The sequence below is a fragment of the Pseudomonas sp. FBCC-B1565 genome (assembly GCF_059133265.1).
This window is the reverse complement of the sequence record NZ_CP101438.1, coordinates 5084838-5199141: the sequence shown is the minus strand read 5'-3', so window position 1 is coordinate 5199141 and position 114304 is coordinate 5084838. Positions and strand designations below refer to the sequence as shown.

The 114304-nt window shown below is 61.0% G+C and carries 104 protein-coding genes (2 of these 104 only partly in view); 51 read left to right on the top strand and 53 right to left on the bottom strand.

Annotated features, from left to right (window positions below; genetic code table 11):
- The 4 genes from NL123_RS24075 to NL123_RS24060 form a co-directional block, all read right to left on the bottom strand.
- Positions 1-220 carry the 5' portion of a hypothetical protein gene (locus tag NL123_RS24075; RefSeq protein ID WP_494356497.1) on the bottom strand. Its footprint begins 158 nt before the window's first position, so only the first 220 of its 378 coding nucleotides appear in the window; it begins with the start codon at positions 218-220; its stop codon lies off the left edge, out of view.
- 54 nt (positions 221-274) lie between these two features.
- A complete protein-coding gene (locus tag NL123_RS24070) occupies positions 275-1084 on the bottom strand; it encodes a putative RNA methyltransferase (protein WP_494356496.1) in 810 nt (269 codons plus the stop codon).
- A complete protein-coding gene (gene dapE / locus NL123_RS24065; protein WP_248486613.1) occupies positions 1084-2235 on the bottom strand; it encodes a succinyl-diaminopimelate desuccinylase in 1152 nt (383 codons plus the stop codon). The genes NL123_RS24070 and dapE overlap by 1 nt, the downstream gene beginning before the upstream one ends.
- 190 nt (positions 2236-2425) lie before the next feature.
- The gene (locus NL123_RS24060; RefSeq protein WP_248486614.1) at positions 2426-5017 is read right to left on the bottom strand and encodes a glycosyltransferase; all 2592 of its coding nucleotides are present in this window, start codon (positions 5015-5017) and stop codon (positions 2426-2428) included.
- Positions 5018-5234: 217 nt separating this feature from the next.
- Here NL123_RS24060 and tcdA point away from each other — a divergent pair, with 217 nt between their 5' ends.
- Positions 5235-6044, top strand: a complete 810-nt coding sequence (gene tcdA / locus NL123_RS24055) for a tRNA cyclic N6-threonylcarbamoyladenosine(37) synthase TcdA (protein WP_494356495.1) — start codon at positions 5235-5237, stop codon at positions 6042-6044.
- A gap of 116 nt (positions 6045-6160) precedes the next feature.
- Here tcdA and NL123_RS24050 read toward each other — a convergent pair whose 3' ends face one another.
- From NL123_RS24050 to NL123_RS24035, 4 genes are all read right to left on the bottom strand, one after another.
- Positions 6161-6574 (bottom strand): SufE family protein, encoded by a 414-nt coding sequence (locus NL123_RS24050; protein WP_494356494.1) that lies wholly within the window; start codon positions 6572-6574, stop codon positions 6161-6163.
- Positions 6571-7776: an aminotransferase class V-fold PLP-dependent enzyme gene (locus NL123_RS24045; RefSeq protein ID WP_248486620.1), complete on the bottom strand. Its 1206-nt coding sequence runs from the start codon at positions 7774-7776 to the stop codon at positions 6571-6573. The genes NL123_RS24050 and NL123_RS24045 overlap by 4 nt, the downstream gene beginning before the upstream one ends.
- 64 nt (positions 7777-7840) lie before the next feature.
- The gene (gene dapD, locus NL123_RS24040) at positions 7841-8875 is read right to left on the bottom strand and encodes a 2,3,4,5-tetrahydropyridine-2,6-dicarboxylate N-succinyltransferase (RefSeq protein WP_071496944.1); all 1035 of its coding nucleotides are present in this window, start codon (positions 8873-8875) and stop codon (positions 7841-7843) included.
- A 33-nt stretch (positions 8876-8908) separates the two neighbouring features.
- Entirely contained in the window at positions 8909-9217 is a 309-nt protein-coding gene (locus NL123_RS24035; RefSeq protein ID WP_231999482.1) for an arsenate reductase, read from the bottom strand.
- Positions 9218-9485: 268 nt separating this feature from the next.
- Between NL123_RS24035 and NL123_RS24030 the strand changes: the two genes are divergently transcribed.
- The gene (locus tag NL123_RS24030) at positions 9486-11129 is read left to right on the top strand and encodes a Na+/H+ antiporter (RefSeq protein WP_494356493.1); all 1644 of its coding nucleotides are present in this window, start codon (positions 9486-9488) and stop codon (positions 11127-11129) included.
- Between the two features lie 12 nt (positions 11130-11141).
- Here NL123_RS24030 and dapC read toward each other — a convergent pair whose 3' ends face one another.
- The 3 genes from dapC to map form a co-directional block, all read right to left on the bottom strand.
- Positions 11142-12341 carry a succinyldiaminopimelate transaminase gene (gene dapC / locus NL123_RS24025; RefSeq protein WP_494356492.1) on the bottom strand — a complete coding sequence of 400 codons (1200 nt, stop codon included), beginning with the start codon at positions 12339-12341 and terminating at the stop codon, positions 11142-11144.
- Between the two features lie 177 nt (positions 12342-12518).
- Positions 12519-15221 carry a [protein-PII] uridylyltransferase gene (locus NL123_RS24020; RefSeq protein ID WP_071496937.1) on the bottom strand — a complete coding sequence of 901 codons (2703 nt, stop codon included), beginning with the start codon at positions 15219-15221 and terminating at the stop codon, positions 12519-12521.
- Positions 15222-15286: 65 nt separating this feature from the next.
- The gene (gene map / locus NL123_RS24015) at positions 15287-16069 is read right to left on the bottom strand and encodes a type I methionyl aminopeptidase (RefSeq protein ID WP_016975842.1); all 783 of its coding nucleotides are present in this window, start codon (positions 16067-16069) and stop codon (positions 15287-15289) included.
- A 387-nt stretch (positions 16070-16456) separates the two neighbouring features.
- Here map and rpsB point away from each other — a divergent pair, with 387 nt between their 5' ends.
- The 23 genes from rpsB to ispD all read left to right on the top strand — a co-directional run bounded on the left by rpsB (position 16457) and on the right by ispD (position 42561).
- Entirely contained in the window at positions 16457-17194 is a 738-nt protein-coding gene (rpsB, locus tag NL123_RS24010) for a 30S ribosomal protein S2 (protein ID WP_003189158.1), read from the top strand.
- Positions 17195-17385: 191 nt separating this feature from the next.
- Complete coding sequence (tsf, locus tag NL123_RS24005; protein ID WP_058425287.1) at positions 17386-18249, top strand: translation elongation factor Ts; 864 nt, start codon at positions 17386-17388, stop codon at positions 18247-18249.
- A 209-nt stretch (positions 18250-18458) separates the two neighbouring features.
- Positions 18459-19202, top strand: a complete 744-nt coding sequence (gene pyrH, locus NL123_RS24000; protein WP_003189161.1) for a UMP kinase — start codon at positions 18459-18461, stop codon at positions 19200-19202.
- Positions 19199-19756, top strand: coding sequence for a ribosome recycling factor (gene frr, locus NL123_RS23995; RefSeq protein WP_012722596.1), 558 nt, complete (start codon positions 19199-19201; stop codon positions 19754-19756). Before pyrH ends, frr begins: the two co-directional genes overlap by 4 nt.
- 17 nt (positions 19757-19773) lie before the next feature.
- Positions 19774-20529 carry a polyprenyl diphosphate synthase gene (gene uppS, locus NL123_RS23990; protein WP_016974405.1) on the top strand — a complete coding sequence of 252 codons (756 nt, stop codon included), beginning with the start codon at positions 19774-19776 and terminating at the stop codon, positions 20527-20529.
- A complete protein-coding gene (locus tag NL123_RS23985; protein ID WP_248486630.1) occupies positions 20530-21336 on the top strand; it encodes a phosphatidate cytidylyltransferase in 807 nt (268 codons plus the stop codon). It begins immediately after the preceding gene.
- Positions 21333-22523 carry a 1-deoxy-D-xylulose-5-phosphate reductoisomerase gene (ispC, locus tag NL123_RS23980; protein WP_248486632.1) on the top strand — a complete coding sequence of 397 codons (1191 nt, stop codon included), beginning with the start codon at positions 21333-21335 and terminating at the stop codon, positions 22521-22523. Before NL123_RS23985 ends, ispC begins: the two co-directional genes overlap by 4 nt.
- A gap of 53 nt (positions 22524-22576) precedes the next feature.
- Positions 22577-23929 (top strand): sigma E protease regulator RseP, encoded by a 1353-nt coding sequence (gene rseP / locus NL123_RS23975; RefSeq protein ID WP_248486634.1) that lies wholly within the window; start codon positions 22577-22579, stop codon positions 23927-23929.
- 74 nt (positions 23930-24003) lie between these two features.
- Positions 24004-26391, top strand: a complete 2388-nt coding sequence (gene bamA, locus NL123_RS23970; protein WP_058425283.1) for an outer membrane protein assembly factor BamA — start codon at positions 24004-24006, stop codon at positions 26389-26391.
- A 45-nt stretch (positions 26392-26436) separates the two neighbouring features.
- Positions 26437-26940, top strand: a complete 504-nt coding sequence (locus NL123_RS23965; protein ID WP_003172279.1) for an OmpH/Skp family outer membrane protein — start codon at positions 26437-26439, stop codon at positions 26938-26940.
- A gap of 3 nt (positions 26941-26943) precedes the next feature.
- Positions 26944-27999: a UDP-3-O-(3-hydroxymyristoyl)glucosamine N-acyltransferase gene (lpxD, locus tag NL123_RS23960; RefSeq protein WP_248486636.1), complete on the top strand. Its 1056-nt coding sequence runs from the start codon at positions 26944-26946 to the stop codon at positions 27997-27999.
- Between the two features lie 111 nt (positions 28000-28110).
- Complete coding sequence (gene fabZ, locus NL123_RS23955; protein ID WP_003172281.1) at positions 28111-28551, top strand: 3-hydroxyacyl-ACP dehydratase FabZ; 441 nt, start codon at positions 28111-28113, stop codon at positions 28549-28551.
- Positions 28548-29324, top strand: a complete 777-nt coding sequence (gene lpxA, locus NL123_RS23950) for an acyl-ACP--UDP-N-acetylglucosamine O-acyltransferase (RefSeq protein WP_058425281.1) — start codon at positions 28548-28550, stop codon at positions 29322-29324. The genes fabZ and lpxA overlap by 4 nt, the downstream gene beginning before the upstream one ends.
- A 2-nt stretch (positions 29325-29326) precedes the next feature.
- Positions 29327-30466, top strand: a complete 1140-nt coding sequence (gene lpxB / locus NL123_RS23945; RefSeq protein WP_494356491.1) for a lipid-A-disaccharide synthase — start codon at positions 29327-29329, stop codon at positions 30464-30466.
- Positions 30463-31095 carry a ribonuclease HII gene (gene rnhB / locus NL123_RS23940; protein WP_248486640.1) on the top strand — a complete coding sequence of 211 codons (633 nt, stop codon included), beginning with the start codon at positions 30463-30465 and terminating at the stop codon, positions 31093-31095. The genes lpxB and rnhB overlap by 4 nt, the downstream gene beginning before the upstream one ends.
- 76 nt (positions 31096-31171) lie before the next feature.
- Positions 31172-34693, top strand: a complete 3522-nt coding sequence (dnaE, locus tag NL123_RS23935; RefSeq protein ID WP_494356490.1) for a DNA polymerase III subunit alpha — start codon at positions 31172-31174, stop codon at positions 34691-34693.
- Between the two features lie 129 nt (positions 34694-34822).
- Positions 34823-35770, top strand: coding sequence for an acetyl-CoA carboxylase carboxyltransferase subunit alpha (locus NL123_RS23930; RefSeq protein ID WP_058425278.1), 948 nt, complete (start codon positions 34823-34825; stop codon positions 35768-35770).
- A gap of 101 nt (positions 35771-35871) precedes the next feature.
- Positions 35872-37191 carry a tRNA lysidine(34) synthetase TilS gene (gene tilS / locus NL123_RS23925; RefSeq protein ID WP_248486644.1) on the top strand — a complete coding sequence of 440 codons (1320 nt, stop codon included), beginning with the start codon at positions 35872-35874 and terminating at the stop codon, positions 37189-37191.
- 273 nt (positions 37192-37464) lie between these two features.
- Positions 37465-39096: a CTP synthase gene (gene pyrG / locus NL123_RS23920; protein WP_226455865.1), complete on the top strand. Its 1632-nt coding sequence runs from the start codon at positions 37465-37467 to the stop codon at positions 39094-39096.
- A gap of 5 nt (positions 39097-39101) precedes the next feature.
- Entirely contained in the window at positions 39102-39947 is an 846-nt protein-coding gene (kdsA, locus tag NL123_RS23915) for a 3-deoxy-8-phosphooctulonate synthase (RefSeq protein WP_010563535.1), read from the top strand.
- Positions 39948-40104: 157 nt separating this feature from the next.
- Positions 40105-41394 (top strand): phosphopyruvate hydratase, encoded by a 1290-nt coding sequence (gene eno, locus NL123_RS23910; protein ID WP_003189193.1) that lies wholly within the window; start codon positions 40105-40107, stop codon positions 41392-41394.
- A 184-nt stretch (positions 41395-41578) separates the two neighbouring features.
- Positions 41579-41857, top strand: coding sequence for a cell division protein FtsB (gene ftsB, locus NL123_RS23905; protein ID WP_003172294.1), 279 nt, complete (start codon positions 41579-41581; stop codon positions 41855-41857).
- On the top strand, positions 41854-42561 hold the full coding sequence (gene ispD / locus NL123_RS23900; protein WP_248486646.1) for a 2-C-methyl-D-erythritol 4-phosphate cytidylyltransferase: 708 nt from the start codon (positions 41854-41856) through the stop codon (positions 42559-42561). The genes ftsB and ispD overlap by 4 nt, the downstream gene beginning before the upstream one ends.
- 110 nt (positions 42562-42671) lie before the next feature.
- Here the strand turns inward: ispD and NL123_RS23895 are convergent, their stop codons facing one another.
- Positions 42672-43568 (bottom strand): LysR substrate-binding domain-containing protein, encoded by an 897-nt coding sequence (locus NL123_RS23895; RefSeq protein WP_058425273.1) that lies wholly within the window; start codon positions 43566-43568, stop codon positions 42672-42674.
- Between the two features lie 110 nt (positions 43569-43678).
- On the opposite strand from NL123_RS23895, the gene NL123_RS23890 reads away from it, so the two are divergent.
- From NL123_RS23890 to rpoS, 8 genes are all read left to right on the top strand, one after another.
- Positions 43679-44791, top strand: a complete 1113-nt coding sequence (locus NL123_RS23890; RefSeq protein WP_010212435.1) for an S-(hydroxymethyl)glutathione dehydrogenase/class III alcohol dehydrogenase — start codon at positions 43679-43681, stop codon at positions 44789-44791.
- Between the two features lie 8 nt (positions 44792-44799).
- On the top strand, positions 44800-45645 hold the full coding sequence (fghA, locus tag NL123_RS23885; RefSeq protein ID WP_248486648.1) for an S-formylglutathione hydrolase: 846 nt from the start codon (positions 44800-44802) through the stop codon (positions 45643-45645).
- 54 nt (positions 45646-45699) lie between these two features.
- On the top strand, positions 45700-46173 hold the full coding sequence (gene ispF / locus NL123_RS23880) for a 2-C-methyl-D-erythritol 2,4-cyclodiphosphate synthase (protein WP_248486650.1): 474 nt from the start codon (positions 45700-45702) through the stop codon (positions 46171-46173).
- Positions 46170-47228 (top strand): tRNA pseudouridine(13) synthase TruD, encoded by a 1059-nt coding sequence (gene truD / locus NL123_RS23875; RefSeq protein WP_494356489.1) that lies wholly within the window; start codon positions 46170-46172, stop codon positions 47226-47228. Before ispF ends, truD begins: the two co-directional genes overlap by 4 nt.
- A complete protein-coding gene (surE, locus tag NL123_RS23870) occupies positions 47216-47965 on the top strand; it encodes a 5'/3'-nucleotidase SurE (RefSeq protein WP_071496919.1) in 750 nt (249 codons plus the stop codon). Before truD ends, surE begins: the two co-directional genes overlap by 13 nt.
- A gap of 41 nt (positions 47966-48006) precedes the next feature.
- Entirely contained in the window at positions 48007-48642 is a 636-nt protein-coding gene (locus NL123_RS23865) for a protein-L-isoaspartate(D-aspartate) O-methyltransferase (protein ID WP_010563544.1), read from the top strand.
- A 209-nt stretch (positions 48643-48851) separates the two neighbouring features.
- Positions 48852-49688, top strand: a complete 837-nt coding sequence (locus NL123_RS23860; protein ID WP_248486656.1) for a peptidoglycan DD-metalloendopeptidase family protein — start codon at positions 48852-48854, stop codon at positions 49686-49688.
- 106 nt (positions 49689-49794) lie between these two features.
- A complete protein-coding gene (gene rpoS / locus NL123_RS23855) occupies positions 49795-50799 on the top strand; it encodes an RNA polymerase sigma factor RpoS (RefSeq protein ID WP_025855149.1) in 1005 nt (334 codons plus the stop codon).
- Between the two features lie 218 nt (positions 50800-51017).
- Here rpoS and NL123_RS23850 read toward each other — a convergent pair whose 3' ends face one another.
- A complete protein-coding gene (locus NL123_RS23850) occupies positions 51018-51227 on the bottom strand; it encodes a cold-shock protein (protein WP_002554837.1) in 210 nt (69 codons plus the stop codon).
- 389 nt (positions 51228-51616) lie between these two features.
- Between NL123_RS23850 and dcd the strand changes: the two genes are divergently transcribed.
- Both dcd and NL123_RS23840 read left to right on the top strand, forming a co-directional pair.
- On the top strand, positions 51617-52183 hold the full coding sequence (gene dcd / locus NL123_RS23845) for a dCTP deaminase (protein WP_010212421.1): 567 nt from the start codon (positions 51617-51619) through the stop codon (positions 52181-52183).
- A gap of 108 nt (positions 52184-52291) precedes the next feature.
- The gene (locus tag NL123_RS23840; RefSeq protein ID WP_058425267.1) at positions 52292-52489 is read left to right on the top strand and encodes a hypothetical protein; all 198 of its coding nucleotides are present in this window, start codon (positions 52292-52294) and stop codon (positions 52487-52489) included.
- 2 nt (positions 52490-52491) lie between these two features.
- Here the strand turns inward: NL123_RS23840 and pdeM are convergent, their stop codons facing one another.
- The 15 genes from pdeM to NL123_RS23765 form a co-directional block, all read right to left on the bottom strand.
- Positions 52492-53142, bottom strand: coding sequence for a ligase-associated DNA damage response endonuclease PdeM (pdeM, locus tag NL123_RS23835; RefSeq protein WP_494356488.1), 651 nt, complete (start codon positions 53140-53142; stop codon positions 52492-52494).
- Positions 53142-55622: a ligase-associated DNA damage response DEXH box helicase gene (locus NL123_RS23830; protein ID WP_248486660.1), complete on the bottom strand. Its 2481-nt coding sequence runs from the start codon at positions 55620-55622 to the stop codon at positions 53142-53144. Before NL123_RS23830 ends, pdeM begins: the two co-directional genes overlap by 1 nt.
- Before the next feature lie 56 nt (positions 55623-55678).
- Positions 55679-56443 (bottom strand): ABC transporter ATP-binding protein, encoded by a 765-nt coding sequence (locus NL123_RS23825; RefSeq protein WP_071496915.1) that lies wholly within the window; start codon positions 56441-56443, stop codon positions 55679-55681.
- Between the two features lie 13 nt (positions 56444-56456).
- On the bottom strand, positions 56457-57575 hold the full coding sequence (locus tag NL123_RS23820) for a succinylglutamate desuccinylase/aspartoacylase family protein (RefSeq protein WP_494356487.1): 1119 nt from the start codon (positions 57573-57575) through the stop codon (positions 56457-56459).
- A 9-nt stretch (positions 57576-57584) separates the two neighbouring features.
- Positions 57585-58295 (bottom strand): ABC transporter permease, encoded by a 711-nt coding sequence (locus NL123_RS23815; protein ID WP_494356486.1) that lies wholly within the window; start codon positions 58293-58295, stop codon positions 57585-57587.
- Positions 58292-59020, bottom strand: coding sequence for an ABC transporter permease (locus NL123_RS23810; RefSeq protein ID WP_248486664.1), 729 nt, complete (start codon positions 59018-59020; stop codon positions 58292-58294). The genes NL123_RS23815 and NL123_RS23810 overlap by 4 nt, the downstream gene beginning before the upstream one ends.
- A 57-nt stretch (positions 59021-59077) precedes the next feature.
- Positions 59078-59857, bottom strand: coding sequence for a transporter substrate-binding domain-containing protein (locus tag NL123_RS23805; protein WP_071496912.1), 780 nt, complete (start codon positions 59855-59857; stop codon positions 59078-59080).
- Positions 59858-60090: 233 nt separating this feature from the next.
- Positions 60091-61725 (bottom strand): ATP-dependent DNA ligase, encoded by a 1635-nt coding sequence (locus NL123_RS23800; RefSeq protein ID WP_494356485.1) that lies wholly within the window; start codon positions 61723-61725, stop codon positions 60091-60093.
- Complete coding sequence (locus tag NL123_RS23795) at positions 61722-62726, bottom strand: ligase-associated DNA damage response exonuclease (protein WP_494356484.1); 1005 nt, start codon at positions 62724-62726, stop codon at positions 61722-61724. The genes NL123_RS23800 and NL123_RS23795 overlap by 4 nt, the downstream gene beginning before the upstream one ends.
- Positions 62727-62941: 215 nt before the next feature.
- A complete protein-coding gene (locus NL123_RS23790; protein ID WP_494356483.1) occupies positions 62942-65383 on the bottom strand; it encodes a penicillin acylase family protein in 2442 nt (813 codons plus the stop codon).
- Between the two features lie 102 nt (positions 65384-65485).
- Positions 65486-66130 carry a glutathione binding-like protein gene (locus NL123_RS23785; protein WP_248486672.1) on the bottom strand — a complete coding sequence of 215 codons (645 nt, stop codon included), beginning with the start codon at positions 66128-66130 and terminating at the stop codon, positions 65486-65488.
- A 105-nt stretch (positions 66131-66235) separates the two neighbouring features.
- Positions 66236-67021, bottom strand: coding sequence for an ABC transporter ATP-binding protein (locus NL123_RS23780; protein ID WP_248486673.1), 786 nt, complete (start codon positions 67019-67021; stop codon positions 66236-66238).
- Complete coding sequence (locus tag NL123_RS23775; protein ID WP_494356482.1) at positions 67018-68076, bottom strand: FecCD family ABC transporter permease; 1059 nt, start codon at positions 68074-68076, stop codon at positions 67018-67020. Before NL123_RS23775 ends, NL123_RS23780 begins: the two co-directional genes overlap by 4 nt.
- A complete protein-coding gene (locus NL123_RS23770) occupies positions 68073-69185 on the bottom strand; it encodes an ABC transporter substrate-binding protein (protein WP_494356481.1) in 1113 nt (370 codons plus the stop codon). The genes NL123_RS23775 and NL123_RS23770 overlap by 4 nt, the downstream gene beginning before the upstream one ends.
- Positions 69186-69271: 86 nt before the next feature.
- The gene (locus NL123_RS23765) at positions 69272-71665 is read right to left on the bottom strand and encodes a TonB-dependent receptor (RefSeq protein WP_494356480.1); all 2394 of its coding nucleotides are present in this window, start codon (positions 71663-71665) and stop codon (positions 69272-69274) included.
- 197 nt (positions 71666-71862) lie between these two features.
- On the opposite strand from NL123_RS23765, the gene NL123_RS23760 reads away from it, so the two are divergent.
- Together NL123_RS23760 and NL123_RS23755 are read left to right on the top strand one after the other, a co-directional pair.
- Positions 71863-72573, top strand: a complete 711-nt coding sequence (locus NL123_RS23760) for a response regulator (protein ID WP_028619233.1) — start codon at positions 71863-71865, stop codon at positions 72571-72573.
- Positions 72570-73955, top strand: a complete 1386-nt coding sequence (locus tag NL123_RS23755; RefSeq protein WP_494356479.1) for an ATP-binding protein — start codon at positions 72570-72572, stop codon at positions 73953-73955. Before NL123_RS23760 ends, NL123_RS23755 begins: the two co-directional genes overlap by 4 nt.
- Before the next feature lie 142 nt (positions 73956-74097).
- On the opposite strand, the gene NL123_RS23750 is transcribed toward NL123_RS23755, so the two are convergent.
- From NL123_RS23750 to NL123_RS23735, 4 genes are read right to left on the bottom strand one after another with little or no spacing between them, the layout of a single operon-like run.
- Positions 74098-74298: an SEC-C metal-binding domain-containing protein gene (locus NL123_RS23750; protein ID WP_003189235.1), complete on the bottom strand. Its 201-nt coding sequence runs from the start codon at positions 74296-74298 to the stop codon at positions 74098-74100.
- Complete coding sequence (locus NL123_RS23745; protein WP_494356478.1) at positions 74295-74777, bottom strand: LEA/WHy family protein; 483 nt, start codon at positions 74775-74777, stop codon at positions 74295-74297. Before NL123_RS23745 ends, NL123_RS23750 begins: the two co-directional genes overlap by 4 nt.
- A gap of 19 nt (positions 74778-74796) precedes the next feature.
- On the bottom strand, positions 74797-75267 hold the full coding sequence (locus tag NL123_RS23740) for a YchJ family protein (RefSeq protein ID WP_058425250.1): 471 nt from the start codon (positions 75265-75267) through the stop codon (positions 74797-74799).
- Between the two features lie 4 nt (positions 75268-75271).
- Positions 75272-75769: a DUF6231 family protein gene (locus tag NL123_RS23735; RefSeq protein WP_071488834.1), complete on the bottom strand. Its 498-nt coding sequence runs from the start codon at positions 75767-75769 to the stop codon at positions 75272-75274.
- 190 nt (positions 75770-75959) lie between these two features.
- On the opposite strand from NL123_RS23735, the gene NL123_RS23730 reads away from it, so the two are divergent.
- Both NL123_RS23730 and NL123_RS23725 read left to right on the top strand, forming a co-directional pair.
- Positions 75960-76655 carry a PA1041 family peptidoglycan-binding anchor lipoprotein gene (locus NL123_RS23730; protein ID WP_248486687.1) on the top strand — a complete coding sequence of 232 codons (696 nt, stop codon included), beginning with the start codon at positions 75960-75962 and terminating at the stop codon, positions 76653-76655.
- 160 nt (positions 76656-76815) lie between these two features.
- Positions 76816-77574, top strand: a complete 759-nt coding sequence (locus NL123_RS23725; RefSeq protein WP_248488177.1) for a collagen-like protein — start codon at positions 76816-76818, stop codon at positions 77572-77574.
- Positions 77575-77676: 102 nt separating this feature from the next.
- On the opposite strand, the gene NL123_RS23720 is transcribed toward NL123_RS23725, so the two are convergent.
- Positions 77677-78141 (bottom strand): CopD family protein, encoded by a 465-nt coding sequence (locus NL123_RS23720; protein WP_248486689.1) that lies wholly within the window; start codon positions 78139-78141, stop codon positions 77677-77679.
- Between the two features lie 99 nt (positions 78142-78240).
- Between NL123_RS23720 and dinG the strand changes: the two genes are divergently transcribed.
- From dinG to pdxH, 5 genes are all read left to right on the top strand, one after another.
- Complete coding sequence (gene dinG / locus NL123_RS23715; protein WP_028619241.1) at positions 78241-80385, top strand: ATP-dependent DNA helicase DinG; 2145 nt, start codon at positions 78241-78243, stop codon at positions 80383-80385.
- Between the two features lie 89 nt (positions 80386-80474).
- Complete coding sequence (locus tag NL123_RS23710; protein ID WP_494356477.1) at positions 80475-82772, top strand: beta-galactosidase; 2298 nt, start codon at positions 80475-80477, stop codon at positions 82770-82772.
- Between the two features lie 82 nt (positions 82773-82854).
- Positions 82855-84000 carry a serine hydrolase domain-containing protein gene (locus NL123_RS23705; RefSeq protein WP_494358337.1) on the top strand — a complete coding sequence of 382 codons (1146 nt, stop codon included), beginning with the start codon at positions 82855-82857 and terminating at the stop codon, positions 83998-84000.
- A gap of 142 nt (positions 84001-84142) precedes the next feature.
- Complete coding sequence (locus tag NL123_RS23700; protein WP_248486693.1) at positions 84143-85297, top strand: OmpA family protein; 1155 nt, start codon at positions 84143-84145, stop codon at positions 85295-85297.
- 27 nt (positions 85298-85324) lie between these two features.
- The gene (pdxH, locus tag NL123_RS23695; protein WP_248486695.1) at positions 85325-85972 is read left to right on the top strand and encodes a pyridoxamine 5'-phosphate oxidase; all 648 of its coding nucleotides are present in this window, start codon (positions 85325-85327) and stop codon (positions 85970-85972) included.
- Between the two features lie 36 nt (positions 85973-86008).
- On the opposite strand, the gene NL123_RS23690 is transcribed toward pdxH, so the two are convergent.
- Entirely contained in the window at positions 86009-86269 is a 261-nt protein-coding gene (locus NL123_RS23690) for a hypothetical protein (protein WP_494356476.1), read from the bottom strand.
- A 157-nt stretch (positions 86270-86426) separates the two neighbouring features.
- Between NL123_RS23690 and NL123_RS23685 the strand changes: the two genes are divergently transcribed.
- The gene (locus tag NL123_RS23685; protein ID WP_003189251.1) at positions 86427-86891 is read left to right on the top strand and encodes an outer membrane lipoprotein; all 465 of its coding nucleotides are present in this window, start codon (positions 86427-86429) and stop codon (positions 86889-86891) included.
- Positions 86892-86963: 72 nt separating this feature from the next.
- Here NL123_RS23685 and nhaA read toward each other — a convergent pair whose 3' ends face one another.
- A complete protein-coding gene (gene nhaA / locus NL123_RS23680) occupies positions 86964-88151 on the bottom strand; it encodes a Na+/H+ antiporter NhaA (RefSeq protein WP_248486699.1) in 1188 nt (395 codons plus the stop codon).
- 216 nt (positions 88152-88367) lie between these two features.
- On the opposite strand from nhaA, the gene NL123_RS23675 reads away from it, so the two are divergent.
- Positions 88368-89462: a PLP-dependent cysteine synthase family protein gene (locus NL123_RS23675; RefSeq protein ID WP_494356475.1), complete on the top strand. Its 1095-nt coding sequence runs from the start codon at positions 88368-88370 to the stop codon at positions 89460-89462.
- Positions 89463-89528: 66 nt separating this feature from the next.
- Here NL123_RS23675 and NL123_RS23670 read toward each other — a convergent pair whose 3' ends face one another.
- Positions 89529-91142: an NAD(P)/FAD-dependent oxidoreductase gene (locus NL123_RS23670; RefSeq protein ID WP_248486702.1), complete on the bottom strand. Its 1614-nt coding sequence runs from the start codon at positions 91140-91142 to the stop codon at positions 89529-89531.
- 106 nt (positions 91143-91248) lie between these two features.
- Positions 91249-91920 (bottom strand): COG3650 family protein, encoded by a 672-nt coding sequence (locus tag NL123_RS23665; RefSeq protein WP_248486704.1) that lies wholly within the window; start codon positions 91918-91920, stop codon positions 91249-91251.
- A gap of 163 nt (positions 91921-92083) precedes the next feature.
- On the opposite strand from NL123_RS23665, the gene NL123_RS23660 reads away from it, so the two are divergent.
- Positions 92084-92446: a hypothetical protein gene (locus tag NL123_RS23660; protein ID WP_248486706.1), complete on the top strand. Its 363-nt coding sequence runs from the start codon at positions 92084-92086 to the stop codon at positions 92444-92446.
- A gap of 10 nt (positions 92447-92456) precedes the next feature.
- On the opposite strand, the gene NL123_RS23655 is transcribed toward NL123_RS23660, so the two are convergent.
- Complete coding sequence (locus tag NL123_RS23655) at positions 92457-93056, bottom strand: short chain dehydrogenase (protein WP_248486707.1); 600 nt, start codon at positions 93054-93056, stop codon at positions 92457-92459.
- 103 nt (positions 93057-93159) lie between these two features.
- On the opposite strand from NL123_RS23655, the gene NL123_RS23650 reads away from it, so the two are divergent.
- The gene (locus NL123_RS23650) at positions 93160-94068 is read left to right on the top strand and encodes a LysR family transcriptional regulator (protein ID WP_058425236.1); all 909 of its coding nucleotides are present in this window, start codon (positions 93160-93162) and stop codon (positions 94066-94068) included.
- On the opposite strand, the gene NL123_RS23645 is transcribed toward NL123_RS23650, so the two are convergent.
- The 9 genes from NL123_RS23645 to NL123_RS23605 all read right to left on the bottom strand — a co-directional run bounded on the left by NL123_RS23645 (position 94065) and on the right by NL123_RS23605 (position 101679).
- The gene (locus tag NL123_RS23645; RefSeq protein WP_248486708.1) at positions 94065-94550 is read right to left on the bottom strand and encodes a DoxX family protein; all 486 of its coding nucleotides are present in this window, start codon (positions 94548-94550) and stop codon (positions 94065-94067) included. The genes NL123_RS23650 and NL123_RS23645 overlap by 4 nt on opposite strands.
- Positions 94547-95323, bottom strand: coding sequence for an HvfC/BufC N-terminal domain-containing protein (locus NL123_RS23640; protein ID WP_248486709.1), 777 nt, complete (start codon positions 95321-95323; stop codon positions 94547-94549). The genes NL123_RS23645 and NL123_RS23640 overlap by 4 nt, the downstream gene beginning before the upstream one ends.
- A complete protein-coding gene (bufB, locus tag NL123_RS23635; RefSeq protein WP_248486710.1) occupies positions 95320-96198 on the bottom strand; it encodes an MNIO family bufferin maturase in 879 nt (292 codons plus the stop codon). Before bufB ends, NL123_RS23640 begins: the two co-directional genes overlap by 4 nt.
- 23 nt (positions 96199-96221) lie before the next feature.
- On the bottom strand, positions 96222-96518 hold the full coding sequence (locus NL123_RS23630) for a BufA1 family periplasmic bufferin-type metallophore (protein WP_248486711.1): 297 nt from the start codon (positions 96516-96518) through the stop codon (positions 96222-96224).
- A 163-nt stretch (positions 96519-96681) separates the two neighbouring features.
- Complete coding sequence (locus tag NL123_RS23625) at positions 96682-97383, bottom strand: ABC transporter ATP-binding protein (RefSeq protein WP_017844798.1); 702 nt, start codon at positions 97381-97383, stop codon at positions 96682-96684.
- 1 nt (position 97384) lies between these two features.
- On the bottom strand, positions 97385-98152 hold the full coding sequence (livG, locus tag NL123_RS23620) for a high-affinity branched-chain amino acid ABC transporter ATP-binding protein LivG (protein WP_058425231.1): 768 nt from the start codon (positions 98150-98152) through the stop codon (positions 97385-97387).
- Positions 98149-99402 (bottom strand): high-affinity branched-chain amino acid ABC transporter permease LivM, encoded by a 1254-nt coding sequence (locus NL123_RS23615; protein WP_071496882.1) that lies wholly within the window; start codon positions 99400-99402, stop codon positions 98149-98151. Before NL123_RS23615 ends, livG begins: the two co-directional genes overlap by 4 nt.
- Entirely contained in the window at positions 99399-100322 is a 924-nt protein-coding gene (livH, locus tag NL123_RS23610; protein ID WP_058425229.1) for a high-affinity branched-chain amino acid ABC transporter permease LivH, read from the bottom strand. Before livH ends, NL123_RS23615 begins: the two co-directional genes overlap by 4 nt.
- A 229-nt stretch (positions 100323-100551) precedes the next feature.
- A complete protein-coding gene (locus tag NL123_RS23605; protein WP_248486713.1) occupies positions 100552-101679 on the bottom strand; it encodes a branched-chain amino acid ABC transporter substrate-binding protein in 1128 nt (375 codons plus the stop codon).
- Positions 101680-102020: 341 nt separating this feature from the next.
- Between NL123_RS23605 and NL123_RS23600 the strand changes: the two genes are divergently transcribed.
- Positions 102021-102323: a DUF2288 domain-containing protein gene (locus NL123_RS23600; RefSeq protein WP_017530446.1), complete on the top strand. Its 303-nt coding sequence runs from the start codon at positions 102021-102023 to the stop codon at positions 102321-102323.
- A gap of 222 nt (positions 102324-102545) precedes the next feature.
- On the opposite strand, the gene NL123_RS23595 is transcribed toward NL123_RS23600, so the two are convergent.
- The 3 genes from NL123_RS23595 to NL123_RS23585 all read right to left on the bottom strand — a co-directional run bounded on the left by NL123_RS23595 (position 102546) and on the right by NL123_RS23585 (position 107697).
- The gene (locus NL123_RS23595) at positions 102546-104723 is read right to left on the bottom strand and encodes a hypothetical protein (protein ID WP_248486714.1); all 2178 of its coding nucleotides are present in this window, start codon (positions 104721-104723) and stop codon (positions 102546-102548) included.
- A gap of 204 nt (positions 104724-104927) precedes the next feature.
- Positions 104928-107192 carry a putative bifunctional diguanylate cyclase/phosphodiesterase gene (locus NL123_RS23590; RefSeq protein WP_494356474.1) on the bottom strand — a complete coding sequence of 755 codons (2265 nt, stop codon included), beginning with the start codon at positions 107190-107192 and terminating at the stop codon, positions 104928-104930.
- A gap of 139 nt (positions 107193-107331) precedes the next feature.
- Complete coding sequence (locus tag NL123_RS23585) at positions 107332-107697, bottom strand: YkgJ family cysteine cluster protein (RefSeq protein WP_179028378.1); 366 nt, start codon at positions 107695-107697, stop codon at positions 107332-107334.
- A 251-nt stretch (positions 107698-107948) separates the two neighbouring features.
- Here NL123_RS23585 and NL123_RS23580 point away from each other — a divergent pair, with 251 nt between their 5' ends.
- Positions 107949-109295, top strand: a complete 1347-nt coding sequence (locus tag NL123_RS23580; protein ID WP_071496874.1) for a spinster family MFS transporter — start codon at positions 107949-107951, stop codon at positions 109293-109295.
- 167 nt (positions 109296-109462) lie between these two features.
- On the opposite strand, the gene rapA is transcribed toward NL123_RS23580, so the two are convergent.
- On the bottom strand, positions 109463-112309 hold the full coding sequence (rapA, locus tag NL123_RS23575; RefSeq protein ID WP_494356473.1) for an RNA polymerase-associated protein RapA: 2847 nt from the start codon (positions 112307-112309) through the stop codon (positions 109463-109465).
- A gap of 219 nt (positions 112310-112528) precedes the next feature.
- Here rapA and NL123_RS23570 point away from each other — a divergent pair, with 219 nt between their 5' ends.
- On the top strand, positions 112529-112870 hold the full coding sequence (locus NL123_RS23570; RefSeq protein WP_058425221.1) for a hypothetical protein: 342 nt from the start codon (positions 112529-112531) through the stop codon (positions 112868-112870).
- On the opposite strand, the gene NL123_RS23565 is transcribed toward NL123_RS23570, so the two are convergent.
- Together NL123_RS23565 and NL123_RS23560 are read right to left on the bottom strand one after the other, a co-directional pair.
- On the bottom strand, positions 112867-114048 hold the full coding sequence (locus NL123_RS23565; RefSeq protein WP_248486722.1) for an aminotransferase class V-fold PLP-dependent enzyme: 1182 nt from the start codon (positions 114046-114048) through the stop codon (positions 112867-112869). The two genes, NL123_RS23570 and NL123_RS23565, sit on opposite strands and share 4 nt — an antisense overlap.
- Positions 114045-114304: the 3' portion of a RidA family protein gene (locus tag NL123_RS23560; protein ID WP_494356472.1), read on the bottom strand. 211 nt of this gene lie beyond the right edge of the window; 260 of the gene's 471 nt are visible here — the last part of the coding sequence; the start codon falls outside the window, past its right edge; the stop codon is at positions 114045-114047. The genes NL123_RS23565 and NL123_RS23560 overlap by 4 nt, the downstream gene beginning before the upstream one ends.

The following is a 114304-nucleotide window of genomic DNA, read 5'->3' as shown; positions in this document are numbered from 1 at the left end:
CGTCCCACGGCGTCTGGTCACTTTCCAGGTACAGGCTGTTCCATTTGCCGACGGCTTTGGGCAGCCAGGTGACCGGCACGTTGCCGGCCTTGCATTTGTAGGTCTGGCCTTTCTGGACCCAGTCGGTGCACGGGCCAAGGGCGGCGCCCAGCCAGGCGGCAATGGCCTTGTGGTCGACGTCGGCGTCCTTCAGGTAAATCTCGATATCGGGTTGGCGCATGGATGTTCCTCGTTGCGGGATTCGAAAATCCATTCGCGGATACTGGACAGTCAGTTATTGAAGCACGAAATAGTCGTAGCGCATCGACACCGTGACCACCAGCGGCTCGGCCGCCTCGATCACGTGTGCCCGGCGCTCGGCGCTTGCACGCCAGCCATGGGGCGTCATCGCCAGCAGGTTGGCGCGGTCCTGGGGGGCGGCCAGGCTCAGGGGGAATTCCAGCGTTTCGCTGTGTGCCAGGCTCATGCCGTCCGGCACCAGGGCCAGGTGTTTGTCGTCGGTGTATTCACGCACTTCGTCGTACAGGCGCTCGCGCAATTCCATCAGGTGGCCGCTGGTCGGGCCGACCTTCATCAGGCCGCCACCGGGGCTGAGCAGGCGCTTGGCCTCTTCCCAGTCCAGTGGGCTGAACACGCTGGCGAGAAATTGGCAGCTACCTGACGCCAATGGCACGCGGGCCATGCTGGCGATCAACCAGGTCAGCGCCGGGTTGCGCTTGCACGCACGCTTGACCGCTTCCTTGGAGATATCCAGTGCGTAGCCGTCGGCGTGGGGCAGGGCTTCAGCGATCTGTGCGGTGTAGTAGCCCTCGCCACAGCCGATATCGACCCAGCGCTGCGGTGCGCGCTCAGCGGCGAGTTCGGCCAGGCGCTTGGCCACCGGGGCGTAGTGCCCGGCGTTGAGGAAGTCGCGGCGCGCTTCCACCATGGCCAGGTTATCGCCCGGGTCGCGGCTGTTCTTGTGCTGCACCGGCAGCAGGTTCAGGTAACCCTGGCGCGCGCGGTCGAAACGATGCCCGGCCGGGCACGCCACGCCATTGTCCACCGCGTTGAGCGGGGCGTTGCAAAGGGGGCAGGCGAGCATCAGGCGAGCAACTTGATCAGGGTCTGGTAGTAGATTTCGGTCAGCACATCGAGGTCGCTGGCGAGGATGCGCTCGTTGACCTGGTGGATCGTCGCGTTGACCGGGCCCAGCTCAACCACTTGGGTGCCGAGGGTGGCGATGAACCGTCCATCGGAGGTGCCGCCGCTGGTGGACGCCTGGGTCTCACGCCCGGTGATCGCCTTGATGCTGGCGGATACCGCATCCAGCAGCGCACCCGGTTCGGTGAGGAACGGCAGGCCCGACAGCGCCCACTCCACGTGCCAGTCCAGGCCGTGCTTGTCGAGAATCTGTGCTACGCGCTGCTGTAGACCTTCGACGGTGGACTCGGTGGAGAAACGGAAGTTGAACACCGCCGTCAGGTCACCGGGGATCACGTTGGTCGCGCCGGTGCCGGAATTGAGGTTGGAGATCTGGAAGCTGGTCGGCGGGAAGAAGGTGTTGCCGTCATCCCAATGCTCGGCGGCCAGTTCGGCCAGGGCCGGTGCTGCCAGGTGGATCGGGTTTTTCGCCAGGTGCGGATAGGCTACGTGGCCTTGCACGCCGCGTACGGTCAGGGTGGCGCCGAGGGAGCCGCGACGGCCGTTCTTGACCACGTCGCCCACCAACGTGGTGCTCGACGGTTCGCCGACGATGCACCAGTCCAGGCGTTCCTTGCGTGCAGCCAGGCGTTCGATCACAGCCTTGGTGCCGTGGTGCGCCGGGCCTTCTTCATCGCTGGTGATCAGGAAAGCCACCGAACCCTTGTGGTCCGGGTAGTCGGCGACAAAACGCTCCGACGCCACCAGCATGGCCGCCAGGCTGCCTTTCATGTCTGCCGCACCACGGCCGCAAAGCATGCCGTGTTCATCGATCAACGCGTCGAACGGGTCGTTCTGCCACGCCTGCACCGGGCCGGTCGGTACCACGTCGGTGTGGCCGGCAAAGCACAGTACCGGGCCATCGTGCTTGCCATGGGTGGCCCAGAAGTTGTCCACGTCTTCGATGCGCATCGGCTCGAGCGCAAAACCGGCGTCGCCCAGGCGCTGCATCATCAGCTTCTGGCAATCGGCGTCGATCGGCGTCACCGAGGGGCGACGGATCAGGTCGATGGCAAGTTGAAGGGTCGGCGAAAGGTCGGCATGGGCCGTCATGGGGAACTCCGGAAGCATGTGATGGGCGCAGGACGTAAGGGGCGCAGATTCAGTGTGGGAGGGGCGGTGCGACGATTCGACTTGCCCCCTCCCACACAAAGCATTGGCCTGGGCCAAGACTCATAAAACGGCCGTTATCTTATAGCAAAACGGCGGCCAGAGGCCGCCGTTTAGTGCATTGCGCGAGTTTTTACGCAGCCGGTGCGGGTTCCGCTGCCGCCGCCGGTTTCGGCAGCGAAGACAGGAACGCCATGACCAGCGCCGCCACATACGGCAGCGACTGCACCAGCAACATCACCACCCAGAAGCGGATGTCATTGCTCGGCAGGCCCTGCACCAGGTAGATCCCCAGCGCCGCGCCCCACAACAGCAGCATGATGAACATCTCTTCGCGGGCTTCGGAAATCGCCACCCAGAAGCCGTGGTTATCCGCGTTTTTCGGTGTACGGAAGAACGGGATGCTGGTGGTGAAGAAGCCATACAGCACCGCCTTGGCGATGGTGTGGGACAACGCCAGACCGGCCAGGGCCGCGCAGAATGCGTCCTTCAAGTTCACGCCCACCGCACGCCGGTACAGGAAAATGATCTTGCCCACCTTGAACACGAACAGCGCCAACGGCGGGATCGCAAAAATCAGCAGCGGCGGATCGACCCGCGTTGGCACTATGATCATTGCCGCCGACCACAGCAGCGCGCCCACGGTGAAGAAGATGTTCATGCCGTCCGCCACCCACGGCAGCCAGCCCGCCAGGAAGTGGTAGCGCTGGCCACGGGTCAGCTCGGTGTCCTTGCCGCGCAACAGGCTCGCGGTGTGGCGCTTGATGATCTGGATCGCGCCGTAGGCCCAGCGGAAACGCTGTTTCTTGAAGTCGATAAAGGTATCCGGCATCAAGCCCTTGCCGTAGCTGTCGTGGTAATACGCCGCCGACAGGCCTTTCTCGAACACCCGCAGGCCCAGTTCGGCGTCTTCGCAGATGCACCAGTCGGCCCAGCCCAGTTCTTCGAGCACCGAGCGACGGGTCATGGTCATGGTGCCATGCTGGATGATCGCGTCACGGTCGTTGCGGGTGACCATGCCGATGTGGAAGAAGCCTTTGTATTCCGCGTAGCAGAGCTTCTTGAAGGTGCTTTCGTTCTGGTCGCGGTAGTCCTGCGGCGACTGCACCACGGCGATTTTCGGGTCGGCGAAGTGAGGCACCATGTGCTTGAGCCAATTCGGCGAGACGCAGTAATCGGAGTCGATCACCGCGATCACTTCGGCATCCTTGGCGGTGTGCGGGATCAGGTAGTTCAGTGCGCCACCCTTGAAACCGGCCAGGGGCGCGACATGGAAGAACTTGAAGCGCGGTCCCAGGGTTTCGCAGTAATCGCGCACCGGCTCCCACACGGCCGGGTCCTTGGTGTTGTTGTCGATGATCAGGACTTCGTAGTCCGGGTAATCAAGGGCGGCCAGGGCGTCGAGGGTCTGTTTGACCATCTCCGGCGGCTCGTTGTAGCACGGCACATGGATCGACACTTTCGGGCGGTAGTCCGAATCCCCCACCACTGGCAGGAATTCGCGCCGGCGCTTGTGGGTCCAGACCGCTTCCGCCAGTTCATGGGCTTCGGTCAGCAACACGATAAACACGCCCAGGGCACCGAGGGCCAGGAGAATGCCCACGGTGACACTGAACCAGGTGCTGTATTGCTGGCTGTAGTCGTAGCCGATCCACACCAGCACCGAACCGCACAGGAATGCGATAAAGGTCAGGAAGGTGCGGCCGCGCTGGCGCAGGGCCGAGCCGTCGATCATCAGCAGGGTCAGCGACAACAGCGCGAGCACCACCGAACCGATGGCCAGCACGCGCCACTGCGGGATCGCGACCACGGGGCCTTCAAAGTTGAATTTCTGCTGGCGTGCGGCGTTGTACACGCCCCAGTAGGCGCCCGCCGAGCCTTCGTCGCTGACTTTCCACGGCTGATCGAAGGCCTCGATCACGAAGTAGTTGTAGCCCTGGCGGTTCAGCTTGTTCACCAGCGTGCGCAGGTAAATCGCCTGGTCGGCCGGGGAGGTTTCGTTACCCCCGCGCATGCGTCCGTTACTCGGCCAGCCCACTTCCGACAGCAGCAGCGGCTTTTTCGGGAACAGTTTCTTCAGGTCACGGGCACGGTCGAGTACGTATTGGCCGGCCTTGTCCATCGGGATGTATTCCCAGAATGGCAGGATGTGCGCAGCAATCAGGTCGACGTGCTTGGCCAGTTGCGGGTTCTTTTCCCAGATGTGCCACTGTTCGGAGGTCGTCACCGGTACTTTCACAGCGGCGCGCACCCGGTCCAGCAGCACAATCAGCGCCTCAGGGGTGATTTCTTCCCGGAACAGCGCTTCGTTACCCACCACTACCCGCACCACACTGCGCGAGCTGTTGGCGATTTCGATGGCGCGCTGGATTTCCCGCTCGTTGCGTTCCAGGTCCGGGCTGATCCAGATCCCCAGCGTCACGCGCAGGCCGAACTCTTCCGCCAGCTTGGGGATGTCCCCCAGGGTGCCGTCGACCGAGTAGGTGCGGATGTTGTCCGTCAGCTTGCTCATGATTGCAAGGTCTTGACGCATCTGGTCGTCGGTTGGGTACTGGTCTTTCTGTGGGAACTGGCCTTGTTGGAACGGCGAGTAGGAAAAACCGGAGATCTGTTCAGGCCAGTTGGGGGTGGTGACGGGGCGGTTGATCAGCGCCCAGAAGCCGGTGAACAGCGCGGCGATTGCCAGCACGATCACCAGGTTGAGTCCAAATTTACGCGATGCCATGGCTATTTCGGGTTCCAAAAGGTGTGGAACGAAAAGAGGTGTCGGCCTGCGCCGAACGGCGCGCATCCTACACCGGCGCTTCCCTGACCGTACAGCAAGCAGAGAAAACCGGACATTAGTCAGCGAAAGGCCATCTTAGTTCTTAACTTGTAGCTTGAGGCTTCGAACTTGTCGCTGCGTAGCCCTATAATGCGCGCCGGTTTTTGGGGTAATGGTCATGAGTACAGAAGATCCGCGGTTTGCAGGCGTCGCCCGCTTGTATGGCATTGAAGGCCTGGAACGCTTGAAAGCGGCCCATGTGGCGATCGTCGGCGTCGGCGGTGTGGGCTCGTGGGCGGCGGAAGCCGTGGCCCGTTGCGGGGTGGGCGAGATTTCGCTGTTTGACCTGGATGACGTCTGCGTCAGCAACAGCAACCGCCAGTTGCATGCCCTGGACAGCACCGTAGGCAAACCCAAGGTCGAGGTGATGGCCGAGCGCCTGCGCGGCATCAACCCGGACTGCACGGTGCATGCGGTGGCCGACTTCGTGACCCGCGACACCATGGCCGAATACATCACCCCCAACATCGATTGCGTGATCGACTGCATCGACGCGGTTAACGCCAAAGCTGCGCTGATCGCCTGGTGCAAACGCCGCAAGATCCAGATCATCACCACCGGCGGCGCCGGCGGGCAGATCGACCCGACATTGATCCAGGTGTGCGACTTGAACCGCACCTTCAACGACCCGTTGGCGTCGAAAGTGCGCTCGACCCTGCGCCGTGACTACGGTTTCTCGCGTACCGTGACCCGCCATTACAGCGTGCCGTGCGTGTTTTCCACCGAGCAACTGCGTTACCCCAAGCCGGATGGCAGCATTTGTTTGCAGAAAAGTTTTGTCGGGGATGGCGTGAAGCTGGACTGCGCGGGTGGGTTTGGCGCGGTGATGATGGTGACCGCCACGTTCGGCATGGTGGCGGCGACCAAGGCGGTGGACAAGATTGTGGCCGGGGTGCGTAGGCCGTCGGAGCGGGTCAAGCCCACTTAAATCTCGGAACCCGACACAATTCAAATGTGGGAGGGGGCTTGCCCCCGATAGCGGTGGATCAGCCAACTTGTTCAGTGACTGACACCCTGCAATCGGGGGCAAGCCCCCTCCCACATTTAGCTTTGTTTATGACTGATTTCGCGCATACGTTGCAGCACCGCGTTGAGGCCATTGCTGCGCGACGGTGACAGTTGACGGGAAAGCCCCAATTGATTGAACCAGTCGGGCAAGTCCACGGCCAGCAGCTCGGCAGCAGAAAGCCCATTGACCCGCGCCAGCAGCAGCGCCACCAACCCACGAATCATCCGTGCATCGCTGCTGGCGGCGAACTGCCAGTGGCCGTCCTGCAAACGCCCCACCAACCACACCAGGCTTTCACAGCCCTGTACCAGGTTGGCGTCGACTTTGTCCTCGGCGGCCAGGGCAGGCAGCCGTTCGCCCCACTGCATCAGCATCCGCGCGCGTTGTTCCCAACTGCCGACGGACTGAAAGGCTTCCAGCGCAGCAACCGCCTCCATTGGCAGGCTCATCGCAGCATATCCAGCGCCTGGTCCAGCGCTTCAAAGAAGCGTTCCAGATCATCCGAATCGTTGTACAGCGCCAGAGACACACGGATCGCCCCTGACAACTCCATTGCCTTGAGCAGCGGCATTGCGCAATGGTGTCCTGCGCGTACGGCAATGCCTTGCTCGGTGAGCAAGTGCGCAAGATCAGCGTTATGCACGCCATCGACAACGAAGCTGACCAACGCCACCTGCGGCGCGCCCAGTATGTGCACGCCATTGCGCGCTTTGAGCCCACGCAACAGGTAGTCATGCAGCGCCGCTTCATGGGCGACGACCGCTTGTTGGTCCAGCGAATTCAGGTAATCCAGGCTGGCACCCAGGCCGATCACACTGGCAATCGGCGGGGTGCCTGCTTCGAAACCCAGCGGCGCCGGGCGGAAACTGGCGCTGTGGTAGTCGGCCTGTTGCACCATCTCGCCGCCAAACTGCCAGTGTCGCAAGTGGTGCAGGGCTGCGTTGCGGCCAAACAGCACGCCGACGCCATCCGGGCCATAGAGCTTGTGGCTGGAAAACACATAGAAGTCGCAACCCAGGGCCTGCACGTCGTGGCGGCCGTGGACGATGCCTTGGGCGCCATCGACCACGGTCAGTGCGCCGTGGGCCTTGGCCGCAGTGATCAGCGCTTCCAGAGGCTGCCAGGCGCCGAGCACGTTGGATAACTGGCTCACCGCCAGCAGGCGTGTGCGCGGGCCGATCAGCGCGGCGGCGGCTTGCAGGTCGATCACGCCGTCATCATTCAACGGCAGCACCACCAGCGTGGCGGCGCGGCGTTTGGCCAGTTGCTGCCAGGGCAGCAGGTTGGCGTGGTGTTCCAGGGCGCTGACGACAATCTCGTCGCCCGCATTGAATAAGTGCTCAAGGCCGTAGGCCAAGAGGTTCAGCGCAGAGGTCGCGCCGTGGGTGAACACGATCTGCCCACTGTCGCCTGCATTCAACCACTGCGCGACCTTGCTGCGGCTGTCTTCGAACGCCTGGGTCGCATGGGCGCCGGGCAAGTGCTGGGCACGGTGCACATTGGCTGCGCCATTGGCGTAGTAATGGCTGATCGCATCCAACAGGGCCTGGGGCTTTTGTGTGGTGGCGGCGTTGTCCAGGTACGTCTGGTCTTGCCGTTGCAGGGTGGCGATGGCCGGGAAATCGGCGCGCCAGGGGGAGGGCACTAGCATGGTGTTCAAGACTCGTATAAGCGAGCCCCAGGGTCGGGGCCCGCTAGTGGCATCGAGTGGCTGCTTAGTTGTGAGCGTGCAGCGCTTCGTTCAGTTCGATGGCCGATTTGTGGGTTTTGCACTCCACGGCACCGGTCTCGGAGTTGCGACGGAACAACAGGTCCGGCTGGCCAGCCAGTTCGCGAGCCTTGACCACTTTGACCAGTTGGTTTTTCTCGTCCAGCAGCGCGACCTTGGTGCCGGCGGTGACGTACAGGCCGGACTCCACGGTGTTGCGGTCGCCCAACGGGATACCGATACCGGCGTTGGCGCCGATCAGGCAGCCTTCGCCGACCTTGATCACAATATTGCCGCCACCCGACAGGGTGCCCATGGTGGAGCAGCCGCCACCCAGGTCCGAGCCCTTGCCGACGAACACGCCGGCCGATACACGGCCTTCGATCATGCCCGGGCCTTCGGTACCGGCGTTGAAGTTGACGAAACCTTCGTGCATCACGGTGGTGCCTTCGCCCACATAAGCACCCAGGCGCAGACGCGCGGCATCAGCGATACGCACGCCGCTCGGCACTACGTAGTCGGTCATTTTCGGGAACTTGTCCACCGAGAACACTTCCAGCAGCTCGCCACGCAGGCGCGCTTCGAGCTGGCGTTCGGCCAGTTCGTTGATGTCGATCGCGCCCTGGCTGGTCCAGGCCACGTTCGGCAACTGCGGGAACACACCGGCCAGGCTCAGGCCGTGGGGCTTGACCAGGCGGTGGGACAACAGGTGCAGCTTGAGGTAGGCCTCAGGCGTGGAGGTCAGTGCGGCGTCTTCGGCCAGCAGGGTGGCAACCAGCGGGGTGTGGCTTTCAGCCAGGCGGTTGAGCAGCGCGGCTTGGGTGGCGTCGACATTCTTGAGGGCATCGGCCAGTTGCAGCGCTTGGCTGATGGTGAAGGTGATGGCCTGGTTGCCTTCGGTGTAACCGAGGATCGGCGCGATGGCCGCGACGATTTCAGCCGATGGGTTGAGCAGCGGTTGCGCGTAAAACACTTCCAGCCAAGCACCTTGGCGGTTCTGAGTGCCGACGCCGAAGCCCAGGCTGAACAGGGAATTGGACATGCTGTTACCTCTACAAAAATGGAAAGGGCTGGCCTACTTGAGGGCCGCCGAATAACTATCTGGCTTGAAGCCAATCAGGGTTCTGTCACCGAGATCAAGCACCGGGCGCTTGATCATCGAAGGTTGTGCGAGCATCAATTCAATGGCTTTCGACTGATCGAGATCGGCTTTGCGTTCGTCTTCGAGTTTGCGAAAGGTGGTGCCCGCACGGTTCAAAACCACCTGCCAACCGTGCTCGTTGCACCATTGGGTCAAGTGTTCGCGGTCGATACCGGCCGTTTTGTAGTCGTGGAACTCATAGCCCACGCCGTGCTCATCGAGCCAGGTGCGCGCTTTTTTCATGGTGTCGCAGGCTTTGATGCCGAAAAGGTGCAACGTTTTGCTTGAAGCGGTCAAGGAATTGCCCCCCTTTGGACCAAGTAGAAATTAAAGGTCACGGATTATGCCACGACCAGCGGGACCGTGCCCCTCGTCATGCTGGCGTGCGACTTATGTGCAAAGGCCGGTCGGCAGCATAGGCGGTTAACATAGCCGGGCAATATGGCACTTCAACGGCCAGTTGTTGCCTGATGTGTGTCGTTGCAAGTCGATTGTCCGGGAAACCCGCGTTATGCAAACCGCCTATACCGTTCTTATCTTGCTGATGCTGGTCAGCGTTTCGCGTCTGGTTGGGCGTGTCATTCCTCTGCCGTTGCCCCTGGTGCAAATCGCCGCCGGTGCCCTGCTGGCCTGGCCGACGCTGGGCCTGCACGTGGCGCTGGACCCGGAGTTGTTCCTGTTTCTGTTCCTGCCGCCGCTGCTGTTTTCGGATGGCTGGCGCATGCCCAAGCGTGAGTTGTGGCGGTTGCGTGGGCCGATCCTGACGTTGGCGGTGGGGTTGGTGTTGTTCACGGTGGTCGGTGCTGGTTATTTCATTCACTGGATATTGCCTACGATCCCGCTGCCGGTGGCCTTCGCCTTGGCAGCCGTTTTGTCGCCGACGGATGCCGTGGCGGTGTCGGCGATTTCCCAGAACCGTCTGCCTACGCCCTTGATGCATATGCTGCAGGGCGAGGCCCTGATGAACGATGCGTCGGGCCTGGTGACGTTCAAGTTTGCCCTGGCGGCGGCGTTGACCGGGGTGTTTTCCCTGGCGGATGCCAGCCTGACCTTTGTGTTGGTCGCTGTCGGTGGCTTGGCTGTTGGCGTAGCCCTGAGCTGGCTGGTCGGCCGACTGCGCGCCTGGATGATCGCCCGTGGCTGGGATGACCCGGCAACCCACGTGGTGTTCATGTTGTTGCTGCCATTTGCCGCCTACGTGCTGGCGGAGCGCCTGGGCGCCTCGGGCATCTTGTCGGCGGTCGCCGCGGGCATGATGCAAAGCTGGCTTGACCTGCTGCCACGCCAGACCAGCACACGCTTGCTCAATCGCAGTGTCTGGTCGCTGTTGGAGTTTGCCTTCAACGGCCTGATCTTCCTGCTGCTGGGCCTGCAACTGCCGGACATCATCAAGGCCGTGGTCAGCCACGAGACAACGCTATGGCCGACCCTGTTTTATCGCTGCCTGGATGTGATCGCGATCTTCCTGGTGTTGGTGGTGCTGCGTTTTATCTGGGTGCAGAGCATCTGGCGGCTGTCAGGCCTGTTACGCCGAATTCGTGGGAAAAGCGAGCTGACGCTGGTGCCGACCGCCCGTTCCTGCTGGTTGTTGACTGTGGGTGGTGTGCGCGGTGCGGTGACGTTGGCCGGTGTAATGTCGGTGCCTTTGCTGCTGGCGCCGGGCCAGGACTTTCCCGAGCGCGACCTGCTGATCTTCATCGCGGCAGGCGTGATCCTCCTGTCGCTGATCGCTGCCTGTATCGCCTTGCCGTTGTTGTTACGTGGCATTGAAAAGAGCCCGGACGAGAAACGTCACAAAGAGGTCCGCGAGGCCTGGAAAAAAACGGCTGTGGCTGCGATCCATGCGCTGGAAGCAGAAGAACCCGCTGAGCCCGAAAGCCAGGACGCCGCCCAGGCGGCACTTGCCACTGAGCTCAAGGCACGGCTGATGTCGGAATATCGCCATCAATTGGAGGTGTTCAACGACTCGGCCGAGGCCCAGGTGCTGGCGCAGCAGATGGACCTGCTTGAGCGCAAACTGCGGCTCAAGGCGCTGCGGGCGCAGCGCCTGGAGTTATATAGCCTGAGTCGTCATCACCAGATTGGTGATGACGTGTTGAGGGAGGTGTTGGCGGATCTGGACATGAGTGAGGCGAATCTGGGGCAGCTGAAATGACCACCAAGCCCTTTAGCGGCGACGCTGAATAAAATCGCGAATGCGTTCAGCCGCTTCCACACATTCCGCCAGCGGTGCAACCAACGCCATGCGCACGCGCCCGGCACCGGGGTTGAAACCATCCACTTCCCGCGACAGATACGAGCCCGGCACCACGGTTACATGTTCTTCCACGAACAAGTCGCGGCAGAACGCGGCATCATCGCCATTCACATGCGGCCACAGGTAGAAGCCGCCGTCCGGGCTCTGCACATCCAGCACTGGCTTGAGAATCGCCAGCACCGCATCGAACTTCTCGCGGTACAGGTCACGGTTGGCTTGCACGTGGGCTTCATCCTGCCAGGCGGCAATGCTTGCCAACTGGGTCTGCACCGGCATCGCGCAGCCGTGGTAGGTGCGGTACAGCAGGAACGCCTTGAGGATGTCAGCGTCGCCGGCCACAAAGCCTGAGCGCAGGCCCGGAAGGTTGGAGCGCTTGGACAGGCTGTGGAACACCACACAACGCTTGAAGTCCTGACGCCCCAGTTCGACGCAGGCGCTCAGCAGGCCCGGCGGCGGGGTTTGTTCGTCGAAGTACAGCTCGCTGTAGCACTCGTCGGCGGCGATGACGAAGTCATATTCGTCGGCCAGGGCGATGAGTTTTTTCAGCGTTTCGACCGGGATCAGCGCGCCGGTCGGGTTGCCGGGGGAGCACAGGAACAGGATCTGGCAACGCTTCCAGATGTCCGGGGTCACGGCGTCGAAGTCCGGGTTGAAGCCATTGGCGTCCAGGCATGGCAGGTAGTGCGGCTTGGCCCCGGCCAGGAACGCGGCGCCTTCGTAGATCTGGTAGAACGGGTTCGGGCTCACCACCAGCGCGTCGTCGCCACGGTTGACCACGGTCTGGGTGAAGGCGAACAGCGCTTCACGGGTGCCATTGACCGGCAGGATATTGCGCGCCGGGTCGAGCCAGCCCTTGGGTACGTTGAAACGGCGTTCGCACCAGGCGCCGATGGCCTCACGCAGCGCCGGGATGCCCAGGGTGGTCGGGTAGACCGCCATCTGGTCGAGATTATCGGCCAGGGCCTTGGCCACGAATTCCGGGGATTTGTGCTTGGGTTCGCCGATGGACAGCGCAATCGGGCGCTTGTCCGGGTTTGGCGTGACGCTGCCGAGCAGGGCGCGCAGTTTCTCGAACGGGTAGGGCTGTAGCTGGTTCAGGGCGTTGTTCATGGAAATCTCGTTCAATTCGGTTGAAAGCATGCGGTCTGCTGGGCGCAGCGATTCTTATGTGGGAGGGGGCTTGCCCCCGATTGCTGACTGTCAGTTGAAATATTCGTAGCTGACTCACCGCTATCGGGGGCAAGCCCCCTCCCACACAAGCCCTGCTTCACAGATTAATCCGCGTATTCAAATAGTCAGGCGCGTGAGTTCGACGCCGGGCTCCTGGGTCACGCTCAACTGCTGGACGATGGCTTCCTGCAAGCGCAGGCACAGCTCAGGGTCGGACAGCGGCTGATTGTCGGCATCGGTGATGAAGAACACGTCTTCGACGCGCTCGCCGAGGGTCGCAATCTTGGCGTTCTGCAGCGACAGGTCGAACTCCAGGAAGATCCCGCCGATGCGTGCCAGCAGGCCTGGGCGATCCGGAGCGCTGAGTTCCAGTACCGTCACCGGCCGTTGGGCGTCGTTGGAAATGGTGACCTGGGGCGCAAATGCAAAATGCTTGAGCTGGCGCGGTACCCGGCGCTGGATGATGGTCGGGTAGTCGTCAGGGTTGCGCAGGGCCTCGGTCAGGCCTTCGCGGATCTTCTTCACGCGCGCCGGGTTGTCGCCAATCGAGTCGCCATCGGTGTCGAGCACGATATAGGTGTCGAGGGTGAACTGGCTGCTGGAGGTGATCACCCGGGCGTCATGGATGTTCAGGTTGAGCTGGTCCATGGCGGCCACGGTTACGGCGAAGAAGTCGTGCTGGTCCGGCGCGTAGATGAAGATCTGCGTGCCGCCTTCGAATTCGCGTTGGGTGGTTTCCTTGATCAGCACCAACGGGCCGCCATCGGCCGGTTGCTGCAGGATCGCGTCGGTATGCCAGGCCACATCACCGGCGGTGTGACGCAGGAAGTAATCGTCGCCCAGTTGCGACCACAGTTGCTCGACATCGTCCGGGTCGTTGCCGCCGCGCACCAGGATATCCAGGGCTGCGCTCTGTGTGCGCCGAATCTGCTCTTCGCGGTCCACCGGGTTTTCCAGGCCACGGCGCAGGGCACGCTTGGTCTCGGTGTACAGCTGGCGCAGCAGGCTGGCGCGCCACGAGTTCCACAGCGTCGGGTTGGTCGCGTTGATATCCGAGACGGTCAGCACGTACAGGTAGTCGAGACGGGTTTCATCACCGACGATCTGTGCGAAGTCGTGGATCACCTGCGGGTCGGACAAGTCCTTGCGCTGGGCGGTCGTCGACATCACCAGGTGGTTCTGCACCAGCCAGACGATCAGGCGGCTGTCCCACAGTGGCAACTGGTGGCGCTGGCAGAAGGCTTCGGCATCAACCGCACCGACCTCGGAGTGGTCGCCGTGCCTGCCCTTACCGATGTCGTGGTACAGACCGGCCAGGTAGATCAACTCGGGCTTGGGCAGCTTGGCCATCAATTTACTGGCCAGCGGAAATTTCTCCGACACCTGGGTGTACTGCAACTTACGCAGGTGCTTGATCAGGTTCAGGGTGTGGGCGTCCACGGTATAGATGTGGAACAAGTCGTGCTGCATCTGCCCGACGATAAAACCGAATTCCGGCAGGTAGCGCCCGAGGATGCCGTAACGGTTCATGCGCCGCAGGTTGCGGTGGATGCCGATCTTGCACTTGAACAGCTCGATGAACAGGCTGGTGTTGCGGATATCGTTGCGGAAGTCGTCGTCGATCAGGTGCCGGTTTTCCCGCAGCAGGCGAATGGTGTCGGCGCGCACGCCTTTGATTTCCGGCTGTTGGGCCATCAGCACGAAGATTTCCAGCATGGCGAACGGCGTGCGACGGAACACGTTGTCGTTGCGCGCCTCGATATAGCCGTCGTGCAGTTGGAAGCGCGCATTGATCGGTTGTGGCGGCGCTTCGTCTTCAGGGGCCAGGATCACTTCTTCGAAATGCTGGATGATCAGGTCGCTGAGCTGGGCAATGCTCATGACCACACGGTAATACTGCTGCATGAAGCTTTCGATGCTGGTCTTCGCGTCTTCGCCTTCAAAACCCAGCAGGGTGGCGATGGAGCGCTGGTGGTCGAACAGCAGGCGGTCTTCGGAACGCCCGGCCAGCATGTGCAGGGCGTAGCGCACCTTCCAGAGGAATTCCTGGGATGAAGCCAGCAGGGCGTTTTCGCTTTCTACCAGGAAGCCTTCGCCGGCCAGGGCGCGCAGGTTCAGGGTGCCGTACTGGCGACGCGCAACCCACAGAATCGTCTGGATATCCCGCAGCCCGCCCGGCGAGCCTTTGACGTTGGGTTCCAGGTTGTATTCGGTGTCGTTGTACTTGTGGTGCCGGGCCTTTTGCTCGGCGCGCTTGGCCAGGAAGAAGTCCTTGCTCGGCCACATGTGTGCGGTGCTGGTGACTTCGAGCATGCGCTGGCGCAGGCGCTCGGGGCCGGCGATGGTGCGGCTTTCCATCAGGTTGGTGATCACGGTGAGGTCGGCGCGCGCCTCTTCGGCGCATTCGTCCACCGAGCGCACGCTTTGGCCGACTTCCAGGCCGATGTCCCACAACAGCGTCAGAAAACGCTCGATGGAATCGCGAAAGATCTCATGGTCGGCGCTGTCCAGCAGGATCAGCAGGTCGATATCGGAGTAGGGATGCAGCTCGCCGCGCCCGTAGCCGCCGACAGCCACCAGGGCGATGTCTGCGTCTTCGCTCCAACTGAACTGTTCCCAGGCCTTTTGCAGAATGTTATCGACAAACCAGGCCCGGTCCTCGATCAGCCGGCGGATGTCCCGACCACTGCGAAAGCGCGCGTCGAGTACCTCGCGGGCCTGGCGGATAGCCTTCTTGAACGCGGCGATGGGGCTCGCCTTCAGGGCCAGTTCGGCCTGGAACTGGCCACGGTCGAAGAGTTCGGGATCCACCTGGGGCATCGATCGGCTTTCCTTTCTATCTATTCAGTCAGTCACAACACAGTGGGGGAAAACCAAAGCAACCTTTAGGCCGAAACGCGTGGGATCGTGTCGTCAGCGCGCAGGGTAAAGATCTCGTAGCCGGTTTCGGTGACCAGCAAGGTGTGTTCCCACTGGGCCGAGAGCTTGCGGTCCTTGGTGATGGCGGTCCAGCCGTCGCCCAGCACCTTGGTGTCGGCCTTGCCCTGGTTGATCATTGGTTCGATGGTGAAGGTCATGCCTGCCTTCAGTTCCATACCGGTGCCGGCGCGGCCGTAGTGCAGGATCTGCGGCTCTTCGTGGAAGACGGTGCCGATACCGTGGCCGCAGAATTCGCGTACCACCGAGAAGCCGTTCTTTTCAGCGTGCTTCTGGATCACTTCGCCGATGTCGCCCAGGCGGCAGCCGGGCTTGACGATCTCGATGGCCTTGTACATGCATTCCTGGGTGACCTGGGACAGGCGCTCGGCCCAGACCGGTACGTTACCGACGTGGAACATACGGCTGGTATCGCCAAAGTAGCGGTCTTTGATCACGGTGACATCGATGTTCAAGGTGTCGCCATCCTTCAACGGCTTGTCGCCCGGAATGCCGTGGCAGACCACGTGGTTGACCGAGGTGCAGATCGACTTGGGGAAGCCCTTGTAGTTCAGCGGCGCAGGGATGGCGCCCTGCACGTTGACGATATAGTCGTGGCAGATCTGGTTGAGGGTCTCGGTGGTGACGCCGGGCTTGACGTGTTCGGCAATCATTTCCAGCACGTCGGCAGCCAGTTTGCCGGCGATGCGCATGCCAGCGATGTCTTCGGCGGTTTTCAAGCTAACGGTCATACAGGCTCTCTCTAGCGCGACGCGCTGAAATCAATACGGTTTACGGGCGTGCGACAAAAGGTTGCAGAATTCGCACAAGCCACAGAAAACGCGATTCTAACAGACCATGGCGTCAAATCATGAGCCTCTGATGATCGCTTCTGTCTATAAGGTAGGGCTATGTCGGCTCTATTCAAGGGGTTACACGAAGGCGCGCTACGGCAAATGTGATTGCGTGTTCCGTTTTTGCCGATGCTGTGGTATAAAATGCGCCGCTTTCCGGGGATACCCCGCAAAGCTTAAATCCACACACGTGTCGACACGATGACCTGGGTGCCGGAGGCCTTGATGCCGCTGGTTGGTCATTGGGATACGTGGAGGCCAAACCCGACTTATTAAGGAACTATCATGTCCCAAGTCAACATGCGCGATATGCTGAAGGCCGGTGTGCACTTCGGTCACCAGACCCGTTACTGGAACCCGAAAATGGGTAAGTACATTTTCGGCGCGCGTAACAAGATCCACATCATCAACCTTGAAAAAACCCTGCCAATGTTCAACGAAGCGCTGACTTTCGTAGAGCGCCTGGCCCAGGGCAAAAACAAGATTCTGTTCGTCGGCACCAAGCGTTCCGCTGGCAAGATCGTTGCTGAAGAAGCAGCACGTTGCGGTTCGCCGTACGTCGATCACCGCTGGTTGGGCGGCATGCTGACCAACTTCAAAACCATCCGTGCTTCCATCAAGCGTCTGCGTGACCTTGAAGTGCAAGCCGAAGACGGTACTTTCGCCAAGCTGACCAAGAAAGAAGCGCTGATGCGCTCCCGTGACCTGGAAAAGCTCGATCGTTCCCTGGGTGGTATCAAGGACATGGGCGGTCTGCCTGACGCACTGTTCGTTATCGACGTTGATCACGAGCGCATCGCGATCACCGAAGCCAACAAGCTGGGCATCCCTGTTATCGGCGTAGTCGATACCAACAGCAGCCCGGAAGGCGTTGACTACATCATCCCAGGCAACGATGACGCAATCCGCGCTATCCAGCTGTACATGGGTTCGATGGCTGACGCTGTAATCCGTGGTCGCAACCACGTTGCTGGTGGTACCGAGCAGTTCGTTGAAGAAGCTCCGGTAGCTGCCGCTGAGTAATTAGCGCCCTGGCGTTGACTCAGTAAGCAAAAAGGGGGCTTGGCCCCCTTTTTGCCACCTCGAAAACCATTTGTCGGCAGCGCAGCTACATCATCTGTAACGTGCAGCGGCCTACAAGGGAGATTCGGGAAGAATTGATCGCCCGTTTGATCGGGTGGAATGGTTGAAAACCTATCCAAGAGGATTTTGAAATGGCAGAGATTACTGCAGCGTTGGTTAAAGAACTGCGTGAGCGTACCGGCGAAGGCATGATGGATTGCAAAAAGGCCTTGACCAAGGCCGGCGGCGACATCGAAAAAGCCATCGACGACATGCGTGCCTCCGGCGCCATCAAGGCCGCCAAGAAAGCTGGCAACGTCGCTGCTGAAGGCGCTATCGCTCTGGTTGAAGACGGTAAAGCCGCCGTTCTGCTGGAAGTGAACTCGCAGACCGACTTCCTGGCCCTGCAAGATGACTTCAAGGCATTCGTTGCTGCCAGCGTCAAGAAAGCATTCGATGAGAAGCTGACTACCGTTGAGCCTCTGATCGAAGCCCAAGAAGCTGATCGCCTGGTTCTGGTTGGCAAGGTTGGCGAAAACGTCAACATCCGTCGCCTGACTCGCGTTGAAGGTGATGTGGTTGGTGGTTACCTGCACGGCAACAAGATCGGTGTAGCTGTTGTTCTGAAAGGCGGCGACGTTGAGCTGGCCAAAGACATCGCTATGCACGTTGCTGCCAGCAACCCTGAGTTCCTGCTGCCTTCGGAAGTGTCTGCCGAAGCGATCGAGCGTGAAAAAGCTGTGTTCCTGAGCCTGAACGCCGACAAGATCGCCGGCAAGCCAGAGAACATCGTTGAAAACATGATCAAAGGCCGTATCAGCAAGTTCCTGGCTGAAGCGAGCCTGGTTGAGCAGGCGTTCGTCAAGAACCCTGAAATCAAGGTTGGCGAACTGGCCAAGAAAGCCGGTGCTGAAATCGTTTCCTTCACCTACTACAAAGTAGGCGAAGGCATCGAGAAGCCGGTCGACAACTTCGCTGAAGAAGTTGCTGCCCAGCTGGCTGCCGCCAAGCAATAAGACAGTTTTCAACTGTCGCCCGAAAGAGGCTGCCCGCTCACGCGCGCAGCCTCTTTTCAAATGGGAAGGCTGATTTTAATTGGCTTCCTTTCGGAACTGGCTTACAAAGCCGTGTTCCGATGGCGCTGTGACAGCGTCCAGCTAGAGTGAACGCAAGCCGTAAACGGCTCGCCAAGAATTTTTAAAATACGCCGCAGGAGAGATTCGCAATGGCTCAGCAGGGCAGTGGTTATCAGGCTCGCTATAAACGCATTCTACTCAAGCTTAGCGGCGAGGCCCTGATGGGCTCGGAAGAGTTCGGGATCGATCCCAAGGTGCTTGACCGCATGGCGCTGGAAGTCGGCCAGTTGGTCGGCATCGGCGTGCAGGTTGGCCTGGTGATCGGTGGTGGCAACCTGTTCCGCGGCGCGGCACTGAGTGCTGCAGGCATGGATCGGGTCACCGGCGACCACATGGGCATGCTGGCCACTGTGATGAACGCCCTGGCCATGCGCGACGCCCTGGAGCGTGCCAATATCTCGGCTATCGTGATGTCGGCTATTTCCATGGTCGGCGTGACCGATCACTATGATCGCCGCAAAGCCATGCGCCACCTGAACTCCAAGGAAGTGGTGATCTTCGCGGCCGGCACGGGTAACCCGTTCTTTACCACCGATTCGGCAGCCTGCCTGCGCGCCATCGAGATCGATGCGGACGTGGTGCTCAAGGCGACCAAGGTGGATGGCGTGTACACCGCAGACCCGTTCAAAGACCCGCATGCCGAGAAGTTCGATCATCTGACCTACGATGAAGTGCTGGATCGCAAGCTGGGCGTGATGGACCTGACGGCTATTTGCCTGTGCCGCGACCACAAGATGCCACTGCGCGTATTTAACATGAACAAGCCCGGCGCCCTGCTGAATATCGTACACGGCGGCGCAGAAGGGACTCTGATCGAGGAAGGCCAACAATGATCAACGAAATCAAGAAAGACGCCCAAGCGCGTATGCAGAAATCCCTGGAGTCTCTGAGCCATGCATTCGGCCAGATTCGTACCGGCAAGGCGCACCCGAGCATCCTGGGCAGCGTGATGGTGCCTTACTACGGCTCTGATACGCCTATCAGCAGCGTTGCCAACATTACCGTTAAAGACTCGCGCACCCTGCAAGTCGTAGCCTTTGAGCGCAACATGCTGGGTGCTGTCGACAAGGCCATCCAGAGCGCCGGTTTGAACCTCAACCCGACCAACCTGGGTGAGTTGCTGCTGATCTCCATGCCGGCCTTGACTGAAGAGACCCGCAAGGGCTTCACCAAGCAGGCTCGCAGCGCTGCAGAAGACGCGCGTGTTGCTGTACGTAATATCCGTCGCGATGCCTTGGGTGACCTGAAGAAGCTGGTCAAGGACAAGGAAATCAGTGAAGACGAAGAGCGTCGTGCCACCGCCGATATCGACAAGTTGACCAAGGATGCCGAGGCCCAGATCACCAAGGCCACGGAAGAAAAAGAAAAGGACCTGATGGCCGTATAAGGGGTCAGGACGCCTTCATGGAAAAGACCAAGCAGACTGTGCCCTCCGTGGTGCCGCGCCATGTCGCGATCATCATGGATGGGAATAATCGCTGGGCGAAGAAGCGCTTTATGCCGGGTGTCGCCGGGCATAAAGCGGGTGTCGATGCGGTAAGGGCTGTGATCGAGGTGTGTGCCGAGGCCAAGGTCGAAGTGTTGACCCTGTTTGCGTTCTCCAGTGAGAACTGGCAGCGGCCCGCCGAAGAAGTCAGTGCCTTGATGGATCTGTTCTTCAAGGCCCTGCGTCGTGAGGCCAAGCGCCTTAACGACAACAACATCAGCTTGCGCATCATTGGCGACCGCTCGCGTTTCCACCCGGAACTTCAAGCTGCCATGCGTGAGGCTGAGGCGATCACGGCTGGCGCCAACCGTTTTGTGCTACAGATCGCAGCCAACTACGGCGGCCAGTGGGATATCGCCCAGGCAGCGCAGCGGCTGGCTCGTGAAGTGCAGGCCGGCCATCTGCGCCCAGACGACATCACGCCTGAACTGTTGCAAACCTGCCTGGTGACCGGTGACCTGCCGTTGCCGGACCTGTGCATCCGCACCGGTGGTGAGCACCGCATCAGTAATTTCCTGCTGTGGCAGCTGGCCTATACCGAGCTGTACTTCTCCGACCTGTTCTGGCCGGACTTCAAACACGATGCCATGCGTAATGCACTGGCCGATTTCGCTTCCCGTCAGCGTCGCTTCGGTAAAACGAGCGAGCAGATCGAAGCTGGAGCCCGGGTTTAAATGCTTAAACAACGAATCATCACGGCACTGATCCTGTTGCCGATTGCCCTGTGCGGGTTTTTCCTGCTCGACGGCTCCGGCTTTGCGCTGTTTATCGGCCTGGTTGTCACCCTGGGTGCCTGGGAATGGGCGCGCCTGGCGGGGTTCAGTGCGCAGCTCCCACGCGTGGTGTATGCCGCTGTCGTGGCTGCCTTGGCGTTTCTCTTGTACATCCTGCCGGACCTCGCGCCCTGGGTGTTGGGGGCGGCAGTGTTGTGGTGGGCGCTGGCGACGTTCCTGGTACTGACCTATCCGCGCACCAGCGGTCAATGGACCAGTGTTGCCTGCAAGCTGGTGATTGGCTTGCTGATCCTGCTGCCGGCTTGGCAAGGGCTGGTGGAGATCAAGCGTTATCCAATGGGTAACTGGTTGATCCTGGCAGTCATGGTGCTGGTGTGGGGGGCTGATATTGGTGCCTACTTCTCCGGTCGGGCTTTCGGCAAGCGCAAGTTGGCGCCGGCGGTCAGTCCGGGCAAGAGCTGGGAAGGTGTCTATGGTGGTTTGGCGTTGACGCTGATGATCGCGCTGGTCGTCGGTGTGGTGCGCGGTTGGGCGGCGAAGGAAATCTTCCTGGCGCTGCTGGCCACGGCCATTGTCGTGCTTGTTTCGGTGGTGGGCGACCTCACTGAAAGCATGTTCAAGCGTCAGGCGGGTATCAAGGACAGCAGTAACCTGCTGCCCGGTCACGGTGGTGTATTGGATCGTATCGACAGCCTGACGGCGGCCATCCCGATCTTCGCAGTGCTGCTATGGATGACTGCTTCGTGAGCCGCCTTCAACAAGTGACCGTGCTGGGTGCAACCGGCTCGGTTGGGCTGAGCACCCTGGATGTAATTGCGCGTCATCCTGATCGCTATCAGGTCTTTGCCCTTACTGGGTTTAGCCGCCTGAGCGAGCTGTTGGCCTTGTGCGTGCGCCACGCACCGCGCTTCGTCGTAGTGCCTGAGGCAGGAGCGGCGCGTGGCTTGCAGGATGATCTGCGGGCTGCTGGGCTGGCGACTCGAGTGTTGGTGGGCGAGGAGGGGTTGTGTCAGGTCTCGGCTGACGCCGAGGTGGATACCGTGGTCGCCGCTATCGTCGGTGCCGCCGGCCTGCGTCCAACCCTCGCCGCTGTAGATGCCGGCAAGAAGATCCTGCTGGCCAACAAAGAAGCGCTGGTCATGTCTGGCGCGCTCTTCATGCAGGCGGTGCGCAAAAGCGGCGCCGTGCTGCTGCCGCTCGACAGCGAGCACAACGCGATCTTCCAATGCATGCCCGGCGACTATGCGCGTGGCTTGAGCCAGGTTGGCGTGCGTCGGATCCTGCTGACCGCCTCCGGTGGTCCGTTCCGGCAAACTCCTCTGGCCGAGCTTGAGCATGTTTCGCCCGACCAGGCGTGCGCTCATCCGAACTGGTCCATGGGGCGTAAGATCTCGGTGGATTCGGCGAGCATGATGAACAAGGGCCTGGAGCTGATCGAGGCGTGCTGGTTGTTCGATGCACGGCCGGATCAGGTCGAAGTGGTGATTCACCCGCAAAGTGTGATCCATTCCCTGGTCGACTATGTAGACGGTTCGGTCCTGGCCCAGTTGGGCAACCCCGATATGCGCACGCCGATCGCCAATGCCTTGGCCTGGCCGGAGCGGATTGATTCCGGTGTCGCCCCGCTGGATCTGTTTGCAGTGGCCCGCCTGGACTTCGAGGCGCCGGATGAGCAGCGCTTTCCTTGCCTGCGCCTGGCCCGGCAAGCGGCCGAAGCGGGTAACAGTGCGCCGGCAATGCTGAATGCGGCCAACGAGGTGGCTGTGGCGGCGTTTCTCGAACGGCGCATCCGCTTTCCGCAGATCGCGAGTATCATCGAGGACGTCCTGGCGCTTGAGCCTGTCGTGGCGGTGAATGACCTGGCGGCGGTATTCGAAGCCGATACCAAGGCTCGCGCCCTGGCAGAGCAATGGTTGAGCTGCAACGCGCGTTAGTCTGTGGGCGGGTTCGAGCCTTCAGGCACTGGATTGGAATGCGGAGAAATTAGATGAGTGCGCTTTACATGATTGTCGGCACCCTGGTTGCTCTGGGTGTGCTGGTTACCTTCCACGAATTCGGTCACTTCTGGGTGGCACGTCGTTGCGGCGTCAAGGTATTGCGCTTTTCCGTCGGCTTCGGCATGCCGCTGTTGCGCTGGCACGACCGCCGTGGCACGGAGTTCGTGATCGCGGCCATCCCATTGGGTGGCTACGTCAAGATGCTCGATGAGCGTGAAGGCGAGGTGCCGGCAGACCAGTTGGATCAATCCTTCAATCGCAAGACCGTTCGTCAGCGTATCGCCATTGTTGCTGCAGGTCCGATCGCCAACTTCCTGTTGGCGATGGTGTTCTTCTGGGTATTGGCCATGCTGGGCAGCCAGCAGGTGCGGCCGGTGATCGGTGCAGTTGAGGCGGACAGCATTGCCGCCAAGGCAGGGCTGGTTGCTGGACAAGAAATTGTTTCCATTGATGGCGAACCCACCACAGGTTGGGGTGCAGTCAATTTGCAGTTGGTGCGTCGCCTGGGTGAAAGCGGCACCGTGAATGTAGTGGTGCGCGAGCAGGACTCCACGGCCGAGAGCCCGCGTGAGCTGGCTCTCGACCACTGGCTCAAGGGCGCTGATGAGCCTGATCCGATCAAATCCCTGGGCATACGTCCATGGCGTCCGGCCTTGCCGCCGGTGCTTGCCGAGCTGGATCCGAAAGGTCCGGCCCAGGCTGCGGGCCTGAAAACCGGCGATCGCCTGCTGGCTCTCGATGGTCAGCCACTGGGTGACTGGCAACAGGTGGTCGATCTGGTTCGTGTACGCCCTGATACCAAAATTGTGCTGAAAGTTGAACGCGACGGTGCTCAAATCGACGTCCCTGTGACCTTGTCGGTTCGCGGGGAAGCCAAGGCGGCCGGGGGTTACCTGGGCGCCGGAGTCAAAGGTGTCGATTGGCCGCCATCGATGGTACGTGAGGTGAGTTTCGGGCCGTTGGCGGCAATTGGCGAGGGTGCGAAACGCACCTGGACCATGAGTGTACTGACGCTCGAATCCCTCAAGAAAATGTTGTTCGGCGAGCTCTCGGTAAAAAACTTGAGTGGACCGATAACCATTGCTAAAGTGGCGGGCGCTTCTGCCCAGTCGGGTGTCGCGGATTTCCTGAATTTCCTGGCTTATCTGAGTATTAGCCTGGGGGTTCTGAATTTGCTGCCCATTCCAGTATTGGATGGGGGGCATCTGTTGTTTTATCTGGTCGAGTGGGTGCGTGGTCGCCCCTTGTCGGATCGGGTGCAGGGTTGGGGGATACAGATCGGTATCAGTTTGGTGGTCGGGGTGATGTTGTTAGCCCTGGTCAACGATCTGGGTCGACTGTAACGCTTCGCTGAATTGCGAATCTGCCGCATTTTGCGGCAGTTTGTTTATTGCCAGTTGGAATAAGAAAGGACTTCATGAAACGTCTGCTGCTAACTGCGGTTCTCACCGTATTGATGATCGCCGAAGTTCACGCCGAGTCCTTCACCATCTCCGATATTCGCGTCAACGGCCTCCAGCGGGTTTCCGCGGGTAGCGTCTTTGGTGCCTTGCCGTTGAACGTTGGGGAACAGGCTGATGACCGTCGCCTGGTGGAATCCACTCGTGCGCTGTTCAAAACCGGTTTCTTTCAAGACATCCAACTGGGTCGCGAAGGCAACGTCCTGGTCATCACTGTGGTCGAGCGACCTTCCGTCGCCAGTATCGAGATCGAAGGCAACAAGGCGATCTCGACTGAAGACTTGATGAAGGGTCTGAAGCAATCCGGCCTGGCCGAAGGCGAGATCTTCCAACGCGCCACCCTCGAAGGTGTGCGTAACGAGCTGCAACGCCAGTACGTTGCCCAGGGCCGCTACTCCGCGACCGTGGAAACGGAAGTGGTGCCGCAGCCGCGCAACCGTGTCGGCCTCAAGGTCAACATCAACGAAGGCACTGTGGCGGCGATCCAGCACATCAACGTGGTAGGCAATACCAAGTTCTCTGATGACGACCTGATCGACCTGTTCGAGCTCAAGACCACCAACTGGCTGTCGTTCTTCAAGAACGATGACAAGTACGCCCGTGAAAAACTGTCCGGTGACCTGGAACGTCTGCGTTCCTACTACCTGGACCGTGGCTACATCAATATGGATATCGCTTCGACCCAGGTGTCGATCACCCCGGACAAGAAGCACGTCTACATCACCGTCAACGTCAACGAAGGCGAGAAGTACAAGGTTCGCGACGTCAAGCTGAGCGGCGACCTGAAAGTGCCTGAAGACCAGGTCAAGGCGCTGTTGCTGGTGCAGAAAGACCAGGTGTTCTCGCGCAAGCTGATGACCACCACGTCCGAACTGATCACCCGTCGCCTGGGCAACGAAGGCTACACCTTCGCCAACGTCAACGGTGTGCCGACGCCCCATGATGATGACCACACCGTGGACATCACCTTCGTGGTCGATCCAGGCAAGCGTGCCTACGTGAACCGTATCAACTTCCGTGGCAACACCAAGTCTGCGGACGAAGTGCTGCGTCGTGAAATGCGTCAGATGGAAGGCGGCTGGGCCTCGACTTACCTGATCGACCAGTCCAAGACCCGTCTTGAGCGCCTCGGCTTCTTCAAGGAAGTCAACGTCGAAACCCCGGCCGTACCGGGTGTGGATGACCAGGTTGACGTGAACTACGCCGTTGAAGAACAAGCATCGGGTTCCATCACCGCCAGCGTCGGTTTCGCACAGAGCGCCGGCCTGATCCTCGGCGGTTCGATCACCCAGAACAACTTCCTGGGTACTGGTAACCGAGTTTCCATCGGCCTGACCCGAAGCGAATACCAGAGCCGATATAACTTCGGTTATACCGACCCCTACTGGACTGCTGACGGTGTGAGCCTGGGCTACAACGCCTTCTATCGCACCACTGACTACAAAGACCTCGACGTTGACGTAGCCAGCTATGCAATCGACAGCCTTGGTGCTGGCGTGAACGTGGGTTACCCGATCAGCGAGACCTCGCGTCTGACGTTCGGCTTGACCGCGCAGCAGGATGAGATCAAGACCGGTGTCTACACCGTGGACGAAATCTTCGACTTCACCCGTCGTGAAGGTGACAAGTTCCTCAACTTCAAGGCGTCCGCCGGCTGGTCCGAGTCGACCCTGAACAAAGGTGTACTGGCGACCCGTGGTCATTCCCAGAGCCTGACCCTGGAAACCACCACGCCGGGCAGCGACCTGTCGTTCTTCAAGCTCGACTACCGCGGCCAGCTGTTCCAGCCGTTGAGCGACAACTACACCATGCGCCTGCACACTGAGCTGGGTTATGGCGATGGTTATGGTTCCACCAATGGTCTACCGTTCTACGAGAACTACTATGCGGGTGGCTTCAACTCCGTACGTGGTTTCAAGGACAGCACCCTGGGCCCGCGTGGTACTCCGAGCCGTGGTGTTGGTGTAACCGGTAACCAGGGCACCGTAGCGGACTCCGACAACGACCCACTGCCGTTCGGTGGTAACGTCCTGATCCAGGGTGGTGCGGAAATCCTGTTCCCGCTGCCGTTCGTGAAAGATCAGCGCTCCCTGCGTACTTCGGTATTCTGGGACGTGGGTAACGTGTTCGACTCCAAATGCGAGCAGATCCGTAACCCGAGCGGCGTGAAGTCCAACACTCAGTGTAACGACGTGAGCCTGAGTAACCTGGCAAGCTCCGTGGGTGTGGGTGTGACCTGGGTGACTGCGCTTGGCCCATTGAGCTTTGCTCTGGCCATGCCGATCAAGAAACCGGATAACGCTGAAACCCAGATTTTCCAATTCTCCCTCGGCCAGACGTTCTAAGCGTCTGACCCAAGATAACGACAACGGATTCTGTAGGAGTACATCGTGCGTAAGTTGACTCAATTGGTGCTGCTGGCAACCGTGCTGGTAACCACCCCGGCCTTCGCCGAAATGAAAATTGCCGTCCTGAACTATCAGATGGCCCTGCTGGAATCCGATGCGGCCAAGAAATACGCCGTGGATGCCGAGAAAAAATTCGGTCCGCAACTGACCAAGCTCAAGACCCTGGAAAGCAGCGCCAAGGGCATCCAGGATCGCCTGGTAGCCGGTGGTGACAAGATGCAGCAAGGCGAGCGCGAGCGTCTGGAGCTTGAATTCAAGCAAAAGGCCCGTGACTACCAGTTCCAGTCCAAGGAGCTGAACGAAGCCAAGGCTGTAGCTGACCGTGAAATGCTGAAGCAGCTGAAGCCGAAGCTCGACAGCGCTGTGGAAGAGGTCATCAAGAAGGGTGCCTTTGACCTGGTGTTCGAGCGTGGCGCTGTGATCGACGTCAAGCCTCAATACGACATCACCCGTCAGGTGATCGAGCGCATGAACCAGCTGAAGTAAGCCATGACCGCGACTATCAAGCTCGGCGAGTTGGCCGAGTTCCTGGGGGCCACCTTGCGTGGCTCCCCGGAGAAGGAAATCACTGGGCTAGCCACCTTGCAGGAGGCTGGCCCAGCTCAGTTGAGCTTCCTCGCAAACCCCCAATACCGTAAATACCTGGTCGACAGCCAAGCCGCAGCCGTTTTGCTGAAGGCCGCCGATGCCGAAGGGTTTGTCGGGGATGCGCTGGTGGTGGCCGACCCGTACCTGGCGTATGCGCGGGTGTCGCACCTGTTCGATCCGAAACCCAAGGCCGCCAGCGGTATTCACCCGTCTGCGGTGATCGCCGATGATGCCCAGGTTGACGCCGCAGCCAGCATCGGTGCCTTTGCGGTGATCGAGAGCGGTGCGCGCATTGCGGCGGATGTGACCATAGGTGCTCATTGCTTTATCGGTGCGCGCTGCGAAATCGGCGCAGGCGGTTGGCTGGCACCCCGTGTAACCCTGTACCACGACGTGCGTATTGGTGAGCGTGTGGTCATCCAGTCGGGTGCCGTGATAGGCGGTGAAGGCTTTGGCTTTGCCAATTCCAAGGGTATCTGGAACAAGATTGCCCAGGTCGGCGGCGTATTGATCGGCGACGACGTGGAAATTGGTGTGAACACGGCTGTCGATCGCGGGGCCCTGGCCGACACCGTGATCGGCAACGGCGTGAAGCTCGACAACCAGATCCAGATCGCCCACAACGTACAGATTGGCGATCACACCGCCATGGCAGCCTGTGTGGGCATCTCCGGCAGCACCCGGATCGGCAAGCATTGCATGCTCGCCGGTGGCGTCGGGCTGGTGGGGCACATCGATATTTGCGACAACGTTTTCATCACCGGCATGACCATGGTCACCCACTCTATTACCGAGCCTGGGGCCTATTCTTCCGGTACCGCCATGCAGCCCGCAGCTGAATGGCGCAAGAGTGCAGCACGGTTGAGGCAGCTCGACGACATGGCTCGACGTCTCAAACAGCTGGAAAAGCGTGTTGGGGACGTGACCCCTGGCGGTAATGCTTCATCAGAAGGCTGATACCATTTCCATATCAAGTGTGCACAGCCGCTAGACTGCCTCCTTGATTTGCTAGCGGGGCGTGCTTTTAGTTCGCCCGCCCCCAATCTTTATTACAGGCTTCCCCCCGAAATGATGGACATCAACGAGATTCGCGAATACCTGCCTCACCGTTACCCGTTCCTGCTGGTGGATCGCGTAGTGGACCTCAATGTCGAGGAAAAGCGCATTCGTGCCTACAAGAATGTCAGCATCAACGAACCGTTCTTCAATGGTCACTTTCCTGCGCATCCGATCATGCCTGGTGTGTTGATCATCGAGGCGATGGCCCAGGCTGCCGGTATCCTTGGTTTCAAAATGCTCGACCTCAAGCCTGCCGATGGCACGCTTTACTATTTCGTGGGCTCCGACAAGTTGCGTTTCCGCAACCCGGTTACTCCGGGTGACCAGTTGATCCTGGAAGCCAAGTTCATCAGCTGCAAGCGCCAGATCTGGAAGTTCGAATGCCAGGCCTCGGTGGATGGCAAGCCGGTGTGCTCTGCCGAGATCATCTGTGCGGAACGCAAACTATGAGTTTGATTGACCCTCGCGCAATCATCGATCCGTCGGCCGTTCTGGCCGCCGACGTTGAGGTCGGCCCCTGGTCGATCATCGGCGCAGGTGTGGAAATCGGCGAGGGGACTGTCATCGGGCCGCACGTGATCCTCAAAGGTCCGACCCGCATTGGCAAACACAATCGCATCTACCAGTTCTCCTCGGTAGGCGAAGACACCCCGGACATGAAGTACAAGGGTGAAGAGACCCGCCTGGTAATCGGTGATCACAACATCATCCGTGAAGGCGTGACCATTCATCGTGGTACCGTGCAGGATCGGGCTGAAACCACCCTGGGCGACCACAACCTGGTCATGGCCTACGCTCATATCGGTCACGACAGCGTGATCGGCAACCACTGCATCCTGGTCAACAACACCGCGTTGGCCGGCCATGTGCATGTTGACGATTGGGCAATCCTGTCCGGGTTCACCCTGGTTCATCAGTACTGCCATATCGGTGCTCATAGCTTCTCCGGCATGGGCACCGCCATTGGCAAGGATGTTCCGGCATTCGTCACGGTATTCGGCAACCCCGCCGAAGCCCGCAGCATGAACTTCGAAGGCATGCGCCGTCGGGGTTTCAGCGAAGAAGCCATCCACGCCCTGCGCCGCGCCTACAAGGTGGTTTACCGCCAGGGGCTCACGGTGGAACAGGCGTTGACCCAACTGACCGAGCCGGCAGCGTTGTTCCCGGAAGTCGCGGTGTTCCGTGACTCGATCCAGGCGTCGACTCGCGGCATCACCCGCTGATCATGGCTAATCTGCGTATCGCGCTGGTGGCCGGGGAAGCTTCCGGCGACATTCTGGGCGCCGGTCTTATGCGGGCCCTCAAAGCCCAGCATCCTGCGGTGGAGTTCATCGGTGTTGGTGGCCCGCTGATGCAGGCTGAGGGGCTTACGTCCTACTTCCCCATGGAGCGTTTGTCGGTCATGGGGTTGGTCGAGGTGCTGGGTCGCCTGCGCGAGCTGCTGGCCCGCCGCAAGTTGCTGATCCAGACCCTGATCGAAGAAAAGCCTGACGTCTTTATCGGAATCGACGCGCCGGACTTCACCCTCAATATCGAACTCAAGTTGCGCCAGGCCGGCATCAAGACGGTGCACTATGTCAGCCCGTCCGTCTGGGCGTGGCGGCAGAAGCGTGTGCTCAAGATCCGCGAAGGCTGCGACCTGATGCTGACGTTGCTGCCGTTCGAAGCGCGGTTCTATGAAGAAAAGGGCGTGCCGGTGCGGTTTGTCGGGCACACCCTGGCCGACACTATTCCCTTGCAGGCGGATCGCGCGGCCGCGCGTGCCGAGTTGGGCTTGCCCGACGGCCCCTTGGTTGCGTTGATGCCGGGCAGCCGTGGCGGCGAAGTCGGTCGCCTGGCCTCGGTGTTTTTCGACGCTGCCGAGCGTCTGCAGGCCCTGAAGCCAGGCGTACGTTTCGTGTTGCCCTGCGCCAGCCCGCAACGTCGTGCGCAGATCGAGACATTGCTGGAAGGGCGCAACCTGCCGTTGACTCTGCTCGATGGTCAATCGCACCTGGCCCTGGCGGCCTGTGATGCGGTGCTGATCGCCTCGGGGACGGCCACGCTGGAGGCCCTGCTGTACAAGCGCCCGATGGTGGTGGCCTACCGCCTGGCGCCGCTGACGTTCTGGATTCTCAAGCGCATGGTCAAAAGTCCTTACATCTCCCTGCCCAATCTGCTGGCCCAGCGCCTGTTGGTGCCGGAGTTGTTGCAGGACGATGCAACGCCAGAGGCGCTCGCGCAAACCCTGCTCCCCTTGATCGACGGCGGCGAAGAACAGACCCGTGGTTTCGACGCTATCCATCGCATACTGCGCCGTGATGCCTCGAACCAGGCGGCAGACGCTGTATTGACGTTGATCGGCCAGAAACAGGAGGCGATATGAGTGCGCAAATGGGCCTGGATTTCAGCCTGGTTGCCGAAGCCCACGAACTGGTGGCCGGTGTTGACGAAGTCGGGCGCGGGCCCTTGTGTGGCGCCGTGGTCACGGCGGCAGTGATCCTCGATCCAAACCGTCCGATCCTCGGCCTCAACGACTCGAAAAAACTCACCGAAGCGCGGCGCGAAAAGCTCTACGACGAGATTTGCGAGAAAGCCCTGAGTTGGCACATCGCCCGGGCCGAAGTTGAAGAAATCGATGAATTGAACATCCTCCACGCCACCATGCTCGCCATGCAGCGTGCAGTGGAGGGCCTGCACATCACGCCCAAGCTGGCGATGATCGATGGCAACCGCTGCCCCAGACTGGCCATGCCATCGGAGGCGGTGGTGAAGGGTGATAGCAAGGTGCCGGCGATTGCGGCGGCCTCCATCCTGGCAAAGGTCAGTCGTGATCGTGAAATGGCGGCTTTCGAATTGATCTACCCGGGCTATGGCATCGGCGGTCATAAAGGCTACCCGACGCCCGTTCATCTGGAAGCCCTGGCACGTCTTGGCCCTACACCGATCCACCGCCGCTCGTTCGCCCCGGTGCGTCAGGCTTACGAGGCGCGGGAGAGTCTCAGCGAGGTGTAGTCGCGAGGCTGATGTTTTTGCCAAGGCCCGGTACAATCCGGGCCTTGTTGTCTCCACGTTTCTAGACAGGATCACTATGCCGGCTTCATTCGTTCACCTACGCCTGCACACTGAATACTCCCTGGTCGACGGCCTGGTACGGATCAAACCGCTGGTCAAAACCCTGGTGGGCATGAACATGCCTGCGGTCGCGGTCACCGATCAGAACAACATGTGTTCCTTGGTCAAGTTCTACAAGAACGCCATGGGCGCCGGTATCAAGCCGATCTGCGGCGCTGACCTGTGGCTGTCCAACAAAGACCCGGATAACCCCCTGAGCCGTATCAGCCTGCTGGCGATGAACGGCGTGGGTTATCGCAACCTTACCGAACTGATCTCCCGTGGTTTCATCGATGGCCAGCGCAATGGTTCGATCATCATCGAGCGCGAATGGGTCGCCGAGGCCAGCGAAGGCCTGATCATGCTGTCGGCCGCCAAAGAGGGTGAGATCGGTATCGCGCTGCTGGGGGGCAACCCCCAAGAAGCCGAAGTACTGGCCAAGGAATGGATGCAGGTCTTCCCCGACCGTTTCTACCTGGAAGTCCAGCGTACCAACCGGCCCAACGATGAAGAGCACCTGCACGCCGCCGTGGCCCTGGCCGACAAGCTGGGCGCGCCGCTGGTGGCGACTAACGATGTGCGCTTCATCAAGAAGGAAGACTTCGAAGCCCACGAAACCCGCGTGTGCATCGGTGAAGGCCGGGCCCTGGATGACCCGCGTCGTTCGAAAAACTACAGCGAAGAGCAGTACCTCAAAAGCGCCGATGAAATGGCCGAGCTGTTCAGCGACCTGCCCGAGGCCCTGGAAAACTCCGTCGAGATCGCCAAGCGCTGCAATATCGAAGTGAAGCTGGGCAAGCACTTCCTGCCCAACTTCCCGATTCCGGATGGCATGACCATCGATGAATATTTTCGCAAGGTGTCCTTCGACGGGCTGGAAGAGCGCCTCAGCGTTCTGCTGCCCAAGGACACCACCGAAGATTACGAGGCCAAGCGCCAGGTCTATGTGGACCGGCTGAATTTCGAGCTGGATATCATCATCCAGATGGGGTTCCCTGGTTACTTCCTGATCGTGATGGACTTTATCCAGTGGGCCAAGAACAACGGCGTGCCGGTTGGTCCGGGCCGGGGGTCAGGTGCCGGTTCGCTGGTGGCCTATGTGCAAAAGATCACCGACCTTGATCCGTTGGAATATGACCTGCTGTTCGAACGTTTCCTGAACCCGGAACGGGTTTCCATGCCCGACTTCGACGTCGACTTCTGCATGGATGGCCGTGACCGCGTGATCGAATACGTGGCCGAGAAATACGGCCGCAACGCGGTCAGCCAGATCATCACCTTCGGTTCCATGGCGGCGAAAGCGGTAATCCGCGACGTGGCTCGGGTGCAGGGCAAGTCCTACGGCCTGGCGGATCGCCTGTCGAAGATGATCCCGTTCGAAGTCGGCATGACCCTGGAAAAGGCCTACGAGCAGGAAGAAATCCTGCGCGACTTCATCAAGGTCGATGAAGAAGCGGCCGAGATCTGGGAGATGGCCCGCAAGCTTGAAGGCGTGGTGCGTAACGTCGGTAAGCACGCGGGTGGCGTGGTCATCGCGCCGACAAAGTTGACTGACTTTTCGCCGATCTATTGCGATGAAGAAGGCGACGGCCTGGTCACCCAGTTCGACAAGGATGACGTGGAGGCGGCCGGCCTGGTGAAGTTCGACTTCCTCGGCCTGCGGACCCTGACGATCATCGACTGGGCGCTCAAGACCATCAACCGCGACCGCGCCAAGGTCAACGAAGAACCGCTGGATATTGCCTTTATCCCGCTGGACGACAAACCGACCTACACCCTGCTGCAAAAAGCCGAAACCACGGCGGTGTTCCAGCTTGAATCGCGCGGCATGAAAGAGCTGATCAAAAAGCTCAAGCCCGACTGCCTGGAAGACTTGATCGCACTGGTGGCGCTATTCCGTCCAGGCCCGCTGCAATCGGGCATGGTGGACGACTTTATCAACCGTAAGCACGGGCGCGCCGAGCTGGCCTACCCGCACTCGGACTACCAGTACGAAGGCCTCAAGCCGGTATTGGCACCGACCTACGGCATCATCCTGTATCAGGAACAGGTGATGCAGATTGCCCAGGTGATGGCCGGTTACACCCTGGGTGGCGCGGACATGCTGCGTCGAGCCATGGGTAAGAAAAAACCCGAGGAAATGGCCAAGCAGCGCGGCGGTTTCATTGAAGGTTGTGCGACCAACAATATCGACGCCGACCTCGCGGGTAACATCTTCGACCTGGTGGAGAAATTCGCCGGTTACGGCTTCAACAAATCCCACTCCGCCGCCTACGGCCTGGTGTCGTACCAGACCGCCTGGCTGAAAGCCCACTACCCGGCGCCGTTCATGGCGGCGGTACTTTCGGCGGATATGCACAACACCGACAAGGTCGTGACCTTGATCGAGGAAGTGCGCACCATGAAGCTGCGCCTCGATGCGCCGGACGTGAACGCTTCGGAGTTCAAGTTCACGGTGAACGACGAAGGTCGCATCATCTATGGCCTGGGCGCGATCAAGGGCGTCGGCGAGGGGCCGGTGGAAGCCATCACCGAAGCGCGCCAGGACGGTCCGTTCAAAGACTTGTTCGACTTCTGCGCACGGGTTGACCTCAAGCGCATCAACAAACGAACCCTCGACGGCCTGATCCGCAGCGGCGCGCTCGACCGTCTCGGCCCGTATTTCCATGATGAGCCCAAGGCTTATCAGGCGAACATCGACCGTAACCGTGCGGTGCTGCTCACCGCCATGGAAGAAGCGATCAAGGCGGCCGAACAGACTGCCCGCACCCATGACAGCGGCCATGCCGACTTGTTTGGCGGGTTGTTCGTCGAAGAAGATGCAGATGTGTACGGTAACCACCGCAAGGCCAAGGAACTGACCCTCAAGGAACGCCTGAAGGGTGAGAAAGACACCCTGGGCCTGTACCTGACCGGCCATCCGATTGACGAATACGAAGGTGAAATCCGCCGCTTCGCCCGTCAGCGCATCATCGACCTGAAACCGGCGCGGGACACCCAGACCGTTGCCGGCATGATCATCGCCCTGCGGGTGATGAAGAACAAGAAGGGCGACAAGATGGGTTTTATCACCCTCGACGACCGCTCGGGCCGTATCGAAGCGTCGCTGTTTGCCGACGCGTTCCACTCCGCCCAGTCGTTGTTGCAGACCGATGCCATGGTGGTCGTGGAGGGGGAGGTCAGCAACGATGACTTCTCCGGTGGCTTGCGCCTGCGGATCAAGCGGGTGATGAGCATGGAAGATGCGCGCACCAATCTGGCCGAAAGCCTGCGTTTGAAGGTGAAAACCGAAGCGCTCAAGGGCGATCAGCTACGCTGGTTGGGCGACCTGCTCAAACGCCACCGTGGTGCATGCCCGGTGACCATGGAGTACACCGGCAATGACGCCAAGGCCATGTTGCAGTTTGGCGAGACCTGGCGAATTGATCCTGCGGATGGCTTGATTCAAGCTTTGCGTGACCAGTTCGGGCGAGACAACGTCTTCCTCCAATACCGTTGACGGTCAGATATGTCTGACCTCGGCTAAACATTTAATCTCGACCTAAACGCGCCTCTCCCTTAAGGTAGGGCGCGAATAGACAACCGGCTGGCCAGGCACGCCCTGGCCGTCGACCCAAGACGGACGCTTATGAACCCGAATTTTCTTGATTTCGAACAGCCGATCGCTGACCTGCAAGCCAAGATCGAAGAGCTGCGCCTGGTCGGCAATGACAATTCGCTGAATATCGGCGATGAAATCTCCCGCCTGCAAGACAAGAGCAAAACGCTCACCGAAGACATCTTCGGCAAGCTGACCAGCTGGCAGATCGCGCGCCTGGCTCGCCACCCGCGCCGTCCTTACACCCTGGACTACATTCAGCACATTTTCACCGAGTTCGACGAGCTGCATGGCGACCGCCATTTCTCCGACGACGCCGCCATCGTCGGCGGTATCGCCCGCCTGGACGACCAGCCGGTGATGGTGATCGGTCACCAGAAAGGCCGTGAAGTGCGCGAGAAAGTCCGTCGCAACTTCGGCATGCCGCGTCCAGAGGGCTACCGCAAGGCGTGCCGCCTGATGGAAATGGCTGAGCGCTTCAAGATGCCGATCCTGACCTTCATCGACACCCCGGGCGCTTATCCGGGGATCGACGCCGAAGAGCGCAACCAGAGCGAGGCTATCGCCTGGAACCTTCGCGTCATGGCCCGCCTGAAAACCCCGATCATCGCCACCGTCATTGGTGAGGGTGGCTCCGGTGGTGCGCTGGCCATTGGTGTCTGTGACCAGTTGAACATGCTGCAATACTCGACCTACGCGGTGATCTCGCCGGAAGGTTGCGCCTCGATCCTGTGGAAAACCGCCGAAAAGGCACCGGACGCTGCCGAAGCCATGGGCATTACCGCTGATCGCCTCAAAGGCCTGGGTATCGTGGATAAAGTGATCGCCGAGCCATTGGGCGGCGCCCACCGTGACCCGGCTGCCGCCGCTGCGACCATCCGCGCCGAACTGGGCTCGCAACTGGCGATGCTCAAGAAGCTGGATAACGAAGCGCTGCTGGCCCGTCGTTACGAGCGTCTGATGAGCTACGGCCTCTAAGACCCACGCAATACCCAAATGTGGGAGGGGGCTTGCCCCCTCCCACATTTGCTTTGTGTATGCTTGGTGGGCGTATTACAGATCAGAGGCGGTAACTTGCTATGAAACCGGCTCTGCCCGCCAGACTCTTGCAAACCCTGGCCCCCTGGCGCAGCGCCCCGGCCTGGCACATTGCGTTCTCCGGCGGCCTTGATTCCACCGTCCTGCTGCACCTCCTGGCCAACCTGGCCAAAACCGAGACCCTGCCCCCCCTCAGCGCTGTCCATGTCCACCATGGCCTGCAGGCTGCCGCCGACGCGTGGCCCGCTCATTGCCAGTCGATCTGTGACAGCCTGGGCGTGCCTTTGCGCGTTATGCGTGTGCAGGTGCGGCCCGGCGCCAGTCTTGAGCGTGCCGCCCGTGACGCGCGTTACCAGGCTTTTACCGAGGTGGCCGGGGCAGGGCAGGTAGTGCTGACGGGCCAGCACCGCGATGATCAGGCTGAAACCCTGTTGTTTCGACTGCTGCGTGGGGCTGGGGTGCGTGGGCTGGCAGCGATGCCCGTGCAGCGTCGATTGGCTGGTGGCGACTTGGTGCGGCCGCTGTTGAATGTCTCCAGGGCGGAGTTGGAAGCCTACGCCCACACGCATCAGCTCCAATGGATCGAAGACCCTTCCAACGCAGATTCGCGGTTCTCCCGTAATTACCTGCGCCACCGCGTGCTTCCTGCACTGATGGAGCGTTGGCCCCAGGCCGTCTCAAGCCTGGCGCGCACCGCCGAACACCTGAGTGAAGCCCAGGGCCTGCTCGATGAGCTGGCGCAGATGGACCTGCAGGCCGCCGACCAACCGTCCCCCTTTCCCTGGCTGCCTCTACCGTCCTTGGCCCTTGCACCGCTGCGCGAGCTTTCCGATGCCCGTCAGCGCAACGCCCTACGTAATTGGCTGACGCCGCTGACGCGCCTGCCCGACAGCGACCACTGGGCAGGTTGGCATTCCCTGCGCGATGCCAAGGTCGATGCACAGCCCCTGTGGCGCCTGGCCGACGGCGAGTTGCACCGTAGCGGCGAACGCATCTGGTGGCTGCCTATCGCATGCTCGGAATTTTCTGACGCATCGCTGAGCTGGCCCGATCCGCAAAACCCACTAGAGTTACCCGGCAATGGCCAGTTGACGTTCACCGGCAAGGTGCCCGAAGGGCCGCTGGAGATCCGCTACCGCCAGGGCGGCGAAATCATCGAAGTACCCGGTCGCGGCCGGCGTGACTTGAAGCGCCTGCTTAACGAAAGTGGCCTGCCGGGCTTCCTCCGTGGCAGATTGCCGCTGCTGTATCAAGGCCCGCAGTTGCTGGGCGCGCCCAGCCTTGCGGGACTGTGGCCGTCGGCAAGTGATGACTGGCAATTACATTGGATGCCACAGACCTGCGATCAAGGTTTGAGCTGATAGCGCCTTTCCGGTAGACTACGCTCCCTTCTTGATACAACTTCTGTGGATTCGACTGAATCGCAGCAGTTGCCGATTACCAAGCAGTCTTTGCTGGGCGATTCCAAAAAATGTGTAGCGATCAACGTACCGGTGTTTCATTGCTGGTCTGTCACCACGCGGCGGTTTTTTTGAAAGGTGCACTGTGATTAATGCAGGTGATCGGGGGCTTCGGCCTTCCTTCGCTTTCCCCGGCGGCTCGGACCGCTTTAACGCAGACTTCTAGGGTTTTTCATGACGCGCTACATATTCGTCACGGGCGGTGTTGTTTCTTCATTGGGGAAAGGCATTGCCTCCGCTTCATTGGCGGCCATCCTGGAGGCGCGGGGACTTAAGGTCACCATGCTCAAGCTTGACCCCTACATCAACGTTGACCCGGGCACCATGAGCCCGTTCCAGCACGGTGAAGTGTTCGTCACCCACGACGGCGCCGAGACTGACCTGGACCTGGGCCACTACGAGCGGTTCATCCGCACGACCATGACCCAGAACAACAACTTCACCACCGGCCGTGTCTACGAGCACGTGCTGCGCAAGGAGCGCCGTGGTGACTACCTGGGTGCAACCATCCAGGTGATCCCGCACATCACCGACGAAATCAAGCGCCGCATCATCAAGGGTGCCGGCGATGCCGACGTGGCGATGGTCGAGATCGGTGGCACCGTGGGTGACATCGAATCCCAACCGTTCCTCGAAGCCATCCGCCAGCTGCGTTTCGAAGTCGGCGCCAAGCGCGCGATGCTGATGCACCTGACCCTGGTCCCGTACATCGCCACCGCCGGCGAGACCAAAACCAAGCCTACCCAGCACTCGGTCAAGGAACTGCGTTCCATCGGCCTGCAGCCGGACGTGCTGGTGTGCCGCTCCGATCACCCGATCGACATTTCCTCGCGTCGCAAGATCGCGCAATTCACCAACGTTGAAGAACGTGCGGTGATCGCGCTGGAAGACGCCGACACCATCTACAAGATCCCGGGCATCCTGCATTCGCAAGGCCTGGATGACTTTGTGGTCGAGCGCTTCGGACTGCAATGCAACGGCGCAGACCTGTCCGAGTGGGAAGCCGTGGTCGACGCCAAGCTCAACCCTGAGCACGAAGTCACCATCGCCATGGTCGGCAAGTACATGGAATTGCTGGACGCGTACAAGTCGCTGATCGAAGCGATGAGCCACGCCGGTATCAGCAACCGTACCAAGGTCAACCTGCGCTACATCGACTCCGAAGACATTGAGAACCAGGGCACCGCCCTGCTCGAAGGTGTGGACGCGATCCTCGTGCCAGGCGGTTTCGGCCTGCGTGGCGTGGAAGGCAAGATCACTGCCGTGCAGTACGCCCGTGAAAACAAGGTGCCTTACCTGGGTATCTGCCTGGGCATGCAAGTGGCCGTTATCGAGTTCGCCCGTAACGTGCTGGGCTGGAAAGACGCCAACTCCACCGAGTTCGACAGCAAGAGCGGTCACCCGGTCGTGGGCCTGATCACCGAGTGGGAAGATGCCACCGGCGCGGTCGAGACCCGTACCGAAGCCTCCGACCTGGGCGGCACCATGCGCCTTGGCGCGCAGGATTGCCTGCTGGAAGCCGGCTCGCTGGTTCACGATTGCTACGGCAAGGACGTGATCGTCGAGCGTCACCGTCACCGCTACGAAGTGAACAACAACCTGCTGCCGCAGATTAAAGAGGCCGGCCTGAAAATCTCCGGTCGCTCCGGTGATGGCGCGCTGGTTGAAGTGGTCGAGGCACCGGATCATCCGTGGTTCGTCGCGTGCCAGTTCCACCCTGAGTTCACCTCGACGCCGCGCGACGGTCACCCGTTGTTCAGCGGTTTCGTCAAGGCAGCCCTGACGCAACACCAGAAGAAGGCGTAACCCTGATGGCCCAGAAGATCATTCGCGTAGGCGACATCGAGATTGCCAACGACAAGCCCATGGTGCTGTTCGGCGGCATGAACGTGCTGGAAAGCCGCGACATGGCGATGCAGGTCTGTGAAGAGTACGTCAAGGTCACCCAGAAACTGGGTATCCCTTACGTGTTCAAGGCCAGCTTCGACAAGGCCAACCGTTCGTCCGTGACCTCCTATCGCGGCCCGGGCCTTGAAGAAGGCATGCGGATCTTCCAGGACATCAAGCAAGCCTTCGGCGTGCCGATCATCACCGACGTCCACGAGCCTGAACAGGCTGCCGTGGTCGCCGAGGTGTGCGACATCATCCAGTTGCCGGCCTTCCTGTCGCGCCAGACCGACCTGGTCGTCGCGATGGCCAAGACCGGCGCCGTGATCAATATCAAGAAAGCCCAGTTTCTCGCACCCCAGGAGATGAAACACATCCTGAACAAGTGCGTGGAAGCGGGTAACGACCAGTTGATCCTCTGCGAGCGGGGTTCGAGCTTCGGCTACAACAACCTCGTGGTGGACATGCTTGGTTTCGGCATCATGAAACAGTTCGAATACCCGGTGTTCTTCGACGTGACCCACGCGCTGCAAATGCCCGGTGGTCGCGCCGATTCCGCGGGCGGGCGCCGTGCCCAGGTGCTGGACCTGGCCAAGGCAGGCATCAGCCAGTCCCTGGCCGGCCTGTTCCTGGAAGCCCACCCGGACCCGGACAACGCCAAATGCGACGGCCCGTGCGCGCTGCGCCTGGACAAGCTGGAGCCGTTCCTGGCCCAGCTCAAGCAGTTGGACGAACTGGTCAAGAGTTTTCCGACGGTAGAGACCGCGTAAGCGTCGTTTCTCCGGTAGACTTTCCCACGCTTTACGCTCAGGCCTGCGGGCCTGGGCCTTGTCGCCTGCAAGCCTGCCCCGTTGTTCCACCCTTGCGGTCGGTCAAAAGATTCCCTTCAGCTGCGTCGTTTTCGTCAACTTTGGAGTGTTTACAACAATGGCAAAAATCGTCGACATCAAAGGTCGTGAAGTTCTCGACTCCCGTGGCAACCCCACCGTCGAAGCCGACGTGCTTCTCGATAACGGCATCATCGGCAGCGCCTGCGCGCCGTCCGGTGCTTCTACCGGTTCGCGCGAAGCGCTGGAACTGCGTGATGGCGACAAGAGCCGTTACCTGGGCAAGGGTGTACTGAAAGCTGTTGCCAACATCAACGGCCCGATCCGTGACCTGTTGCTGGGCAAGGACCCGCTGGACCAGAAAGCCCTGGACCACGCGATGATCAAGCTCGACGGCACCGAAAACAAAGGCAGCCTGGGCGCCAACGCCATCCTCGCCGTGTCCCTGGCTGCCGCCAAGGCCGCCGCACAGGACCAGGACCTGCCGCTGTACGCGCACATTGCCAACCTGAACGGCACCCCGGGCGTCTACTCGATGCCGGTACCGATGATGAATATCATCAACGGTGGCGAGCACGCCGATAATAACGTCGACATCCAGGAATTCATGGTACAGCCGGTCGGCGCCAAGTCCTTCTCCGAAGGCTTGCGCATGGGCACCGAGATTTTCCATCACCTCAAGGCTGTGCTGAAGGCCCGTGGCCTGAGCACTGCGGTGGGTGACGAAGGCGGTTTTGCACCGAACCTGGCGTCCAACGAAGATGCACTGAAAGTGATCTCCGAAGCCGTGGCCAATGCTGGCTACAAGCTGGGCACCGACGTGACCCTCGCCCTGGACTGCGCGGCCAGCGAGTTCTACGAGGACGGTAAGTACAACCTGTCCGGCGAAGGCCAGGTGTTCAACTCCGAAGGTTTCGCTGAATACCTGAAGGGCCTGACCCAGCGCTACCCGATCATCTCGATCGAAGACGGCCTGGACGAGTCCGACTGGGACGGTTGGAAAATCCTCACCGACAAGATCGGCGAGAAGATCCAACTGGTGGGCGACGACCTGTTCGTGACCAACACCAAGATCCTGAAAGAAGGCATCGATAAAAAGATCGCCAACTCGATCCTGATCAAGTTCAACCAGATCGGCACCCTGACCGAAACCCTGGAAGCCATCCAGATGGCCAAGGCTGCGGGCTACACCGCCGTGATCTCGCACCGCTCCGGCGAAACCGAAGACTCGACCATTGCCGACCTGGCCGTGGGCACCTCGGCCGGCCAGATCAAGACCGGTTCCCTGTGCCGTTCCGACCGTGTTTCCAAGTACAACCAATTGCTGCGTATCGAAGAGCAACTGGCTGGCAAGGCCAAGTACAACGGTCGCGGCGAGTTTCGCGGCTGATCGCTAGTTGATGGTGAAACATGGTAAAAAGTCGGCGGATTGCGTCGGAAAACTCACGACAGTGTGGATTTCGGCGCTAATCTGATGGCTATCAAGCACAAGCCTGGTTTTTCCAGGCTTCGTGCTATCAGTTGCTGCAAAAGTTTTGCATGGCGGTCTTTTTTCACTGGATACCCGATATTCGATGCGCAGTCCCAATTGGTTGTTCCTCGTCTTGCTCTTGTTGCTGGCTGGCCTGCAGTACCGCCTATGGGTGGGTAATGGCAGCTTTGCGCAGGTAAAAGACCTGACCCAGCAAATTGCCGACCAGCACGCCGAAAACGAACGCCTGCTGGAGCGTAACCGCGTCCTCGATGCCGAAGTGCTAGAGCTGAAAAAAGGTACGGAGACCGTGGAAGAACGGGCTCGTCATGAATTGGGCATGGTCAAGGAGGGCGAAACCCTCTACCAGTTGGCCCAATGAGTAACCGTTTGCCAGCCTTCTGGGCCGTGATTCCTGCCGCGGGCGTCGGTGCCCGTATGGCCGCGGACCGTCCCAAGCAATATCTGCAACTGGGCGGGCGCACTATTCTCGAACACAGTCTTGGCTGTTTTCTTGACCATCCAGACCTTAAAGGGTTGGTGGTCAGCCTTGCTGTCGATGATCCTTACTGGCCCAACCTGCCTTGCGCCAACGACCCACGCATCGTGCGTGCGGATGGCGGCGACGAGCGTTCGGGGTCTGTGCTCAATGCGCTGCTGCAACTCAATGCCCTGGGCGCCAGCGATGACGATTGGGTGTTGGTGCACGATGCGGCACGGCCGAACCTGAGTCGTGATGATCTCGACAAGTTATTAAGCGAACTGTTGAACGATCCTGTGGGTGGTCTGTTGGCCGTGCCGGCCCGCGACACTCTCAAGCGCGTCGACAAGCATGGCCGCGTGGTCGAGACCGTTGATCGCAGCTTGATCTGGCAGGCTTATACGCCGCAGATGTTCCGCTTGGGGGCTTTGCATCGTGCCTTGGCCGACAGCCTGGTGGCGGATGCGGTGATTACCGATGAAGCCTCGGCGATGGAATGGTCCGGCCAGGCGCCGCGCCTGATCGAAGGGCGCTCGGACAATATCAAAGTGACCCGGCCGGAAGATTTGGAGTGGCTGCGGTTGCGGTGGGCTAACCGCAGGTAATCCGCGATACCGTGTCGACCCCATCGGGGGCAAGCCCCCTCCCACATTGAAATGCATTCCAAGTGTGGGAGGGGCTTGTCCCCGATGAGGCCCCTCCAAACAACCAACAGTCAACTGCTGTACTCCGGCCTCTCAGCCAACCCCTCCTTCAAGAAATCCACCAATTTCCTGACCTTCGGCGACAAATGCCTTTGCTGCGGATACAACGCCCACACCGCCGTATTCGGCGGCTGATGCGCCTCCAGCAACGATACCAACGCGCCACTGTGCAGATGCTCCAGCACGTAATAGTCTGGCAACTGGCACAACCCGACGCCCTGTAGCGCCGCATCCAACACCGCTTGCCCACTGTTGCAGCGCCAATTTCCCTGCACGCGCTGGGAAAACTCCCGCCCGTCCTGGGCCAGTTGCCAGATATCCGAGCTGCCGATCAGGCAGTTATGCCGGCTCAATTCCGACAAGCTATGTGGCCGACCATACCGAGCGAGGTAGGACGGCGACGCACACAGGTACATGCGTCGAGGTGCGAGGCGGCTGGCGACCATGCGCGAATCCTGCAAGCGCCCCAGGCGGATCGCCAGGTCGAGGCCTTCATGCACCAGGTCCAGTTGGCGGTTGCTCAGTTCGATATCCACCCGCAACTGCGGATACAGCCCCATGAACCGTGTCACCAGCGGCACGATAAAGCGCTCGCCATATGCCACGGCACAGGTCATGCGCAACATGCCCTTGGGCTCGCTGGTGAGATCGCCCACCGCACGCAGCGCTTCCTCACGCCCGTCCTGCAGGCGTTGGCAGTGTTGCAAGAAGGTCTGGCCGGCCTCGGTCAGGGTCACCTTGCGCGTACTGCGGTACAGCAACCGGGTTTGCAGGCGTTCTTCCAGGCGCGCCACCTGCCGGCTGATATGGGAAGACGACACCCCCAGCCGTTCCGCCGCCGCCGTGAACTGGCTGCATTCGGCCACTGCGACAAACTCATCGATACCTTCCCAGCGGTTTTCAAGCATGTCGATTATCCCCATGCAGCAATAAAGTTTTGCTTTTGCCTGGATTATTCATCAGCCAGCCATGTTTTACACTCGTCGCCTCAGTTTTTAACCCCGATGGAGAAACCCGGATGATCAAGTCCCGCGCCGCCGTAGCCTTCGAAGCCAAGAAGCCCCTTGAGATCGTCGAAGTGGATGTCGCCATGCCCAAGGCGGGTGAAGTGCTGTTGCGCGTGGTCGCGTCCGGCGTGTGCCATACCGACGCCTACACCCTGTCGGGCGCCGACCCGGAAGGCATCTTCCCGTCGATCCTCGGCCATGAAGGCGGTGCGGTGGTTGAGGCGATCGGTGAGGGCGTGACGTCGGTAGCCGTGGGCGATCACGTCATCCCGCTGTACACCCCGGAATGCGGCAAGTGCAAGTTCTGCCTGTCGGGCAAGACCAACTTGTGCCAGGCCATCCGTTCCACCCAAGGCAAAGGCCTGATGCCGGACGGCACCACGCGTTTCTCCTACAAAGGCCAACCGATTTTCCACTACATGGGCACCTCGACCTTCTCCGAGTACACCGTGCTGCCGGAAATTTCCGTGGCCAAGATTCCTAAAGAAGCCCCACTTGAAAAAGTCTGCTTGCTCGGTTGCGGCGTTACCACCGGCATCGGTGCTGTGATCAACACCGCCAAGGTCAAGCCAGGCGATACCGTAGCGATCTTCGGCCTCGGCGGTATCGGCCTGTCGGCAGTGATTGGTGCGGTTAAAGCCAAGGCAGGTCGCATCATTGCCATCGACATCAACCCGGCCAAGTTCGAAATCGCCAAGCAGCTGGGTGCGACCGATTGCATCAACCCGAAAGACTACGATCGTCCGATCCAGGACGTGATCGTCGACCTCACCGACGGCGGCGTGGACTTCTCCTTCGAATGCATCGGCAACGTGCAACTGATGCGCGCCGCCCTCGAGTGCTGCCACAAGGGCTGGGGCGAGTCGGTGATCATCGGCGTGGCCGGTGCCGGCCAGGAAATCGCTACCCGCCCGTTCCAGTTGGTGACCGGTCGCGTCTGGCGCGGTTCGGCCTTCGGTGGCGTACGTGGCCGCTCCGAACTGCCAAGCTACGTGGAAATGGCCCAGACCGGCGAGATCCCGCTGGACACCTTCATCACCCACACCATGGGCCTGGAAGACATCAACAAAGCGTTTGACCTGATGCATGAAGGCAAGAGCATTCGTACCGTCATCCACTTCTGAGGTTCGCCATGAGTCTGGAAAACCTGTCGTGCCAGAAGAGCTTCGGCGGCTGGCATAAACGCTACAAGCATCATTCCGATGTGCTCGGTTGCGACATGACCTTCGCCGTTTACCTGCCGCCGCAAGCGGAGCAGGGCGGCAAATTGCCGGTGTTGTACTGGCTGTCGGGTCTCACCTGCACCGATGAGAACTTCATGCAGAAGGCCGGCGCCCAGCGCATGGCTGCCGAGCTGGGTTTGATCATTGTGGCGCCGGACACCAGCCCGCGTGGTCCGGGTGTGCCGGGCGACCCGGACAACGCGTGGGATTTCGGTCTCGGCGCCGGCTTCTATTTGAATGCCACCCAGGAACCCTGGGCCAAGCACTATCGGATGTATGACTACGTCGTGCAGGAATTGCCGGCGTTGATCGAAGGGCATTTCCCAGCGTCGGATAAGCGCGGCATCAGCGGCCACTCCATGGGCGGCCACGGTGCGCTGGTGTGTGCCTTGCGTAACCCTGGACGTTACCTGTCGGTGTCGGCGTTTTCGCCGATCAACAACCCGATGGATTGCCCATGGGGCCAGAAAGCTTTCTCCCGCTACTTGGGTGAAGAGCGTTCCAAGTGGCGCGAGTGGGACACCTGTGTACTGATCGGCGAAGCCTCGGAAAAGCTGCCACTGCTGGTGGACCAGGGCGACCGCGACGATTTCCTCGCCGTGCAACTCAAGCCTGAAGCCCTGCAACAAGCGGCCAAGGCAGCCAACCATCCGCTGGAACTGCGCCTGCAACCCGGCTACGACCACAGCTACTTCTTTATCGCCAGCTTCATCGAAGACCATTTGCGACACCATGGCCGTGCTTTGCTCGGTTAATGTGAGGCAAAAGTAGGTAGAATCACGCCCTGAATTAAATCGGGGCGTTTTTTTATGCGTATTGGCCACGGCTACGATGTGCACCGTTTCGCCGAAGGCGATTTCATCACCCTGGGCGGCGTGCGTATTGCACACCACCATGGTTTGCTGGCTCATTCCGACGGCGACGTCGTGTTGCATGCCTTGAGCGATGCGTTGCTTGGCGCGGCGGCATTGGGCGATATCGGCAAGCACTTTCCAGACACCGACCCGACTTTCAAGGGCGCGGACAGCCGTGTCTTGTTGCGCCATGTGGTTGGCCTGGTCCATGCCAAGGGCTGGAAGGTCGGCAACGTTGACAACACCATCGTGGCCCAGGCGCCGAAGATGGCCCCGCATATCGAGTCGATGCGCGCGCTGATTGCCGCCGACCTGCAAATTGAATTGGATCAAGTCAACGTGAAAGCCACCACCACTGAAAAGCTCGGGTTCACCGGCCGTGAAGAGGGCATTGCCGTGCACTCCGTTGCCTTGTTGCTGCGCGCATGAATGACCTGCAACTGCTGGGCCCGCGAGCCTATGGCGAGGCCTTGGGCAGCGCGGTACTGAAGGCGACGGCCGAAGACTTCCAGGTCGACGAGGTGCTGGACATTCCGCTGACCGGTGAAGGCGAACACCTGTGGTTGTGGGTGGAAAAACGCGGCCTCAATACCGAGGAAGCTGCGCGGCGTATCGCCAAGGCGGCCGGGGTGCCGTTGCGCACCGTCAGCTATGCCGGGCTCAAGGATCGCCAGGCGTTGACCCGCCAATGGTTCAGCGTGCAACTGCCGGGCAAGGCCGACCCGGACATGAGCGCGGCGGAGAATGACACGCTCAAGATTCTCAAGACCGGCCGCCACAAGCGCAAGCTGCAGCGCGGTGCGCATTCGGCCAATGGGTTCACTTTGCGCCTGACGCAGTTGGCCGGTGATACCGCCGCCATCGATGCGCGCTTGCAACAGATTGCCCAACACGGCATTCCCAACTATTTCGGTGCCCAGCGCTTTGGCCACAATGGCGGCAATGTCGTGGACGCTCGCGAGTGGGCCGCCCGCAAAGCCTTGCCGGAGCAGCGCAATGTGCGTTCGCGGTTGCTGTCCACCGCCCGCAGCTTTTTGTTCAACAAAGTGCTGGCCGCGCGCGTGGCCGATGGTTCGTGGCAACGTGCCCAGGTCGGCGACCTGCTGGCGTTTACCGACAGCCGCAGTTTTTTCCCGGCTGGCGAAGCGGAATGCAGCGACCCGCGCCTGGCCATTCTGGACCTGCACCCGACCGGGCCGCAGTGGGGCGAGGGCGACTCGCCGGCCAGTGGTGCAACCTTCGAGCTGGAACAGGCGGTTGCCGCTGGTGAAGCCGACTTGCGTGATTGGCTGGTGAATGCCGGCATGAGCCAGGAACGTCGCATTCTTCGACTGCCCATTGGCGGTTTGACGTGGCATTATCCTTCGCTGGACATTCTGCAATTGGAATTCGTCCTGCCGGCCGGATGCTTCGCCACTGTGTTGGTGCGCGAGCTTGTTGATCTGGTGCCGGTGGGGCAGACGGACAACCCATGCGTATTCTGATATCAAACGATGACGGTGCCACCGCACCCGGTCTTGCCGCGCTCTATGCTGCGCTGCAGGATTATGCCGAGTGCGTGGTGGTTGCCCCTGACCAGGACAAGAGTGGCGCCAGCAGTTCGCTGACGCTCGACCGTCCGCTGCACCCGCAAGTCTTGGCCAATGGCTTTATCAGTGTGAACGGCACGCCTACCGACTGTGTCCACCTGGCAATCAACAGCCTGCTGGACCAGGCGCCGGACCTAGTGGTGTCGGGCATCAACCTCGGTGCAAACCTGGGGGATGATGTGCTGTATTCCGGGACCGTGGCGGCAGCCCTTGAGGGGCGCTTCCTGGGCCGTACCGGGTTCGCCTTTTCGTTTGCCTCGCGGCAACTGGATAACCTGGCAACCGCCGCGCATTTCGCGCGCAAGCTGGTGGAGGCCCATGGCTCTCTGGACCTGCCACCGCGTACGGTGCTCAACGTCAATATTCCCAACCTGCCCCTCGATCATATTCGCGGCATCAAGCTGACGCGCCTGGGCCATCGCGCCCGTGCGGCGGCGCCGTTGAAGGTGGTCGACCCGCGTGGCAAGGAAGGCTATTGGATCGCAGCGGCAGGTGATGCTGAAGATGGTGGTGAAGGCACGGACTTTCATGCGGTGATGCAAGGCTATGTGTCGATTACCCCATTGCAATTTGATCGCACCTTCAGTGATGCCTTCAGTGGTCTCGATGGCTGGCTGGAGGGGCTGCGCTGATGGGCCGTGAACAAGACGACTTGCTGCGCCGGGGCATCGGGATGACGTCCCAGCGTACCCGTGAACGCCTGATCCAGCGCCTGTACGAAGAAGGTTTGTCCAACGCCCAGGTGCTGGAAGTGATCCGGCGTACGCCTCGCCACCTGTTTGTCGATGAAGCCCTGGCCCACCGTGCCTATGAAGATACGGCGCTGCCCATCGGCCACAACCAGACCATCTCCCAACCCTACATGGTGGCGCGCATGAGCGAGCTGCTGCTGGCGGCGGGGCCGTTGGACAAGGTGCTGGAAATCGGCACCGGCTCCGGCTACCAGACTGCCGTGCTGGCGCAACTGGTGGAGCGGGTGTTCTCGGTCGAGCGCATCAAGGTGCTGCAAGACCGGGCCAAGGAGCGCCTGGTGGAGTTGAACCTGCGCAACGTGGTGTTCCGCTGGGGGGACGGCTGGGAAGGCTGGCCGGCGCTGGCGCCTTACAACGGCATCATCGTGACCGCCGTGGCCACCGATGTTCCGCAAGCGTTGCTCGATCAACTTGCCCCCGGCGGACGCCTGGTGATCCCGGTAGGCTCCGGCGAAGTGCAACAATTGATGCTCATTATCCGTGAGGATGAAGGCTTTTCCCGGCATGTGCTGGGGGCCGTGCGTTTTGTGCCGTTGCTCAATGGGCCGCTGGCCTGATCATTTGTTCGCGGGCAGTGAATTCTGTTGGCGGGGATGTGTCTTACGGCGGGGTCTATCGAGTCAACATGATCGGGAGTCGGAATTAAACGCGATGAATGTTTCGTTTCCGGCGTGTGACGGTAAAACTCCAATGCCCAGTTATACTTGCGTCATATTTCAAGCCTGATACAGGCATTCATGTTCAGCCACCACAAAGGGAGCGGCGGGTGAGTCTCACAGGTCTTGCGCAGCGTATGAGTAAAACAAGCTTTCATCGACTGGTGCTTGGCCTCGTCTTCAGTTCCGTGCTGGTCGGCTGCTCCAGCTCGCCAAGCAGCGGCGCACGGGTGGTGGACCGTAATAATGCCGTGCCGCAAAAGCCGACGGTGACCACCGGGCAATACGTGGTGCGCAAGGGCGATACGATGTTCTCGATCGCCTTCCGCTATGGCTGGGACTACAAGGCGCTCGCAGCCCGTAACAATATTCCTGTGCCCTACACGATACATCCCGGTCAGACGATTCGCTTCGACGGCCGTACCGGTTCTGCGCCTACGACAGTTGTGACAAACACTGGATCTTCGCCGTCGTCCTCCAGCAAAACCACCATCATTACCCGCCCTGCAGGCACCGCCGCACCTACCCCTGCAAGCAAGCCGGCACCCGCGCCGTTGCCACCTGCCGGGCCTGCGCCGACCGGCTGGGGATGGCCCTCAAACGGAGTGTTAATTGGAAAATTCTCTTCAAACGGTAGTTTGAATAAAGGCATTGATATCGCCGGAGATTTGGGACAGCCTGTTTTAGCTGCGTCTGATGGGACAGTGGTGTACGCCGGGAGTGGTTTACGGGGCTACGGCGAGCTGGTCATCATCAAACACAGCGACACCTACGTCAGTGCTTACGGTCACAACCGCAGGCTGTTGGTTCGGGAGGGGCAGCAGGTCAAAGTCGGACAGACAATTGCCGAAATGGGGTCAACTGGTACAGACCGGGTGAAACTGCACTTTGAGATTCGCCGTCAAGGGAAGCCTGTAGATCCGCTGCAATTCCTACCCCGTCGTTGATGTGTTGCACAGCCTGTTCCCTCACGTAGAAGGAACAGGCTCCAGCGTTGCCAAGGATAAAGGCGCCGCTTGAGCTTGAGGTCGAACTCACCAAAGGACTATAACAATGGCTCTCAGTAAAGAAGCGCCGGAGTTTGACATCGACGATGAGGTTCTCCTGATGGAGACCGGTATCGCTACGGAATCGATGTCGAATGAGGGACCTGCTGTACCTTCAGTTCGCACCAAATCCAAGAACTCCACCGCGTTAAAGCAACACAAGTACATTGACTACACTCGGGCGCTCGATGCGACCCAGCTGTACCTCAATGAAATCGGCTTTTCCCCTCTGTTGACTCCCGAAGAAGAAGTCCATTTTGCGCGCTTGTCGCAGAAGGGCGATCCGGCTGGGCGCAAACGCATGATTGAAAGCAACCTGCGCCTGGTGGTGAAAATCGCCCGACGCTATGTCAATCGTGGGCTGTCCCTGTTGGACTTGATCGAGGAAGGCAACCTGGGCCTGATCCGGGCGGTGGAGAAGTTCGACCCTGAGCGGGGCTTCCGCTTTTCGACCTATGCCACCTGGTGGATTCGCCAGACCATCGAACGGGCGATCATGAATCAGACCCGTACGATCCGGTTGCCGATCCATGTGGTCAAGGAGCTCAACGTCTACCTGCGGGCAGCGCGTGAGCTTACCCAAAAACTCGATCATGAACCTTCGCCCGAAGAAATCGCCAACCTGCTGGAAAAACCGGTAGGGGAGGTCAAGCGCATGCTGGGCCTTAACGAGCGTGTGTCTTCGGTCGACGTCTCGCTGGGTCCGGATTCGGATAAAACCCTGCTGGACACCCTGACCGATGATCGTCCTACGGATCCTTGCGAGCTGTTGCAGGATGATGATCTGTCCCAAAGCATTGACCAGTGGCTGTCGGAACTCACGGACAAGCAGCGCGAGGTGGTGATTCGCCGCTTCGGCCTGCGCGGCCATGAGAGCAGCACCCTGGAAGACGTAGGCCTGGAGATCGGCCTGACCCGTGAGCGGGTGCGGCAGATCCAGGTAGAAGGGCTCAAGCGCTTGCGTGAGATCCTGGAGAAGAATGGCTTGTCGAGTGAGTCGTTGTTTCAATAACGAATTGGCTTGAATGCTTGAATGCTTGAATGTGGGAGGGGGCTTGCCCCCGATAGCGATGGTTCAGTCAAATCTGTATTGACTGACACACTGCAATCGGGGGCAAGCCCCCTCCCACATTGGTTTATGCCGTATCTTATTTGCAGATAGGGCCAAATCCCAGGCATAAAAAAACCCCGCTTTTAAGGGCGGGGTCTTTTCGACTAAGTCAGTACAAGTTAGATAACTTGAACTTCTTCAGCTTGCATGCCTTTCTGACCGCGGGTAGCGATGAAAGAAACCTGTTGGCCTTCTTTCAGGCTTTTGAAGCCGTCGGATTGGATAGCTTTGAAGTGAACGAACAGGTCGTCACCGGATTGTGGAGTGATGAAGCCGAAGCCTTTTTCATCGTTGAACCACTTAACGGTACCAGTTTGGCGATTAGACATGGTGTATCTCCTTGGACAAAGTTAACTGCGACTCAGGAAAAGCCCTGGCCGAGACTGAGTGCAAAGAGCAGGAAAAATTCTTGGAGATGGTTGGATCGAAATTCAACATATCGTGTAGAGATTCTCAGTGACACAAGCAGCACAGTGGCGCCACCTTAACCCTTTTTCCGGAACGTGCCAATGGTATTTCCGAAGGTTTCTCCATTTTCGTGACTGGCGGTGGTATTTGCGGTCACCTTGCACGGCAATATGGGTCCCGGCCCCGCTGGCTGTGGCTTATAGCAGCAGGCGCGTTCATCAAGAAAAGCCGCGTGGCCTTTGAACCCCAACGCCGGCCCCGGTAAGATGCCCCACAGAATTTTTCCACCTCGCTATTCAGGACACCCGCCATGAGCATCAAATCGGACAAGTGGATTCGCCGCATGGCGCAAGAACACGGCATGATCGAACCGTTCGTCGAGCGCCAGATCCGTGGCCAAGGCGATGCCCCGGTGATTTCCTACGGCGTTTCCAGCTACGGCTACGATGTGCGCTGCGCCGATGAGTTCAAGGTGTTCACCAACATCAACTCGGCGATCGTCGATCCGAAGAACTTCGACGAAAAGAGCTTCGTCGACGTCAAGAGCGACGTATGCATCATCCCGCCCAACTCCTTCGCCCTGGCGCGCACCGTGGAGTTCTTCCGTATCCCGCGTGACGTGCTGACCATCTGCCTGGGTAAAAGCACCTACGCGCGTTGCGGCATCATCGTCAACGTGACGCCGCTTGAGCCGGAGTGGGAAGGCCACGTGACCCTCGAGTTCTCCAACACCACCACCTTGCCGGCGAAGATCTATGCCAACGAAGGTGTGGCGCAGATGCTGTTCCTGCAGTCCGACGAGGCCTGTGAAGTGTCCTACAAAGACCGTGCCGGCAAGTACCAGGGCCAGCGCGGCGTCACTCTCCCACGCGCCTGATCGAAAGGTCTTACACGCAAAGGGAATTAGTCTGCGGAAAGTGACTCTATCTAGGTGTACTGCCTCGGCGCGTGTAAAACGCGCCGGGCCACGCTTGAGGAGTACCTTATGAAGCTCGACCCGCGAATCAGCGCAGAACTTGCCCGGCTTGAACCCAACCAGATTGGCGTTCTGGCCTGGTCCTTGATGGCCGACCCCGCATACGGGGGCGGCATCCCCGGCCAACCCGAGCCGGATTACCCGCAACCTACTGAACCTGGTGAGCCGACTTTGCCGGACGAGCCACCACCCGCACCTGTGGCCTGATACTAGCCCACTGGCCATACCTGCTGATCGCCGACCACAAAGAGTCGGTGGTCATCGGCCTGCTCCACCGCAAAGCCACCGGTAAACGCGCCAAACGCCGGTAACAAGCTGACCCGCGTCCCGATCTGAAAGCATGGCAGTCGCAGGCTTTGCCGGCCCTTGCCACGCAAGCGATACACCGGATGCACATGCCCAGCCAGCACGTGGTGGCTGGGGTGGACATCCGGTTCGTGCTGCAAGGCAAAGGGGCCCATCAGCAGCGGTTCCGGCACCACTTCAATCTTCAGGTCGGGCGGTGGGTCACCGGCGCGTTTATCGTGATTGCCGCGCACCAGGGTCAGGGGCAACGAGGGATGACGCTCGCGCCAAGCCCGCAACGCGCCCAGTGTGCCGCTGGCGTGGGAGCCGGGGCCATGCAGGAAGTCGCCAAGAAAGATCACCTGCGCGCACCCATGGGTAGCGAGCAGCCGGTCCAGCCGCTCAAGGTTGGCAGTGGTGGTCCCTTGCGGCACCGGCTGCCCCAGGCAGCGGTACGCCGAGGCCTTGCCAAAGTGCGCATCGGCAATCAACAGGCACCCGCGCGCAGGCCAGTAGATCGCCTTGTCTGCCAGCAACCACAATTGCTCACCTTCCAGCGTTATCGAACAGACCATCAGCGCTTCCCGTTATCCGCGACCTTTTCCAGGTCCTTGACCATTCGTGCAATGCGCTCCGAGAGTTTTTCCGAACTCATGCTTTCGCGCATCCGCTCGACCAGCAGCGGAAAAGCCAGGGGAGTCGGCCGTTCGATCAGGTGCAGGTCCAGTTTCAGCGCCGACAGATGACGCAACGTCGCTTCCAAGCGACGAATATCCAATTCATCGCGCAGGACTTCTTCCCCGGCTTGGGTCAGTAATCGGTTCTGTGGGTCATATTGCTTGAACACCTCGAAGAACAAACCGCTGGACGCCTGCACCTGCCGCGTACTTTTCGGTGCGCCGGGATAGCCGGCGAACACCAGCCCGGCAATGCGTGCTATCTCGCGAAAGCGGCGCAGGGCCAGTTCCCCGGCGTTCAGGCTGGCCGCCACGTCTTCTAACAGGTTTTCAGGGCTCAGCAGCGCCTCATTCAATAATCCGGGCCAATCCACAGGCGTGGCGCTCAATAACTCCAGCCCGTAGTCATTCACGGCAATCGAAAAGGTCACTGCCTGCCCCTGGCTCACCCGCCACGCCAACAGACTCGCCAGCCCCAGGTGCACCTGGCGCCCGGCGAAGGGATAGAGAAACAGGTGCCAGCCTTCCCGGGATTTCAGCGCTTCGGCCAGCAGATGCTCGCGCGTCGGCAGGCCGGACCAGCGCAACTGCGTCTGCAAGAGGGGTTGCACCGCGCGCATCTCCGGGCCTTTAAAGTGCCCGTGCGCCGCCGCATCAAAACGCTCCACCACCGCCTGGGCCAGCTCGTTGGAAAGCGGCATGCGCCCGCCATTCCAGCGCGGCACGGCGGCTTTTTTGGCGCTGCTGCGGCGCACGTAGGCGGTCATGTTTTCCACACGCACCAGCTCCAGCAGGCGCCCGGCAAACAGGAAACCATCGCCGGGCTTGAGCCGCGCGATAAAACCTTCCTCGACACTGCCCAGGTTCTTGCCGCCACCGCCCTTGCTCCAGTACTTCAAGTGGATGCTCGCGTCACTGACGATGGTGCCCACGCTCATGCGATGACGGCGCGCCAGGCGGGCATCGGGGACGCGCCAGATGCCCTGTTCGTCCGGCTCCACGCGGCGGTAGTCCGGATAGGCGGTCAGCGACAGACCGCCATGGCGCACAAACCCCAGCGCCCACGCCCAGTCTGCGTCCGTGAGGTCGCGGTACGCCCAGGCCCCGCGTACTTCCGCCAGCAACGCATCCGGCGTGAACCCGCCGCCCAGCGCCATGCTCACCAAATGTTGTACGAGTACATCCAGCGGTTTGTGCGGCGATTCCCGCGCTTCGATGCGTCGCTGGGCAATTGCATCCTGGGCCGCCGCCGCTTCCACCAGTTCCAGGCTGTGGGTCGGCACCAGCGTCACCCGCGAGGGCCGCCCCGGCGCATGCCCCGAGCGCCCGGCGCGTTGCATCAGGCGTGCAACACCTTTGGCCGAGCCAATCTGCAACACCCGTTCCACCGGCAGGAAGTCCACCCCCAGGTCCAGGCTGGAGGTGCACACCACGGCCTTGAGTTGGCCGTCCTTCAACGCCCGTTCCACCCAGTCGCGGGTCTCTCTGGACAATGAACCGTGATGCAGGGCAATCACCCCAGCCCAGTCGGGCCGGGCGTCCAGCAACGCCTGGTACCAGATTTCCGACTGCGCCCGGGTATTGGTAAACACCAGGCAACTGCTGCTGCTTTCGACCTCGGCCACCACCTGGGGCAACATCTTCAAGCCGATATGCCCGGCCCAGGGAAAGCGCTCGGCAAGCGGCGGCAGCAAGGTGTCGACCTTCAGCTCTTTGGCCGTTTGCCCCTGTACATTGATCCCGTCGCCTTGTGGGACCAACACCTCCAAGGCGTGGGATTGATTACCCAGGGTCGCTGAAATGCCCCACACCATCAAACCCGGATGCCAGCGCCGCAGCCGCGCCAGCGCCAGTTGCAACTGCACGCCGCGTTTGTTGCCGATCAATTCATGCCATTCATCGACGATCACCATGCGCACGTGTGCCAGGCTCACTTCGCTGTCGGCGCGGGCCAGCATCAGGGTCAGGCTTTCCGGGGTGGTCACCAGGGCGGTGGGCTGGCGCCGTGTCTGGCGGGCGCGCTCGCTGCTGCTGGTGTCACCGGTGCGCAGGCCGACGCTCCAGGGAATCTGCAGGGCTTCCAGCGGTGCTTCGAGGGCGCGTGCGGTATCGGCCGCCAGGGCCCGCATGGGCGTGATCCACAGCACCGTCAGCGGTTCAGCGGGCGGTTTGCGTTTACCCGTCACGGGCGGGCGAGTGATGGCGAAGCGATTGAGCGCCGCGAACCATAGCGCGTAGGTCTTGCCGGCGCCGGTGCTGGCATGCAGCAATCCCGACTGACCGCCCTTGACTGCCGCCCATACCTCTTTCTGAAAAGCGAACGGCTTCCAGCCTTTGGCGGCAAACCACTGTTTGGCGAAGTCGATGGGTTTTGCCATGGGGCGGCGCAACTCTGGAAGGTCTATTCCACAGACCTTCCAGCGCGCCCAAAGGTTTACTTCAAATTGCCACTCAGGAACTGCTGCAAGCGCTCGCTCTTCGGATTGCCCAGCACGTCCTCAGGCGCGCCTTGTTCCTCCACCAGGCCCTGATGCAGGAACAGCACCTGGCTCGACACCTTGCGTGCAAAGCTCATCTCGTGGGTCACCATGATCATGGTGCGGCCTTCCTCGGCCAGGCCCTGGATCACCTTCAACACTTCGCCCACCAGCTCCGGGTCAAGGGCCGAGGTGGGCTCGTCGAACAGCATCACCTCCGGTTCCATCGCCAGGGCGCGGGCGATGGCGACGCGTTGCTGCTGGCCGCCGGACAGGAATGCCGGGTATTGATCGGCCACGCGTGCCGGTAGGCCGACCTTGTCGAGGTAGCGACGCGCACGGTCTTCGGCGTCCTTTTTGCTGCAACCCAGCACCCTGCGCGGGGCCATGGTGATGTTTTCCAGCACGCTCATGTGGCTCCACAGGTTGAAGTGCTGGAACACCATGGCCAGGCGCGTGCGCAGGCGCTGCAATTCGGCGTCATCGGCCACGCGCATACCGTGGCGGTCGCTGACCATGCGGATCGGCTGGCCATCGAGGGTCATGGCGCCGTCGTTGGGGGTTTCCAGGAAGTTGATGCAGCGCAAGAAGGTGCTCTTGCCCGAGCCGCTGGCGCCGATCAGGCTGATCACGTCGCCGGTCCTGGCCTTGAGCGAAACACCTTTGAGCACCTCATTGTCGCCATAGCTTTTATGCAGGCCTTCAACGGTCAATTTGTACATGGGGCGTGCATCCTCAAGGCGAAAGTAGATAGCCGCTGCGATAGGCCTCGGTGCCTGCGACATGGCCGATGACCATCCCGGCAGTGGCCATGCGGCGCAGCGAACGGGCGTAAAGCAGGCCGGCCTTCTGGCAGTGCACGGGCGTTACGCGGTCGGTAATGGGGTCGATGATTTCGGCGATCAGTTGCCCGGCTTCCAGGTATTCGCCGGGCAGGGCGCGGAACACCAGCAGGCCGCCCACCGGCGTCGCCACCGGTTCAACGCCGGCCAGCGGCGTGGCGGGGTAGGGCAGGTCCGGCAGTGGTGCGACGTCGCCGGCAATCGCGCCGAAGTGAATCAGGTAATCGATGATCGCCTGGCAGTCGAGCGCCGCCAGGCCATGGTTGACGTCACCTTGGCCGCGCAGCTCGACGGTCACCGAAAAGCTGCCCATGGGGATCGGGAAGCGCTCGCCGAAGCGTTGCTGCAACTGCCACCACACCAGGGTGAAGCACTCATCGAAGGATTGCCCGCCGGAGTCGGTCGCGAGCAAATTCGCTTCCGACCCGATATACCGCGCCAACGGTTCCACCTGCGGCCAAGCCTCGGGCGTGGTGTACAGGTGCGCCACGGCTTCGAAGTCGCAATGCAGGTCCAGCACCATATCGGCGTCGCAGGCCAGACGTTGCAGGACCAGGCGCTGGGACTGCAGTTGGGTGTCGGCGCTTTGCGCGGCGAGGGCGCGCGACAAAGCGGAGCGGATCAGTTCGACATTGCGCTGCGGATCGTCCCCGAGCAACGCCTCGACCTGGTCGCCCACCGCGTCACTGAGGTCGACAAACAGGCGATTGAAGTTCTGCCCGCTTTCCAATTCGTAGCGGCCCAGCGGGATATCCATCAACACCTGTTCCAGACCCACCGGGTTGGCGATGGGCACCAGCACGATCTCGCTGCGCAGGCGCCCGGCCGCCGCCAACTTCGCCAGCTGCACCTTGAGGTGCCAGGCCACCAGCATGCCGGGCAGTTCGTCGGCATGCAGCGACGACTGGATGTAGATCTTGCCTTCGGCCTGTTCCGGGCCGAAATGAAAACTGTGAATCTGCCGCGCCGTGCCGGGCACCGGCGCGATCAGTTCATGGACGTGATGCCGCATGAAGGCTCCTTAGTGGCTCGGCCCGAGAAAGGCCAGCCAACGGCGCTCCGCCAGACGAAACAGACCGACCAGGGCAAAGGTCACGGTCAGGTAGATCAGCGCAGCGATACCGAATGATTGAAAGGTCATGAAGGTGGCCGAGTTGGCATCCCGCGCCACTTTGAGGATGTCGGGGATCGTTGCGGTGAAAGCCACCGTGGTCGAGTGCAGCATCAGGATCACTTCATTACTGTAGTAGGGCAGCGAGCGGCGCAGCGCCGACGGCATGATCACGTAGGCGTAGAGCTTCCAGCCGCTCAAGCCGTAGGCCTTGGCCGCCTCGACTTCGCCGTGGGTCATGCTGCGGATCGCCCCGGCGAAAATCTCCGTGGTGTAGGCGCAGGTGTTGAGGGCGAAGGCCAGGATGGTGCAGTTCATCGCGTCGCGAAAGAACGCATCCAGCAACGGTTGTTCGCGTACGGCGGCGAGGCTGTAGATACCGGTGTAGCAGATCAGCAACTGGATATAGAGCGGCGTGCCCCGGAACAGATAGGTGTAGAACTGCACCGGCCAGCGCACCAGGCGCTTGCGCGACACGCGGGCAATGGACAGCGGGATCGACACCAGGAAGCCGATGACCAGGGCGGCGCTGAGCAGCCACATCGTCATGGCCAGGCCGGTGATGTGCTGGCCGTCGCTATAAAGGAAGGGGCGCCAGTATTCCTGCAAGAGTTCGATCATCGTATGGCCTCCCGGGCGCCGGCGGAGTAGCGACGTTCAAGGCGGCGCAAAACGAAGTTGGACGCGCTGGTGATCAACAGGTAGATCAACGCGGCGATGACCAGGAAGTAAAACAGCTGATAAGTGCTCTTGCCGGCATCCTGAGCGGCCTTGACCAGGTCGGCCAGGCCGATGATCGACACCAGGGCCGTGGCCTTGAGCATCACCATCCAGTTATTGCCGATGCCCGGCAGGGCAAAGCGCATCATTTGCGGGAAGGTCACGTAGCGAAACCGCTGGCTGCGCTTGAGCCCATAGGCCGTAGCGGCTTCCAGTTGGCCACGGGGCACCGCGAGGATCGCGCCGCGAAAAGTCTCGGTGAAATACGCCCCGTAGATAAAACCCAGGGTGATCACCCCAGCGCTGAACGGGTCGATCTCGATGTATTCCCATTCCATAAAGTCAGTCAGGCCGGTGAGCCAGGTTTGCAGGCTGTAGAAAATCAGCAGCATCAGCACCAGGTCGGGCACACCGCGAATCAGCGTGGTGTAGAGCTGGGCGGGGATGCGCAGGAAGGGCAGGCTGGAAAGTTTGGCGCTGGCGCCGAGCAGGCCCAGCAACACGCTGACGGCCAGGGACAGCACCGACAACTTGATGGTCATCCAGGTGCCTTGCAGCAACAGCGGGCCGAAACCCTTCAGGCTGAGCGCGCTCAACCCGAGGGTTTGCAACAGTTCTTCGAACATAAATCAGGACCTATGGCGATAAAAAAGCGCCCCTCCAGGGGAAGGGCGCTCCAGGCATTATTTGCCGCTGTACAGGTTCAGATCGCCAAAGTGTTTCTTCTGGATGGTGGCGTAGGTGCCATCATCGTGTAACGCTTTGATACCTTTATCCAAAAGCGCCTTCAGTTCAGTGTTACCTTTTTTGATACCGACGGCGGTTTTCGACGGCAGCAATGGATCGTCGATGGCCTTGCTCACTTCGTAGTCGGCACCGGCCGGCGACTTCAGGAAGCCCAGTTCGGCTTGCAGCATGTCCTGCACGGAGGCGTCGAGACGGCCGGAGGTCAGGTCGGCGTACACCTGGTCCTGGTTGGCGTAGGCCTTGGTGGTCACACCGGCTTTATCCAGCACGGCCTTGGCGTAGGCTTCCTGGATGGTGCCCTGCTCGTAGCCTACGGATTTGCCCTTGAGGGACTCCGGCGTCGAGTAGCCCGCGCCTTTCTTGAACACCAGCGAGGTCGGGCCGGAGAACAGTTCGCTGGAGAAGTCGATGGCCTTTTCACGCACCGGGGTCACGGTCATGGACGAAATCACGCCGTCGAACTTGTTGGCCTTGAGGCCCGGAATCATGCCGTCGAAATCACTTTCTACCCACTTGCACTTTACTTTCAGCTCGGCGCAGATCGCATTGCCCAAGTCGATATCGAAGCCCACCAGGCTGCCGTCGGCGGCCTTGGATTCGAATGGCGCGTAGGACGGATCGACACCAAAACGCAGTTCCTTGTATTCCTTGGCCGTGGCTACACCCGCGGCCATGCACAGAGCCAGTGCAGAAAGGGTCAGCAATGCTTTTTTCATTATGTAATCCCTGGAAACCAAGATAAGCGCTTGTGGCGCGTTTAGGACTGTTACTGAACGGTGTCAGACGGATCACAAGTAGCAATTTCTGCACCATAGTTCCGAATGTAGTTCCGAATGAGCGTTTTAAAAGGTGGGATGAGGAAGATCTGAGTGTAGGAGATGCCCGAAAATGGGCGCTGAAAAATGAGCGCACCATTTCGGGTCATAAAGAAATTTAAATGTGGGAGGTGTCAGGTAAGCAGGTCTTGCAGGGTGGCAAGGCTGTCGGCCTCATCCACCGCCTTGTCCTGCCGCCAGCGCAACATCCGCGGAAACCGCACGGCAATTCCGCTCTTGTGCCGCTTGGACAAGGCAATACCCTCGAATCCCAGCTCGAACACCATGCTCGGTGTCACACTGCTCACCGGGCCGAATTTTTCCACGGTGGTCTTGCGCACAATCGCGTCGACCTTACGCATTTCTTCGTCGGTCAGGCCGGAGTAGGCCTTGGCAAACGGCACCAGCGTGCGTTCGCTGCCGGCCGGGCCGTCCCACACCGCAAAGGTGTAGTCGCTGTAGAGGCTGGCGCGGCGGCCGTGGCCTCGCTGGGCGTAGATCAACACCGCGTCGACGCTGAACGGGTCGACCTTCCACTTCCACCACACGCCCATGTCCTTGGTACGGCCCACGCCGTAGAGGCCATCGCGGGCCTTGAGCATCATGCCTTCCACGCCCAGGCTGCGCGAGGCTTCACGCTGTTCAGCCAGCGCTTCCCAGGTGGTTGCGGTCAGCAACGGTGAGGCGAGCAATACTGGTTGGTTGCACTGGGTGACCACCTGCTCAAGCTGGGCGCGGCGCTCGGCCTGGGTGTGGTTACGCCAGTCGTCGCCCCGATGTTCCAGCAGGTCGTAGGCGAGGACCGCGACCGGCGCATCCTCCAGCACTTTCTTGCTCAACGTCTTGCGGCCAATCCGTTGCTGCAACAGGGCGAAGGGTTGCACCGCGTCCTTCCACACCACGATCTCACCGTCGATCACCGTGCCGTCCGGTAACCCACTCACCAGGCTGTGAAGTTCGGGAAAACGCTCGGTCACCAGCTCTTCGCCACGGGACCATATCCACAGGCGCCCATCGCGCTTGACCAGTTGTGCGCGGATGCCGTCCCACTTCCATTCCACCTGCCAGTCGGCGGGAGAACCGAGCAGCGCTTCGAATTGCTCCACCGGTTGCGCCAAGCCATGAGCCAGAAAAAACGGATAAGGCTGGCCGCCCCGTTGTGCATGCTCGTCGGACGATTCGGCGGCGATCAGCTTGAGGTAGCCCTCAGCGGTTGGACGATTGGACAGGTCGGTGTAGCCCACTAACCGCTGCGCCACACGCTTGCTGTCGAGGTCGGCCATGGCGGCGAGGGCACGGGTGACCAACAACTTGGATACGCCCACGCGAAAACTGCCGGTGATCAACTTGATGCACACCATCAGGCTCGGTTGATCGAGTTGCGCCCACAACGCCGGCAGGCGCTCAGCCAATTCCAGGGGAGGGAAGCCGCGCAACGGCAGGAGTTTTTCCTCCAGCCACACGGCCAGGCCATCCTCCGAGGTGTAGGCAGATTCCGGTAGCAGCAGGGAAATGGTCTCCGCCAGGTCACCCACCGACTGATAGCTTTCCTCGAACAGCCACGGCTCGATGCCGGACGCTGCGGTGGCCATGTCCCGCAACAGGCGGGTCGGCACCAATTGCCGTGGCCGTCCGCCGGACAGGAAATACACGGCCCAGGCGGCATCTTCTGGCGCGGCCCCCCGGAAGTAGGCTTGCAACGCGGCCAGCTTGGCGTTGCTGGAGGTGGTGGCGTCGAGATTGGCGTACAGCTCGGCAAAGGCCTTCATGCGCCGGCCTCTTCTTCGTCATCGCCGTATTCGGTGGTGAAGCCCTGGGCATCCAGGCCTTTTTCCCGCAGGTGGCGCACCAATACGCCGACAGAACCGTGGGTGACCATCACCCGCTCGGCGCCGGTCTGCTCGATGGCCCACAACAGTCCGGGCCAATCGGCGTGGTCCGAGAGCACAAAGCCCCGGTCCACCCCGCGCCGGCGGCGGGTGCCGCGCAGGCGCATCCAGCCACTGGCGAAGGCGTCGCTATAGTCGCCGAAGCGCTTGATCCAACTGCTACCGCCAGCGGAGGGCGGGGCGATGATCAGCGCTTGGCGTAGCAACGGGTCGGTCTTGTTGAAGTCGCCGGCGTAGAGGGTTTCAGGGATATGGATGCCGGCCTCGCGGTACACCCGGTTCAACGGTTCGACCGCGCCATGGCTGAGGATCGGGCCGATGCTGGCGTCGATGCCATGCAGGATGCGCTGGGCCTTGCCGAACGAGTAACAGAACAACACGCTGGCTTTGCCGACGGCGATGTTCGCCTGCCACCAGTCGTTGATCCCGGCGAAGATCTGCGCCTGGGGCTGCCAGCGGTAGATCGGCAGGCCGAAGGTGGATTCGGTGATAAAGGTGTGGCAACGCACCGGTTCGAACGGCGCGCAGGTGCCATCGGGCTCGACCTTGTAGTCGCCGGACGCGACCCAGACCTCGCCCTGGTACTCCAGGCGCACCTGAGCCGAGCCAAGCACATGTCCGGCCGGGTGAAAGCTCAGGGTGACACCGTGGTGCACCAGTGGCTCGCCGTAGGCCAGGGTTTGCAGGTTGATGTCCTGGCCCAGCCTGGAGCGCAGGATGCCTTCGCCGGGGGCTGCCGCCAGGTAGTGCTGGTTGCCAGTGCGGGCGTGGTCGCCGTGGGCGTGGGTGATGACCGAGCGCTCCACCGGGCGCCAGGGGTCGATGTAGAAATCTCCGGCGGGGCAGTAGAGGCCTTCGGGGCGGGCGATGACAAGGTCCATGGGGTGACCGGGGGAGGTGGGCTTGTTACTTATGAGGCGGGGCTGGACTGAGAAGTTCTATCGGAGTGCATGCAGTCCAAATGTGGGAGGGGCGGTGCGACGATTCGACTTGCCCCCGATTGCGGTGGGTCAGTTGCACCTTGGCTGGCTGATACACCGCTATCGGGGGCAAGCCCCCTCCCACATTAGATCCAGGTTTTTCATGAAAAGCCGGGTTATTTACCGGGTGTCAGGGTCAACCTGGCCTTCCCGTACACCTTCTCGAAGTTCTGCGGCTGCATCGGGAAGCTCAGGTATTGCGCCTTGAGCGACGGGTCGATGCCATTGGCATAATTCGGGCTGGCCGGGTTGCCGGACTGGCCGATGCCGCCCTGGCCCATCATTGGCTCCACCTGGCCGAAATCGACGATCAAGCGCAGCGCGGGCACCTGGGTGGTGGCGAAGTCCTGTCCCCAGTTGTAGGGCGCCGGGTTCAAGGTGTTGTGGTCGCCACCGGAGGCCAGCGGGCCACGAATCACCTGGCCATTGGCGTTTTTCCAGGTGGTGGTGTGCAGCTTGCCCCACTGCCAGGCCTTGTGGTCGGCGCCCAGCTGACTGTCGCCGGCGCTGATCGCGGCGGCCAGGCTGCGGGCGAGGATCGCCGGTTTGTCTTCTTTCTGCGGCGTACGCACGTCATCCCAGAACGGGCTGTCTTCGCGGCCCAGCAAGTGATCGGCCTGGGCGGCATAGGACAGGCTGGCGTTGCTGACAAAGGCTTTCCAGCTGGCGCTGTTTTCCGGCCCCAGCTCGTCGAGGAAGATCTGTCTGGTGCTCTCCTGCAGGAACAGTTCGTAGAGCGCCGCATCGGCAGAGGTGGACACCAGGCGACCATCGAACGCCATCAGGCGCCCCAGCGCCTCACGGGCCTTGGCCTGTTCCGCCGCAGGCAGTGCGTCAATCGCCTGTTTCAGCGGCTGGGCCATGCCCGGCGCCTGGAACATGCTCTTGAGCTTGGCGGCGAAGGTGGTGGTTTGGTCGTACTGCATGGCGATCATGCTGCGGCTGTCATGCTTGCCGGCATTGGCCAGTTGCGCCAGGCGCTCGCTGCGCTCCGGGGCGTCCCAGGAGTTGGACAGTTGCATGCCATAGCCACGCGGCGCGGTGCGCTGGTTGGCGGTGCCGATCCAGCCTTGGGCCGGGTCCTGGTCATAGGGATGCAGCATCGCGTCGGCGTAGCCATCCCAGTCAAACCGCGTGTCCCAGCCCGGCGACGGCAGCAAGCCTTCGCCTTCGCGGCGGTTAGGGAAGCGGCCGGTGACTTGCCAGCCAATGCTGCCGGCGTCGGCGAAGATCATGTTAAGGGCGATGGCGCGGATTTCCCGGGTCGCATCCGAGGCTTTGCCGATGGTTTGTGCGCGGGACAGGTCGAAGAACGCATCCAGGCTCTTGTCGTCCTTGAAGTCAGCGGTTTGCAGGGCCAGGCCCAGACCGGTGGTCAACGCCTGACTGCTATTGAGCAGGGCGCCATGACGGGTTTCGTACACCACCTCGCGGATCGAGCGTTGGCCCTTGATGAAGAAGGTTTCGTTACGCACGCCTGCCGGCAGCCATTTGCCGTTGTTCTCGTAGTACAGCGCGCTGCCCTGGCGCTTGACCTTCTCCAGGAACAGGTCCTGGGTGTCGCCCTTGACCGTGCTCATGCTCCACGCGACTTTGCCGTTGAAGCCGGACAACAGTGTCGGCAGGCCGGCAATCGAAGCGCCGGCGGCCTGGTATTTCGGTGCACGGATCTGCACGTAGCTCCACGGCGACGGTGCCTGCGGCTGGGCGGCGAGGTCGCCTGCCAGCAGGCTTTTACCGCTGCGGCTGCGCTGCGGGGCGATGGCCCAGTTGCTTGAGGTGGTGACCGCCAGGGCGTTGAGGCTGCTCAGTTGCTGGCTGACCGCGTCCAGCCCGGCCAGGCCGGTGATCTGACCCAGGTTCACGCCCTTGAGTTTTTCGGCCTCGGCCAGCGGGATCGCTTCGTCCGGCGCGCTTGGGGTGAGCCAGGCGAGTTTGTCGACGCCAACTTTCTGCGCCAGCACCAGCGACGCGATCTCTTCCTGCAGGTTGGCCGACTCGCTGAAATTCAGCAGGCAGAACAGCAGCGCCGAATCTTCCGGCTTCCAGTACTCGGGCTTGTAGCCGGTCTGGGCCAGGTCCGGCGGCAGCTTGTCGCGGTAGCGGAACAGATAGGCGTTGACGCCGCGCGCATACACTTCAAAGAAGCGCTTGAGGCGCGGGCTGGAGGCGTTGTACAGCTCGCCGGCGCTTTTCTTCAGGTTGACCGCGCGCATGAAGCGGTCGACATCCAGCACTTCGGGCCCGGACATTTCCGCCAGCCGGCCCTGGGCCAGCAGGCGCAGGGTGACCATCTGGGTGATGCGATCACTGGCGTGCACATAACCGAGGCTGAACAGCGCGTCGTGGAAAGTGTTGCTTTCGATCAGCGGCATGCCCTGGGCATTGCGGCGTACCGATACGTTCTGCGCGAGGCCTTTGATCGGCTGTACGCCGGCAACCGGCGGAAGGGTGTCCTGGGTGCTCTGGAGCTGGCAACCGGCCAGGCTTAACGCACTGGCCACTGCAGCGGCAACGCCGAACCGGGGAAGAAAATGTGAGAGGGCTGGCGAGGCCATGGCAAAGCTCCTGCGGGGGGTAGCGTCAGTAAAGGCGCTACGTTAGTGAGCGCGGCGAAACGACGCAAGCGGGAGCCATGCCTTATTTTCAGGAATTGCGTATCAAGACTTGGGCGGGTTCACTTTCTGCACCAGCTCATACGCCCGAACCGTCGCCGGCCGTTCTTTGATGCTGTTGAACCAGCGCTGCAGGTGTGGGAAATCTTCCAGGCGCTGGCTCTGCCATTTGTGGGAAACAATCCAGGGGTAGATCGCCATGTCGGCAATGCTGTAGTCCTCACCGGCCACGAACGCACGGTCCGCCAGGCGCCGGTCGAGCACCCCGTAAAGGCGTGCGGTTTCATCCACGTAGCGTTTGATCGCGTAGGGGATTTTCTCCGGTGCGAATTGGCTGAAGTGATGATTCTGCCCCGCCATCGGGCCCAAGCCGCCCATCTGCCAGAACAGCCATTGCAGCACTTCCTGGCGGCCACGCAGGTCGTTTGCAATGAACTGACCGGTTTTTTCCGCGAGGTACAACAGGATCGCACCGGACTCAAACAGGGAAATCGGTGCGCCGCCGTCGGTCGGGTTCTGGTCGACGATGGCCGGGATGCGGTTGTTGGGAGCGATCTTCAGGAAGTCAGGCTTGAACTGTTCGCCCTGGCCAATGTTGATCGGGTGCACCTTGTAGGGCAGGCCGGCTTCTTCCAGGAACAACGATATTTTGTGGCCGTTGGGGGTGGTCCAGTAATACAGGTCGATCATGAAGCTCTCCAAAAGTGGTGATGCTTGAGCGGATGCCTGTAGGTATAGGTAATGTTGGGCGTGCGAAAATTCAATGAAACATTTATGCATACCCTTAGAAGCCAATCAGAAAGCGCCATCCACCAACACCTGCAACGACTGCTCAGAACAACGTTCGATGCGCGCCCGCACGCGATACACCTCGGCAAACAACAGCGGGTTGAGCACGTCGTTTGCCGCGCCGCTGGCATACAAGCGACCCTGGCGCAGCACGGCAATATGGTCGGCAAAACGTGCGGCAAGGTTGATGTCGTGCAATACCACCACGGCGATCAGGTTGTGTTCGCGCACCAGGTCGCGTACGCACTCCATGACTTTCAATTGGTAGTTGAGGTCGAGGGCGCTGGTGGGTTCGTCCAGCAGCATCACTTGGGGGCGCCGTGCAATCAGCTGCGCGAGGCTGACCAGTTGGCGTTGACCGCCCGACAGCGTGCTTAACCACTGATCGGCCAGGTGCGCGATGCCAATGCGTTGCAACGCTGCAAAGGCTTCGCGCAGGCAGGCGTCGTTGGACAATGGAATGCCGTCCACACTGGCCACGCGCAGCGCGGCAATTACACTTTCCATCACGCTGAGGCTCAGGCCCGGTGGCAGGTTCTGCGGCATGTAGGTCACGCGCCGGGCGCGCTCGGCCACGGACATGGCCGACAGGTCGAGTTCACCCAGGCTTACGACGCCTTGCATCTTTTCCAGCCCGGCCACGGCGCGCAGCAAGGTGGACTTGCCGGCGCCGTTGGGGCCGATCAGGGCGGTCAGGCTGCCGTGGGGCAAGGTCGGCAGGCTCAGGTCATGCACGATCTGCCTGCGGCCATAACTCACATTGGCGTTGTGTACGCTTAACCCTTCGCTCATAACTGCCTCCCGCGCTTGAACACCAGCACCACGAAAATCGGCACGCCCACCAACGCGGTGACGATGCCCACCGGCACGATCACACCCGGCATGATCAGCTTGCTGGCAATCGACGACAGCGCCAGCAACAGCGCGCCGGTCAGGGCGCTGGCCGGCAGCAGGAAGCGCTGGTCTTCGCCCACCAGGATCCGCGCGATATGCGGACCCACCAGGCCGATAAAGCCGATGGTGCCGACGAAGGCCACCGCGGTGGCCGACAACAGGCTGATGCGCAACAACGAGAAAAAGCGCAAGCGTTTCACGTCCACGCCGAAGCTTTGCGCGCGGTCTTCGCCCATGCGCAGCAAGGTCAGGCGCGGTGCGGCGGCGAAGGAAAACGGCAGCACCACCGCGACCACCAGCGCCAGGATGCCGAGCTTGTCCCAGTTGGCCCGGGTCACGCTGCCCAGGGTCCAGAACACCAGTTGTTGCAGCACATCTTCGGTGGCCACCAGTTGCAGCAAAGCCACCACCGCGTTGCAACTGAACACCAGGGCGATGCCGAACAGCACCAGGCTCTCCACACCGGCGCCCCGTAGGCGCGACATGGCTTGCAGCAAAAATACCGAGGCGGCGGCGAAGATGAACGCCGAGAGGGAGACCGCCGTGTTGGCCGACACCCACAGGGTCGTCACCGGGAACACAATCACCAGGGATGCCCCCAGTGCCGCCGCCGACGACACGCCCAAGGTAAACGGGCTGGCCAGTGGGTTGTTCAAGATCGCCTGCATCTCGGCGCCGGCCAGCGACAACGCACAGCCCACCAGTATCGCCATCAACGCGTAGGGCAGGCGCACGTTCCAGATGATCACCTGGTCGGTGGCGCTGAGGTGGGACGGGTGCACAATCCCGTCAAGCAAGGCCAGCAGGCCCATGCCGGACGGGCCGCTGGCCAGGTCCACCAGCAGGGCGCACACCAGCGCCGTGCCGAGCAGCGCCAATAGCCAGGCACGCCGCGCGAGCAGGCGGCGATAGCCGTGGGTGGCTGAGGCGAGGTCGAGAGTTTGCGTGGTCATTTAGGCGTGTCGACCCAATAGGCACCCTGCAACGGCATCCCCAGGAACTGCTGGTTGATCTGCTCCATGGTCGCCTGCGGGTCCAGCTTGGCGAACAGTTGCGGATGCACCCACTTGGCCAACGATTCAATCGCCAGCAGGTTGTACGGCGAGTTGTAGAAGTCATGCCACAGGCCGTGGGCGTTGCCTGCGCGGATGGCACGCAGGTTGGCGAACTCGGGGCGCGCCAATACGCGGTCGAAGGCTTCACGCGCCTCGTCATGGCTCACGCCGGCACCCAGGACCAGCCCCGGCTTGTGGTTACCGGTCGCAACATAAATATCCGGATCGGCTTTCAAGGCGTATTCCACGCTGATATCCCCCAGTGCCCCCGGCACCACATCGGCGGCGATGTTGCGCCCGCCCACCAGCTTGATCACTTCCCCCATGCCGCTCTTGCCCGTGGTGTGCCCCGGCGCTTGCCAGGCGCCGGCCAGCAGTTCGAGGAACACGCTCGGACGCGAGCCGGCCGGCAAGGTGGCGACCGCGTCGGTGATAACCTTGAGGTGCTGGTCATAGAAGTCCAGGAAAGCCTTGGCCTGGGCTGCGCGCCCCAGCGCCTGGCCCAGCGCGTTCATGCTGGTGTGGGTGCCTTGCACCGGGTTGATGCGAAAGTCGACGAACAGCACCGGGATGCCCGCCTTGGCCAGCACATCGGCGACCGGGCTGTGTTCGGTCGGGCCGTGGCCGGAAATGCTGAACACTGCCAGGTCGGGTTTGAGCGAGAGGATTTCCTCGGCGCTGACGCTTTGTTCCGACGCCTGGCCGATCAGGGGGATGTCTTTGACCGTCGGAAATTTCGCCACGTAGGCGTTATAGGTGTGCTGGTCGAGCAGCTTCAAATCGTTCTGCCAACCGACGATGCGCTGGAACGGCGCATCGCGGTCCAGCAGGGCAAACGCCGAAATCAAGCGGCCTTCACCGAGAACCACGCGCTTGACGTTGTCCGCCACCTCGACCTTGCGGCCCAGCACATCGGTGACTTCATGGGCGGCAGCGGTCTCGGCATGGCCGAGAACCAGCGCGGCGAACAGTACGCCCAGCTTGAGCACATTACGGGGTTTCAACATGGCAGGGACTCCAGGTGAAGGCGGCGCATCAGGTATTGCTCCAGCGCCGCAAAGGGTTGTGAGGCAGGGATCTCGATCAGCACGGTTCAGAACTCATAGTCGACGCTGGCGGTGAGGGTGCGCCCGGCGCCCGGAATGCCGTAGAGCTGGAAGCCATCGAGGGACGCGCCGACCTGGCTGTAATAAAACTTGTTGAACACGTTGTTGAGGTTGAGGTTGACCGTGGTGTCCTTGTTCACCTTGTATTGCGCGGCCAGGTCGCTCACCCAGTAGCCAGGGGCTTTTTCGTGGTCGCGGGTGTAGATCGCGTAGACCCCGGACGGGCCGTTGGCGTAGCTGCTGTTGTTGTTCAAACCGCCGACGTACTTGTTGTCGGTGTAGCGGCGCCGGCCCACGTATTGCTCGCCGTAGCTGAGGCTCAGGGCGTCGGTGACGGCGTAGGTGGTCCACAGGTTGGCGGTCAGGTCCGGGACGTTCTTGGCTTCGGCGCCTTTGTTGATGCCTTTGGTCTGGGTGCTCTTGAGGGCCGAGAAACCGCTGTAGGCGGTCCAGCGCGGGGTGATATTGCCTTGCAGGCCCAGCTCGATGCCGTCGACGCGTTTGGCGGGCAGGGCGCGTACCGGGGCAGATTCGCCGTCCTGGTATTCCCAGGCGTTGTCCAGTTCGGTGCGGAAGATCGCCGCCGTGACGTTGAGCCTGTCGTGGGCAATGTCCCACTTGGTGCCCAGTTCATAGGTCTTGGATTTGGCCGGGCTGTAATTGCTGGTGCTGGCCGCGCCGTAGATCTGGTTGTTGGTGGACGCGCCCAGCGCCGACGGTTGCGCCGCCTCGCTGTAAGACACGTAGATACTGCCGTTGGGCAACGGCTTGAACACCGCACCGACCCGACCGCTGACCGCACCATCGGTGCTGCTGATCGTCGCCTGGCCGCGTTGGCGGGTTTCGGCACGCCAGTTGTCGTAGCGCAGCGAGCCGAGCACTTGCCACTGCTCGTTGAGGGTGATGGTGTCGCCCAGGTAGAGACCGGCGTTGTCGATCACCGAGCGCGGGTCGCCTTCGCCTTTGGTCACGTAGGTGCTGGCGAAACTGTGGCTGGGGTCGTGCATGTCAAACAGCATGTTGCCGGCCGGCACTTCGGCGTTGCGTTTCAGGCCGCCGTAGGTCTCGTGATAGAACTCCAGGCCGCTGACCACCGCGTGCTGCAGGCTGCCGGTGGTGAGGTTGAAATTGAAGTCGGTCTGGTTGTCCAGGATGGTGTAGCGCTTGGACAAACCAAAGTCGCTGCCGCGCAGGATGCCGTAGCCGGTGTTGCTGTTGTTCACGTAGTCGGTGTAGGCATTCACCGTACTGCCGGGCACTTGGCTGATCGGGCCTACGCCGGTGTAACCCAAGGTCGCACAGCGGGTGCCGGTGCAGGTCTTCTGGCCGTTGGCGTTGGCGGCGAAGAAGCGCGCCGGCGAGAGCACGGCGAAGTTGTCGCTGCGTTCCCAGCGCGTCTGGTTGCGCAGGTTGGCGTCGTTCCAGGCGAAGTCATGCTCGAAGCGCGCCGTGAGCGAGGTGGTTTTGTTCTCTTGGGTATAGAGGCGGGAGTCGCCGTACCAGTTGGAGCGTTTCACGCCCGGCATGCGGTCGCCGTTGGTACCGCGCTGGATCGGTACACCGTCGTCCGGGGTGTTGGTGTCTTTCTGGTAGAAGGTGTCGATGAACAACCGCGTGTCGGTGCCCAGGCCGAAGCCGAACGAAGTAGCGATGCCCCAGCGGTCGTAGTCCACATCGTCGCGCTCGGCCACCTGGTTGTAGTGCTTCATCAGGTTGATACGCACGGCAGTGGTGTCATTCAGCTGTTTATTCAGGTCGGCAGTGAGGCGGCGATAGCTATCGGTGCCGATCCCGGCCGAGACTTTGTTGGCATCGCCCAGGTGCGCTTCCTTGCTGACCAGGTTGACGCTGCCACCCACGGCCGAGACTCCGGACTCGATCGAGCCGGTGCCCTTGAACACTTCGGCCTGTTGCAGGTTGAAGGTGTCGGTGCGCGTGGACATGCCGGCATCGCGCACACCGTCGACGGTCAGGCTCTGCTCGGAAGAAAACCCACGGATCGAAAACAGATCGCCCCAGCCCAGGTTGCCCTCGCCGGACATAAAGGTAATGCCGGGGACATTGCGCAACACTTCCTGCAAGGTCTGTGCGTTCTGCTCCTTGAGCACCTGTTGCGGCACGATGGTTACGCTTTGCGGTGCGTCCAGCAGCGGCTGGCTGATTTTGGCCGAGGTGACGCGGTCCACCTTGAAGGTGGAAGTGGCTTCGCCGTCGACCTGGATTTCCGGCAGGTTCAACACCGAATCGCCGGACGTGGCGGTTGGGGCGTCAGCCAGGGCAACCGGTGCGACGCCGCCGGCCGCCAGCAAACCGAACATCGGGGCCAGGGTGGTGTGCAGCGTGTGGCGGTGAGGCGTGGGCAAGGATAGGGGCAATGACATGGTAACGTCCGAGTCTAAATTACAATTACTCTCATTTAGGTTCGGTAGTCTAAAGAGCGATTTCGCCTGCCATACCCCGGGTTTGTATCGCTGATGCGTGATTAGGGTTTCCTACAACATTCCATTACATTTGCCTGCGCTGCTGGCTGAACTTTCGGCTATTTGCTGCGTTTCATCGTTTTTCGGATTGACTGCCCATGGCCAAGCAAGACCACCTGCTGATCGTTGATGACGACCCGCAAATCCGCCAACTGCTCTGCGACTACCTGAGCGACGCCGGCTTCCAGGTGTCCACTGCCGCCGATGGCAAGGAAATGCGCCGCCGCCTGGCGCTGAATGTCATCGACCTGATCGTGCTCGACCTGATGCTGCCCGGCGAAGACGGCCTGAGCCTGTGCCGCGAACTGCGGGTGAACTCCAACACACCGGTGGTGATGCTCACCGCCAAGGGCTCGTTGATCGACCGTATCGTCGGCCTGGAAATCGGCGCCGACGACTACCTGCCCAAACCCTTCGACCCGCGCGAGCTGCTGGTACGGATCAAGGTGGTGCTGCGCCGGGTGCAGAGTTTTCCCGACCGCGCCCGCCTGGATGAAGCGCCGAGCATTCGTTTTGCCGGCTGGCAGCTCGACACACGGGCGCGGCAATTGCTGTCGCCGGAGGGCGTGGTGGTCAGCCTGGGCAACTCGGATTACCGCGTGCTGCGCCTGCTGTTGCAGCACCCCAACCGCCCGTTGAGCCGCGATTTTCTGCTCAACCATGTGTTCGACAAGGACAGCACGCCATTCGACCGCTCCATCGATGTGTGCGTCAGCCGCCTGCGCTCGCAACTGCCGGCAGGGTTGATCAAGACCGTGCGCAACGAGGGCTACATGCTCACCGCCGATGACGTGGTGCTGGAATCGTGAGACTGCTGCCGCGTTCGCTGTTCGGGCGGTTGGTGCTGATCCTGGTCAGCGGCATGCTTGCGGCGCAGGCCCTGACCAGCAGCATCTGGTACGACCGGCGCCACGGGCAGGTGCTAGAAATTCCCGCGCGGTTGATCGCCACGCGCCTGGCGGACGTGGTGCGCCTGGTGCACAGCGATCCGCAGCAGGCAGATGTGCTGATCAAACTGCTCGACACGCCGAACTTCCGCCTGACCCTCAGTGATCAGGCCAGCAACACCCCGAGCACCCTGCACGACAGCGACCGGCCTACCGAACGGCTGATCAAGAAAGTGCTGTCGGAAAAAACCGGTTATGCCCAGAGCCTGATCCTGTTGCGCTTGTCTTTGGTCGATGGCGATGGGCAAACCGCCGGGCTGTCGACCTTGCTCGGCTCCAAACCGGTGGTGGGGCAGTTCCTGATCGACCTGCGCCTGCCCGACGGGCGCTGGTTACAGGTGGATGCCAGTGAGGAACAGGGCTGGACCAGTACCTCACCGTTGGACCTGTTGTTCGATTACGTCATGCGCATTTATTTGCTGCGGGTGTTGGTGCTGGTGCTGATCGCTCTGGTGGCGGTGCGCCTGGCCATCCGTCCACTTAATGCCCTGGCCAAGGCGGCCGAAGCGCTGGGCCGGGACATCCAGCGTCCGCCATTATCGGTGGACGGCCCCACCGAAGTGCGCCGCGCCGCCCAGGCGTTCAATGCCATGCAGCAGCGGCTGATCGCCAATATTGCCGAGCGCACGCGATTTCTTGCGGCCATTTCCCACGACCTGCGATCACCGATCACACGCTTGCGCTTGCGCACCGAAATGTTGGAAGACAACCGTACCAAAGAGCGTTTTCGCAGCGATCTGGAAGAAATGGAGCACATGGTCTCCAGCACGCTGGATTTTGTGAGCAGCGGCGAAATCAACGAGACGCGACAGAACATCGATATCAACGCCTTGCTGCAAAGCCTGCAGGCGGACTTGCAGGACGTTGGCGAGCGTGTGGTGATTGAAGGTCGGGCGAAGCAGCCATTGCCGGGGTATGCCCGCAGCCTTAAACGTTGTGTGCAGAACCTGCTGGAGAACGCCGTACGTTATGGCCGTGATGTGGTGGTGCGGGTCGAGGACCAGGCGGACAGCTTGAGGATCGTCATCAGTGACCGTGGCCCCGGGATTCCCCAGGAACAATTGGAGCAGGTGATGGAACCGTTCTATCGGGTGGAAGGTTCACGCAATGCCGAGACCGGCGGGTATGGCTTGGGATTGAGCATTGCCCACACCATCGCCAAGGCGCATGGCGGGCGTTTGGAATTGCGCAATCGGGAGGGCGGAGGCCTTGAGGTGGAACTGGTGTTTCAACGCAAATCCTGAATGTGGAACGCAACTGAATGTGGGAGGGGCGGTGCGACGATTCGACTTGCCCCCGATTGCTGGCTGTCAGGCACTGAATAGGAGACTGGTATACCGCTATCGGGGGCAAGCCCCCTCCCACATTTAAATCTTCAGCGTGGCTTTACGCCCCGTGGCACTTCTTGAATTTCTTCTCGCTGCCGCACGGGCAAGGATCGTTGCGACCCACGTCCTTCAGGGCATTGCGCACTGGCTCCTGGTGAGCGTGGCCGCAGTTCGGGCCGTGGACATGGCCGTGGTCGTGATCATGGTGATCGTGATCGTGGTTGCAGTCAGGACCATGGACATGGGGTTGCTGAGTCATCGATGTCGCTCCGGAATAAAATCGCCGGGGATTATCTCGCCATTGTGGTTCACCTGCACGTCATAACCGATGAATAATCCGGTTTTCAGCTCACCTTCCAGGCGATACGGCACGGGCTGGTCAGGTTTTTTCAGCATCTGCACCACATCGCGGATCTGCGGCCAGAGGTTGGTGCGCACCGACACCTTGAAAAAGGCATGGCCGCGTGGCGGCACCGTGAGCCATTCGTTGGACTCGCCCTCGGTGAGCACAAAGTCATCCAGCGTCACCTTGTAGATCAGGCCTCGCACGGTCAGGTCGGCGTCGTCGCGGTTGTCCACGCGAAAGTACAGCTTGAATTTCTGCTCCAGCAGCTTGGCCCGCACCACTTCGACTTTCACCAGGGAGACGTGGGGCGGCGGCGCGTCGTCTTCGAACCACGACGCGCAGCCGGTCAGGCCAAGGGTTAACGCCAGCATCAAGCTGTAGATCCGGAGCATGGCGTGAGTCCTGTGGTGGTTAGAGATAGCTGGAACAACACTTCTTGAATTTTTGCCCACTGCCGCACAGGCAGGCATCGTTGCGTCCGGTCTTCACTTCCACGGTCGGGTCGATGAAGTACCAGCGCCCGTCATTCTGTACGAAAGAAGACTGTTCGCGGTGGCTATGTTCACCGGTACTGTCATGCCAGCGCGCGGTGAAGGTCACGAACGCGTGTTCCGGCTGGCCGCCGAACACCTCGGAGCTTTCTACTTCAAGGCCGAGCCAGGTGCTCTGGGCACTCCAGGCCGCAATGGCGGCACGGTCCAGGCCGGGCTGTTGCGCGGGCAGCGTGGTCGCGACCAGATAGTCCACCAGGCCGAGTACGTAGGCGCTGTAGCGCGAGCGCATCAACGCGGTCGCGCAGGGCGCCGGGTGCCCGGCGTGATAATGGCCGCAGCAGGCATCCAGCAGGTTGCCACTGCCGCAGGGGCAAATGGATGTACTCATCGGGTTACCACCAATACTTTCCGAAGTTTTCCGGGTTCGCCCAAAAGCGGGCGTTGAGCCAGTCCGGCACCTGTTTATAGTCAAGCAGATCATAGGTAAACAGCGTCAGAACCTGTTCGTCACGCTGGAAACGCTCGCCAGCCTGCAGGGCCAGGGAGAAGAAGTCGGTGTCCTTCCAGTCGCAGGCCCCCAGGTCAACCAGCACCGCAATGCGGCTGGCGTTGAGGTTGCGGATACCGCCCAGCAGGGTCAGGCCTTGCGGTTTTGACAGGTGCTCCAGGCAATCCACCACTAGCGCCAGGTCAAAACGCTGCGCGGCCAGCTCCGCCGGCAGTGGGCCGGGTGGGGCAACAGCAACCTGGGTGCCGGGGTGTGCTGCTTGAAAAGCCTCCAGCGCCGGGAACTGGCTGGCGCCCAACAGCAACAGGCGTTTGGGCTGGTGCAAGTCGAGCAAGGCGGCCAGGGCCTGCTGGGGTGTACGGTCAGAAATACCGGCGGTCATCAGAGATCCTCACATCAGGACCGTAGAGACTAGCGCGGCTGAGCGTGCGGGCCTAGAGCGGGTGGCAGCGAAAAATCCTACGAGGGCGATGATCCTCAATGAATACGGGGGCGCGGCGTAGTGGCGCAGATGAAAAGAGCCGTCTTTACTCCACTCATCGGCCCCCGCCGATCCCCTCAGGAGAAACTCAATGAGCATCATGCGGACAGCTCTACCCTTGGTTCTGCTAACCGGAGTATTGACAGGTTGCGCAGGTTTGCAAAAAACCGATTGGCCCACCTGTGCCGCCGTTGGCGGTGTGACCGGTGCGGCGATCGGTGCCACTGAAAGCTCGGCCTATGCGGGCTACGGCGCGTTGTTGGTCGGCGGTATGGCCGGCGCCTATTGCTGGGTGCATGGCGATGGTGACGAAGACGGCGACGGTGTGCCGGACAGCCGTGACAAATGCCCAGGCACGCCAAAAGGCGTGCAGGTGGATGCCAATGGCTGCCCACCCGCGCCGCCGCCGGCTGTGGTTGAGGAAGTGGTGGTGGTCAAGGAAGAAACCATTGTGATCCGTGACGTGCACTTCCAGTTCGACTCAGCCATGTTGACGGCGGCGGATACCGCCAAGCTGGACACCGTCGCTACCCGCCTGAAACAGGAAGCCCCAGGCGCTCAACTACGGGTCAGCGGTCACACCGACAGCGTCGGTAAAGACGCCTACAACCAGAAACTCTCGGAAAGACGCGCGCATTCGGTGGTCGAGTACCTGATCAAGTCCGGTGTGCCGCGCAGCAGCTTTGTATCGGTGACCGGTGCAGGCGAGAGCCATCCGGTAGCCGACAACAAAACCGCTGAAGGCCGTGCCTTGAACCGTCGTACGGAAATCCAGATCAACCGCTGACGGCCCTTGCCCCTGTGGAATCCCACAGGGGCAATACTGCCGATCCTCCCCTTTATTAACTTTTTTGATCCTTCACTGGCAAAGCGCCTGCGGAAGTCGTTACTGTGCGTCCAAAGAAAAACTAGAAATATTTTTTGAAAAAATTCAGGGGAGCTCCATGATGCGTAAGGTTTTTCTGTTGGCCCTGTTGGTCAGCCCCGTTGCCCTGGCCCAGAGCGTCAGTGTTGAACCCAACTCGTTGATGCGCCTGCCCAACAGCACCAGCGTGTTGCAATTGGAGCGCCTGGAGGTGGCGGACTACGGCACCTTGCTGATCCCCGCCAACATCAGCCAGGTCAGCGTGGATGAGTTGCGCCTGGGCCGCGACGCCCGTATCGCCATTGTTCCCGGCAACACCGCGCTGCAATTGCAGGTGCATCATGCGCAGTTGGATCACGGCAGCCAGATCACCTCCCGCGGCGCTCCCGGCACCCACGAAAAACCAGCCAAGGCCGGGCGTGACCTGACCCTGCGCATCAATTCCCTGGCGGCAGAAGAACTCTCGGTGGATGCCCGTGGCGGCGCCGGTGCCCAAGGTTATGCCGGGCTGGACGGTGCCAATGGCGTGGATCCGGGTTGCACCTGGGGCTCGGCCGGTCGTGGCGCCAATGGTGATAACGGCGGCGATGGCTTGCCGGGGGCGTCGGGCGCGCAGGTACGGGTCGAGTTGCCGCAGGATTTCCCGGCTGACCATATCAAGGTTTGGGTCGACGGCGGTCCAGGTGGGTTGGCCGGTACGGCGGGCAAGCCTGGCAAGGGCGGCCAGTCCAAAGGCTGCCTGGTGTATCGCGCCGATGGCGGCGAGAAAGGCCGTCCAGGCTTGGAAGGGCAGCCGGGGCCGGCAGGGCCTGCGGGGACTGTGACCATCCAGCGGCTTTGAATTGCTTGCTCTGACGCCATCGGGGGCAAGCCCCCTCCCACAATTGGAATGCATTCCAACTGTGGGAGGGGGCTTGCCCCCGATGGCGATATATCTATCGCCTCAGAACATCGGCCGAGCCGAAGCAATCGCCACCACCACCAACCCTACAATCAAGTTGATCCCCACCAACCGGCGAATCTGCCCCAGCGCTGCTGCGCCCGCCGGCCAATCCTCAGCCGCCACTGCCTTGCGCAGTTCCGGCAACTTCAGCGCCTGGATGCGGATAAACAACGCCGTCATCACCAGATACAGGCCCATCATCACCTGCACATAACGCGGTGCCGTCTCAAACCCGTTGAAGCGCAAGTGCAGCAGACCAATGCCGCTGATCGGCAAAACCGCCACGGCGATCCACACCCACACGAAAAAACGTTGAAACACATTTACCCACAGCTTGAGCCGGGCAGGGCCTTCAAGTGCCGCCACAGCGGCGGGGCGCAGGATCATCCAGGCGAAAAACATACCGCCGACCCATATCAGGGCGGCCAATACATGCAGGGTGTAAGCGAGGCTAAACGCGGTCATTGTGGTACTCCGTTCTGCGCAGGATTCATTAGCGGGGTATGATAGCCGCCGATCCGAACCACTGAAAATTTATCCAGCGTTTTTTGCGCCCGACTATCCATGATCAGCACTGAACTCAAAACCACGATCCAGGGTGCCTATTCGCGTTTTCTCGAAGCCAAGAGCTTGAAACCGCGCTACGGCCAACGCCTGATGATCGCCGAAGTGGCCAAGGTCCTCGGGGATATCGACACCGACGACGAAGGTCGCCGCGAGGGTGAGCCCGCGGTCGTGGCCGTCGAGGCCGGTACCGGTACCGGCAAGACCGTGGCCTACAGCCTGGCCGCGATCCCGACCGCCAAGGCCGCCGGCAAGCGCCTGGTGATTGCCACCGCCACTGTCGCCCTGCAGGAGCAGATCGTCTACAAAGACCTGCCCGACCTGATGCGCAACAGCGGCCTGAACTTCACCTTCGCCCTGGCCAAGGGGCGTGGCCGCTACATGTGCCTGTCCAAGCTCGATGTGCTGTTGCAGGAAGGTCACGCGCAAACTGCCACTGCCCAACTGTTCGAAGAAGAAGGCTTCAAGATCGAAGTCGATGAGGCCAGCCAGAAGCTGTTTACCAGCATGATTGAGAAACTGGCCGGCAATAAATGGGACGGTGACCGCGACAGCTGGCCCACCGCCCTCGAAGATTCCGACTGGGCACGCCTGACCACCGACCACAGCCAATGCACCAACCGTCATTGCCCCAACTTCGGCCAGTGCGCCTTCTACAAGGCCCGCGAAGGCATGGGCAAGGTCGATGTGATTGTCACCAACCACGACATGGTGCTGGCCGACCTGGCCCTGGGCGGCGGTGCGGTGTTGCCGGACCCGCGCGACACCCTTTATGTGTTTGACGAAGGCCACCATCTGCCCGACAAGGCCATCGGCCATTTCGCCCATTACACGCGCCTGCGCTCCACCGCCGACTGGCTCGAAACCACCGCGAAGAACCTCACCAAATTGCTGGCCCAGCACCCGCTGCCGGGCGACCTGGGCAAGCTGATCGAACAGGTGCCGGAGCTGGCGCGGGAGATCAAGACCCAGCAGCAATTCATGTTCAGTGCCTGCGAGCAGGTGGCCGACTTCAAGCCCGGTGAAGATGTGGAGGGGCGTGAGCGTCCCCGCCATCGTTTTGTCGGCGGTCTGATCCCCGAGCACATGCGCGAAATGGGCATCGAGCTGAAGAAGGGCTTTTCACGCCTGACCGATCTGTTCACCCGTCTTACGGATTTGCTCAAGGAAGGCATGGACGGCGAGGTCAACATCGGCATCGCCAGCAACCAGGCCGAGGAATGGTACCCGCTGTTCGGCAGCCTGCTGTCCCGTTCCCAGGGCAACTGGGAGCTGTGGACCGCCTTCACCGTCGAAGACCCGGAAGACAACCCGCCCATGGCGCGCTGGCTGACCCTGTCGGAAAGCGGTGCGCTGTTCGATATCGAGGTCAACGCCAGCCCGATCCTGGCCGCCGAAATGCTGCGCCGCAACCTGTGGAACGTGGCCTATGGCTGCCTGGTGACCTCCGCCACGCTGACCGCCCTGGGCACCTTCGACCGCTTCCGCATGCGCGCCGGCCTGCCGAAAAAGGCTGTCACCGCCGTGGTGCCAAGCCCGTTCCATCACGCCGATGCGGGCGTGCTGCGGGTGCCGGACCTCAAGGCCGACCCACGGGACGCAGCGGCGCACACCGCCGCCATCATCCGTGACCTGCCGGAGTTGGTCGAAGGTTCGCGCGGAACGCTGGTGCTGTTCTCGTCACGCAAACAGATGCAGGACGTGTTCGATGGCCTCGACCGTGACTGGCGCAAGCAAGTGTTCATTCAGGGCAACCTGTCCAAGCAGGAGACCCTGAACAAACACAAGGCGCGTGTAGACGGCGGCGACTCCAGCGTGCTGTTCGGCCTGGCCAGCTTCGCCGAAGGCGTGGACTTGCCGGGTGCCTACTGCGAACACGTGGTGATCGCCAAGATCCCGTTCTCGGTGCCGGACGATCCGGTCGAGGCGGCCCTGGCCGAGTGGATCGAGGCGCGGGGCGGTAACCCGTTCATGGAGATCTCGGTGCCGGATGCTTCCTTGAAGTTGGTCCAGGCTTGCGGTCGCTTGCTGCGTACCGAAGAGGACCGGGGCACCATCACCTTGCTCGACCGCCGTTTGGTCACCCAGCGTTATGGCAAGGCCATCCTGAATGCCTTGCCGCCGTTCAGGCGCGAAATTTCTTAAGCCACTGTGGGCGTTTTCGCCCACTTCGTGGTCTATCTCACTGTATTTCATCAGGCCATTCATCGGCCGTCTGGGAGAACCTTGTTCGTATGATTCGCACGCTGCCCGCCGTTTTTGCCCTGCTGTTTGCCGCGCCCTTGATGGCCGCGCCCGCTGGGCAACAGACTTTGTTCAACTTCGTCCGGCCTGCCGATGTGGTCAAGGTGGCGACCCTGGACGCCAGCCTGCCGCAATACAACGCCGAACAAACCCCTGAGGGCGAAGTGCTGCGCCGCATCACATTCAACCCGGCCGCCGAACCGAGCCTGGTGCTGAGCCCGCAGACCGGCACCTGGGACTGGTCCCAGTCGGGTGCCATGAGCCTGCGTATCCAGAGTGCGATGGACTGGGCATTGACCCTCTACGTCAAGGTGCAGAGCGCGGATGGCAAGACCCTGGTCAGCCGCATCGACCTGCCGGCCGGCCCGGCCCAGACCTTGCTGGTTCCTCTGCAGGCCAACTCGCCGCTGAGCCAGGGCATGAAGGCCGGCCCACCGATGCCGATCATTGTGGACGGCCAGCGTGTGCTGCTGGCCAGCAGTGCAGGCGAAATCGACCGCAGCCAGGTGGTGTCGGTGACGGTGTCGATGCTCAAGCCCAACGCCGCCCAAAGCATCCTGCTGGAGCGCTTTGGCGTGCAGGACAGCGAGCCGGTGCTGAAGGCGGCCTACAGCGAGCTGGTGGACGCCTATGGTCAATCCACCCGTGCGCGGTGGCCGGAAAAGGTCAGCAGTGACGAACAACTCAAGGCCGCTGCGGCCAAGGAGCAACAGCAGCTCCAGGGCTGGCTGGCCACGCGGGATAAATCCGCTTTGGATCAATACGGCGGCTGGAACAAAGGCCCGGCATTCGATGCCAGCGGGTTTTTCCGTACCGAGAAGCGCGATGGGCGCTGGTACCTGGTGACGCCGGAAGGGCATCCGTTCTACTCCCTGGGCGTCAATACCGTGGCCCCGGACAACAGCCAGACCTATGTGGCCGGCCGTGAGTGGATGTTCACCGCGCTGCCCAAGGGCGGCGAACCGTTCGATAAGTACTACGGCAGCGGCGACAACCGCAGCGGTAACGGCGCGGGGGAAGGCCGTGGCTTTGGTGCCGGGCGTTGGTATGACTTTTACGGCGCCAACTTGCAGCGCACCTATGGCGGTGATGGCTTCGACCAGAAACGCTGGGTCACTCACACCCTCGATCGCTTGCAGGCCTGGGGTTTCAACACCGTCGGCAATTGGAGCGACGAGAGTCTGGCCACCGCTGACCGGGTTCCCTACACTTTGCCGCTGTCGATCGTCGGCGATTACGCCAGCATCAGCACCGGCACTGACTGGTGGGGCGGCATGCCCGACCCGTTCGACCCGCGCTTCGCCATGGCCACCGAGCGCGCCGTGGCGATTGCCGCCCGTGACCACCGCGATGACCCGTGGTTGATCGGCTTTTTTGCCGACAACGAGCTGGCCTGGGCCGGCCCCGGCGATGATCCGAAATCCCGCTACGCCTTGGCGTACGGCACGCTGCGCATGACCACCGACGTGCCGGCCAAGCGCGCGTTCCTCAAGCAACTGCGCGACAAGTACCGCAACGAAGAAGGTTTGTCGAAAGCCTGGGGCATCGAGTTGAAGGGCTGGGAGCTGATGGAGGACCCGGGCTTCGAACCGCCGATGCCGAATCCCGAGCACCCGGAAATCGAGGCGGACTTCAAATACTTCCAGAAGACCTTCGCCGATGCCTACTTCAAGACCATTTCCGACTCGTTGAAATGGCATGCGCCCCATCAACTGCTGCTGGGCGGCCGTTATGCGGTCAGCACGCCGGAAGCCGTGGCCTCCTGTGCGCAATATTGCGATGTGTTGAGTTTCAATATGTATACCCTCAAACCCCAGGACGGTTACGACTTCGCCGCGTTGCGGGCGTTGGACAAGCCGGTGCTGATCACCGAATTCAACTTCGGCTCGGCCGACCGTGGGCCGTTCTGGGGCGGCGTGACGCAGTTGGCCAGGGAAGAAGATCGCGGCGCGGCGTATGCCAACTTCCTCAAGCAGGCCATGGCCGAGCCGTCGATTGTCGGCGTGCACTGGTTCCAGTACCTGGACCAGCCGGTGACCGGGCGTCTGCTGGACGGTGAGAATGGCCACTTTGGCCTGGTCGGTATCACCGACGTACCGTTTCAGGGTTTTGTCGACAGCGTGCGCAAAAGCAACTTGGCAGCCGTCGACCAGCTGGGCAAGGAAGCGCAAAAGGCCAAGGCGGCAGGCGCCGCGCGTGAAAGCGAAGGTGGCAGGGCCGGGCATGAAGGCAAAGGCCCGGGGCAGGGCGCCGGGCATGCAGGCGGGCACTCCGGGAATGGTCATTGATTGAGCGCTGACGGGTTCACAAAACCCACCAGGGCTGGAACAATGTCGGCCACTTTTTTCGATGTTTTCCGAGGGCGCTCAGGTGCAGATCCAGGGTCATTACGAACTCCAGTTCGAAGCGGTACGTGAAGCGTTCGCCGCGTTGTTCGATGACCCGCAGGAGCGTGGTGCCGGGCTCTGCATCCAGATCGGCGGCGAAACGGTCGTCGACCTGTGGGCCGGCACCGCCGACAAGGACGGCGCCGAGGCCTGGCACAGCGACACCATCGTCAACCTGTTCTCCTGCACCAAGACCTTCACCGCCGTCACGGCCCTGCAATTGGTGGCCGAAGGCAAATTGCAACTGGATGCGCCGGTCGCCAATTACTGGCCGGAATTCGCCGCTGCCGGGAAAGAAACAGTCACCCTGCGCCAGTTGCTGTGCCACCAGGCCGGTTTGCCGGCGATCCGCGAAATGCTGCCTACCGAAGCCCTGTACGACTGGCAATTGATGGTCGACACCCTGGCGGCAGAAGCTCCCTGGTGGACGCCGGGCCAGGGCCATGGCTACGAGGCGATCACCTACGGCTGGCTGGTCGGTGAGTTGCTGCGGCGTGCCGATGGTCGCGGGCCGGGAGAGTCCATCGTGGCGCGGGTCGCACGGCCATTGGGCTTGGACTTCCATGTGGGCCTGGCGGACGAAGAGTTTTATCGCGTGGCCCATATAGCGCGCAGCAAAGGCAATATGGGCGATGAAGCCGCGCAACGTTTACTGCAAGTAATGATGCGCGAACCGACGGCCATGACCACCCGTGCATTTGCCAATCCACCGTCTATTCTGACCAGCACTAATAAACCCGAATGGCGCCGTATGCAGCAGCCGGCGGCAAATGGTCACGGCAATGCGCGCAGCCTGGCGGGTTTTTATAGTGGATTGTTGGACGGTAGTTTGCTGGAGGCCGACATGCTCGAACAATTGACCCGCGAGCACAGCATCGGCCCGGATAAAACATTATTGACACAAACCCGTTTCGGCCTCGGCTGCATGTTGGATCAGCCGCAGTTGGCCAATGCCACCTTCGGCCTTGGCCCACGTGCGTTCGGGCATCCGGGCGCTGGCGGTTCGGTGGGGTTTGCCGATCCTGAACATGATGTAGCGTTCGGTTTCGTGACTAATACACTCGGACCTTATGTACTTATGGACCCGCGGGCACAGAAGTTGGTCAGAATATTGGCCGGTTGTCTGTAAACCCCTTGCTGTTTCACGTTTTTTTGTTACAAAGGCAACTATAAGAAGACGCTGTAGGAATAGTCGTAACTTTATTCATCTACAAGCGTCTGTTTAACGGATCATTTAGATCCCTGGTTTTTTCTCATTTTGTGGATATCTCATGTTATCGAACAAGTCCTTGGCTCTTGCGCTATGCCTCACTATTACCGGTTGCGCACAAACTCCACAAAATGATGCCGAGGGCGGGCATTGGTGGTCATTTGGATCCGATAAGGCCACGACCAAGGACGCAGTGACCCAAGCCGATGCCAAGCCGGAGGCTAAACCGGACGCCAAGCCGGCTGCCGGCGCCAAGCCTGCCGCACCGGTAGCCGCTGCGGCTGCTGCGCCAACCCCGGCTCCAGCCGCCAAGGCTGACACCGGTTCCAGCTGGTGGCCATTCTCTTCCAAGACCGCCGACGAAAAGGCTGCCGATGCCAAGGCCGACCTGAAAGCCGACCTCAAGGCCGCAGAACCTGCACCAGCGGTTGCCAAGACCGACACCGAAACCCACTGGTGGTGGCCGTTCGAAAGCAAACCCAAACCATTGGCCAAGGTCGACGTGACCAACGTGCCGATGCCCGACCCGAAAATCACCCAAGCCTGGCTGGACGACTATGAGCCGCGTCTGCGCGCGGCCATCAAGGACAGCAACCTGCAACTCGAGCGTCGCGATAACGTCCTTGTGGTGATTGCCCCGGTTGATGGTTCCTACAACCCGAAACGGCCGGCCATGCTGCTGCCGGTCACCCTCGGTCCGTTCACCCGGGTTGCCAAGGCGGTTGAAGCCGATCCGAAGACTGCCGTGCTGGTACTGGGCCACGTCGATGCCACCGGCACCGCCCCGGCCAGCCAGGCGCTGACCAAGGAGCGTGCACAGTCCATCGCCTCGATCTTCAGCCTCAGCGGCTTGAAGCAAGACCGTCTGATGCTGCGCGGCATGGGCGACCTGATGCCACGTGCGGCCAACGACAGCAGCCAGGGCCGCGCCCTGAACCGTCGCATGGAAATCATGTTCACCCAGCGCACCACCATGCTGGCGCTGCTGAGCAAGTATCAGTCGGGTAAAACCCCGCCTGTCGCCGAAATGGTTGCGGTGCAGGACGTTCCAGCCCCGGCTCCAGCCGCCAAGGCCCCGGCCAAGAAAGCTTCGACCGCCAAGAAAGCGGCTGCCAAGCCAGCGGCCAAGAAAGCCCCGGCCAAGCCAGCGGCTAAAAAAGCGGCACCCGCCAAAGCCAAGGCCGCTGCACCGGCAAACGACCAGGCGAAAAACTGATCCGCTGAACCAGAAGGATAAAGCTGCATGACCCAGGCACTGGCCGATATGCGCCGTGACTACACACGGGATGGCTTGAGCGAGGCCCAGGCCCCGAGCGAGCCGTTTGCCTTGTTCCACCAGTGGTTTGCCGACGCGGTGAAAACCGAGCAGCCACCGGTGGAGGCCAATGCCATGACCTTGGCCACGGCCGACCAGGACGGTCGCCCGCACTGCCGCATCCTGTTGCTCAAGGGCCTGGATGCGCAGGGCTTTACCTTCTTCACCAATTATCAGAGCGCCAAGGGCCAACAGCTTGCGGCGCGGCCGTTTGCAGCCATGACGTTTTTCTGGCCGACCCTGGAGCGCCAAGTGCGCATTGAGGGTCGGGTGGTGAAGGTCACGCCTGAAGAGTCGGATGCTTATTACCAGGTTCGTCCCTTGGGCAGCCGCCTGGGGGCATGGGCGTCTCCGCAAAGTCAGGTCATCCGTGACCGGGAAGAGCTGCAGGACCTGCTCAAGGCTACCGAGCAGCGTTTCAGCGATACCCAGCCTGACTGCCCGGAGCACTGGGGTGGCTATCGCCTGTTACCCGAACGCATCGAGTTCTGGCAGGGCCGTGCCAGCCGCTTGCATGACCGCCTGAACTATCGCCTGCAAGGGGCCGACTGGACCCGCGAACGCCTGGCACCCTGAGCTGCACCTTTCGTCACTTCGCTTGAATGTTGCCCATCACCCCGAAGTCTTTTGAACAGAGGCTTCGGGCGTGTACTGCTGTGCCGCATTCTTCAGCCAGTTCGGCAAGTCGGACCGTTTGATCTTCAATGCTCGGGCCTGCTCCAGTTGGTTGAGCATGAAGGCACGCTTCTCCAGATCATTGCCCGCCATGGATAGTGCCAGGTCGCGGTCGATCCAGCGCCGGATGCGCAGGTACAACCAGCCGTGGAAATACAGGCCGGCAAGGGTTGCGACTACAATGATGAAGTAATCCATGAAGATCCCGGTTGAGAGAACAGCGCTACCGTTCGTCTGTTTTTCTGGTGTGGGCAGTCTGTACTAAGGCTGAATGAAAGCAATTTTCTGCGGTGCTTGCCGTGACAGGCGTCAAGCTGCAGCGTTTAATGACCACCTGTCCTTTGGAGTTGATGCTATGCGTAAGTCTGTTTTACTGGTTGCCTGCTTTACCACCCTGTCTTTGCTGCTGGGTGGCTGCGCCTCGAGTCTGACCGGCGACTCGTACTCCCGTGACGAGGCGCGTCGTGTCCAGACCGTGCGCATGGGTACCATCGAATCCCTGCGTCCGGTGAAAATCGAAGGCACCAAGACCCCAATCGGCGGCGCTGCAGGTGCAGTCATCGGCGGTGTTGGCGGCAGTGCCATCGGCGGTGGCCGTGGCAGCATCGTGACCGCCGTGATCGGCGCCGTCGCCGGCGGCCTGCTGGGCTCTGCCACCGAAGAAGGCCTGACCCGCACCCAGGGTGTGGAAATCACTGTCCGCGAAGACGACGGCAGCATGCGTGCCTACGTGCAGGCTGTGCAGGAAAATGAAATCTTCCGCATCGGCGACCGCGTACGCATCATGACCGTTGACGGTACCAGCCGCGTTACTCGCTAAACGTCGGGTGTAGAAATACAAAACCCCAACCGGGTGACTGGTTGGGGTTTTTGGTTTTCGAGGCTGTCAAATTCAAACCTGAGGTGCGGCCTTTTTACGACTCGCCATTGCCGTCACCGCATACCCAATACACGCCGCCAATATCGACCCGGTCAAAATCCCCATCCGGTCTTCCCCGGCAAACTCACTGGCCCCCGGTACGAATGCCAGCGAGCCAACGAACAGGCTCATGGTAAAGCCGATACCGCACAGGATCGCCACGCCAAACACCTGGCCCCAGTTCGCCCCGCTGGGCAGGGCGGCCAGGCCAGTCTTGATGGCCAGCCAGGTAAGGCCGAACACACCGATGGTCTTGCCGATCAGCAGGCCCGCGGCGATACCCATGGGCACGTGGTGGGTGAAGCTTTCCAGGCTCACGCCGGTCAGGGACACGCCAGCGTTGGCAAAAGCGAACAACGGCAGGATGCCGTAAGCCACCCACGGGTGCAGGGCATGCTCCAGCGTGAGCAGCGGCGAGGGCTCGGCGTTTTTGGTGCGCATCGGGATGCAGAACGCCAATGTCACACCGGCCAGCGTCGCGTGTACGCCGCTCTTGAGCACGCATACCCACAGGATCAGCCCGACGATCAGGTACGGCCCGAGCTTGATCACGCCCAGGCGGTTCATCGCGATCAACGCAATCAGGCAGGCGCCCGCACCCGCCAGGGCGGCACCGGACAAATCGGCGGAATAGAACACGGCAATCACGATGATTGCACCGAGGTCGTCAATGATCGCCAGGGTCATCAGGAACAGCTTCAGCGACACCGGCACGCGCTTGCCCAGCAGGGCCAGCACGCCGAGGGCGAAGGCAATGTCGGTGGCCATGGGAATCGCCCAGCCGGAAAGCGCCGCAGGGTAGTCCTTGTTGATCGCCCAGTAGATCAGCGCCGGCACCACCATGCCGCCGATGGCGGCTGCGCCGGGCAGTACCACTTGCGAGGGCTTGGACAGGTGGCCGTCGAGCAGCTCGCGCTTGACCTCCAGGCCGATCAGCAGGAAGAACAGGGCCATCAGGCCATCGTTGATCCACAGCAGGGCGGGCTTGGCAATTTTCAGCGCGCCGATCTGCGCCACCACCGGTACATCGAGAAACGCGCTGTACAGGTGCGACAAAGGTGAATTGTTGATGATCAGCGCCAAGGCCGCAGCCGCGATCAACAACAGACCGCTGGCGGCTTCCAGCTGGAAGAAACGGGTGAAAGTGCTACGCAGAGGCAAGGGATGCTCTCCAATCCAGGTTCAATAGGTGGGTACCCTAACCCGTACCGTTAGTTGTTAAAACAAAAGTTATATTCTTATTTGTTATAAGAGGCTGGCTGGGGTGATGTTGCGGCTAAGCCTAGCAATTGTGTGTCCGATTGCGTCGGTACTGTATCTGTGTGGTCTGTAGGAAACCCCCTAAAATCAGGGCTGACACCTTCAGAGAAACTCTCCATGAGCGACCACCGTCCCTGGGCCCGCGAAGCCATTCGTATCATTGAAGCAGACTTCCAGCGCAGCGCCGACACGCACCTGATTCCCTTGCCGCTACCAGGCTTGCCAGGCATCGAGTTGTACTTCAAGGACGAGTCCAGCCATCCCACCGGCAGCCTGAAGCATCGGCTGGCCCGCTCGTTGTTCCTGTACGCATTGTGTAATGGCTGGCTCAAACCTGGCGCGCCGGTGATCGAAGCGTCCAGCGGCTCGACGGCGATTTCCGAGGCCTACTTTGCCCGACTGCTGGGTTTGCCGTTTATTGCGGTAATGCCGGCTACCACGTCCCAGGAAAAAATCGCACAGATTGCCTTCTACGGCGGCAAGAGCCACCTGGTACAGGATCCGACGCAGATCTACGCCGAATCAGAACGCCTGGCGCGAGAAAGCGGTGGTCATTTCATGGACCAGTTCACCTACGCCGAACGCGCCACTGACTGGCGGGCGAACAACAACATCGCCGAGTCGATCTTCCAGCAGATGCGTTTCGAGCAGCATCCGGAGCCGAGTTGGCTGATCTCCAGCCCTGGCACCGGCGGCACCACCGCCACCCTCGGTCGTTATGTGCGCTATCGCCAGCATTGCACCCGCGTGTTGTGTGCCGATGCCGAGCGTTCGGTGTTCTTTGATTTCTACCAGAGTGGTGATGCCAGCTTGCGTCTGGACTGTGGTTCGCGGATTGAAGGCATTGGCCGACCACGGGTCGAGGCGTCGTTTTTGCCCAAGGTCATCGATGCGATGGTCAAGGTGCCGGACGCGCTGTCGTTGGCGGCCATGCATTACCTGGCTGAACGGCTGGGACGACGGGTTGGTGGTTCCAGCGGGACTAACCTGATTGGCGCCCTGGTGGCGGCGCAGCAGATGAAGGCGGCAGGAGAGTCGGGATCGATCGTGGCGATTTTGTGTGATGGAGGTGAGCGGTATGCCACAACCTATTACGACCAGGCCTGGCTGGCGGGGCAGGGCTATGCGTTGGACGGTTTGATTGCGGCTGTTGCAGCCAGTGTCGAACAGGGCGAGCCGTTGCCGGACAGCATCCTGCGCGCAAACATTTAACCTTGTAGGAGCCCGGCTTGCCGGCGATGGCGATCTTGAAGACGCCATCGCCGGCAAGGCAATGTGTCAGGCTTCCAGGCCCAACATATCCCGAGCCAACGCCTCGGCAATCCGAATCCCATCCACGCCCGCCGACAGAATCCCACCGGCATAACCAGCACCTTCACCGGCGGGGAACAGTCCTTTCACGTTCAAACTCTGCATCGATTCGTTCCGGGTGATCCGCAACGGTGATGAGGTGCGCGTCTCGATGCCCGTCAATACCGCGTCGTGCAACGAGTAGCCCTTGATCTGCTTCTCGAACGCTGGCAACGCTTCACGGATCGCTTCGATGGCGAAGTCCGGCAAGGCCAGGGCCAAATCGCCAAGAGACACGCCTGGTTTGTAGGAAGGCTCCACGCTACCCATCACGGTGGAAGGCTTGCCGGCGATGAAATCGCCCACCAACTGTGCCGGGGCTTCGTAGTTGCTGCCGCCGAGGATATAGGCGTGGGACTCCAGGCGTTCCTGCAACTCGATACCCGCCAACGGGCCGCCTGGGTAATCCACCTCTGGGGTGATGCCGACCACGATGCCGGAGTTGGCGTTGCGCTCGTTGCGCGAGTATTGGCTCATGCCGTTGGTGACCACGCGGTTCGGCTCGGAAGTCGCCGCCACCACGGTGCCGCCTGGGCACATGCAGAAGCTGTAGACCGAGCGGCCGTTCTTGGCATGGTGCACCAGCTTGTAGTCGGCGGCACCGAGTTTCGGGTGGCCGGCGTATTTGCCCAGGCGCGCGGCGTCGATCAGTGATTGCGGGTGTTCGATACGGAACCCTACCGAGAACGGTTTGGCTTCCATGTACACGCCACGGGAGTGGAGCATGCGGAACGTATCGCGGGCACTGTGCCCCAGGGCCAGGATCACGTGTTTGGAGAGGATCTGCTCGCCGCCATCGATGACGACACCGTTCAACTGGCCGTCTTCGATCAGCACATCGGTCACTCGTTGCTCGAAGCGCACCTCACCGCCCAGGGCGATGATCTGCTCGCGCATGTTTTCCACCACGCCGGTCAGGCGGAACGTACCGATATGCGGTTTGCTGACGTAGAGGATTTCTTCCGGCGCACCGGCCTTGACGAACTCGTGCAGCACTTTGCGGCCGTGGAATTTCGGGTCCTTGATCTGGCTGTACAGCTTGCCGTCGGAAAAGGTCCCGGCGCCGCCTTCACCGAACTGCACGTTGGACTCGGGGTTGAGCACGCTTTTGCGCCACAGGCCCCAGGTGTCCTTGGTGCGCTGGCGCACTTCCTTGCCACGCTCGAGGATGATCGGCTTGAAGCCCATCTGGGCCAGCAACAGCCCGGCGAAGATCCCGCACGGGCCAAAGCCGACGACGATCGGGCGTTCGGTCAGGCCTTGCGGTGCATGGCCTACGACCTTGTAGCTGACATCCGGCGCCGGGTTGACGTTGCGGTCATCGGCAAACTTGAGCAGCAGGGCGGCTTCGCCCTCTACGTTCAAGTCGATGGTGTAGATGAAGCACAGCTCCGACGACTTCTTGCGCGCATCGTAGCTGCGTTTGAACAGGGTGAAATCGAGCAGGTCATCACTGGCGATGCCCAGGCGCTGCACGATGGCAGGCCGCAGGTCTTCTTCGGGATGGTCGATGGGCAGCTTGAGTTCGGTGATTCGTAACATGACGGGATCCGGTAGGCGGCGGGCAGAGAGGCCGGCTGTTTTGCAAACCGGCGATTATAAGCCCCAATGACCGTTTCCCGTCATGTTAAAACAGCATGGCGTCGCGTCAGTCGTCGCGCGAGCCGCCGAACGATGCGCAACCGCGCTGTACCTGGCCATTGACGCGCAACTCGGCGGTCATGTGCTGCAAACTGCCACTGACCGGGTCGACACAACGCTGCGGCGCTACCCACAATTCCACGTGCTGATTGTTGGCCTCGGTCATCAGGTTGAAGCGGCCGTCACCGATTTGCTCTTCCACATAAGGCACGGCCAGTGGCGGCTGGCCTTCGCGATCCAGCACCAGGCCCTTGGCGGTGACGTTCATCACCCAGGTCGGCTTGTGGCCGTTGGCGCGCAGGATCATGCGCTTGAAGTCCGGGTCGCCGCAGGCCGAGGTGGAGCGTTCGACGCGGTAGAGTTGTTGCAGGTCGACGCTGCCCTCGGTGCCGCTGGCAACCCCGGAGAACTTGCCGCGCAGGTCGGCAAACAATGCGCCTTGCTGGCCGGCCAGGGAGGCCGCTTCCTGCAGGATGCTGGTGCCACCGGTGTCATTGACCACATAGTTGCGTTTGTCGTTGCACGGCTGGAACAGCAGTTTGCCGCCGACCGCAGTGAGTTCACCCTGCATGCGGGTCAGCCCGGCGAGCGACGGCTTGGCAGGATCACTCTCGAACATCTGGCAGGCAGCGAACAGCGGAAGCAGGGCAAACAGGAATAGGGTATTGGCGGCACGCATTATCGGGTCTCCAGACAAGTGCCGCCACGTTACGCAGGCCGGCGCTGCATCACAAGCCCATGACATAGTTTGACGCAGGTCTGCCTGCGGTCGGATCAGGAATATTCGTACAGGCGGGTCGAGGCATGTATGAGAGCGTCATTTTTTCGATAGGAGAAAGGCGATGGGCTTTCGACGGTGTCTCTGTGGTTTTTTGCTGGTAGCGAGTTCTGCGCTGGCTGGCGAGCCGGCGCGGGTGGAGTTTTCGTCCGCCACCGATTTTGCGGCAATCACCGTTGACCTCAAGCAAGACCTGGCGAGCAACCCGGGCGTTGTCTGGGTCGATGTAGAGTTGAGTCCGCAGGCGAGGGCGCGTCTGAAGGCGATCTCGTTGTTGACGATCAACCAACGATTGAGCATTTACGTCGACGGCCTTGCGATGAGTGCAACACCATCTGTCGTCAGAAGTGTTCTGGATGGGTTTTACGTCCGAATGGGCGTCCCTCAAGACTTGTTCATCAAGTGGGTGCCTTGGGGGCGCCATTAGCGGCCGGGAATCAACCCACGATAAACGTCTGACCGGTCTGTAATCCCTCCACACTTTTGGCGTAGGCCAATGCCACGTCGGCTCCAGCAGCCGGTTTGTAGCCACGGAAATACGGCGCGTAGCTGCCCATGGCCTCCACCAGAACCGTCGGGCTGACGGCGTTGACGCGCAGGCCCCGTGGCAGCTCGATGGCAGCGGCTTTGACGAACGCATCCAATGCACCATTGACCAGTGCGGCCGAGGCGCCGGTGCGGATCGGGTCGCGGTTGAGGATGCCGCTGGTGAAGGTGAACGAAGCACCATCGTTGGCGTACTCACGGCCGATCAGCAGCAGATTGACCTGGCCCATCAGCTTGTCACGCAAGCCCAACTCGAAATCGCTCTCGCTCATTTCGCCCAATGCCACGAAGTTTACGCTGCCCGCCGCACAGACCAGGGCATCGAACTTGCCGGTCTGCTCGAACAGCTTGCGGATCGACGCGCTGTCGCTGATATCCACCTGGAAGTCACCGCTGCTGCGGCCGATGCTGATCACCTCGTGACGCTGAGCCAGTTCCGCCTTGACCGCCGAGCCGACGGTGCCGCTGGCGCCAATCAATAGGATTTTCATGGTGCTGTTCCTCTAGGGGTAAGTGAAGGTTCAGTCTAGAGTGGCTTTTTGCTTGGATAAACGCACTAATAGGCAACCTTTGGTTTTCTTTTGGAAACAATCCATGAGCGAGATGGATGACTTGGCGGCCTTCGCCGTGTTGATCGAAGCCGGCAGTTTTACCGTCGCCGCCGAGCAACTGGGCTGTAGCAAAGGGCAATTGTCCAAGCGTATCAGCCAGCTGGAAGCGCGGTTCTCTGTGGTGTTGCTGCACCGCACCACGCGCAAGCTCAGCCTGACCGCAGCCGGTGCGGCCTTGTTGCCCCAGGCCCAGGCCCTGGTGGTACAGGTGGATCGCGCCCGTCAGGCATTGGCCCGGCTCAAGGACGACCTTGCCGGGCCGGTGCGTATGACGGTGCCGGTGTCCTTGGGGGAAACCTTTTTTGATGGGCTGCTGCTGGAGTTTTCCAAGCAATACCCGCAGGTGCAGATCGAGCTGGAGCTTAATAACAACTATCGAGACCTGGCGCGAGATGGGTTCGACCTGGGGGTGCGCTCCGGCTCCATTGAGAACGAGCGGCTGGTGGTCAAGCCGTTGCTGGCCTGGCGTGAGATGACCTGCGCCAGCCCGGCTTATCTTGAGCAACACGGCGAACCGGCGACGCCAGCCGACCTGGCCAGTCATGCTTGCCTGCTCAACAGCCACTACAGCGGCCGTGAAGAGTGGTTGTACCACCAACAGCACGAGTTACTGCGGGTACGAGTCAGCGGCACGTTTGCCTCCAACCACTACAACCTGCTCAAAAAAGCCGCGCTGGTGGGGGCGGGTATTGCACGGTTGCCGTCCTACGTGCTGCCGGCGGAATTGGCAGATGGCCGACTGCGTTGGCTCCTGCGCGATTATCAGACGCGCAGCATGCCGATGTACCTGGTGCATCCGTATCAGGGCGGCTTGCCGCGTCGCACCCAGGTGTTGGCCGACTACCTGGTGGATTGGTTCAAGCGCAGCGGCGAAGCCCTGGACCGCCTTTAACGGTAGCGGCGAGCGATCAGGTGATCGATCGACAAGCGACCCGGGCCCTTTGCGACCAGCAACAGCAATAACGCGAGCCAGGTGCCATGGGTTGGGTAGGCGTCCGGGTAGACAAACAATTGAATGGTCAGGGTCATGCCGACCAGGGCCAGGGCCGAGAAGCGCGTGGCGAACCCGACAAGGATCAGCACCGGGAAAAAGTGCTCGGCAAACGCAGCCAAGTGCGCTGCGACTTCCGGCGATAGCAACGGCACATGGTATTCGCTGCGAAACAGCGGTAGCGTCGAGGCGGCCAGGCGCGGTTCACCGAATTGGAAGGTGCCGTTGACCAGGTCTATGGCAAAGCCTTCGACTTTGGTTTGCCCGGATTTCCAGAACACCGCGGCAATCGAAAAGCGCGCGAGAAAGGCGATCAGGCTGTAGGGAATTTGCTCGAAAAGCGCGATGACCTGATTGATCAGGCCCGAAGGGCGAGTGTTCATGGCGATACCTTTTGTTCTGGATGCAAATGAGTAATGGCGTTGTGGCTGATCAGCAGCGCCAGGCATTGGTGCAGGTCAAACTCGGCGCCGGCCTCAAGCGCGTGCTCCACGGCGTTTTCCAAGGTCGCGCCCCGGGCCAGGTTGTTGATGAACGCGACAGCATCAGGGGTGACTGCGAATACCTTGACCTCCAGACCCTGGCGCAACACCAGGGCACTCTGTGGCTGCCAGGGATCCAGGTTTTCCAGGCTCCCCTCGGTCTGGTGTGCCGCCCACAGCGCTACTACTGCATAGGCTGAGTCCAGCGTGGCCAGGGAGGGGTGCCATTGCAGGCGCAGCCCACCCAGGTCCGTTTGACTTTGCAGTGCCTGTAATACGGTCTGTTGATCCAGGGGTTGGCTGTCTGCCGCGTGGTAGGCCTGTACCCGCAAGCGCTCCAGCCGGGCCATGTCGGCGAGATAAGGCACGCTGGCTGCCGGTTCGAACCCCTCGATGAAGCAGGCGAACGCGCTACCGTACCCGCTCATCAATGGGCTGGTGGGCGGGTGCGCCTGTGCATAAAGGCCGGCCATCGCGCGGAAAAACGCATCGCCCACCAACTGCAACGTCACGGGATAAGCCGCAGCCAACGCGTTGACCAATGAGCTGTGCACATTGTTGCGGTACACCGCGAAGCGGCTGGCTGGCTCGGCGCCATTGCTGCTGAACAGGCCGTCGGGGCAAGGCAGGTCCGGTGCCAACAAGGCCGCGGTGAAGGCGTCTTGCCGGCTCATGGGGTCACCTGTGAAAGATACCTGTCAGCTTGCCGGGCCTCGGCTTGCAGCACGCTGAACGCGGGCAGGTGGTTATCCCGCTCGATCAGCGTTGCCACTGGACCGATGCGCGCCAGTACCGACTCGTAGAGTTGCCACACGGCGTTATCGACAGGGGCGCCGTGGTCATCGATCAGCAAGCGGTCGCCAAGGCTGTCGGTGTCTTCGGCAAACCCCGCCAGATGAATCTCTGCCACCGCGTGCAACGGCAAGGCATCGATGTAGGACTGCGGATCACGTTGATGATTGATGCACGACACGTAGACGTTATTCACGTCCAGCAGCAAGCCACAGCCGGTACGGCGGATGATTTCGCTGATGAAGTCGGTTTCGTCCAGGGTGGAGCACTGGAATTGCAGGTAGGTCGACGGGTTTTCCAGCAGCATCGGCCGCCTGAGTGTGCTTTGCACCTGGTCGACGTGTTCGCATACCCGTTGCAGGGTGGCGTGGTCGTAGGCCAGGGGCAGTAGGTCGTTAAGGAACACCGGGCCGTGGCTGGACCAGGCCAGGTGTTCGGAAAAGGAGTGAGGTTGGTAGCGCTCGATCAGTGCCGCCAACCGTGCCAGGTGGTCACGGTCCGGCGGGGCTTCGCCACCGATGGACAAGCCCACACCGTGCAAGGACAGCGGGTACTGCGCGCGGATCAACCCCAGGTAATGATGAAAAGGGCCGCCGGCCACCATGTAGTTTTCGGCGTGCACTTCAAAAAAACCGATATCGGGTGAGGTCTCAAGCACTTCAACGAAGTGCTCATGCTTGAGCCCCAGTCCGGCCCGACCGGGAAGGCCGGGCGCCTGAGCCTGGGAGACGGCTTGCAGGGATGAAAGAGTCATCATCAGTACTCAGGTTTTGCGAGGGATCAGGATTTAGCGGTGAAGGCCGCTTCCTGGCCGAAACCGGTCGGCGAGGTGGAGCTTGGGGTTTTGAGGCAGGTGCCGGCAGGGACCAGTTTCCAGGCGTTGGCCTGGTCTTTGACTTTCGAGGTCCCGGCGCAGGAAGTGCCGGCGCCCGCGGCGCAATCGTTCTTGCCCGCTTCAGCGACGCCGAAGCATTTCTGCATGTCGTCGGCAGCGTGGGCGGTGGTGGTCAGAGTGGACAGGCTCAGGGCAGAACCGAGGGCCAGGACGAGGGTAGCGGCAGACAGTTTGGTAGTCATTGTGTATCTCCAGCAGTGGGTTGAGTTGGCGGGCTTGAGTGCCTGCTTGTACCACTAGAGACGGCAGGGTGGAATCCGTTACAAGTCGATCAAAAATAATTTCAGGCGACGCGAAACAAATATGGGAGGGGCAAGCCCCTCCCACATTTCAGAGCCGGTTCGCCTAGCCGCCGAGGTACGCCTCACGCACCTTCGGATCGGTCAGCAACTGCTCGCCCGTGCCCTGCATCACCACCCGGCCGTTTTCCAGCACATAGGCGCGGTCAGCAATCTTCAAGGCCTGGTTGGCGTTCTGCTCCACCAGGAACACTGTCACACCGTCCTTGCGCAGTTGTTCGATGATGTCGAAGATCTGCTGGATGATGATCGGCGCCAGGCCCAGGGAAGGTTCGTCCAGCAGCAACAGCTTGGGCTTGCTCATCAGCGCCCGGCCGATGGCGAGCATTTGCTGCTCGCCGCCGGACATAGTGCCGCCGCGCTGGCTGAAGCGTTCCTTGAGCCGAGGGAACAGGTGCAACACCTTGTCCATCTGCTCCTGGTAGTCGCCCTTGTCGGTGAAGAAGCCGCCCATGGCGAGGTTTTCTTCGACCGTCAGGCGCGAGAACACGCGGCGGCCTTCCGGCACTACCGCAATGCTTTTACGCATGATGTGGGACGACTGCTGCCCCACCAGCTCTTCACCCATGTAGCGGATGCTGCCGCTATGGGCCTGGGGCGACCCGCACAAGGTCATCAGCAGGGTCGATTTGCCGGCACCGTTGGCACCGATCAGCGTAACGATCTCACCTTGGCGCACTTCCACGTTGACGCTGTGCAGGGCCTGGATCTTGCCGTAGAAAGTGGAAACGTTTTCGAATTGCAGCATTTTACGCTTCCCCCAAATAGGCTTTGATCACTTCAGGATTGTCGCGGATCTGCTCCGGTGTCCCGTCGGCCAGCGGCGTGCCCTGGTTGATCACTACGATGTGGTCGGAAATGCTCATGACCAGCTTCATGTCGTGTTCGATCAACAGCACCGTGGCGTTGTTTTCTTCACGCAACACGCTGATCAGCGCCTTGAGGTCTTCGGTTTCCTTGGGGTTCAGGCCGGCGGCCGGTTCGTCGAGCATCAGGATCCGCGGGCGGGTCATCATGCAGCGGGCGATTTCCAGGCGACGTTGCTGACCGTAGGCCAGGGTGCCAGCAGGGCGGTTGGCAAACTCGGTGAGGTTGACCTTGTCCAGCCAGTACTCGGCGTATTCCATGGCCTCGCGCTCGCTCTTGCGGAACGAAGGGGTCTTGAACAGTCCCGCAAAGAAGTTGGTGTTCAGGTGACGGTGCTGGGCGATCAACAGGTTCTCGACCGCCGTCATGTCCTTGAACAAGCGCACGTTCTGGAAGGTCCGTACCACGCCCTTGCGGGCGATCTCGTGACCGGCCAGGCCCTGGATCGGCTGGCCGTCCAGCAGGATGCTGCCACCGCTCGGCTTGTAGAAGCCGGTGAGGCAGTTGAACACCGTAGTCTTGCCGGCCCCGTTGGGGCCGATCAGCGCGACTACTTGTTTCTCTTTCACGGTCAGGGCCACGCCGTTGACCGCCAGCAACCCGCCGAAGCGCATGCTCAAGTTTTCGACTTTCAGGATCTCGCGGCTCATTTGCGCAGCTCCATGTGTGGGCGTTGCATCGGGAGCAAACCTTGAGGACGCCAGATCATCATCAGCACCATCATGGCGCCGAACATCAACATGCGGTATTCGCTGAACTCACGCATCATTTCCGGCAGCAGGATCATCACGATCGCCGCCAGGATCACGCCCAGTTGCGAGCCCATGCCCCCCAGTACCACGATGGCGAGGATGATCGCCGACTCGATAAAGGTGAACGACTCCGGGGTCACCAGGCCTTGGCGCGCGGCGAAGAAGCTGCCGGCGAAACCGGCGAACGCAGCGCCCAGGGTAAAGGCGGAGAGCTTGATGATGGTAGGGTTCAGGCCCAGTGCGCGGCAGGCGATCTCATCTTCGCGCAGCGCTTCCCACGCACGGCCGATGGGCATGCGCAGCAGGCGGTTGATCACGAACAGCGCGGCCAATGCCAGCAGCAGCGCCACCAGGTACAGGAACACCACTTTGCTCACCGGGTTGTAGTCGATCCCGAAGTACTCGTGGAACGTCTGCATGCCTTCAGCGGCGGAACGGTCGAACGACAGCCCGAAGAACGTCGGCTTGGGGATGCTGCTGATGCCGTTGGGGCCACCGGTGATATCGGTGAGGTTACGCAGGAACAGGCGGATGATTTCACCGAAGCCCAGGGTCACGATCGCCAGGTAGTCGCCGCGCAGGCGCAGCACCGGAAAGCCCAGCAGGAAGCCGAACGTCGCCGCCGCCATGCCAGCCAGTGGCAGGCAGACCCAGAAGCTCCAGCCCAGGTAATGCGAGAGCAGCGCATAGGTGTAGGCACCCACGGCATAGAAGCCCACGTAACCCAGGTCGAGCAGGCCGGCCAGGCCCACCACGATGTTCAGGCCCAGACCCAGCAACACGTAGATCAGGATCAGGGTGGCGATGTCGACCGCACCGCGCGAGCCGAAGAACGGCCAGATCAACGCGGCGATGATCAGGGCAATGATGATGTAGCGCTGGGTGCGCGGCAGGGTCAGGAATTGGCTGACCTTGGGCGATACCAACGGACCACGGTTGCTCTTGAGCAAGGCATTGAACTGATCGCTGAACAACACGCGCAGGAACATCAGCACCGAACACAGGGCGATGACGGTCAGGGTCACGGGACCTGTGCCATGCACTTCAAGGTTGATGCCGACAATGCTCAGCTTGAGGCCGAGTACCGGGAAGGCCACGGCCCATACCAGCAAGGCGCTGAAAAACGCCGATTTAAGATATCTGCTCATACTTTCTCAACCTCCGGACGGCCCAGGATGCCGGTCGGACGGAACAACAGCACCAGAACCAACAGGCCGAACGCCACGACGTCCTTGTATTGGTCACCGAAGATATCGGCGCCAAAGGCTTCAGCCACCCCCAGCACCAGGCCACCGAGCATCGCGCCCGGGATACTGCCGATGCCGCCCAATACCGCCGCGGTGAAAGCCTTGAGGCCTACCAGGAAACCGGCGTTGGGGTTGATCACGCCGTACTGCATGCTCAGCAGCACCGCCGCGACGGCGGCCAGCGCAGCACCTATCACGAAGGTCAGGGCGATGATGTTGTTGGTGTTGATGCCCAACAGGTTGGCCATCTTGATGTCTTCGGCGCAGGCCCGACAGGCGCGCCCCAGACGGGAGCGGGAGATGAACAGGGTCAGGCCCAGCATCGCCACCAGGGTGACGACGAAGACCAGGACCTGCATGTAAGAAATCAGCACTTCTTGTGCGCCACCTGGGCCGAAGGAGAAGCTCCCCGGAATCAGGTTGGGAATGGACTTGTCCTTGGAGTCCTGGGACAGCAGTACAGTGTTCTGCAGGAAAATCGACATGCCGATGGCGGAAATCAGCGGGATCAAACGGTTGCTGCCACGCAAGGGACGGTAGGCAACCCGCTCGATACTGTAGCCATAGGCACTGGTCACGACGATCGATGCAAGGAACGCAGCGGTCATCAACAGCGGCAGGGAGTGGATACCCAGCATGGCCAGCCCGGCAAGGGCGATGAAGGCCACGTAGGAGCCAATCATGTACACCTCGCCATGGGCGAAGTTAATCATTCCAATGATGCCGTAAACCATTGTGTAGCCAATGGCTATCAAGGCATAGGTGCTGCCAACGGTCATGCCGTTAACCAGCGTTTGGAAAAAATGATAGATCTCAGGCATTACAGCGCTCCTAAAAACCCGATACGCATTTCACTGGTGGAGTCATGTTCCGGCCCTGCACTGTGTTCTGTGAGCACATTTGCACAAAGCGTTTGCCAGCGAACCGCTGGTGACGGTTTTAAGATTTTCAGGTGAGCCAGCGCCCGGATCGCGGGTGTCAGGCCCATAAACCTCGTAAAACAAAGCCCACTGCTTTCACAGTGGGCTTGCTGGACCAGTAATGCCTGGCTTACTGAGGGGAAACTTCGGTTTTTGGTTTACCGAAGTGCCATTCGTAGACCACGAACTTGAAGTCCTTCAGGTCGCCCTTGGCGTCGAAGCTCAGGTCGCCGGTTGGGGTCTTGAAGGTGCCTGCGTGGATGGCAGCAGCCACTTTGGCGGTGTCTTCGGACTTCGCGGCAGCGATACCGCCGGCGATGACTTCAACAGCCGAGTAGGACGGGAACACGAACGGACCGGTTGGGTCCTGCTTGTTCTTGGTGAACTCTTCAACGATCGCCTTGTTGGCTGGATCGGTGTCGAACGATTTCGGCAGGGTAACCAGCAGGCCTTCGGAAGCGTCCTGGGCGATTTGCGAGATGGAGTCGTTGCCGACACCTTCTGGGCCCATGAACTTGGCGTTCACGCCTTTTTCCTTGGCTTGGCGCAGGATCAGGCCCAGCTCAGGGTGGTAGCCGCCGTAGTAGACGAAGTCGACGTTGGCTTGCTTGAGCTTCTGGATGAGCGAACCGAAGTCTTTGTCGCCAGCGTTGATGCCTTCGAAGAGGGCAACTTTCACGCCTTTCTTCTCGAGAGTCTGTTTGACGGCGGTGGCGATGCCTTCACCGTACTGCTGTTTGTCGTGAATGACTGCAACGACTTTTGGCTTCACGTGATCGGCGATGTAGTTACCGGCCGCAGGGCCTTGGGCGCTGTCCAGGCCGATGGTGCGGAAGACCAGTTTGTAACCACGGGAAGTGATTTCCGGGCTGGTGGCAGCCGGGGTGATCATGATCACGCCTTCGTCTTCATAGATGTCGGAGGCTGGCTGAGTGGAGCTGGAGCAGAGGTGGCCGACCACGAACTTGACGCCGTCGTTGACCACTTTGTTGGCCACGGCAACGGCTTGTTTAGGATCGCAAGCGTCGTCGTACTCCTTGGCTTCAAGCATTTTGCCGTCGACGCCGCCCTTGGCGTTGATGTCGGCGATGGCTTGCTTGGCACCCATGAATTGCATGTCGCCGTATTGCGTCACAGGACCGGTTTTAGGACCTGCGATACCGATCTTGATGGTGTCGGCTGCGAACGAATGGCCGGCAACCCCAGCCAGGACCATAGCGGCAAACAGTTTGGAAATCTGCTTAGTAGCCTTATTCATAGTGCTCCACTCTTACTGTTGTATTTTTTATAGTTCTAGCGGCCTTGTGAGCTGCAGAACCGGATCAGATATCTCGGATATCCCCCCGGCAGTGCCCTGGCAACTGTACCGGTACAGTGTAGAGCGCCGGTTGATCGCTTGAAAAGCTGGCTGCTGGGGGCAAAACCCGGGTATGTCGCTTAAATGAAAGAAAAAGACAGAATTGCGGCGGGGTGATGCCAGAGTTTCGGGCAATCCTTGGCTTTCCTGACACTTTCAATCGATGACGCATTTGCAACTGGGTTTTTCTGCCTGACGCTCGACGTTATGATTGCGCCGATTTTTTATTCAGGTGAACTCCCATGACGCAAGAACCTAGCACCCTCTATGCCAAGCTGCTCGGTGAAACTGCCGAAATTTCCTGGAAGGAGCTTGAGCCGTTCTTTGCCAAGGGTGCCCTATTGTGGGTCGATGCGGGTCTGGATTTGATCGAAGCAGCCGAAGGCATGGCCGAGGATAACCGCGACAAAGTCGCCGCTTGGCTGGCTGCGGGGAGCCTTGGCGAAGTGTCTGCGACGCGGGCATTGGACCTGGTTGAGCGTGATCCAAGTTTGTGGGCGGTGGTGGTTTCGCCTTGGATACTGATCCAGGAAAGGGCGGCGTAAAGAATGAGCGCACTAAAAAGGTGCGCAATTCAGGCTGTCAGAAGTGTGTAGCGGAGTAACCGCCGGCACCGTGATGGCACCTTGCCGTAGAGAAAGGTCACAGGTGAGGGTGACGTAAACGTCACGGGAACAGTTATACCCGTGGCACAAGCGCTGCAAAATTGTTTCCCGATATGTTCGCATCCCCCTGCAGGAGCCGGTGATCCGGCTCCTGCAGGCAGGTCAGGCGGTTTTGCCAGTGTGGTTGTTCAGCGAGATCACCTTGGTCTTGCCAATCCGGTGGCGGTAGATCTCACGCAAGTACTTGATCGCCTTCTTCACGCAATCCCGTGACAGGCGAATGTCATTGATCGACACGAACTTCTCCTTGTCGTTGATCAACTCGCGGTACTTCTTCTCATACATCGGCTTGATCGCGTACCAGTTGGTGTCGAGGATCTTCGCCGGGTTCTCGAACTCGTTGAGCAACTCGTCGATACGGTCTTCGTCGAAGTCCTCGTGGATGATGAAGTCCAGGATCGAGTTGTCCAGCGTGTCATCGAAGCGATACGGGTTGCGCGCAAAGCAGCGTTTGATGAAGGCCACGATCAACGTGAGGAAGTCATCCGACAGGCACGGGCTCTTGGCGATCAGGGTGGTCAGCGACAGGTTGGCCGAGGCGCCGATCACCAGGGCGTAGCGCTTGAGCGTGGTGTTGGGGAACAGGCTGTTGAGGTGGGTCTTGAGCCGGTTCAAGTCCATGTAGGACAGCTTGTAGTCCTTGGGCAGTGACACAATCGAGACCACCGACGAGCAGTTCTTGAAGAAGTGCAGGTCATGCAGCGCGGCGGCGTCGTAGCCAGAGTTCTTGTACTGTTCCAGGGACGCCTTGTAGCGCTTGGATTCGATCGGCAACAGGCTGATGCCTTCGATGGCCTGGGTGACCTTGTTGAAGTGCGGCAGGTCGATGGAACGGAAGAACAGGTCGTCGATGTTCAGGCGCTGCGGCTCTTTCTCGAACACCTTGAATTTGTCATTTGACGGCGCCGGGGTTTCCGGGACCACGGACTCTGCGTAGGCAATCGCCACTGGGCCGGCCAGGCTCATGAACAGGTCGTTGGCATCCAGGCGAATGGTTTCGCCGATGTCGATGCCGGCGCGCCGGAAATAGTTCTGGTCGTAGTCGGTGGTCACGGCCTGGGCGGTGAGGATGTTGAAGATCTGCTGGGAAATGTACTGGTTGGCGTGTTTTTCCATGGCATTGACGTCAATGTTCTGGATATTGCCGTCATCGCTTTCTTCGGCATAACGCATGATGTCGTTGGAGATCAGCATCATCGCGTTCCACGGCCGGATTCGCCCCTTCACGCTGGCTTCGCTGCTGTCTTCATTGGCGAAGTTGTACGAAAAATCCCATTCTTCCGACAGGTATTTGCACAGCAGTCGCCCGGCGTTGATGTGCAGCGCCTCGGACATTTCGCTGCGGTGGTCGGAAATGTTCGGCAGCACGCAGATGCCGCTGGTGAAGATCGGCTCGAACACAAAGGCGTGGCCGCTCTTGCTGTCGTGCTCATCGGCGGGCTTGGTGTCGAAGGTCTTGTTCATGTACGAGTGTTGCTGGGCCAGGCCGAATTCCGAAGCCATGCCTGAACCTGTGCCGCCGCCGGCGCTGAAGATCGAGAAGTACAGGCGCGACTGGTTGGCCTTGATGCCGCAGGAGTCGATCAGGTACGAGTGGATCATCTTCCAGTCGGGGCTGGAAAAGCGCTGGGTGTCTTTGTTCAGGATGATCTTGGCCAGGTACTGGCCGAGGATCGGCGCATTGCCGGCGCCGCCGGCATGGACCTCCGACAGGTCCATGATTTTCATCTTGCTGTAGTCGCGCAGGAAGCCGCTTTTCTCGCCTTTGCGCGAGAAGCGGATACGCCCGGCGATGTCCTTGTCCAAGTCGCCCAGCATCACCAGCGGCTCCACCAGGAACACCGGTTTGCTGGCCTTGCCGCTGCCCAGGCGCAGGTTGTTGCGCAGCCACTGGGCCGGGCTGTAGCCCTTGTCTTGTGACTTGTCTTCGTTGCTGAATTCGTTCAGGTAGAACTTGCGCGCGTTGTACACCAGTTCCGCCACGTCCAGCGCGATGTTCGAACCGCAGCGGCCCAGGCCGATCAGGCACACCGAGGGGAATTCCTGTTCGTTGCGCGGATCGCTGTCGCCTTCCAGGTGGGGCGGTCGCGGGAACACCATGTCGCGCAGGCCGTCGAGATTGTCGAGGATGCGGTCGGTATTGGTCTCGGTGAAGTACAGGTATTGCTGGGTGGCCAGCGGGCGGGCGGTGCTCAATGACTTTGAACCTGAGGGTGTGTCCGCAGGAGCTGGGAGCAACACGTCGGATACCACGGTGGCAGAGTTATTTTTAGAAGTCATTGTGCGCCATGTGCCTGGGCGGATGGCTGAAGAGAATCAAGGGGCCATCACGGAATGGGTGTTCGCGACTTTACAGTGCGTCCTTGTCCTGGACGATTGGGTTTTACCCCGATGATTTCAGGGAAAACACGGCCGGACTCTGATGAATCGGCCGTTCGTCGGGGTTCTTTAGGCAAATGATGGCGAAATGCCAAAGATTGGGCGTCAGCGAATTGGCCTGACGATGGACGTGGAGCCGCCGCGGCATGGGGAATGCTCTTTGGGTGCGCTGCTGTCCTTGGCGCCCTGCGTGCTGTGCGGGTACAGCGGGTTACGCAGGCTGATGCCCTGCATCACGCCCATAATGTCACTGGCCGGCACGGCCGGGCTCAGCAGGTAGCCCTGGACGAAGTCGCAGCCATGCTTGAGCAGCAGCTCGAACTGGGCCTGGGTTTCCACGCCTTCGGTCACGACTTCCAAGTGCAGGGTATGGGCCATGCCGATAATCGCCTGGACGATCTCGATATCGGCGGTGGACTTGGGAATATCCTGGATAAACGAGCGATCAATCTTCAACGTGTTGAGTGGCAGCCGCTTGAGGTAGGCGAGGGAGGAGTAGCCGGTGCCAAAGTCATCGATGGCCAGCGACACGCCCAGCGCGCGGATTTGCCGCAGCAACGCCAGGGTGCTGCTGATGTTGCCCATCAGCGCATTTTCGGTGACTTCCAGTTCCAGGCGGTTCGCGCCGATCCCGCTGAAGCGCAAGGCGTCTTCGATTTCGTCCGCCAGCTCGTCACGGGCCAGGTTCAGCGCCGAGCAGTTCACCGCCATGGTCAGGTCGGTGTAGCCCCGGTCAGACAGCAGGCTCAGGTCATGACACGCCTGGCGCAGTACCCAGTGGTCCAGTTCGGCAATCAGCCCGTTGCTTTCGGCGATGCCGATAAACCGGTCCGGCGCCAGCAACCCGTGCTGGGGATGCTGCCAGCGCACCAAGGCTTCCAACCGTGTGACCTTGCCCAATTTCATGTCAAAGATCGGTTGGTAGAACAACACCAGTTGGTTGCGGGTGCGCAGTGCGCTGCGCAGTTCTTCCTCCAATTGCAGTTCGAGGAAGGCACGGGTCTTCAGGTTGGAGCTGAAGAAGTTCAAGTTGTTACGCCCGGCGTCCTTGGACTGGTACAGCGCCAGGTCGGCAGTTTTCAGCAGCTCTTCGCAGGTCAGGCCGTCATCGGGGAACAGGCTGATGCCAATACTGGTGGTCATCACCATGCGCCGGCCGGCCAGCTCGATGGGTTCTTTCATCTGCTGCATGATGCGCTGGGCCAGGTGCCGCGCCTCGTCGCGGTGGTGGATGCTGATCAGGATGCAGAACTCATCGCCGCCAAAGCGCGCCACCACATCCGCATGGCTGCGCACTGAGCCCTTGATATGCCCGGCCAGCACGGTGAGCAGCTGGTCGCCGGCGTCATGCCCGAGGCTGTCATTGATGCGTTTGAAGTGGTCGATATCGAGGAAGATCACCGCCATCATGCCGTTTGACGCGGTTTTTTCGGCGAGCTTCTCGGCAAAGATCTGATTGAAACCGCGACGATTGAGCAGGCTGGTGAGGGCGTCGTAATGGGCCACCTGTTGCAGCGACGCGCGGGCCTGGTCGAGTTCGCTGAGCAGGGCGTTGACCCGCCGCAGGTCGCGTTCCTTGTGCTGCAGTTTTTTGTCGGCCAGGGCGGCGCTGATGCTGCTGCCGATCACCAGCAGGGTGATGACGGCCACCGACAAGCCCAGTTGAATGGGGTTGTTATCCAGTGGCAACGAAAGGTCGGCCCCGTTGGGAACGATGAGTTGCATGGCCGCCATGCCGGTAAAGTGCATGCTCAGGATCCCGGCGCCGAGTACCAGGCTGGCGGCATACTTGAGCAGTTGATGGAACACACCGGCGCCGGTACGCAGGTAGCTCGACAGCAACAGCGCAGCCAGGCTGGCGCCGATAGCGATACCCACCGAGGCCATGAACAGTCCAGACTCGAAATAGACTTTGGCCTGCGAGCGCATGGCTGACATACCGACGTAGTGCATCAGGGCGATGCCAATGCCCATCCACACCGACGCCAGCAGGTACTGGTGGAAACGCAGGTTGGAATGACTGAGGGTCTGCATGGCGAACAACGAGGCGACCAACGCAATCAACAGCGAAGCAAACGTCATCAACAATTCGTAGTGGATTGCGATGGGTGCCTGGAAGGCCAGCATGCTGATGAAATGGGTGGACCAGATCCCGCCTGCCAGGCAACCGGCGCCGAGCCAGCGCCAGTGGCGTCTGGCGGTAGGGTCCTCGACATGGCCGACACGTTCGGCCATATCCAGCGTGCCGAAGCCCGCCGCGCAAGCGACCAGATAGGCGAGCAGCACCAGAAAGGGGTTATGACTGCAATTGAGTAATAAGTGCCCGCTCTCTGGAAGCTCGGTAAAAAAATGCAGACCTAGCCATTCCATAGCATGTCCCGTCATAGAGTCACGTCACTGCCTGAGGCGATGACCTATGAGGTCGAGTATAGAAGCGTAGGAAAATTCGCAAGGAATAATGGCACTTTGCTTCGCTACGATTTTGGCATGCCGTCCATAGCGTTTGATGCTAAGCGCTGATGGGCAGGTCCAATTCGATAGGTGCTTCCAATGGCGCCAGGCCAAAGGCGGCGCGTGCTGCATCGCAATCGGCGTTGTGCACGCCGTCGTACCACGAGGACTCGAACTCACGGCACACGCTTGAGCGTTGTTCGTAGATCGTGCAGCGGGTGCCTTGGCCCACTTCGCCCTCAAGGCTGCAGCAGCGCGCGGGTTTCTGGTCGGTGCCGATCATGGCCACGCGGGTCGGGTTGATCTGCACCACCAGGTCATCGGGCACCGTGCCCCCCGACGAGGCGCACTCACCCCAGAAGAAGGACACACGAAAGTGTGAACAGCAGGCACCGCAATTCAGACACGGACTGGCTTCGGACATGGGCGTCATCGATAAGAAAAGTAGGTTGGGGATGCTACGGAAGGCTCGCCATTCTATCCGTGCCATGGCCATTGGGAAGGGGGGCGCGCACTTATATTTTTGTGGGGAAAGTCCCGTGTTGCCGGGCGAAATCATGCCCTATCAGCTTTACGAATCATTACAGACAACCGGGCCCTGCCTGACTATGTTGCAGGTACCGGGCAGGATGCATCGGGCATCGCAGCTCTCATAACAATAAAAGAGACGGACCCATGCAGAACTCGACCCAAGCGGCGAATGCCTGGCGCATTCTGTTCCTGCTGTTCCTCGCCAACCTGTTCAACTTCTTCGACCGCACCATCCCGGCGATCATCATCGAGCCAATCCGCATGGAATGGCACCTGAGCGACTTTCAGCTCGGCATCATCGGCACCGCCTTCACCATCGTCTACGCCATTGCCGGGCTGCCGCTCGGGCGCCTGGCCGACACCGGCTCGCGCAGCAAACTGATGGGTTGGGGCCTGTTCGCCTGGAGCGGGCTGACGGCGGTCAATGGTCTGGTCGGCAGCTTCTGGACGTTTCTACTGGTGCGCATGGGCATCGGCATTGGCGAAGCCAGCTATGCGCCGGCCGCCAACTCGCTGATTGGCGACCTGTTCCCGGCACACCGCCGCGCGCGGGCCATGGGGATCTTCATGCTGGGCCTTCCGTTGGGGCTGTTGCTGGCGTTCTTCACCATTGGCTGGATGGTCAAGGCATTCGACAGCTGGCGTGCGCCGTTCTTTATCGCTGCGGTGCCGGGGCTGATCCTGGCGGTGTTCATGTTCTATATCAAGGAACCCAAGCGCGGCGCGGCAGAGACCGTACAAGTATCCCAGGAACGCGTCGACCGCCCGATCCGCCGTGTGCTGGCGGTACCGACCTTCCTGTGGCTGGTGCTGGCCGGGTTGTGCTTCAACTTCGCCACCTATGCCTGCAACTCATTCCTGGTGCCGATGTTGCAGCGTTACTTCCTGATGCCATTGCAGGATGCTGCGGTTGCTACGGGTGTGATTGTCGGCCTGACCGGCCTGGTGGGCCTGACCCTGGGCGGCTGGATTGCTGACAAAATCCATCAGCGGGTCGCCAATGGCCGCCTATTGTTTGCGGCGTTCAGCCTGATCATCTCTACCGTGACCACCGCGTGGGCGTTACACGCCGGGCGCATCGAGATTGGTGTGTTTGTGGCGCTGTTCAGTGTGGGCTGGTTGTTCGCTTATAACTTCTACACCTGCGTGTATACAGCGATCCAGGACGTGGTCGAGCCGCGCCTGCGGGCCACGGCGATGGCGCTGTTCTTCGCCGGCCTGTACTTGCTGGGCGGTGGCATGGGGCCGATCGTGGTGGGTGGCTTGTCCGACCACTTTGCCCATTCGGCGATGTACGCGGCGGGGGCAGAGCAGATGACCGAGGCTTACAAGGCCGTGGGATTGCACGACGCCATGTACCTGATTCCGGTGGCGTTGTTTTTGACCATGCTGTTCCTGTTCCAGGCATCGCGCAGTTTTGTGCGCGATGCCAAGCGGATGAAGGATGGGCTGGGGGCGGTTGAGGTGCCGGCTTCGGCGGTGACCGCTTGATATTGAGGTGACGCCATCGGGGGCAAGCCCCCTCCCACATTTGACTGGGTTGTCATATCGATCACCGATCAATTGTGGGAGGGGGCTTGCCCCCGATGGGGCCTCGAAGGCCAATAAAAAAGGCCCGCATTGCGCGGGCCTTTTCATTTAACAGGACAGGGCAGTGATCAACCCGCCACCAACACCCGAATCGCTTCCAACCGCAGCGCCGCTTTGTCGAGCATGGCCAAGCCTTGCTCGCGCTGATTGCGCAGGGCCACCAACTCACTGTCACGCACGGTTGGGTTGACCGCTTGCAACGCAGTCAGGCGCGCCAGTTCTTCGTCGGTGTCCGCCGCCAGGCGACGCTTGGCCTCGGCCACACGCTCGGCGTGGCGCGGGGTGATCTTCTCTTCACCGGCGTTGATCCGTGGCGTGAGTTGATCGCGCTGGGCCTGCACGAACTTGTTGGCGCTGGCGCGTGGCACGCTTTCCAACTGGTCGTTGAGGGTTTCGAACGACACGCGGCCGGACAGGTCATTGCCGTTGGCATCCAGCAGGCAGCGCAGGGCGGCCGGTGGCAGGTAGCGACCCAGTTGCAGCGAGCGCGGGGCAACCACTTCGCTGACGTAGAGCAGTTCCAGCAACACGGTGCCCGGCTTGAGCGCCTTGTTCTTGATCAGCGCCACCGCGGTGTTGCCCATGGAACCGGACAGCACCAGGTCCATACCGCCTTGTACCATCGGGTGTTCCCAGGTAATGAACTGCATGTCTTCACGGGACAGCGCCTGGTTGCGGTCGTAGGTGATTGTCACGCCTTCGTCGTCGCCCAGGGGGAAGCTGGCGTCGAGCATCTTTTCGCTGGGCTTGAGGATCAGCGCGTTTTCCGAATGGTCTTCGCTGTCGATGCCGAACGCGTCGAACAGGGTTTCCATATAGATCGGCAGGGCGAACTGGTCGTCCTGCTCGAGGATGTCCTCGACCAATGCATCGCCTTCACCGGCGCCGCCGGAGTTGAGTTCCAGCAGGCGGTCGCGACCGGTGTGCAGTTCCTCTTCCAGGCGCTCGCGCTCGGCACGCGCCTCGTCGATCAGGGCTTGCCACTCGCCGTCGTCGGCGTTTTCCAGCAGCGGCAGCAGGCGCGGGCCGAACTGATGCTGCAAGGCGTTGCCGGTCGGGCAGGTGTTGAGGAACGCGTTCAGCGCCTCGTGGTACCACTGGAACAGGCGCTCTTGCGGGCTGGTTTCCAGGTACGGCACGTGCAGTTCGATCACGTGTTTCTGGCCGATCCGGTCCAGACGGCCGATGCGCTGTTCCAGCAGGTCGGGGTGGGACGGCAGGTCGAACAGTACCAGGTGGTGGGAGAACTGGAAGTTGCGGCCTTCACTGCCGATTTCCGAGCAGATCAACACCTGGGCGCCAAACTCTTCATCGGCGAAGTAGGCGGCGGCGCGGTCACGCTCGAGAATGTTCATGCCCTCGTGGAACACCGTGGCCGGAATGCCGGAGCGTACGCGCAGGGCGTCTTCCAGGTCCATGGCGGTTTCGGCGTGGGCGCAGATCACCAGGACCTTGGTGCGCTTGAGCATTTTCAACTGGTCGATCAGCCATTCGACCCGAGGGTCGAAGCGCCACCAGCGGTTTTCTTCTTCGACGTCCGGCTGCGCCTGGAAGCTGACTTCGGGGTACAGCTCGGCGTGTTCACCCAGCGGCAGCTCCAGGTATTCGTCCGGGTTCGGCAGCGGGTAGGCGTGCAGCTTGCGCTCCGGGAAACCCTGCACGGCGGCGCGGGTGTTGCGGAACAGCACACGGCCGGTGCCGTGGCGGTCGAGCAGCTCACGCACCAGGCGGGCGCTGGCTTCGGTATCGCCATCGTTGACGGCGGTGAGCAGGGCTTCACCTTCGTCGCCGAGGAAACCCTGGATGGTCTTGTGTGCGGCAGGGGACAGGCGGCCCTTGTCCAGCAGCTCCTGCACGGCTTCGGCTACCGGGCGATAGTTCTCGCTCTCGGCGCGGAAGGCGGCGAGGTCATGGAAACGGTTCGGGTCCAGCAGGCGCAGGCGCGCGAAGTGGCTGTCCTGGCCCAGTTGTTCGGGGGTGGCGGTGAGCAGCAGCACGCCGGGAATCACTTCGGCCAGTTGCTCGACCAGCGCGTATTCCGGGCTGGCCTTGTCTTCATGCCACACCAGGTGGTGGGCTTCGTCGACCACCAGCAGGTCCCAACCGGCGGCAAACAGCGCGTCCTGGGCCTTCTCGTCGTCCACCAGCCACTCTAGGGCCACCAGGGCCAACTGGGTGTCTTCGAACGGGTTGGTGGCATCGCTTTCGATAAAGCGTTCTTCGTCGAACAGCGCCACCTGCAGGTTGAAGCGACGGCGCATTTCCACCAACCATTGGTGCTGCAGGTTTTCCGGAACCAGGATCAGCACGCGATTGGCGCGGCCCGACAGCAGTTGGCGATGGATCACCAGGCCGGCTTCGATGGTCTTACCCAGGCCCACTTCGTCGGCCAGCAAGACCCGTGGCGCGATACGGTCGGCGACTTCACGGGCGATGTGCAGTTGGTGCGCAATAGGTTGCGCACGCACGCCGCCCAGTCCCCACAATGAGGACTGCAATTGGCGGCTGGTGTGTTCCAGGGTGTGATAGCGCAGCGAGAACCAGGCCAGCGGGTCGATCTGCCCGGCGAACAGACGGTCGCTGGCCAGGCGGAACTGGATGAAGTTGGAGAGTTGGGTTTCCGGCAGGGTAACCTGCTCGTTCTGCCCATTGAGGCCGTGGTACACCAGCAGGCCGTCGACGTCGTCGACTTCCTGCACGGTCATTTTCCAGCCTTCGAAATGGGTGATGCTGTCACCCGGCGAGAACCTCACGCGGGTGAGGGGCGCATTCCGTAGCGCATACTGACGAGTGTCGCCAGTGGCCGGATAGAGCACGGTCAACAAGCGCCCGTCCTGTGCCAGAACGGTGCCTAACCCCAGCTCTGCTTCGCTGTCACTAATCCAGCGTTGCCCCGGTTGATACTGCTGCGCCATGCTGCCTGACTCCCGCCGTGAAAAAGCCGACTATCTTAACGGAACAAGCCCCCACGCCCAAGGACTCTGACAAAAACTACTCCGTTTGCATGGGGGGCCGGAAGCCGAATCGACGGGTGGCGGGCACTTGGGAGTGTCGACTGGGTCACAGGTTGGCGAGCCTGTGCTCAAGTCACCCTGCAACCCGCCGACAGCCTGTTGATCAGGAGAATAATCACTATGCTGCCACCCATGCTGCCCGTCAGCGTTGTGCCGGTCACGTCGCAACTCGATCCGGTGCGCCAGAAGCCGGACATCCCGCCCGTGGTGCCGGTCCAGCCGGGCTCCAACGAGAGCACCATCGACCTGAAAAAGGGCGATGCCGAGACGTCGACCTTTTTGCTGCGCGAAGAACAGCGCCGCCAGCAGGAACAACAGAGACGCCGGCGTGAAGCCGATGAAGACCCGGAGCAGCACCTGGCCATTCCGGGCGATGTGTTGAATGCCGACAACACCGTGCCAGTGGCGCCGCTGATCGAAGATGCACCGCGCCAGGGCCTTTGGGTGGACGTCGAGGTTTAGTCGCGCAACTCGCGCAGGGCTGCTATCAGCAACTCGATATCATGCTCGTTGTTGAGCGGGCTCACCGAGATCCGCGCCACGCTCTCCAGGCCGCGCGCCTGCATATCCAGCGGAGTGTAGGCCGCGCCGTTGGCGCCGATATTGATGCGCTTCAAACCCAGGCGCCGCTTGAGTTCAAAGGCATCCCAGCCGGCCAGGTTGAAGGCGATAAGGCCGGATTGGCGAGTACCCAGGTCATGCAGGGTAATGCCCGCAATCCCACGCAACGCTTCGCGGATTCGCGCGCTGGTCTGCGAAACCCTCTCCCACGCGCGCTCGATGCCCAGCCGATTCATCTCCTGCAGCGCATTGCCCAGCCCGGCCAGCAAGGCGAAGGATGCCTCGCTGGTTTCAAAGCGCCGTGCGTCATTGCGCAGGTCGAAACCCTGGCCCGTCCAGGGCGCCGAAAACACGTCGCGCTGGGCCGGGTTCAGGCGCCCGAGGAAATCCGGCCGCACATACAACAGCGCCGTCCCGCGTGGACCGCGCAGATGCTTTCTTCCGGCGGACTTGAGCACATCGCACTGCAATGCTTGTACGTCTACCGGCACCTGGCCGACGGCCTGGCCGGCGTCGATAAAGTAGGGGATGGCGTGACGCCTGGCCAATTCACCGATGGCCTGGGCGGGGTTGATCAGGCCGCCGTTGGCCGGGAGCCAGGTGAGGTCGATCAGCTTTACCTTGGCATCGAGCATTGACTCCAACGCCACCGGGCAGACTGCGCCGCTTGCATCGCAGGGGATGACCTCCACGCGTGCACCCGCTTGCACCGCCCGTTCCATGCTGGCCAGGTTGCCGCCCCATTCGTGACGGCCTACCAGAATGCGGTCGCCGGGTTGCCAGGGGCCCAGGGCCTGGAACGCCAGGCTCCAGGCGGTCGAGCCACTGCTGGCAAATGCGATGGACGAGGTGGGGGCGTTGAGCAGTTGCGCGGCGGCGCGGCGGGCTCTTTCCACCAGCACGGCGCCATGTTCGCCGGCTTCCATCGGGCCGTCGCGAGCTTCCCGTTGCAGCTGCTCGATGATTGCATCAAGGGTTGCCTGGCTGGGCAGGGAAGCACCGGCGTGGTTGAAATGCACGATGCCGGACTGGCAGCCAGGCGTGTCATCCCGCAGGTGCTGGACTTCAAGCGGGCTCATGGGTGCAGCTCGAAAATCGCATCAACCTCCACGGCCACACCGGCCGGCAGGCTGGACACGCCGACGGCGGTGCGCACATGCCGGCCTTTTTCGCCAAGCGCGTTGACCAGCAGGTTGGAGGCACCGTTGGCCACCACGCTCTGTTGCGTGAAGTCGCCGCTGCTGGCGATGAATACACCCAGGCGCACGGTACGCACCAGGCGCGACAGGTCATCGCCGAGGGCATTGCTCAACTGCCCCAGCAGGCCCAGCGCAG

Excerpts from the sequence above, each read along its gene's own strand:
- NL123_RS24070 (WP_494356496.1), bottom strand. The coding sequence starts at position 1,084 with ATGCTCGCCTGCCCCCTTTGCAACGCCCCGCTCAACGCGGTGGACAAT.
- dapE (WP_248486613.1), bottom strand. The coding sequence starts at position 2,235 with ATGACGGCCCATGCCGACCTTTCGCCGACCCTTCAACTTGCCATCGAC.
- NL123_RS24060 (WP_248486614.1), bottom strand. The coding sequence starts at position 5,017 with ATGGCATCGCGTAAATTTGGACTCAACCTGGTGATCGTGCTGGCAATC.
- tcdA (WP_494356495.1), top strand. The coding sequence starts at position 5,235 with ATGAGTACAGAAGATCCGCGGTTTGCAGGCGTCGCCCGCTTGTATGGC.
- NL123_RS24050 (WP_494356494.1), bottom strand. The coding sequence starts at position 6,574 with ATGAGCCTGCCAATGGAGGCGGTTGCTGCGCTGGAAGCCTTTCAGTCC.
- NL123_RS24045 (WP_248486620.1), bottom strand. The coding sequence starts at position 7,776 with ATGCTAGTGCCCTCCCCCTGGCGCGCCGATTTCCCGGCCATCGCCACC.
- dapD (WP_071496944.1), bottom strand. The coding sequence starts at position 8,875 with ATGTCCAATTCCCTGTTCAGCCTGGGCTTCGGCGTCGGCACTCAGAAC.
- NL123_RS24035 (WP_231999482.1), bottom strand. The coding sequence starts at position 9,217 with ATGAAAAAAGCGCGCACCTGGCTCGATGAGCACGGCGTGGGCTATGAG.
- NL123_RS24030 (WP_494356493.1), top strand. The coding sequence starts at position 9,486 with ATGCAAACCGCCTATACCGTTCTTATCTTGCTGATGCTGGTCAGCGTT.
- dapC (WP_494356492.1), bottom strand. The coding sequence starts at position 12,341 with ATGAACAACGCCCTGAACCAGCTACAGCCCTACCCGTTCGAGAAACTG.
- NL123_RS24020 (WP_071496937.1), bottom strand. The coding sequence starts at position 15,221 with ATGCCCCAGGTGGATCCCGAACTCTTCGACCGTGGCCAGTTCCAGGCC.
- map (WP_016975842.1), bottom strand. The coding sequence starts at position 16,069 with ATGACCGTTAGCTTGAAAACCGCCGAAGACATCGCTGGCATGCGCATC.
- rpsB (WP_003189158.1), top strand. The coding sequence starts at position 16,457 with ATGTCCCAAGTCAACATGCGCGATATGCTGAAGGCCGGTGTGCACTTC.
- tsf (WP_058425287.1), top strand. The coding sequence starts at position 17,386 with ATGGCAGAGATTACTGCAGCGTTGGTTAAAGAACTGCGTGAGCGTACC.
- pyrH (WP_003189161.1), top strand. The coding sequence starts at position 18,459 with ATGGCTCAGCAGGGCAGTGGTTATCAGGCTCGCTATAAACGCATTCTA.
- frr (WP_012722596.1), top strand. The coding sequence starts at position 19,199 with ATGATCAACGAAATCAAGAAAGACGCCCAAGCGCGTATGCAGAAATCC.
- uppS (WP_016974405.1), top strand. The coding sequence starts at position 19,774 with ATGGAAAAGACCAAGCAGACTGTGCCCTCCGTGGTGCCGCGCCATGTC.
- NL123_RS23985 (WP_248486630.1), top strand. The coding sequence starts at position 20,530 with ATGCTTAAACAACGAATCATCACGGCACTGATCCTGTTGCCGATTGCC.
- rseP (WP_248486634.1), top strand. The coding sequence starts at position 22,577 with ATGAGTGCGCTTTACATGATTGTCGGCACCCTGGTTGCTCTGGGTGTG.
- bamA (WP_058425283.1), top strand. The coding sequence starts at position 24,004 with ATGAAACGTCTGCTGCTAACTGCGGTTCTCACCGTATTGATGATCGCC.
- lpxD (WP_248486636.1), top strand. The coding sequence starts at position 26,944 with ATGACCGCGACTATCAAGCTCGGCGAGTTGGCCGAGTTCCTGGGGGCC.
- fabZ (WP_003172281.1), top strand. The coding sequence starts at position 28,111 with ATGATGGACATCAACGAGATTCGCGAATACCTGCCTCACCGTTACCCG.
- lpxA (WP_058425281.1), top strand. The coding sequence starts at position 28,548 with ATGAGTTTGATTGACCCTCGCGCAATCATCGATCCGTCGGCCGTTCTG.
- lpxB (WP_494356491.1), top strand. The coding sequence starts at position 29,327 with ATGGCTAATCTGCGTATCGCGCTGGTGGCCGGGGAAGCTTCCGGCGAC.
- rnhB (WP_248486640.1), top strand. The coding sequence starts at position 30,463 with ATGAGTGCGCAAATGGGCCTGGATTTCAGCCTGGTTGCCGAAGCCCAC.
- dnaE (WP_494356490.1), top strand. The coding sequence starts at position 31,172 with ATGCCGGCTTCATTCGTTCACCTACGCCTGCACACTGAATACTCCCTG.
- NL123_RS23930 (WP_058425278.1), top strand. The coding sequence starts at position 34,823 with ATGAACCCGAATTTTCTTGATTTCGAACAGCCGATCGCTGACCTGCAA.
- tilS (WP_248486644.1), top strand. The coding sequence starts at position 35,872 with ATGAAACCGGCTCTGCCCGCCAGACTCTTGCAAACCCTGGCCCCCTGG.
- pyrG (WP_226455865.1), top strand. The coding sequence starts at position 37,465 with ATGACGCGCTACATATTCGTCACGGGCGGTGTTGTTTCTTCATTGGGG.
- kdsA (WP_010563535.1), top strand. The coding sequence starts at position 39,102 with ATGGCCCAGAAGATCATTCGCGTAGGCGACATCGAGATTGCCAACGAC.
- eno (WP_003189193.1), top strand. The coding sequence starts at position 40,105 with ATGGCAAAAATCGTCGACATCAAAGGTCGTGAAGTTCTCGACTCCCGT.
- ftsB (WP_003172294.1), top strand. The coding sequence starts at position 41,579 with ATGCGCAGTCCCAATTGGTTGTTCCTCGTCTTGCTCTTGTTGCTGGCT.
- ispD (WP_248486646.1), top strand. The coding sequence starts at position 41,854 with ATGAGTAACCGTTTGCCAGCCTTCTGGGCCGTGATTCCTGCCGCGGGC.
- NL123_RS23895 (WP_058425273.1), bottom strand. The coding sequence starts at position 43,568 with ATGCTTGAAAACCGCTGGGAAGGTATCGATGAGTTTGTCGCAGTGGCC.
- NL123_RS23890 (WP_010212435.1), top strand. The coding sequence starts at position 43,679 with ATGATCAAGTCCCGCGCCGCCGTAGCCTTCGAAGCCAAGAAGCCCCTT.
- fghA (WP_248486648.1), top strand. The coding sequence starts at position 44,800 with ATGAGTCTGGAAAACCTGTCGTGCCAGAAGAGCTTCGGCGGCTGGCAT.
- ispF (WP_248486650.1), top strand. The coding sequence starts at position 45,700 with ATGCGTATTGGCCACGGCTACGATGTGCACCGTTTCGCCGAAGGCGAT.
- truD (WP_494356489.1), top strand. The coding sequence starts at position 46,170 with ATGAATGACCTGCAACTGCTGGGCCCGCGAGCCTATGGCGAGGCCTTG.
- surE (WP_071496919.1), top strand. The coding sequence starts at position 47,216 with ATGCGTATTCTGATATCAAACGATGACGGTGCCACCGCACCCGGTCTT.
- NL123_RS23865 (WP_010563544.1), top strand. The coding sequence starts at position 48,007 with ATGACGTCCCAGCGTACCCGTGAACGCCTGATCCAGCGCCTGTACGAA.
- rpoS (WP_025855149.1), top strand. The coding sequence starts at position 49,795 with ATGGCTCTCAGTAAAGAAGCGCCGGAGTTTGACATCGACGATGAGGTT.
- NL123_RS23850 (WP_002554837.1), bottom strand. The coding sequence starts at position 51,227 with ATGTCTAATCGCCAAACTGGTACCGTTAAGTGGTTCAACGATGAAAAA.
- dcd (WP_010212421.1), top strand. The coding sequence starts at position 51,617 with ATGAGCATCAAATCGGACAAGTGGATTCGCCGCATGGCGCAAGAACAC.
- NL123_RS23840 (WP_058425267.1), top strand. The coding sequence starts at position 52,292 with ATGAAGCTCGACCCGCGAATCAGCGCAGAACTTGCCCGGCTTGAACCC.
- pdeM (WP_494356488.1), bottom strand. The coding sequence starts at position 53,142 with ATGGTCTGTTCGATAACGCTGGAAGGTGAGCAATTGTGGTTGCTGGCA.
- NL123_RS23830 (WP_248486660.1), bottom strand. The coding sequence starts at position 55,622 with ATGGCAAAACCCATCGACTTCGCCAAACAGTGGTTTGCCGCCAAAGGC.
- NL123_RS23825 (WP_071496915.1), bottom strand. The coding sequence starts at position 56,443 with ATGTACAAATTGACCGTTGAAGGCCTGCATAAAAGCTATGGCGACAAT.
- NL123_RS23820 (WP_494356487.1), bottom strand. The coding sequence starts at position 57,575 with ATGCGGCATCACGTCCATGAACTGATCGCGCCGGTGCCCGGCACGGCG.
- NL123_RS23815 (WP_494356486.1), bottom strand. The coding sequence starts at position 58,295 with ATGATCGAACTCTTGCAGGAATACTGGCGCCCCTTCCTTTATAGCGAC.
- NL123_RS23810 (WP_248486664.1), bottom strand. The coding sequence starts at position 59,020 with ATGTTCGAAGAACTGTTGCAAACCCTCGGGTTGAGCGCGCTCAGCCTG.
- NL123_RS23805 (WP_071496912.1), bottom strand. The coding sequence starts at position 59,857 with ATGAAAAAAGCATTGCTGACCCTTTCTGCACTGGCTCTGTGCATGGCC.
- NL123_RS23800 (WP_494356485.1), bottom strand. The coding sequence starts at position 61,725 with ATGAAGGCCTTTGCCGAGCTGTACGCCAATCTCGACGCCACCACCTCC.
- NL123_RS23795 (WP_494356484.1), bottom strand. The coding sequence starts at position 62,726 with ATGGACCTTGTCATCGCCCGCCCCGAAGGCCTCTACTGCCCCGCCGGA.
- NL123_RS23790 (WP_494356483.1), bottom strand. The coding sequence starts at position 65,383 with ATGGCCTCGCCAGCCCTCTCACATTTTCTTCCCCGGTTCGGCGTTGCC.
- NL123_RS23785 (WP_248486672.1), bottom strand. The coding sequence starts at position 66,130 with ATGATCGACCTGTATTACTGGACCACCCCCAACGGCCACAAAATATCG.
- NL123_RS23780 (WP_248486673.1), bottom strand. The coding sequence starts at position 67,021 with ATGAGCGAAGGGTTAAGCGTACACAACGCCAATGTGAGTTATGGCCGC.
- NL123_RS23775 (WP_494356482.1), bottom strand. The coding sequence starts at position 68,076 with ATGACCACGCAAACTCTCGACCTCGCCTCAGCCACCCACGGCTATCGC.
- NL123_RS23770 (WP_494356481.1), bottom strand. The coding sequence starts at position 69,185 with ATGTTGAAACCCCGTAATGTGCTCAAGCTGGGCGTACTGTTCGCCGCG.
- NL123_RS23765 (WP_494356480.1), bottom strand. The coding sequence starts at position 71,665 with ATGTCATTGCCCCTATCCTTGCCCACGCCTCACCGCCACACGCTGCAC.
- NL123_RS23760 (WP_028619233.1), top strand. The coding sequence starts at position 71,863 with ATGGCCAAGCAAGACCACCTGCTGATCGTTGATGACGACCCGCAAATC.
- NL123_RS23750 (WP_003189235.1), bottom strand. The coding sequence starts at position 74,298 with ATGACTCAGCAACCCCATGTCCATGGTCCTGACTGCAACCACGATCAC.
- NL123_RS23745 (WP_494356478.1), bottom strand. The coding sequence starts at position 74,777 with ATGCTCCGGATCTACAGCTTGATGCTGGCGTTAACCCTTGGCCTGACC.
- NL123_RS23740 (WP_058425250.1), bottom strand. The coding sequence starts at position 75,267 with ATGAGTACATCCATTTGCCCCTGCGGCAGTGGCAACCTGCTGGATGCC.
- NL123_RS23735 (WP_071488834.1), bottom strand. The coding sequence starts at position 75,769 with ATGACCGCCGGTATTTCTGACCGTACACCCCAGCAGGCCCTGGCCGCC.
- NL123_RS23730 (WP_248486687.1), top strand. The coding sequence starts at position 75,960 with ATGAGCATCATGCGGACAGCTCTACCCTTGGTTCTGCTAACCGGAGTA.
- NL123_RS23725 (WP_248488177.1), top strand. The coding sequence starts at position 76,816 with ATGCGTAAGGTTTTTCTGTTGGCCCTGTTGGTCAGCCCCGTTGCCCTG.
- NL123_RS23720 (WP_248486689.1), bottom strand. The coding sequence starts at position 78,141 with ATGACCGCGTTTAGCCTCGCTTACACCCTGCATGTATTGGCCGCCCTG.
- dinG (WP_028619241.1), top strand. The coding sequence starts at position 78,241 with ATGATCAGCACTGAACTCAAAACCACGATCCAGGGTGCCTATTCGCGT.
- NL123_RS23710 (WP_494356477.1), top strand. The coding sequence starts at position 80,475 with ATGATTCGCACGCTGCCCGCCGTTTTTGCCCTGCTGTTTGCCGCGCCC.
- NL123_RS23700 (WP_248486693.1), top strand. The coding sequence starts at position 84,143 with ATGTTATCGAACAAGTCCTTGGCTCTTGCGCTATGCCTCACTATTACC.
- pdxH (WP_248486695.1), top strand. The coding sequence starts at position 85,325 with ATGACCCAGGCACTGGCCGATATGCGCCGTGACTACACACGGGATGGC.
- NL123_RS23690 (WP_494356476.1), bottom strand. The coding sequence starts at position 86,269 with ATGGATTACTTCATCATTGTAGTCGCAACCCTTGCCGGCCTGTATTTC.
- NL123_RS23685 (WP_003189251.1), top strand. The coding sequence starts at position 86,427 with ATGCGTAAGTCTGTTTTACTGGTTGCCTGCTTTACCACCCTGTCTTTG.
- NL123_RS23675 (WP_494356475.1), top strand. The coding sequence starts at position 88,368 with ATGAGCGACCACCGTCCCTGGGCCCGCGAAGCCATTCGTATCATTGAA.
- NL123_RS23670 (WP_248486702.1), bottom strand. The coding sequence starts at position 91,142 with ATGTTACGAATCACCGAACTCAAGCTGCCCATCGACCATCCCGAAGAA.
- NL123_RS23665 (WP_248486704.1), bottom strand. The coding sequence starts at position 91,920 with ATGCGTGCCGCCAATACCCTATTCCTGTTTGCCCTGCTTCCGCTGTTC.
- NL123_RS23660 (WP_248486706.1), top strand. The coding sequence starts at position 92,084 with ATGGGCTTTCGACGGTGTCTCTGTGGTTTTTTGCTGGTAGCGAGTTCT.
- NL123_RS23655 (WP_248486707.1), bottom strand. The coding sequence starts at position 93,056 with ATGAAAATCCTATTGATTGGCGCCAGCGGCACCGTCGGCTCGGCGGTC.
- NL123_RS23650 (WP_058425236.1), top strand. The coding sequence starts at position 93,160 with ATGAGCGAGATGGATGACTTGGCGGCCTTCGCCGTGTTGATCGAAGCC.
- NL123_RS23645 (WP_248486708.1), bottom strand. The coding sequence starts at position 94,550 with ATGAACACTCGCCCTTCGGGCCTGATCAATCAGGTCATCGCGCTTTTC.
- NL123_RS23640 (WP_248486709.1), bottom strand. The coding sequence starts at position 95,323 with ATGAGCCGGCAAGACGCCTTCACCGCGGCCTTGTTGGCACCGGACCTG.
- bufB (WP_248486710.1), bottom strand. The coding sequence starts at position 96,198 with ATGATGACTCTTTCATCCCTGCAAGCCGTCTCCCAGGCTCAGGCGCCC.
- NL123_RS23630 (WP_248486711.1), bottom strand. The coding sequence starts at position 96,518 with ATGACTACCAAACTGTCTGCCGCTACCCTCGTCCTGGCCCTCGGTTCT.
- NL123_RS23625 (WP_017844798.1), bottom strand. The coding sequence starts at position 97,383 with ATGCTGCAATTCGAAAACGTTTCCACTTTCTACGGCAAGATCCAGGCC.
- livG (WP_058425231.1), bottom strand. The coding sequence starts at position 98,152 with ATGAGCCGCGAGATCCTGAAAGTCGAAAACTTGAGCATGCGCTTCGGC.
- NL123_RS23615 (WP_071496882.1), bottom strand. The coding sequence starts at position 99,402 with ATGAGCAGATATCTTAAATCGGCGTTTTTCAGCGCCTTGCTGGTATGG.
- livH (WP_058425229.1), bottom strand. The coding sequence starts at position 100,322 with ATGCCTGAGATCTATCATTTTTTCCAAACGCTGGTTAACGGCATGACC.
- NL123_RS23605 (WP_248486713.1), bottom strand. The coding sequence starts at position 101,679 with ATGAATAAGGCTACTAAGCAGATTTCCAAACTGTTTGCCGCTATGGTC.
- NL123_RS23600 (WP_017530446.1), top strand. The coding sequence starts at position 102,021 with ATGACGCAAGAACCTAGCACCCTCTATGCCAAGCTGCTCGGTGAAACT.
- NL123_RS23595 (WP_248486714.1), bottom strand. The coding sequence starts at position 104,723 with ATGACTTCTAAAAATAACTCTGCCACCGTGGTATCCGACGTGTTGCTC.
- NL123_RS23590 (WP_494356474.1), bottom strand. The coding sequence starts at position 107,192 with ATGGAATGGCTAGGTCTGCATTTTTTTACCGAGCTTCCAGAGAGCGGG.
- NL123_RS23585 (WP_179028378.1), bottom strand. The coding sequence starts at position 107,697 with ATGTCCGAAGCCAGTCCGTGTCTGAATTGCGGTGCCTGCTGTTCACAC.
- NL123_RS23580 (WP_071496874.1), top strand. The coding sequence starts at position 107,949 with ATGCAGAACTCGACCCAAGCGGCGAATGCCTGGCGCATTCTGTTCCTG.
- rapA (WP_494356473.1), bottom strand. The coding sequence starts at position 112,309 with ATGGCGCAGCAGTATCAACCGGGGCAACGCTGGATTAGTGACAGCGAA.
- NL123_RS23570 (WP_058425221.1), top strand. The coding sequence starts at position 112,529 with ATGCTGCCACCCATGCTGCCCGTCAGCGTTGTGCCGGTCACGTCGCAA.
- NL123_RS23565 (WP_248486722.1), bottom strand. The coding sequence starts at position 114,048 with ATGAGCCCGCTTGAAGTCCAGCACCTGCGGGATGACACGCCTGGCTGC.